Genomic DNA, 115,343 nt, shown 5'->3' with positions numbered 1-115,343 from the left:
CCCGGACGGTCCTTCCACGACATAGGTTTCGACTCGCTCACGGCGGTCGAGCTGCGCGATCGGCTCAGTGCCGACACCGGGCTCGCGCTGCCGACCACGCTGGTCTTCGACCACCCGACGCCCGCCTCGGTCGCCGAGTATCTGGTCACCGCACTCCACGGTGGCCGATCACCGGTGGCCGCCGAACCCGCGACAGCGCCGGTGGACGAAGACCCGATCGCGATCGTCGGAATGAGCTGCCGCTTCCCGGGCGGCATCGCCTCTCCGGAAGACCTGTGGCAGGTCGTCATCGACGGCGTGGATGTCGTCTCGGAGTTCCCCGCCGATCGCGGCTGGGAGCCGCAGACCCTGCCCGACCGGCCGCGCACCGGCGGATTCGTCCACGACGCCACCGATTTCGACGCCGACTTCTTCGGCATCTCGCCACGCGAGGCCCTGACCATGGACCCCCAGCAGCGACTGCTGCTCGAGGCCACCTGGGAGTTGTTCGAGCGGGCCGGCATCGACCCGGACACCGTGCGCGGCAGCCGCACCGGCGTGTTCATCGGTGCGTCGAACTCGCAATACGGGCCCGGGCTCAGCGGCGCGGCCGACAGCGCCGAGGGTTACGCCTTGACCGGCAGCGTCACCGCTGTCGCCTCCGGGCGCCTCGCCTACACCTTCGGGCTCGAAGGACCCGCCATCACGCTCGACACGGCATGCTCCTCGGCGCTGGTGGCTCTGCATCTGGCCGCTGGTTCGCTGCGGCAGGGTGAGTGTTCGATGGCGCTGGTGGGCGGCGTCGCGGTGATGTCGCAGCCGGGCGCGTTCATCGATTTCGCCCGGCAGGGCGGGCTCGCCGCCGATGGCCGCTGCAAATCCTTCGCCGCCGCGGCCGACGGCACCGGCTGGGCCGAAGGCGTCGGAATGGTGCTGGTGGAACGGCTTTCGAACGCGCGCCGCAATGGGCATCGAGTGCTGGCAGTAGTGCGGGGCTCGGCGGTGAACCAGGACGGTGCGTCCAATGGGCTCACCGCGCCCAGCGGTCCCGCCCAGCAACGAGTCATCCGGGCCGCGCTCGCCGATGCCCGGCTGACCGCCGCCGAGGTCGACGCGGTCGAAGCACACGGCACCGGAACGAAACTCGGAGACCCGATCGAGGCGCAGGCCCTGCTCGCAACCTACGGGCAGGATCGCGCACGGCCGCTGTGGCTGGGCTCGGTGAAATCGAACATCGGGCACGCGCAGGCCGCCGCCGGCATGAGCGGGATCATCAAAACGGTGCTGGCACTGCGCCACGGCATCCTGCCGCGCACCCTGCACGCCGATGAGCCCACCCCGCACGTGGATTGGACCGCGGGCGCGATCTCCCTGCTGACCGAGGCGATGCCGTGGCCGGAGACCGGACGGCCCCGCCGCGCGGGGGTCTCGGCTTTCGGGATGAGCGGCACCAACGCGCACGTGATCGTGGAGTCCTACCCGCAGACGGCCACGACGGAGGAGCGGGTGCCCGAGCCTTGGCAGGTGTCGGCGCAAAACTCAGTGGCGCTGAGGGATCCGACGGACGAGTCCGTCGCTGCCGGAGGCAGCATGGCGTGGGAGGTCTCAGCGCAGAGCTCGGCGGCGCTGGGCGAGCGGATGGGCGAGCCCGCGGCCGCTGGGGGCAGCGTAGCGTGGGTGCTCTCGGCGAAAAGCCCTGCGGCGCTGGGGGAGCAGGCTGCCCGGCTGCGCACGTATGTCGAGCGGAATCCCGACGTGGATGTGGCCGATGTGGCATGGTCGCTGGCCACGACGCGGGTCGCGCACCCACATCGGATGGCCGTGATCGCACGTGATCGCGAGGAATTCCTGAGCGGGCTGGCCGCGCCGGTCATTCGGGGCTCGGTGGTCAGCGACAAGGTCGGGTTCCTGTTCGCGGGACAGGGCAGCCAGCGCGCCGGTATGGGCCGGGACCTCTACGGCCGCTACCCGGTGTTCGCGGCCGCGTTCGACGCGGTCTGCGCGCGGTTCGATCCCGAGGTGCGCGACGTGCTGTACGGCGAAGGCGCGCTCATCGATCAGACGGTGTTCACGCAGACCGGGCTGTTCGCGCTCGAGGTCGCGCTGTACCGGCTGGTCGAGCACTGGGGGATCGTCCCGGATCAGCTGATGGGCCACTCGATCGGTGAACTCGCCGCCGCGCACGTGGCCGGGGTGCTGTCCCTGGACGACGCGTGCACGCTCGTGGCCGCGCGCGGCAGGCTGATGCAGGCGCTGCCCACCGGCGGGGCCATGATCGCCATCGCGGCGACCGAGGACGAGATCGCGCCGCTGCTGTCCGAGCGGGTGGGGTTCGCCGCCGTCAATGGACCGGACGCGGTGGTGATCTCGGGGGACGAGGACGCTGTCGAGGACATCGCAATCCTCTTCCCGGGTCGGAAGACCAAGCAACTGCGGGTGAGTCACGCATTCCACTCCCATCGCATGGACCCGATGCTGGCCGAATTCCGGCGCATCGCCGAGACACTGACCTACGCGGCTCCACGAATCCCGGTGGTGTCCAACCTGACCGGAGCGCCGATCGACGCCTATGACGCGGAGTACTGGGTCCAGCATGTGCGCCGCCCTGTCCTGTTCGCAGACGGTATGCGAGCGCTCGCGGATCTGGGCGTGAGCACCTTCGTGGAACTGGGCCCGGACGCCACCGTGACCGCCATGGGCCAGGACTGCGTACCCGAGGCCGGATTCGTGCCGCTGCTCCGGAAACATCAGCCGGAATCCGAATCGCTGCTGACCGCGGTGACGCGCTTGCACGTGCGTGGCACGAGCCCGGACTGGAAGGCGGTCTTCACGCCCGCCCGCACGGTAGAGCTGCCGACGTATGCCTTTCAGCGGCAGCGGTTCTGGCTCGAACCCCGCCGCGTTGCCGATCCGGTCGACACTCGCTTCTGGGAGGCCGTGGAGCAGGACGACATCGCCTTCCTCGAATCGGCATTGCGAGTGGCGGCCGATCGCCCGCTGATCGAGGCGCTACCCGCTCTGTCGGCGTGGCGGCGCGGGCTGCGGGAACGGTCCGTGGTGGACGCGTGGCGCTACCGGGTGACGTGGAAATCCCTGCCGCACAATGAATTCACGCCGCTGAACGGCACCTGGCTGGTGGTATCGCCTGCCGGGACCGACCGGCGCGCGGCGGTAGAGGCGCTCACCGCGCACGGCGCGAGCGTGCTCGAGCTGGAGGTGGCACACGCCGATCGCGGGGCACTCGTGCGGAAGTTGCCCGTGACGCCCGTGCACGGCGTGGTGTCGCTGCTGGCGGCCGACGAGCAGCCGCTGCCGGAATTCCCTTCAGTCCCAGCGGGATATGCGATGACGCTCGCCCTGCTGCAGGCGCTCGGGACCGCTGGCATCGCGGCTCCGTTGTGGTGCGTGACGCGCGGTGCGACATCGGTGTCGGGCGAGGACGTGCGACCCGGACAGGCCCTGGTCTGGGGCCTGGGTCAGGTAGCCGCACTAGAGCATCCCGACCGTTGGGGCGGACTGGTGGACCTGCCGGGTGACAACACGCTCGGAGCGCAAGCCGCGGAGGCGATCGGAGATCTGGTCGGCGGCTGGTTGGCCGCAATCTTGGCAGGCACCGAAGACCAAGTCGCAGTGCGTGTCTCGGGTGCCTACGGCAGACGGCTCGCCCACGCTCCCGCCGGAAGCGGCAGCGACGGCTGGAAGCCATCCGGCACCGTTCTCGTGACGGGTGGCACCGGCGCGCTGGGCGCGCACACCGCCCGCTGGCTGGCCGCCGCGGGCGCCGAGCACCTCGTGCTGGTGAGCCGCCGGGGTCCGGAAGCCGCGGGCGCGGTGGAACTGGAAGCGGAGCTGCGGGCGCTCGGCGCCGAAATCACCCTGGCAGCTTGCGATGTGGCCGACCGGTCCGCACTGGCCGCCTTGCTCGCGGGACTGCCGTCACTGGATGCGGTCGTGCACACCGCCGCGGTACTCGACGACGCTGTACTCGACACACTGACCGCCGAGCAGGTCGATCGGGTCCTGCGCGTCAAGGCGCAGACCGCGTGGAATCTGCACGAGCTGACCGCCGACCGGAAACTGTCCGCGTTCGTGCTGTTCTCGTCACTGGCCGGCGTGGCAGGCACACCCGGACAGGGCAATTACGCCCCGGGCAACGCCTACCTGGACGCACTCGCCCAGCACCGGCGAGCGAACGGCCTGCCCGCCACCGCCATTGCCTGGGGTCCGTGGGCAGGCCACGGCATGGCCGAACACGAGGGTGGTACGACCGCACGCCGCCACGGTGTGCCCGGCATGGCGCCCGAACTCGCGCTCGCGGCGCTTCGTCAGGCGCTCGACAGCGGTGACACCACACTGACGGTCGCCGCCATCGAATGGGACCGGTTCCTGACAGCCTTCACCGCGACCAGGCCGAGCCCCCTGCTGGCAGACCTGCCCGAGACCCGCCGATTGCCCGCGCAAGCGAGCCCCGACGCGGAACCGGACGCGACGGCCCTGGTCGCCCACTTGGCCGGAGCCGGTGCCGCAGAACAGAACCGGGTGCTGGTGAACCTGATCCGCGCCCAGGTGGCGACCGTGCTCGGGCATGCCGACGCGAACGCCATCGAATCCGGCAGGGCCTTCAGCGATTTCGGCTTCGACTCGGTGACCGCCATGGAATTCCGCAACCGGCTCGGCGCCGCGACCGGCATCCGGCTGCCCACCACGCTCGTATTCGACCACCCCACACCGCAAGCGCTGGCCACCAGCCTGCGCACGCATCTGATTCCCGAGACGGCCGAACCGGCCGCCCCGGGCATCACACACCTCGACACGCTGGAGAATGCCCTCGCGACGCTCGAGCCCACCGCGGCGGAGCACGCGATGATCACGACCCGGCTCGAGGATCTGCTGGCCGCATGGAAGCAGCACGACCGCTCGCCCTCGGGTGACCCGGTCGATGAAATCGATTCCGCCACAGCGGAAGAACTGTTCGACATTCTGCACAAGGAATTCGGGAAATCGGTGGGTGACGTGCAATGACCGATGAGAGCAAGCTACTCGAGCACCTCAAGTGGGCGACCACCGAGCTGCGCCAAGCCCACCGCCGGTTGCGCGAGCACGAGGACCGCCGGCACGAGCCCATTGCCGTCGTCGCCATGAGCTGCCGCTTCCCCGGCGGCGTCGAATCACCCGAGGAACTCTGGGATCTCGTGGCTGCTGGCCGCGATACCGTCGCTGATTTCCCCACTGACCGCGGCTGGGATCTGGATGCCCTCGCGAGCACCGATCCGGAGCGCCGCGGCCGCTCGAACACCCAGCAGGGCGCGTTCGTCGATGAGGCGTCGGCCTTCGATCCGGGCCTGTTCAAGATCTCGCCGCGCGAAGCCGTGCTGATGGACCCGCAGCAGCGCCTGCTCCTGGAGGTCTGCTGGGAGGCGTTCGAACGCGCCGGCATCGCCCCGGAGTCGCAGCGCGGCAACCAGATCGGGGTCTTCGCCGGCACCAATGGGCAGGACTACGCCAATCTGCTGACGGCCGCGCCGGAGCTCACCGAGGGCTACCTGGCCACCGCGGCCACCGCCGCGGTGCTGTCGGGCCGCATCTCCTACACCTTCGGATTCAACGGTCCCGCACTGACAGTCGACACGGCCTGCTCGTCCTCCCTGGTCGCCCTGCACCTCGCGGCCGAGTCGCTGCGGCGCGGCGAATGCACGATGGCCCTGGCCGGCGGCGTGACGGTGATGACCACCCCGACCATCTTCGTGGAGTTCTCCCGGCAGGGCGGTATGGCCGCCGACGGCCGCAGCAAGGCGTTCTCGAGCACCGCGGACGGCGTCGGCTGGGGTGAGGGCGCCGGAGTGCTGCTGCTGGAACGCCTTTCCGATGCCCGCCGCAACGGGCATCCGGTGCTGGCGGTGGTACGCGGATCGGCGGTCAATCAGGACGGCGCGTCCAATGGCCTGACCGCTCCGAACGGGCCGTCGCAGCAGCGGGTGATCCAGGCCGCGCTGGCCGATGCCCGGCTCTCGGCCGTCGAGGTGGACGCCGTCGAGGCGCACGGCACCGGGACCACGCTAGGTGATCCCATCGAGGCGCAGGCGCTGCTGGCCGCCTACGGGCAGGAGCGCGAACGCCCGCTGTGGCTGGGCTCGGTGAAATCCAATATCGGGCACACGCAGGCCGCCGCGGGCGCGGCGGGCCTGATCAAGATGGTCATGGCCATTCGCCACGGTGAGCTGCCGCGCACCCTGCACGTGGACGAGCCGTCCCCGCATGTGGACTGGTCGGCGGGCGCGGTGGAGCTGCTGACCGAACACCGGCCGTGGCCGCAGACCGGCGCGCCGCGCCGCGCGGGGGTGTCCTCCTTCGGCGTCAGCGGCACCAATGCGCACGTCATCCTCGAACAAGAAACCCCGGATGCGGGAGAACAAGTCGCGGACACCGGTCCGGAAACCGTGGTGCCGGAGGTGCTTCCGGTTGTCATTTCCGGACGCTCTGCTGCCGCGTTGCGCGCACAGGCGGACCGGCTGCGCACCCACGTGGCGGCCCATCCGGACCTGACACTGCCGGATATCGCGGCGTCGCTGGCCACCACCCGTTCGGCGCTCGAGCATCGCGCGGTCGCGGTGGTGCGGGATCGCGGCGAATTACTGGGCGGTTTGACCGCATTGGCCGAGGACGCGGCCGCTCCCGGACTGACCACGGGCGTACTGAACGAGGGCGGCATCGCCTTCGTGTTCCCCGGCCAGGGCGGGCAATGGCCCGGCATGGCTGCGCGCCTGCTGGAGTCCTCGCCGGTGTTCGCCGCGCGGATGGCCGAATGCGCCGCGGCACTGGACCCGTACGTCGACTGGCGACTGCTGGACGCGATCCACGACAGTGTGCTGCTCGAGCGCGTCGATGTCGTGCAACCGGTGTTGTTCGCGGTGATGGTGTCGCTGGCCGAGGTCTGGCGCGCGCACGGGGTGGAACCTGCTGCGGTGGTGGGTCATTCGCAGGGAGAGATCGCGGGGGCGTGCGTGGCCGGGGCCTTGAGCCTGGCCGATGCGGCGAAGATCGCCGCCCTGCGCAGCCGGGCCCTGTCGGTGCTGGCGGGCAGCGGCGCCATGGTGTCCTTCGCGCTGACCGCCGAGGCCGCCACAGCCCTGCTGACGCGATGGGAGGGCCGGCTCGCGCTGGCCGCGGTGAACGGGCCGACCTCGGTGGTGATCTCCGGCGCACCGGACGCCATGGCCGAATTGATCGAGCACTGTGCCGAACACGAGATCCGGACCCGTCGCATTCCGGTCGATTACGCCTCCCATTCGGCGCAGGTCGAGCAGATCCGCGACGAACTGCTGACGCTGCTGTCTGGGATCTCGCCGCGCCGATCGGCGGTGCCATTCTTCTCGACGGTCACCGGGCAGTGGGCGGACACCACGACCCTCGATGCCGGGTACTGGTACGAGAATCTGCGGCAGCAGGTCCGATTCGATACCGCGATCGGCGGACTGTTCGACGAGGGATACCGGCTCTTCGTCGAATGCAGCCCGCATCCGGTGCTCGTGCCCGCGGTGCAGGAAACCCTCGACGGATATCCGGATCCGGCCGCCGCGACCGGCACCCTGCGCCGTGATCAGGGCGGCTACGAGCAGTTCCTGAACTCGCTTGCGCAGGCCTACACCCATGGTGCACAGGTTGATTGGGACAGTGTCTTCGCCACCACCGGTGCGCGTCGGGTCGCGTTGCCCACCTATGCCTTCCAGCGGCAGCACTATTGGATCGAGGCGCCCGCCGGGCGCGGGGATGTGGGCGCGGCTGGGCTGGGGGCGGCCGCGCATCCGCTGCTCGGGGCCGTCATCGCGGTGGCGGACGCGGATTCGGTGCTGCTGACCGGCAGGCTGTCCACCCGCACGCATCCGTGGCTGGCCGATCACGTCGTGCTGGGCCGGGTGTTGCTGCCCGGCACCGCCTTCGTCGAACTCGCGCTGCAGGCGGGCGATCACGTCGGCTGTGACCTGGTCGACGAACTCACCCTGGAAGCGCCGCTGATCCTGCGCGATCACGCCGGGATGGCGGTGCAGCTGCTGGTCGGCGCGCCCGACGCCACCGGAAGACGCCCGGTCACCGTGCATTCGCGCCCCGAGGATGCCGCGCCGGAGGATCCCTGGACCCGTAATGCCAGCGGCGTGCTGGCCACCGGGACTCTCGAACCGGCCTCACTGGTCGACTGGCCGCCCGCCGGCGCCGAACCGCTCGAGGTGGACGACTACTACGAATGGGCCAGCGCGGCAGTCGGATTCGACTACGGTCCGGCGTTCCAGGGGCTGCGTGCGGCCTGGCGGCGCGACCATGAACTGTTCGCCGAAGTCAGCCTGCCCGACACCGAGCAGGCGGAACGCTACGGATTGCATCCGGCACTGCTGGACGCCGCTCTGCACACCCTCGGCCTCGGCCGTGACGAGCAGCAGGGGCGGGTTCCCTTCTCCTGGCGCAATATCTCCCTGCGCGCGGTAGGCGCGTCCACACTGCGGGTCCGGGTGACACCGGCCGGGGCGGACGCGGTCGCGCTGGACCTGGCCGATGGCACCGGCGCACCCGTGGCCGCCATCGGAGCACTGGCCCTGCGACCGGTCTCGGCTGAGGGGCTCGACCGACCGCGTGCGGTCCGGCGGCAGTCGCTGTTCCGAATCGACTGGCCGACCGTGACGGTGCCGCCCGCCGTGGGGACCATCGAGGTCCGGCAGGATCTGAGCGAGATCGCGACGGACACCGCCGAGTACGTGGCCCTGGCCTTCGAACCCGAGGGTGCCACGACCGCCGCGGACATCGCTGCGGCCGCGCACGTCGCGACACATCGTGCGGTGGCGGCGATCCAGACCTGGCTCACCGATGAGCGATTCGCGAAATCCACCCTGGTCTTCTCGACCCACGGCGCGGCGGGACCGGCGATCACCGATCTGGTCAATGCCGCAGTATGGGGTCTGGTGCGATCGGCCCAGACCGAGAACCCCGGCCGCTTCGTGTTGCTCGACCACGACGGCGCTGCACCGGAATTGATCCGAGCCGCCCTCGCCACCGGTGAGCCGCAACTCGTGCTGCGCGGCGGACAGGTCCATGTACCCCGATTCGCCCCGATGCGTCTGTCCGCCACCGAGTTCCGGACGCTCGACGGCACTGTCCTGATCACCGGCGCGGCCGGATCGCTGGGCAGGCTGGTGGCCCGGCACCTGGTCACCGAGCACGGTGTCCGGGATCTGCTGCTGGTCGGCAGGCGTCGTCCCGATACCGAGCAGGTCGCCGAACTCACCGCACTCGGCGCCACGGTCACGGCCGCCGCCTGCGATCTGGCCGACCGCGCCGCCGTCGAAAGCCTGCTCGCCGACATCGATCTGGCCGCGGTCGTGCACACCGCCGGCGTGCTCGATGACGGCGTGGTCTCCGCGCTCACTCCCGAGCGCCTCGACGCCGTGCTGCGCCCCAAGCTCGACGCGGCCCTGCACCTGCACGAACTCACCGCGCGGCGGGGCCTTTCCGCGTTCGTGCTGTTCTCCTCGGCTGCGGGCGTGCTCGGCGCGTCCGGGCAGGGCAACTACGCGGCCGCCAATACCTTCCTCGACGCCCTCGCCGAGCACCGCTGCACGCTCGGCCTGCCCGCGGTCTCCCTCGCCTGGGGCACCTGGGAGCAGACCGATGGCATGGCCGCCGATCTGGACGGCGCCACCGCGGCCCGGATCGCCCGAATCGGTTCCGGCACCATGTCTGCCACCGAGGGCCTGGCCTTGCTCGATGCCGCGTGGACAGCCGGTGAAGCCGTGCTCGCGCCGGTACATCTCGACTTCTCGGTCCTGCGTGCCCAGGCTGTCGCCGGATCGCTGCCGTCGATGTTGCGCGGGCTGGTGCGTGTACCGGCCAAGCGGGCGACGGCCGAATCGTCACTGGCCGCACGGCTGTCCGGCCTCTCCGAAGCCGACCAGGAGCGGGCGGTATTCGACCTGGTCCGCGCCGAGGTCGCGATCGTGCTCGGGCACACCGAATCCGGTGAAATCGAACCCAATCGGGCATTCCGGGACTTCGGATTCGACTCGCTGACCGCGGTCGAGCTGCGCAACCGGCTCGCCGAACGCACCGGCCTGCGCCTGCCCGCCACCCTGGTCTTCGACCACCCGACACCGATCGTGCTGGCGCGCACGCTGCGTGCGGAACTCCTCGGCGAGGACCGCACACCGGTCCCGGTCGCCACCACTGCCGCGGTCGCCGACGAGCCGATCGCCATCGTCGGGATGAGCTGCCGCTATCCCGGCGGCGTGGCCGGCCCCGACGAGCTGTGGCGGCTCGTCGAGAACGGAACCGACGCCATCGGCGCGTTCCCCGCCGACCGTGGCTGGCGCGTCGAGTACAGCGAGGATCCGGGCCGCACGGGCACCAGCTATGTCCGTGAGGGCGGATTCCTCTACGGCGCGGCCGAATTCGATGCGGGCTTCTTCGGTATCAGTCCGCGTGAAGCCACCGCCATGGACCCGCAGCAGCGGTTGCTGCTCGAAGCGACGTGGGAGGCATTCGAACACGCCGGAATCGACCCGGAATCGGTGCGCGGCAGCCGGACCGGCGTCTTCGCGGGCGTGATGTATCACGACTACCTCTCGCGCCTGCATGCCGTGCCCGAGGCGCTGGCCGGGTACGTCGGCACCGGCGGGGCGGCCAGTATCGCCTCCGGGCGGGTGTCCTATGTATTCGGGCTGGAAGGCCCCGCGGTCACCGTGGACACGGCCTGCTCCTCATCACTGGTGGCACTGCATCTGGCGTGCCAGGCACTGCGCAGCGGCGAATGCTCGATGGCCCTGGCGGGCGGTGTGACCGTAATGCCCACGCCGGCGGTGTTCGTCGAATTCAGCAAGCAGCAGGCGCTGGCGCCGGACGGCCGCAGCAAATCCTTCTCGGCTGAGGCCGACGGGACCGGCTGGGCCGAGGGTGTGGGCATGCTGCTGGTCGAACGGCTTTCGGATGCTCGCCGCAATGGGCATCGAGTGCTGGCGGTGGTGCGCGGCAGCGCGGTGAACCAGGATGGCGCGTCCAATGGTTTGACCGCGCCGAACGGTCCCTCGCAGCAACGGGTTATCCGGCAGGCGCTGGCCAATGCAGGACTGTCGGCGTCGGACGTGGATGCGGTGGAGGCGCACGGCACCGGCACAGTGCTGGGCGACCCCATCGAGGCTCAGGCACTGCTGGCCACCTACGGACAAGAGCGGCCCGCCGGTCACCCGCTGTGGCTCGGCTCGCTGAAATCCAATATCGGCCACGCACAGGCCGCCGCCGGGGTGGGCGGCATCATCAAGATGGTCATGGCCATGCGGCACGCCACGTTGCCGAAGACCTTGCACGTCGGCGAGCCCACGCCGCAGGTCGATTGGTCCGCGGGCGCGGTCGAACTGCTCACCGAGGCCATGGGCTGGCCTGAACTCGGGCGCCCGCGGCGGGCGGCGGTCTCCTCGTTCGGCATCAGCGGCACCAATGCGCACGTGATCATCGAACACGAACCCGCCGATGAGACTGCCGCACAGCCGAATCGGCCGGACGGACGAGGGCCGGAACCGATCCCGTGGGTGTTGTCGGGCAAGAGCGCCGACGCGCTGCACGGTCAGGCCGCGCGCCTGCTGTCCCTGCCGGAATCGGCGGACCCGCTGGATATCGGGTTCTCGCTGGCGACTTCGCGTGCCGCGTTCGAGCACCGCGCCGTGATCCTCGGCAGCAATCGGGATCAGCTGCGCCGCAGCCTCGAAGTCCTCTCGCGCGGTGAGCAATCCACGGAGGTGGTCCGCGGCCTCGCTGTCGGCGGGCGGGTCGCCTTCGTGTTTCCCGGCCAGGGCGGGCAGTGGACCGGCATGGCCACGGAGCTGCTGGCGTCCTCGCCGGTGTTCGCCGCGCGGATGGCCGAATGCGCTGCGGCACTGGAGCCCTACGTCGGCTGGCGTCTGACGGATGCGCTGCGCGACGAGGCCCTGCTGCAACGGGTCGACGTGGTACAGCCGGTGTTGTTCGCGGTGATGGTGTCGCTGGCCGAGGTCTGGCGTGCGCACGGGGTGGAACCGGCTGCGGTGGTGGGTCATTCGCAGGGGGAGATCGCGGCGGCCTGTGTCGCGGGAGCGTTGAGCCTGGCCGACGCCGCCAGGATCGTCGCGTTGCGCAGCCGGGCGCTGACCGCGCTGGCGGGCGGCGGGGCGATGGCCTCGGTCGCGCTGGACGCCGATGCGGCCGCGGAGCTGCTCACCCGATGGGACGGCAGGCTCGAACTCGCCGCGGTGAACGGGCCGACCTCGGTGGTGGTTTCGGGCCAACCGGCCGCCGTGGCCGAGCTGATCGCGCACTGTGCCGAGCACGAGATCCGCATCCGTGAGATCCCGGTCGATTACGCCTCCCACTCGGTGCAGGTCGAGCAGATCCGCGCCGAACTGCTGGCCTCCCTCGCCGACATCAGTCCGCGCGTCGCGGCCGTGCCGTTCTTCGCCGCTACCACCGGCGACTGGCTCGACACCACCACGCTGGACGCCGAGTACTGGTACGAAAACCTGCGCCGCCCGGTCCGATTCGAGACCGCGATCCGCGGCCTGTTCGCGGACGGGCATCGCCTGTTCATCGAATGCAGCCCGCATCCGGTACTCGTGCCCGCAGTACAGGAAACCCTCGACGGCTATGCGGAATCGGCCGCCGTCACCGGCACCCTGCGCCGCGACCAAGGCGGCTACGACCGATTCCTGACCGCCGTCGCGCAGTCCTACACCCATGGCGCGCACGTCGATTGGGCGAGCCTGTTCACCGGAACCGGGGCCCGGCGAATCGACCTGCCCGCCTACGCCTTCCAGCGTCGCCGCTACTGGCTGGACGCACCGGCGTCCGGCGGGGCGCCGATCGCGACCGCGCCGATACTGCCGGCCGAGGAGGCCGGGTGGGCGCACGGCCTCGCCACGCTGCCGGCCGCCGATCGCGACCGCGCCGTGCTCGATCTGGTCCGCTCCACCGTCGCCGCCGTACTCGGTCATGCCTCGGCCGATGCGGTTCCCGCCCGACTGCCGTTCCGCGACATCGGATTCGACTCGGTCACCGCCGTGGAACTGCGTAATCGGCTCGGCACCGCGACCGGACTCGGCCTACCGGCCACCCTGATCTTCGACCACCCGACACCGGCGGCCGTGGCCGATCACCTGACGACCGAACTGCTGGGCGTCGGAACCGAAGTGTTACCCGCGACTGCGTCGGCGGTCTCCGATGAACCGATCGCGATCATCGGTATGACCTGCCGATTCCCCGGCGGCGTAAGCACTCCCGAACAGCTCTGGCAGCTGTTGTCGGACGGGGTGGACGCTGTCGGCGCGTTCCCGGCCGATCGCGGCTGGGATCTCGAACACCTCTACGACACCGCCGCCGACGGCAGCTCCACCACCCTCGAAGGCGGATTCGTCCACGATATGGCCGATTTCGACGCGGCCTTCTTCGGGATCTCCCCGCGCGAGGCGCTGGCAATGGATCCCCAGCAGCGACTGCTGCTCGAATCCGCGTGGGAGGTCTTCGAACGCGCGGGCATCGACCCCGGAACACTGCGCGGCAGCCCGGCCGGCGTGTTCATCGGGGCCGTGGCCTCCGGATACGCTGCCCGCCAGCCGATGTCCGGCGCCGAGGGATACGCGCTGACCGGCGGCGCCGCGAGCGTGCTGTCCGGGCGGATCGCCTACACCTTCGGCCTCGAAGGACCGGCGCTGACCGTCGACACCGCCTGCTCGTCCTCACTGGTGGCCCTGCACTTGGCCTGTGAGTCGTTGCGTCGCGGCGAAAGTTCGCTGGCCTTGGCCGGTGGCGCGACCGTGATCTCGGCGCCGGAGATCTTCGCCGAATTCGCCCGCCAGCGCGGGCTGGCGGCCGACGGCCGCTGCAAGGCGTTCTCCGCCGAGGCAGACGGCACCGGCTGGGCCGAGGGCGCGGGCATGCTGCTGGTCGAGCGGCTTTCGGATGCACGCCGCAATGGGCATCGGGTGCTGGCGGTGGTGCGGGGTTCGGCCGTGAACCAGGACGGTGCGTCCAATGGGCTCACCGCCCCGAACGGTCCTTCGCAGCAACGGGTCATTCGGCAGGCGCTGGCGAATGCGGGATTGTCCGCCTCGGAGGTCGATGCCGTCGAGGCGCACGGTACCGGCACGGTGCTGGGTGATCCCATCGAAGCCCAGGCACTGCTGGCCACCTACGGCCGCGACCGGGAAACGCCGTTGCTGCTCGGGTCGATCAAGTCGAACATCGGTCACACGCAGGCCGCGGCCGGCGTTGCTGGGATCATCAAGATGGTCCTGGCCATGCGAAACGGCGTGCTGCCCAAGACCTTGCACGCCGAACGACCGTCTCCGTTCATCGACTGGTCCGCGGGCGCGGTCGAGTTGCTCGCCGAACCCCAGCTCTGGCCCGGCCACGACCGCCCGCGTCGTGCGGGTGTGTCCGCGTTCGGAGTGAGCGGCACCAACGCGCACGTGATCCTGGAGCAATTCCCGGAGGAACCAGCGACGGCTGCCGTGGTACCCGCCAGCGGAACGGGCCTGCCGTTCCTTGTTTCGGCCCGCAGCTGGATTGCGTTGCGCGAGCTGGCCGAACGGCTGTGCACCTACACCGACAGCACACCGGACGTCGGTGCGGCCGCCCTCGCATACTCGCTCGCCACAACCAGGGCGGCACTGGAACACCGCGCTGTCGTGGTCGGCGCGGACCTGGACGAACTGCGTCGCGGCCTGGGGGCGCTGGCCGCCGGAGTCCCGGCGACCAACCTTGTCGAAGGGATCGCATCCGGGGAAGCCCGTGTCGCCTTCCTGTTCTCCGGCCAGGGTTCCCAGCGAGCGGGCATGGGACGGGAGCTGTACCGACGGTTCCCGGTGTTCGCCGCCGCCCTCGACGAGGTCTGCGCCAAACTCGACGGCCGCCTGGGCGGCTCGCTGCGCGACATCATGTTCGACGAGGGCGAGCTCCTCGACCGGACGATGTACACCCAGGCCGCTTTGTTCGCCCTCGAAGTGGCGTTGTTCCGCCTGACCGAATCCTGGGGAATCACACCGGAATACCTGCTCGGGCACTCGATCGGCGAACTGGCCGCCGCGCATGTCGCCGATGTGCTCTCCCTCGAGGACGCCTGCGTGCTGGTCGCGGCCCGGGGCCGGCTGATGCAGCAGCTGCCCGGCGGCGGCGCGATGGTCGCGGTCGAGGCCACCGAGGTGGAAGTACTGCCGCTACTGAGCGAACGGGCCGGCCTCGCCGCGGTCAACGGGCCGCGCGCGGTGGTGGTGTCCGGTGCGGAGGACGCCGTGGCCGCGATCGTGGCGCATTTCGCCGGCCGGAAGACCAAGCGGCTCACCGTGAGTCATGCCTTCCACTCACCACTGATGGAACCGATGCTCGCGGAATTCCGCGACGTCGCGGCAGAGCTGTCCTATCAGCCGCCCCGAATCCCGATCGTCTCGAACCTGACCGGCGAACCGGTGCGCGCCTACGACGCCGACTACTGGGTCCGCCATGTCCGCGAAGCTGTGCGTTTCGCCGACGGAATTCGCCGCGTCGCCGAACTCGGTGCGAGCGCCTTCCTCGAGCTCGGGCCCGACGGCGTGCTCACCGCCATGGCACAGGACTGCCTGCCCGACGCCACCTGCACCCAGCTGCTGCGCAAGGACCGCCCGGAGGAATCCGCCGCGCTCACCGCCCTGGCGCAGCTGCACGTGCACGGCGTCGAAATCGACTGGGCCGCACTCTTCGACGGCCCGCCGGCCACGGTCGAACTACCGACCTACCCCTTCGAACGCCGCCGGTTCTGGCCGGCCGCGGCCACCGCCGACGTGACGGCGGCCGGTCTGAACGCGACCGGCCATCCGCTGCTGAGCGCGGCCGTGGCGCTGCCGGAGTCCGGTGCGCTGGTACTGAGCGGGCGACTGTCCGTGCAGACACAGCCGTGGCTGGCCGATCACGTGGTCATGGGCACGGTCCTGCTGCCCGGCACCGCCTTCGTCGAGCTGGCGGTGGCGGCCGGAGATCAGGTCGGCTGCGATCTGATCGAGGAGCTGATCCTCGAAACGCCCATGGTGCTGCCCGAACAGGGCGGACTCGCGTTGCGGGTGACGGTCGGCCCGGCCGACGACGGCGGCCGCCGCAACCTCAGCGTGCATGCCCGGCCCGAAGCGGCGGCGGAGGATGAACCGTGGACCCGCCACGCGGTCGGCATGCTGGCTCCCGATGCCCCGCGCGGTACGGCCGAATCGGCCGAATGGCCACCGGTGGATGCGAAACCGCTTGCAGTGGACGGCTATTACGACCGCGTCGCCGCGGACGGATTCGCCTACGGTCCCGTCTTCCGCGGGGTGCGGGCCGCCTGGCGGCGCGATGACGAGTTCTTTGCCGAGGTCGCGCTGCCCGACGGGACCGACACCGAGCGATTCGGAATCCACCCCGCGCTACTGGACGCAGCACAGCACGTGCTCGGCTTTGCCGCCCCCACCGAGAAGGGCAGGCTGCCGTTCTCGTGGCGCTCGATCGCCTTGCACGCCACCGGCGCCGCGGCGGTGCGGGTGCGCCTCGCCCCGATCGGCAGCGACGGCTACACCCTGTCGGTATCCGACATGGCCGGACAGCCGGTCGCTGACATCGAGTCACTGGTGCTGCGGGCGGTGTCGGCAACACCGGTGTCCCGCACCGACATCGCGCGGAACTCGCTGTTCGCGATCGACTGGGTGCCGGTATCCGCGAGCGCGGCGCCCCGGGAGGACAGCTGGACGGTCCTCGCCGACGGCGCCGCGGAGGTCGCGGACGCCATGACCGCCAACGGGTTCCGCCTCGTTGCGCAGCAGGAGCTGTCCTCGCTGCACGGGACGCTCGACGCCTTGCAATCATGGCTGGCCGAAGGCACTTCCGCACTGCTGGTCGTCACCCGCCGCGCGGTCGCCGCAGCGCCCGGCGACGACGTGCCAGATCCGGCGGACGCCGCGATCTGGGGTCTGGTGCGATCGGCCCAGTCGGAGAATCCCGATCGGATCGTCCTGGTGGACATCGATTCCGGCGACGACCTGACCGCCGCGCTCGCCACGGCGTTTGCCGCGGGCGAACCACAGCTGGCCCTGCGCGCCGGAACCGTACTCGCGCCCCGCCTTACCAGGGCCGAACCCGGCCTGACCCCGCCCGACAGCGCCTGGCGCCTGGACACCACGGATGCGGGCACTCTCGAAAACCTTTCCCTCGTAGCGCATCCCGAGGCCGTTGCGCCTCTCGCGCCTGGCCAGGTGCGCATCGCGGTACGGGCTGCGGGCGTGAACTTCCGTGATGTCCTCAATGCGCTCGGCATGTATCCGGGCGCGGCCACCCCGCTCGGCCTGGAGGGCGCGGGCGTAGTGCTCGAAACCGGGCCCGGCGTCACCGGCCTCGCGCCGGGCGACCGGGTAATGGGCTTGCTGGACCGTGCTTTCGGACCGGTGGTGGTCACCGACCACCGCCTGGTCGTGCCGATCCCGGCGGAGCTCACCTTCGCACAAGCCGCCACCGTCCCGGCGGTGTTCCTCACCGCGTACTACGCCCTGGTCGATCTCGCCGATCTCCGGCCGGGGGAGCGAGTGCTGGTACACGCGGCCGCCGGCGGAGTCGGCATGGCCGCGGTCCAACTTGCGCAACATCTCGGGGCCGAGGTGTTCGGCACCGCGGGACCCGGCAAATGGAATGCGCTGCGCGCGAACGGGATCACCGACGACCGGCTCGCCTCCTCCCGGACCACCGAGTTCGAGCGGCGCTTCCTCGACGCCACCGACGGACAGGGCGTCGACGTCGTCCTGGACTCGCTGGCAGGCGAATTCGTCGACGCCTCGCTGCGGCTGCTGCCGCGCGGTGGCCGGTTCCTGGAGATGGGCAAGACCGATGTCCGTGACGCGGACCGGGTGGCCGCCGCCCATCCGGGCGTGACGTATCGGGCGTTCGAACTGTTCCAGGCCGGTCCGGACCGCCTGCGGCAGTTGCTGATCGAGGTGGCGGCCCTGTTCGAGCAGGGTGTGCTGCGCCCACTGCCGTTCACCGCCTGGGATATCCGCCGGGCGAAGGACGCCTTTCGGTTCATCAGCCAGGCCCGCCACATCGGCAAGGTCGTGCTCACCGTCCCCGCCTCAGTGGACCCGGAGGGCACGGTACTGGTGACCGGCGCCACCGGCGTGCTGGGCGGCCTGATCGCCCGGCATCTGGTGTCCGAGCACGGGATTCGGCATCTACTCCTGGCCGGCCGCCGCGGCCCTGACCCGGAGTTGGCAGCCGAACTCGAGGCGCTGGGCGCCGAGGTGACCATAGTCGCCTGCGATGTCGCGGACCGCGGTCAGGTCGAGCAGTTGCTCGCCCGAGTCCCGGCCGCGCATCCCCTGACCGCGGTGGTGCACGCCGCCGGGACCGTCGCCGACGGCATCATCGGTTCGCTCACCCCGCAGCGACTCGACGAGGTCATGGACCCCAAAGCGGAAGCGGCACTGCATCTGCACGCGCTGACCGAACACCTGGACCTCGCCGAATTCGTGCTGTTCTCCTCCATAGCCGCCACCTTCGGCGGTGCGGGCCAAGGCAATTACGCGGCCGCCAACTCGGTCCTCGACGCCCTCGCCCAGCACCGCCGCGCACGCGGACTGCCGGGCACCGCGCTGGCCTGGGGATTATGGGATCAGCGCAGCGCGATCTCGGCGCACCTCGACGCCACCGACCTGGCCCGCATGGCCCGCGGCGGCTCGAAACCGTTGTCCACCAACGAGGGTCTGGCCCTGTTCGACGCCGCACTGCGCGCCGACCGGGGGCTGCTGCTGCCGTTCCATCTCGACACCGCACGCATTACCGCACCGGTGCCGCCGCTGCTCACCGGTCTGGTGCGGGCGCGTGGGCGGCGCAATGCGGCCGACGTCGTGGCCGCGGACGCCTCGCTGCTGAACCGCCTGGCCGCGATGACGCCACTCGAACGCGACGAGTTCCTGGTCCTGCTGGTGCGTACCCATGCGGCCGTCGTACTCGGTCACGGCGGGCCGGAGGCGATCGATTCGATCCGCGTCTTCAGCGAAATCGGTTTCGACTCGCTCACCGCGGTGGAGTTGCGTAACCGGTTGAGCGCGGTCACCGGTCTGCGCCTGCCCGCCACGGTGGTCTTCGACTATCCGACCGCGGCGTCGCTGGCCGGCTTCATCCGCTCGGAACTGACCGGCACCAAACCGGCCGCAGAGCTCGCCGAAGTGGCGCCCGCGGCGGCCGACGAGCCGATCGCCATCGTCGCGATGGGCTGCCGGTTCCCCGGCGGGATCGGCTCGCCCGAGGAGCTGTGGCGGCTGCTGAGCGACGGCGCGGACGTGATGTCGGAGTTCCCGCGCGATCGCGGCTGGGATCCGGCCGGGCGATCGGTGACCTCCGAAGGCGGATTCCTCTACGATGCGGGCGATTTCGATGCCGGATTCTTCGGAATCTCACCCCGCGAGGCGATCTCGATGGATCCCCAGCAGCGCCTGCTGCTGGAGGTGTCCCAAGAGACGTTCGAGCGCGCCGGCATCGACGCCGCGACCCTGCGCGGCAGCCGGGTCGGCGTGTTCGCGGGCACCTGGGCACAGGGATACGGCGGCACCGCCGACGGCTACGCACTGACCGGCGGCGCGACGAGTGTCGTATCCGGGCGCGTGGCCTACCATTTCGGGCTGGAAGGCCCCGCGGTCACCGTCGACACCGCGTGTTCGTCCTCGCTGGTGGCCCTGCATCTGGCGGCGCAGTCGCTGCGTGCGGGGGAATGCTCGCTGGCATTGGCCGGCGGGGTGACCGTGCTGGCCACTCCGCTGATCTTCGAGGACTTCACACAGCAGGACGGGCTGGCCCCCGACGGCCGGTGCAAGGCGTTCGCTGCCGCGGCCGACGGCACCGGATTCTCCGAAGGTGCGGGTCTGGTTCTGGTGGAACGGTTGTCCGACGCGCAGCGCAACGGGCATCCGGTGCTGGCGGTGGTGCGTGGCAGCGCGGTGAATCAGGACGGCGCGTCCAATGGGCTCACCGCGCCCAATGGTCCCGCGCAGCAACGGGTCATCCGTCAGGCGCTGGCCAATGCCGGTCTGGCCGCGACCGATATCGATGTGGTCGAGGCGCACGGCACCGGAACCCGGCTGGGCGACCCCATCGAGGCGCAGGCCGTGCTCGCCACCTACGGACAGGACCGGGAACGGCCGCTGTGGCTGGGATCGGTCAAGTCGAATCTCGGGCACACGCAGGCCGCGGCGGGTGTGGCCGGGGTGATCAAGATGGTGCTCGCGTTGCGGCACGAAGCGCTGCCGCGAACGCTGCACATCGACCGGCCGACAAAGGAAGTGGACTGGTCGGCCGGAACAGTCGAGTTGCTGACCGAACAGGTGGCGTGGCCGGATGCGGGCACGCCCCGGCGGGCGGGGATCTCCTCGTTCGGATTGAGCGGCACCAATGCGCACCTCATCCTCGAACAAACGCCGCCACAGGCGGTTTCGCCCGCACAACCCGGTCCGGCCGCGGTGGCGTGGCTGCTGTCGGCCAAGAGCGGCGCGGCGCTGCGTGCGCAGGCTGACCGGCTGCGTGCGCGGGTGCTGAGCGATCCCGGGTTGCGACCGGCCGATATCGCGCTGTCGCTGGCCACCACTCGCTCGGCCTACGCGCATCGTGCCGTAGTGGTCGGTGCGGACCGGACGGAATTGCTGGCCGGGACGGCCGCCTTGGCCGCGGGTGCGACCGAGCCGAGCGTGATCACGGGCAGTGCCGGCGAGCCGGGCAAGGTCGTGTTCGTATTCCCCGGGCAGGGCTCCCAATGGCCGGGAATGGCACTGGCCCTGGCGGATTCGTCGCCGGTGTTCGCCGCCCGGCTGGCCGACTGCGAGCGGGCGCTGGCGCCCTACGTCGACTGGTCGCTGCGTGACGCGATCACCGACGAGGACGCCCTGCAGCGCCTGGACGTGCTGCAGCCGGTGCTGTGGGCGATTCTGGTCTCGCTGGCCGAATGGTGGCGCTCGATGGGCGTGGAACCGGCCGCGGTCGTGGGTCATTCGCAGGGCGAGGTCGCCGCGGCCTGTGTGGCCGGGGCGCTGTCTCTCGCGGACGGTGCCCGGGTGGTGGCGCTGCGCAGCCGGGTGTTGGTGACTCTCACCGGTCATACCGGGCTGCTGTCGGTGCCGCTGCCGGTGGACGAGGTCCGGGAGTTGATCGCACCGTGGGGCGAGGCGCTGGCCATCGGCGCGGTGAACGGGCCGCGGCGCGTCATCGTCTCCGGGGCGGCGACGGCACTGGACGAACTGCGGGCCGCTCTACCCGACGTCGATACACGCCTGGTCCCCGCCGGTGTCGCCTCGCACTCCGCGCACGTGGAACACCTGCGCGAGCAACTGCTTTCGGACCTCGCGCCGATCGCACCGCAAGCCTCGCGGGTGCCGTTCTACTCGACGGTGACCGGCGAGATCGTCGACGGTGCGAGCCTCGATGCGGAGTACTGGTACCGAAACGTCCGCGGGACAGTGCGATTCGCCGACACCGTCGGCGCGCTGCTCGCTGACGGGCATCGTGTCTTCATCGAAGCGAGCCCGCATCCGGTGCTGACCGTTCCCGTGCAGGAGGCGGCCGAGGATCCCGCCTCCGGCATTGCCGACGACGCCGTGATCGTCACCGGTTCGCTGCGCCGCGACGAGGGCGGCTTGGACCGCATGCTGAATTCGCTGGCCCAGGTTCATGTCCGGGGCGTCGCCGCGGACTGGGCGGGCCTGTTCGCGGGTGCGCGCCGGGTGGAGCTGCCCACCTATGCCTTCCAGCGCGCACGGTACTGGCTGACACCGCACGCTGGCGGCGGAGACAGCGTCGATGCCGCATTCTGGGAAGCCGTCGAGCGCGGGGATGTGGACGCGCTCGCGGCGACCGTCGGCGACGGCGGCGAACAGCGATCCACGCTGGATGCGGTGCTGCCGATGCTGTCCTCGTGGCGCAGCCGGCGCCGCGCCCGGTCCGCGGTGGACGCCCTGCGCTATCGGATCGGCTGGCAACCGGTCCAGGATCCGGCGCCCGCGATCTCGGGTACCTGGCTGGTGCTGACGCCCGAGGGCTGTGACGCCGCTGAATTCACCGAGGCGATCGAGCGCCACGGCGGTAAAGCGGTCACCGTCGCACCCGAGCGCCTGGGCGACGTCCTCGTCGACGGGGCCGAGACGGCCGGCGTGCTGTCCCTGCTGGCGCTCGACCCGCGACCGCACGCGGTGCATCCGCTGCTGCCACGTGGCCTCACCGCCACCGTGGAAGCGCTCCGGGCCCTGCAGGATTCGCAGCCTGAGGTGCCGCTGTGGTGCGTCACCCGGGGCGCGGTGTCGACCGGCCGCTCCGATCGGGCGGTCGATGCCGGGCAGGCACAGGTGTGGGCGCTGGGCCGCGTTGCGGCGCTGGAGTTTCCGCGCGGCTGGGGCGGGCTCGTCGACATGCCCGCCACACTGACCGAAAGCGCGGCCGCCCGCCTCGCCGGGGTGCTGGCCGGGGCCACCGGCGAAGATCAGCTCGCCGTGCGGTCCTCCGGGATATCGGCACGCCGCCTGGTCCGCGCGGCGGCGCGACCGCTCACGCGGGACGAGTGGCGGCCATCGGGCACGGTCCTGATCACCGGTGGCACCGGCGCGGTGGGTTCGCGGATCGCGCGCCGGCTCGCCGAGGCCGGGGCCGGGCATCTGGTGCTGGTCTCGCGCCGCGGGCTGGACGCGCCCGGGGCAAGGGAACTCGCCGCGCAGCTCGGTGTCCGGGTGACGATCGCCGCCTGCGATGTGGCCGACTCGTCCGCACTGGCGGAACTGGTCCGCGAGGTCGAATCCGACGGCAGCGTGATCACCGCCGTCGTGCACGCGGCCGGAGTGGGCGTATCGGCAGCTCTGACCGAGCTCGACCCGGCCGCGTTCGCGGAGGTGTTCGCGGCCAAGGTGTCCGGCGCCGCCAATCTCGACTCCCTGTTCGGCGATCGGAAACTGGACGCTTTCGTGCTGTTCTCCTCGATCGCCGCGGTCTGGGGCGGTGCGGGACAGGCCGCCGGCGCGGCGGCGAACGCGTTCCTGGACACGGTGGCCGAGCGGCGCCGCGCACGCGGACTCGCCGCCACCTCGATCGCCTGGGGACCGTGGGCCGAGGGCACCATGGCCCCGGGCGTCTCGGCCGAGCAACTGCGGCGGCGCGGAGTGGACTGTCTGGCAACCGATCTCGGGCTCACCGCGCTGCGGCAGGCCGTCGGCCAGGACGATGCGGTGATCACCATCGCCGAGATCGACTGGGAGCGGTTCGCGACCACGTTCACCGTCGCCCGGCCGAGCCCCTTGCTCGCGGAACTCTACGACGCGCAGCCCGCGGCCGAGGAACCGGAGACCGGCGAATCCGCCGCACTGCGCACCCGATTGGCCGAACTGCCCGAACCGGATCGGCGGGACGCGCTGCTCGAGTTCGTGCGCGCCGAAGCCGCCGCCGTGCTCGGTCATGCGAGCGCGGAGGACATTCCGGAGGATCGGCCGTTCCGCGAGTTCGGTTTCGACTCGCTCACCGCGGTGGACCTGCGCGGCAGGCTCAGCCGGGCCACCGGCCTGCGACTGCCCGCCACGCTGGTGTTCGATTTCCCGACGCCCGTCGCGCTGACCGGACGCCTGCTGGCCGACCTGTTCACCGACGCCGCCGCGAGCGACCCCGGCGAGGACCGGGTCCGCGAACTGCTGGCCGAGATCCCGCTCTCGCGGCTGCGCGATGCGGGCCTGATGGACGTGCTACTGCGACTCGCCGGTGCCGGACCGGCGGACACGCCGTCCGCGGCACCGGCCGACCATATCGACGAGCTGGACGACGAGAGCCTCATCCGGATGGCGCTCGAGTCGGATTCCTGAGGTGGAGAAGACGATGACCACGAACACCGACCAGCTCAGGAACGCGCTGCGCGCCTCACTGAAGGAGACCGAACGGCTGCGGCAGCTGAATCGCGAACTGGAGGAGACGAATCGGGAGCCCCTCGCCATCGTGGGCATGAGCTGCCGGTATCCGGGCGGCATCGCCTCACCGGAGGACCTCTGGCGGCTGGTGACCTCCGGAATCGACGCGGTCGCGGAGTTTCCGCGCGATCGCGGCTGGAATCTCGAAGCACTCGAATCCACCTCCCACGCGCGAGAGGGCGGATTCCTCTACGACGCAGCGGAATTCGACGCCGCGTTCTTCGGGATCAGCCCGCGCGAAGCGCTCGCCATGGATCCCCAACAGCGGCTGGTGCTCGAGACCGCATGGGAGGCCTTCGAGCGGGCGGGCATCGACCCGGATACCTTGCGCGGCTCTCGCTGCGGAGTCTTCCTGGGAGCCAATGGATCCGGATACGGCATCGGGGTCTCCGAACCGGAGGCGGAGGGCTATCTGCTGACCGGCACCGCCGCCAGCGTCATCTCCGGGCGCGTCGCCTACACCTTCGGGCTGGAGGGCCCGGCGGTCACCGTCGACACCGCATGCTCGTCCTCGCTGGTGGCACTGCACCTGGCGGGTCAGGCGCTACTGCGCGGCGAGTGCACGCTGGCCTTGGCGGGCGGGGTGACCGTGATGCCGAATCCCGGCCTGTTCGTGGAGTTCTCACGGCAGGGCGGGCTGGCGGCGGACGGGCGGTGCAAGGCGTTCGCGGAGGCCGCGGACGGCACCGGCTGGTCCGAGGGCATCGGGATGCTGCTCGTCGAACGCCTGTCGGACGCACTGCGGCTCGGGCATCCGGTGCTGGCGGTGGTGCGCGGCAGCGCGGTGAATCAGGACGGCGCCTCGAACGGGCTCACCGCGCCGAACGGTCCATCGCAGGAGCGGGTCATCCGCCAGGCCCTGGCCTCGGCGCGACTGGCCGCCGGGGAGATCGACGTCGTGGAAGCCCACGGCACCGGCACCGTGCTCGGTGACCCGATCGAGGCGCAGGCGCTGCTCGCGACCTACGGACAGGACCGCCTCGGCGATCAGCGGCTGTTGCTGGGCTCGCTGAAATCCAATATCGGGCACACGCAGGCCGCGGCCGGTGTCGGCGGAATCATCAAGATGGTCATGGCGATCCGCCACGGCCAGGTGCCCGCCACCCTGCACGTGGACGAGCCGACCACCCAGGTCGACTGGACGGCCGGCGCGATCGATCTGGTCACTGCGCAGACACCCTGGCCGGACACCGGCCGGCCGCGCCGGGCCGCGGTGTCCTCCTTCGGCGTCAGCGGCACCAACGCGCACACGATCCTCGAACAGGCGCCATCGGCCCAGGCCGAGCCGATGGCTGCGGCGGCGACGCTGCCTGTGCTGCCGATCATGTTGTCCGCCAAGACCGATGAAGCACTGCGTGCCCAAGCACAGCGGCTGCGTGCCCACCTGGACACTCAGGATGGTCTGCTCGACATCGCCTTCTCGGCGGCCACCTCCCGGGCGGCGCTGACCCGGCGCGCGGTGGTGCTCGCGGCCGACCGCGAGGAGCTGTCGCGAGGCCTGGCCGCGCTGGCCACGGGCGAGGCCGCGATCGGCGGTCCGGTGAAAGGCAAACTGGCGTTCCTGTTCTCGGGACAGGGTGCACAGCGGCTGGGGATGGGCCGTGCACTCCACGAGACATTCCCGGTGTTCGCCGCCGCCTTCGACGAGGTGTGCACGGCACTGGATCTGCCGGTGCGAGAAGTGATCTGGGGTGGCGATCGGGAACGGTTGAACCGCACCGAGTTCACCCAGACCGGGCTGTTCGCGTTCGAGGTCGCGTCGTTCCGGTTGCTCGAGCATTGGGGCCTGCGACCGGACTTCCTGCTCGGACACTCCATCGGTGAACTCGCCGCCGCGCATGTCGCCGGAGTGCTGACGCTGACCGATGCCGCCAGATTGGTCGCAGCGCGAGGAGAGTTGATGCAAGCGCTGCCACCAGGCGGCGTGATGGTGGCTGTACAGGCATCCGCGGACGAGGTGCGGCCGCTGCTGGTCGAGGGCGTGAGCATCGCGGCGATCAACGGCCCGGAATCGGTCGTGCTCTCCGGTACCGAGGACGCGGTCATGGCAGTCGTCGGCGACCGGAAGTACAAGCGGCTGAGCGTCTCCCATGCCTTCCATTCGGCTCTCATGGAGCCGATGCTCGACGAGTTCCGGGCAGTCGCGGCGGAGCTGTCCTATCAGCAGCCGCGAATTCCACTGGTATCCAACCTGACCGGACGGCCGCTCACCGACATCGACGCCGAATACTGGGTGCGCCATGTGCGTGAAGCGGTGCGCTTCGCCGACGGCATGCGGTATCTGGCGGACTCCGGTGTGCGGACGTTCCTGGAAGTGGGCCCGGACGGCACCTTGAGCGCCACGGGCCAGAACTGCGTCCCCGCCGGTGAATTCACGCCGATCGCCCGCACGGACCGGCCCGAGACACGCACGATCGTCGATGCCCTCGCGGCGCTCCACATCACCGGTTCCGGACCGGACTGGACGACGGTCTTCGACGGTACGGGCGCACGGCGGGTGGACCTGCCGACCTACGCCTTCCAGCGCGAACGCTACTGGCTCGAACCGGCCGTGCTCACGAATGTCACCGCGGCCGGACTGGGTGCGGCCGACCATCCGCTGCTGGGCGCGGCGGTATCGCTGCCCGAATCCGAAGGTGTGCTGCTCACCGGGCGGTTGTCGCTGGACACCCACCCCTGGCTGGCCGACCACACCTCGTCGGGCACGCCGCTGCTGGCGGGTACGGCGTTCGTGGAACTCGCACTGCGCGCCGCCGATCAGGTCGGCGGCGGCGCGGTGGAGGAACTGGTGCTCGCCGCCCCGCTGCTGCTGCCCGAGCGCGGTGGCGTCGACCTGCAGGTCATCCTCGGCGCCGAGGACGAGACGGGTCGCCGGGCGCTCTCGGTGTATTCGGGCCGGGATGACGAATGGACCCGCCACGCCACCGGAATCATTGCGGCCGGAGCGGAGTCGGCGTCGTTCGACCTCGGCCACTGGCCGCCCGCGGGTGCGACCGAACTGGATGTCGAGTACCTCTACAGCGCGCTGGCCAGCGTGGGCATGGGCTATGGTCCCGCCTTCCGCGGCCTGCGCGCGGCCTGGCGGCTCGGTGACGAGGTGTTCGGTGAAGCCGTCCTCCCGGAGGGCGACGGAGCCGGATTCGGTTTGCACCCGGCACTTTTCGATGCCGGGCTGCACCTGCTGGGTCTCGATGCCTTCGCCGCGGAGGAAGGGCGTGCGCATCTGCCCTTCTCGTGGTCGGGTGTGAGGCTGCATGCCTCGGGCGCCACGGCTGTGCGCGTGCGGGTCACTCCGCGTGCGGGCGGCGGTGTCTCGGTGCTGATGGCCGATGCCACAGGGGCACCGGTGATCTCGGTGGATGCTCTGGAAATGCGGGCCGTGACCACCGATCGGCCCCAGCAACGGCCGGACCCGCTCTACCACGTCGAATGGGTGCCCGCGCCGGAAACCTCTGCACCGGAGCTTGATTCGGAGATCGAGGTACTCACCTGCGAGCCCGAGCCCGGCGACACCGTGCACTCCACACACGCCACGGTGTGCCGCGTTCTCGACGCCCTGCAATCCTGGCTGGCCGGCAATCGCCCCGATACCGCGCGCCTGCTGGTGGTGACCACCGGCGCTGTCGCCGCGGTACCCGGTGCGGACATCACCGATCTCGCGGCTGCCGCGGTCTGGGGTCTGGTGCGCTCGGCCCAGTCCGAGCACCCCGGCCGCTTCCTGCTGGCCGATGTGGACGCACCCGATGCCGTGGCTACCGCGCTGGCCTCGGGCGAAGCGCAGGTCGTGGTCCGCGCGGGCCGGGTGTTCGTGCCGCGGCTCGCGAAGGTAACCGCGGCGGCCGCACCCATCAGCTGGCGCCCGGACGGTACTGTGCTGATCACCGGTGGCGCAGGAACTCTCGCCGGTTTGGTCGCACGACACCTCGTGGTCGAGCACGGCGTGCGGCACCTGCTACTGGCGAGCCGCAGCGGCCGCGTACCCGAGCTCGCCGACCTGGACGTGACCGTCACGAGCGTGGCTTGTGACGTCGTGGACCGGGCCGCGGTGGCGGATCTGCTGGCGGGCATCCCGGCCGAGCATCCGCTGACCGCGGTGGTGCACACCGCGGGCGTCGTCGATGACGGCGTCCTGGAATCCCTCACCCACGCCCGCGTGGAGGAGGTACTGCGGCCGAAGGTGGATGCCGCATGGCATCTGCACGAGCTCACCTCGGAGCTGGAGCTCTCGGCCTTCGTGCTGTTCTCCTCCGGCGCCGGTGTTTTCGGCACCGGCGGGCAAGCCAACTACGCGGCGGCCAATGCCTTCCTGGACGGTCTGGCCCAGCATCGGCGAGCACGCGGACTGCCCGCGACCTCGCTGGCATGGGGGCTGTGGGCGGTGCGCAGCGGGGTCACCGGACATCTCGCGGAAGCCGACCTGGCCCGCGTGGCACGTGGCGGCGTACTGGCATTGTCGGCGCGAGAAGGGCTGGCGCTGTTCGACACCGGGTCGGCTGCCGAGCACGCGCTCGTGGTGGCGATGCGGCTGGACCTGCCCGGACTGCGGGCGCGCGCCGGAGACGGCGAGATCGCGCCACTGCTGCGCGGGCTGGCCGGCTCGCCCGCACGCCGTAAGATCGCCGGACGGGCCGGCTCGCAACTGACGGGCCTGACCGGGCAGGAGCGCGAGCGTGCCCTGCTCGAGCTGGTCACCACGAATGTCGCCGCGGTGCTGGGACATTCCGGCGCGGACGCGGTCGACACCGGGCGGGCCTTCGGAGAGATCGGCTTCGACTCGCTGACCGCGGTCGATCTGCGCAACCGGCTGGGTGCGGCCACCGGCCTGCGGCTTCCGGTGACCTTGGTGTTCGACTTCCCGACCCCGGCGGCGCTGGCCGCGCACCTCGGCTCGGAATTGTCCGGTGCCACCGGCGAAGTCGACGCCCCGGCAGCGACCGTCGCCGTGGACGAACCCATCGCGATCATCGGGATGGCCTGCCGCTATCCCGGCGGTGTCGCTACCCCCGACCAGCTCTGGGAGCTGGTCGCGTCCGGCACCGACGCCATCTCCGAATTCCCCCGCGATCGCGGCTGGGACGTCGAGGCGCTCTACGATCCGGACCCCGACCGGCTCGGCACCACCTACACCCGCGCGGGCGGGTTCCTGCACGAGGCCGCCGAATTCGATCCCGAGTTCTTCGGCATGTCGCCACGCGAGGCGCTGGCCACCGACTCCCAGCACCGGTTGCTGCTGGAGGTGTCGCACGAGGCCTTCGAGTGCGCCGGCATCGACCCGGAAACGCTGCGGGGCAGCCGGACCGGTGTGTTCGCGGGCGTGATGTATCAGGACTATGCCAGCGTGGTGGAGCACGCCGCCGACAACTTCGAAGGCACGATGGGATTCGGCGGCAGCATCGCCTCCGGGCGCGTCGCCTACACCTTCGGGTTGGAGGGGCCGGCGATCACTGTTGACACCGCCTGTTCGTCGTCGCTGGTCGCATTGCATTGGGCGGCACAGTCGCTGCGCTCGGGGGAGTGCTCGCTGGCCCTGGCCGGCGGCGTGACCGTGATGTCCACGCCGGGGGTGTTCATCGGATTCTCCCGCCAGCGCGGCCTGTCCGCGGACGGGCGCTGTAAGGCGTTCTCGGCCGCGGCCGACGGGACCGGCTGGGGTGAGGGCGCCGGAATGCTGGTGGTCGAGCGGCTCTCGGACGCTCGCCGCAACGGGCATCCGATCCTGGCCGTGGTGCGGGGGTCGGCGATCAATCAGGACGGTGCCTCCAACGGGCTCACCGCGCCGAACGGGCCTGCGCAGCAACGGGTCATCCGCCAGGCCTTGGCCGCGGCCGGGCTGTCGGCCGGGGAGGTGGACGCGGTCGAAGGACACGGCACCGGCACGACGCTCGGTGATCCGATCGAGGCGCAGGCGTTGCTGGCGACCTACGGGCGGGATCGGGAGCAGCCGTTGTGGCTGGGATCGATCAAATCCAATATCGGGCACACCCAGGCGGCCGCGGGTGTGGCCGGGGTGATCAAGATGGTGCAGGCCATGCGGCACGGCGTGCTGCCGCCGACGCTGCACGTGGATGCGCCGTCCCCGCATGTGGATTGGACTGCGGGCGCGGTGTCACTGCTGACCGAGGCGCGGGAATGGCGGGCGGGCGGGGATCGTCCGCGGCGGGCGGGGATTTCCTCGTTCGGGGTGAGTGGCACCAATGCGCATCTCGTGCTGGAGGAGTACTCCGCCGGCCAGGAGTCCGGGCCGGCGGCGAAAACACCTGTCCCGTGGCTTGTTTCGGCGAAGTCCGAGCCGGCGCTGGGGGAGCAGCTGGCGCGGCTGGGTGAGTATGTGCGGTCGCGGCCCGAGCTGGAAGCGGGCGATATCGGATGGTCGCTGGCGACGACGCGCACCGGACATCGCTATCGCGCGGTCGTGATCGGGCGCACCCGTGACGAGTTGTTGGCCGGGCTGGACGCGCCCGCGATCACCGGGTCGGTGGTCAAAGGTCAACTGGCGTTCCTGTTCTCGGGGCAGGGTGCGCAGCGCTTGGGGATGGGCCGCGACCTGTCCGGGGAGTTCCCGGTCTTCGCCGCCGCCTTCGATGAGGTGTGCGCTGCGCTGGAAATGCCGGTTCGCGAAGTGATCTGGGGTGCGGATCCGGATCAGGTGAATCGCACCGAGTACACCCAGACCGGGCTGTTCGCGGTCGAGGTGGCGTTGTTCCGGCTGGCCGAGAGCTGGGGGTTGCGACCCGATCTGCTGCTCGGGCATTCCATCGGTGAGCTCGCCGCCGCGCATGTCGCGGGAGCAATGTCGCTGGCGGATGCGTGCGTGCTGGTGCGCGCTCGTGGCCGGTTGATGCAGGCTCTGCCCGCCGGCGGCGTGATGGTGGCTGTACAGGCGTCGGAGGCCGATATCCGTCCGGCGCTCGCCGACGGTGTGAGTATTGCGGCGATCAACGGGCCGAACGCCATTGTGCTGTCCGGCGACGAGTCAGCGGTCCTTGCGGTCGTGGGTGATCGGAAGGCCAAGCGGCTGCCGGTCTCCCACGCCTTCCATTCGGTGCGGATGGAGCCGATGCTCGACGAGTTCCGGAAGATCGCGGCGGGACTGACCTATGCGACGCCGCGAATCCCGGTGGTGTCCAATGTGACCGGTCAGCCGGTCACCGCCTACGACGCCGAATACTGGGTGCGCCACGTCCGGGAGACGGTGCGATACGCCGACGGCGTGCGATATCTGGCCGGCCAGGGTGTACGGACCTTCCTGGAGTTGGGGCCGGACGGCACGCTGTCGGCGCTGGGACCGGACAGTATCGACGACGCGGTATCGGGCACCGCATTCGTGCCGATGCTGCGCAAGGACCGCCCCGAGAGCGAAGCCGCGATGTCGGCGCTGGGTCGATTGGCGGCCCGGGGGATTCGCACCGACTGGTCATCAGTCTTTCCCGATGCCCGGCGGGTGGAACTGCCCACGTACGCCTTCCAACACAGGCACTATTGGCCGAAGCAGGCCGCGCCCAGCGGTGACGTCACCGCCGCGGGCCTGGATGCGGCCGATCATCCGCTGCTCGGCGCGGCGGTGGCCCTGCCCGAATCCGATGGCGTGCTGTTGACGGGCAGACTCTCGCTGGAGACGCATCCGTGGCTGGCCGATCATGCGGTGCTCGGCTCGGTGCTGGTGCCCGGGACGGCCTTGGTGGAGTTGGCGATCCGCGCCGGGGATCAGGTCGGCTGCCCGGTCGTCGAGGATCTCACCCTGGCTGCCCCGCTGCTCCTGCCCGAACGCGGGGGACTGCAACTGCAGGTCGCGGTCGCCGCCGCGGATGAGCAAGGCCGGCGCGCCGTGTCGATCCACTCCACCGCGGATGGATCGACCGAGTGGACTCGCCATGCCACCGGTATGCTCGGCATCGAAAGCCGCACAGCCGATTTCGACCTGAGTGTTTGGCCGCCCGAGGGTGCGCACGCGCTGGCGGTAGCAGGCTGCTACGACCTCTTCGCCGAGCGTGGTTTCGTTTACGGCCCGTCTTTCCAGGGCTTGCATAAGGCTTGGCAACTCGGCGCCGAGATCCTTGCCGAAGTCGAACTCTCACAGGAGTTCCACGACGATGCCTTCGGTATTCACCCGGCCCTGCTGGACTCCGCGCTGCACGCACTGGGCCTGGTCCCGGACGCCGGAGACACCGGCGCGCTGCCGTTCTCGTGGACCGGTGTCTCGCTCTATGCCGGCGGGGCGCGCACCCTGCGGGTCCGTCTGACCCGATCCGGTCCGGACACCCTGGGTCTGCAGGTGGCCGATGGCACCGGGAAGCCGGTAGCCTCGGTCGACTCGCTTGTACTGCGGGCAGCGGCGGCGGAGCAATTCGGCGCACCCCGCCACGATGACTCGCTGTGGCAGCTCGACTGGGTGAATGCGAGTGAACCCGGGGCGTGGACCGGGAATTGGGTTGCGCTGGGTGACGCGTCCCTCGAATCACTGGATCCCGTACCGGACATGGTGGTGGTCGCCACCGCACCGGGGGATACTCCCGACGCTGTACGCGCCGCCACCCATCGGATGCTCGGCCTGCTTCAATCCTGGCTCGCCGAGGACAGATTCGCCTCCGTGCGCCTTGCGGTGATGACTCGCCACGCGGTAGCCGCCGCGCCTGGCGAGCATCCGGCCGATCTCGCCGGAGCAGCGGTCTGGGGGCTGGTGCGCTCGGCGCAATCCGAGCACCCGGGCAGGTTCGTGCTGGCCGATGTGGAGTCACCCGCCGACCTGGATGCCGCACTCGCGAGCGGTGAACCGCAGGTCGCCGTGCGCGCGGGTACGGTACTCACCCCGCGATTGGCCAGGGCGGCAGGCACACTCACCGCGCCCGGCGATGCACCTGCCTGGCGGCTCGACACCACCGGCAAGGGCACCCTGGAAAATCTGGCGCTGCTGCCGCACCCGGAAGCGACCCGAACACTCGAAGCGGGTGAGGTGCGCATCGCGGTCCACGCGGCCGGCTTGAACTTCCGCGATGTACTCAATGCCCTGGGCATGTATCCCGGTGACGCCGGGCCCCTCGGGGTCGAAGGCGCCGGAATCGTCACCGAAACAGGCGCGGGCGTCACCGATTTCGCCGTCGGCGACCGTGTACTGGGCCTGCTCCCGTGGGCGTTCGGCCCGACCGTGGTCGCCGATGCCCGAGTGATCGTGAAGCTGCCCAGCGGATGGTCGTTCACCCAGGGCGCCTCCGTGCCGGTGGTCTTCCTCACCGCCTACTACGCACTGCACGATCTCGCGAACCTGAAGGCGGGCGAGTCGCTGCTGGTGCACGCCGCCGCGGGCGGTGTCGGCATGGCCGCCGTGCAACTGGCCCGGCATTGGGGCGTGGAGGTGTTCGCCACCGCGAGCCCGCCGAAGCAGGATGCGCTGCGCGCCCAGGGACTGGCCGAGGAACGCATCGCCTCTTCTCGCAGCCTGGACTTCGCCGATGAATTCCTCGCGCGCACAGACGGTCACGGCGTCGATGTGGTGCTCGATGCACTCGCCGGTGACTTCGTCGACGCGTCGCTGCGCCTGCTGCCGCGCGGTGGCCGGTTCATCGAGATGGGCAAGACCGATGTCCGCGATCCGGAGCAGATCGCGGCGAATCATCCCGGGGTGGTGTATCGGTCCTTCGAACTGTTCGACGCGGGCCCCGACCGCATCCGGCAGCTACTGGACGAGCTGATGAAGCTGTTCGAAACCGGTGTGCTGCAGCCGCTGCCGATCGCCACATGGGATGTCCGGCAAGCACCCGAGGCATTCCGGTTCGTGAGCCGCGCACGCCATATCGGGAAGGTCGTCCTCACCGTCCCCGCCGCCCTGAACACGGACGGAACGGTGCTGATCACCGGCGCGACCGGCGCCCTCGGCGGGCTGGTGGCCCGGCATCTGGTCAGCGAGTACGGGATTCGTCATCTGCTGCTCACGAGCCGCCGGGGCACGGCCCCCGAGCTCGCGGACGAGCTGACCGCACTCGGCGCGCAAGTGACGATGGCGGCCTGCGATATCGCCGACCGCGAAGCCCTGCATGCGCTGCTCGCCGCGATTCCCGCCGATCACCCGCTGACCGGTGTGGTGCACGCGGCCGGCGTCATCGACGACGGAGTGTTCGAAGCCCTGACCCCCGACCGGATCGACACCGTGCTGCGGCCGAAAGTCGACGCCGCGTGGAACCTGCACGCGGAAACCGCGCATCTGGACCTGGCCGAATTCGTGCTCTACTCCTCGGCTTCCGGTCTCTTCGGCGGTCCCGGGCAGGCCAACTACGCGGCGGCCAACGCCTACCTCGATGCACTTGCGCAGCACCGTGCGGCCTCGGGGCTGGCGGCCGTCTCGCTGGCGTGGGGGCTGTGGGATGCGCGCAGCACCATCACCGGTGATCTCGGCGAGGCTGACCGCAAACGTATGTCACGCGGCGGAGTTCGCGCCCTGTCCGCCACCGACGGGCTGGTCCTGTTCGATGCGGCGCGGCAAGCCGGGCGCGCCGCCGTGGCGCCGATGCACCTGGATACGGCCGCGCTGCGCACCCAGGCGCAGCCACATCCGTTGCTGCGCGGCCTGGTTCGCGCTCCCGCACGCCGAATCGCCGAAACAGGCACCGGTGCGGCGGAATCGCTGCGCGACAAGCTGATCGGACTGCCACCGGCCGACGCCGAGCGGATCCTCACCGATCTGGTCGCCACCCACATGGCCGCGGTCCTCGGTTATCCGAGCCCGGACGCGGTGGATCGGGATCGCTCGTTCCGCGACCTCGGCTTCGATTCCTTGACCGCCGTGGAACTTCGCAACCGCCTGGGTGCGGCCACCGGACTGCGGCTGCCCGCGACCCTGGTGTTCGACCATCCGACCGCCCCGGCGGTGGCGGCCCTGCTGCGTGCGGAGCTCGCCCCCGACGGCGGCGCGTCCGCGACCGTGGCGCTGCGGGAAATGGATCGGCTCGGCGAGCTGCTGTCCGCCCTGGACACCTCCGAATCCGAGCGCGCCCAGATCACCGTCCGGCTGCAATCCCTGCTCGTGAAATGGGGTGGCGCGCAGGCGCCCGCCGAATCCGGCGCCGGCATCGACGCCGACACCGACGACGAGCTTTTCGACTTCATCGACAACGACCTACAGGTGTCTTGATGAGCAATGCGCAGACCAGCAACGAGGCCAAACTCCGCGACTACCTCAAAAGGGTCGCCGCGGACCTGCAGCAGACCCGCCAGCGGCTCATCGAAGCCGAATCGCGGGAGCAGGAGCCGATCGCCATCATCGGCATGAGCTGCCGCTTCCCCGGCGGCGTGCGCTCGCCCGAGGACCTGTGGCGACTGGCCGCGAACGGCATCGACGCGATCGGCGACTTCCCGGCCGACCGGGGCTGGCCGGTTGACCCGAGCTATCCGCGCCGGGGCGGATTCCTCTACGACGCACCGGAATTCGATGCGGCGTTCTTCGGGATCTCCCCGCGCGAGGCGCTGGCCATGGACCCGCAGCAGCGGGTGCTGCTCGAGCTCGCGTGGGAGGCGCTCGAGCGGGCCGGGATCGACGCGGCGACACTGCGCGGCAGTCAGGTCGGGGTGTTCGCGGGCGCGGCGGCCTCCGGATACGGTGCGTACGCCGAGGCAGAGCAGACGGCGGGATTCGCGCTCACGGGCGGGGCGACCAGCGTGCTGTCGGGGCGGATCTCCTACTTCTTCGGGTTCGAAGGGCCTGCGGTCACCATCGACACGGCCTGCTCCTCGTCTCTGGTGGCACTGCATCTGGCGGGTCACTCACTGCGGCAAGGGGAATCGTCGCTGGCGTTGGTGGGCGGCGTGACGGTGATGCCGAGCCCGGCGATGTTCGCCGAGTTCGCACGGCAGGGCGGGCTCGCCGCGGATGGGCGCTGTAAGGCGTTCGGTGCGACCGCGGACGGGACCGGGTGGGCCGAGGGCGCGGGGGTGCTGCTGGTAGAGCGGCTGTCCGACGCACGGCGCAACGGGCATCCGGTGCTGGCGGTCGTGCGCGGCACCGCGGTCAATCAGGACGGCGCGTCGAATGGCCTGACCGCACCGAACGGGCCCGCCCAGCAACGAGTCATCCGCACCGCGCTGGCCAATGCCCGGCTCTCGGCCGCGGACGTGGACGCGGTGGAGGCGCACGGCACCGGGACCACCTTGGGCGATCCGATCGAGGCGCAGGCCCTGCTCGCCACCTACGGGCGCGACCGCGACCGGCCGCTGTGGCTGGGGTCGCTGAAGTCGAATATCGGGCACACGCAGGCGGCGGCGGGCGTCGCGGGCGTGATCAAGATGGTGCAGGCCATCCGCCACGGTGTGCTGCCGAAGACCTTGCACGTGGATGAGCCCTCGCCGCAGGTGGATTGGTCGGCGGGCGCGGTCGAACTGCTGACCGGGAACCGGGACTGGCCGGAGCGCGACGAGCCGCGCCGGGCAGGTGTCTCGGCTTTCGGGGTCAGCGGGACCAATGCGCACGTGATTCTCGAACAGGCCGGTGAGACGGAACCGGCTGCGCCGGAGGCGCCGAGTCGCCGATCGGGGGTCGTGCCGTGGGTGTTGTCGGCGAAGACCGCGACCGCGCTGCGGGTACAGGCTGAGAACCTGCGCGCATTCGTCACGGGTGCACCCGATCTGGATCCGGCCGATATCGGGCGTTCGCTGACCGCGCGATCGATGCTGGACGCTCGCGCGGTGGTGGTGGGCGCGAATCGTGACGAGTTGCTCACCGCGCTGACCGCGGTCGCCGACGGCACCACGGTCCCGAGTGTGCACGGCGATGGCGGCAAGGTCGTCTTCGTCTTCCCCGGCCAGGGCTCGCAGTGGACCGGCATGGCGCTCGAATTGGCCGATGCCGCACCGGTGTTCGCGGAGCGGCTGGCCGAATGCGGGCGGGCGCTCGAGCCGTTCGTCGAGTGGCGGCTGTCGGATGTGCTCGGCGACGCCGAGATGCTCGAACGCGTCGATGTGGTGCAGCCGGCGTTGTGGGCGGTGGCGGTCTCGCTCGCGGCATTGTGGCGTTCCTGCGGTGTGGAACCGGCTGCGGTGGTGGGACATTCGCAGGGTGAGATCGCCGCCGCGGTCGTGGCGGGCGCGCTGACCCTCGAGGACGGCGCGCGCGTGGTGGCCCTGCGCGGACAGGCGCTCGCGGCGCTGTCGGGCAAGGGCGGGATGGTCTCGGTGGCCCGCTCCGCGGACGAGCTGGGACCGCTGGGCGCAGGGCTGTCGCCGGCGGCGGTGAACGGTCCCGGCACGGTCGTGATCTCCGGGACTCCGGAAGCCCTCGACGCCCTGCTGATGCGATGCGAGGCCGAAGGCGTTCGGGCCCGGCGCATCCCGGTCGACTACGCGGCGCACTCGGCACAGATCGAGGCCATCCGCGACGAGCTGATCGCCCGGCTGGCGCCGGTCCAACCGCGCACGAGCACGATCCCGCTCTACTCCACGGTGACCGGCGGACTGCTCGACACCGCTGGGATGGACGGCGAGTACTGGTACCGCAACACCCGTCAGACAGTCCGATTCGACCAGGCCACAAGCGCATTGTGCGCCGACGGATATCGGGTGTTCATCGAGTCCAGCGCGCACCCGGTGCTGACCGTGCCACTGCAGGAGACAGCCGAGGACGCTCTCGTCGTGGGCTCGCTGCGCCGCGACGAGGGGGATCTGCGGCGGTTCCTGACCGCACTGGGCGAGGTCTTCGCCGGTGGCGTGCCGGTCGAGTGGGCCGCGCTGTTCCCCGGCACCGGGCGGGTCGAGCTGCCGACGTATCCGTTCGAGCGGCAACGGTATTGGCTGGCGCAGCCGGCCACGGATCGCGGTGTCGATGCGCAGCGGTATCGGATCGACTGGCAGACACTGCCCGACGTCACGCCGGCGTCGGCGGGCACGCTGCTGGTGATCGCGCCGCTGTCCGAGTCCGAAGGCGGCGCGGCGACAGCCGAACTCACCGATGCGCTGTCCGAACGCGGAGTCGTACTCGTGCGCCTCGCGCCCGGCGACGACGTGACTGTCGTGAGCGAGAAGCTCGCCGGCATCGGCCGTGTCGATACGGTGCTCTCGCTGCTGGCCCTCGACTCGAGCCCGCATCCGCAGCACCCGGCGGTGCCGCGCGGCTACGCGATGACCCTGACGCTGGTGCAAGCGCTGGGCACGGCCGGAATCGATGCACCGCTGTGGTGCGCGACGCGCGGCGCGGTGGCCGTCGCCGGGGAGGCCGTGCGGCCGGAACAAGCCCTGGTGTGGGGACTGGGCCGGGTTGCGGCGCTGGAACTACCGGATCGCTGGGGTGGTCTGGTGGATCTGCCCGAACAGCTCGACTCGGTCGCGATGGACCGGCTGATCGGCGTGCTGGGTGGGTCCGAGGATCAGGTCGCGGTGCGACCGAACGGGGTGCTGGGACGCCGACTGGCTCGCGCGGCCCTGAACGCCAACAGCTCTCACGGCTGGACGCCGTCGGGCACCGTTCTGGTGACCGGTGGCACCGGCGCGCTCGGCGCCCACACCGCCCGATGGCTGGCGGCCGACGGCGCCGAACAGATCGTGCTCGTGAGCCGGCGCGGGCCCGCGGCTCCCGGGGCCGCGACACTCGAAGCCGAACTGCGCGAGCTGGGCGCCGAAGTGCGCGTGGTCGCGTGTGACGTGACCGACCGCGCCGCACTGGCCGAGCTGATCTCCACACTGCCCACGCTGGACGCTGTCGTGCACACCGCGGCGGTACTGGACGATGGCGTGGTCGACGCGCTGACCGTCGAACAGGCTGACCGGGTGCTGCGGGTGAAGGCGCAGGCCGCGTGGGATCTGCACGAGCTCACCGCCGAGCTGAATCTGTCTGCCTTCGTACTGTTCTCGTCACTGGCCGGGGTGGTCGGGACGCCCGGGCAGGGCAATTACGCACCGGGCAATGCCTATCTGGATGCCCTGGCCGAGTACCGGCGAGCGCAGGGCCTGGCCGCGACCGCGATCGCCTGGGGACCATGGGCCGGTGACGGCATGGCCGAGCGCGGAATCGGCGAGACCGCCCGCCGCCACGGAGTGCCCGAGATCTCGCCGGAGCTTGCCGTCACGGCATTGCGGCAGGCGCTCGGGACCGGCGAGACCGCGGTGACTATCGCCGAGATCGATTGGGCCCGTTTCGGTGTCGCCTTCACCGCCACCAGGCCCAGCCCACTGCTGGCCGACCTGATCCCGGTGGCCACACCCGCGCCGGCCGCCGCGCCCGAGCTCGGGGCGCAATCACTGCTGCAACTGGTCCGCCGTCAGGTCGCGGCGGTCCTGGGTTATCCCGATGCCGAGTCCGTCTCAGCTACCAAGGCTTTCAAGGATCTCGGATTCGACTCCGTGACCTCGGTCGACCTGCGCAATCGACTGGTCGCCGCGACCGGGCGACGGCTGGCGGCCACAGCGGTCTTCGACTACCCGACCCCGCGCGCCCTGGCCGAATTCCTCGGCGGCACCGGCGAAACGGCGGATCGGCCCGCATCGGCCGCCACCGGGGAACCGATCGCGATCATCGCCATGGCCTGCCGATTCCCCGGCGGGGTGAGCTCTCCCGAAGATCTCTGGGAGCTGCTGCTGTCCGGGCGCGACACCGTCTCCGAATTCCCCGCCGACCGCGGCTGGGATATCGCCGGACTGGCTGCAGCCGGCCGCCTCGCTACCCGGGCGGGCGCATTCCTGGACGGGGCAACGGAATTCGACGCCGACTTCTTCGGCATCTCCCCGCGCGAGGCGCTCGCGATGGATCCCCAGCAGCGATTGCTGCTGGAAACCACGTGGGAGACCTTCGAACGCGCCGGCATCGACCCGGACTCGCTGCGCCGCGGCCGCGTCGGGGTCTACGCGGGCACCAACGGTCAGGACTACGTCGGCGTGGTGTCGAATGCGCGCGAAGACTTGGAAGGCTATGTCGCCACCGGTCTCACGGCCAGTGTGCTGTCCGGCCGCATCTCCTACGCCTTCGGGCTCGAGGGACCGGCCGTCACCGTCGATACCGCGTGCTCCTCGTCGCTGGTGGCACTGCACCTGGCCGGGCAGGCGCTGCGTTCGGGCGAATGCGAGCTCGCCCTGGCCGGTGGCGTGACGGTGATGTCGACCCCGACCGGGTTCGTCGAGTTCTCCCGGCAGGGCGGTCTGGCCCCGGACGGCCGCTGCAAGGCCTTCGCCGACGCCGCGGACGGCACCGGCTGGTCCGAGGGCGTCGGCATGTTGTTGCTCGAAAGGCTGTCCGACGCAGAACGTCACGGGCACCGGATCCTCGCGGTCGTGCGCGGCTCGGCGGTCAATCAGGACGGTGCGTCCAACGGGCTGACCGCCCCCAACGGTCCGTCCCAGCAGCGGGTGATCCGCCAGGCGCTTTCGGCGGCCGGGCTGACCGCCGCGGACGTCGATGCGGTGGAGGCGCACGGCACGGGCACGGTGCTGGGCGACCCCATCGAGGCGCAGGCCGTGCTGGCCACCTACGGCCAGGACCGTGAGCGTCCCGTGCGGCTGGGCTCGATCAAGTCGAACCTCGGCCACACTCAGGCCGCCGCGGGTGTCGCCGGTGTGATCAAGATGGTGATGGCCCTGCGTCACGGGTTGCTGCCGAAAACCCTGCACGTGGACCGGCCTTCGACACATGTGGATTGGTCGGCGGGCGCGGTGGAACTGCTCACCGAGCAGAGCGCCTGGCCCGACACCGACCGGCCGCGCCGGGCCGGGGTCTCGTCCTTCGGCATCAGCGGGACCAATGCCCACGTCATTCTCGAGCAGTTCGCCGAGCCCTACACGTCGCCGCGTGAAATCCCCACAGCTGCGGTGCCGTGGGTGGTGTCGGCCAAGAGCCCGAAGGCACTGGACGAACAGCTCGTTCGGCTGCGGAAGTTCGCGGCGGAGCGGGCCGGGCTGTCGCCCTTCGACATTGGGCATGCGTTATCGCAGCGCACGCGATTCCCGCATCGGGCGGTGTTGCTGGCGACGAGCGACGCGGTGCCGGAGATCGCGCGGGGTAGCGCCGTCGAAGGACGCTCGGCGTTCTTGTTCTCCGGCCAGGGATCACAGCGCGCCGGCATGGGGCGCGAACTCCACGAGCGGTTCCCCGTCTTCGCTGCGGCTTTCGACGAGATCTGCGCCCTGTTCGATACCGGGCTGGATCGTCCGTTGCGCGAGGTGATCTGGAACGAACCCGCATTGCTCGAACAGACCGGGTACACGCAGCCCGCGCTGTTCGCCGTCGAGGTCGCACTCTTCCGGCTGCTGGAATCCTGGGGCACCACACCGGACTTCGTGGCGGGGCATTCGATCGGTGAGCTCGCCGCCGCGCATGTCGCGGGCGTGCTGACCCTCGCCGATGCCTGCACGCTGGTCGCCGCGCGGGGCAGACTGATGCAGAACCTGCCCGGCGGGGGCGCGATGGTCGCGATCCGGGCGAGCGAGGCGGAAGTTCTGCCGCTCTTGTCGGATCGGGCCGCTCTCGCCTCCGTCAACGGAGCGAATTCGGTTGTCGTATCCGGTGATGAGGACGCGGTCGAGGCCGTCGTGGCGCGGTTCGAGGACCGCAAGCACACCCGCCTGCGCGTGAGCCATGCCTTCCACTCGCCGCGCATGGATCCCATGCTCGACGAGTTCCGTGCGGTCGCTGCAGGATTGTCGTACGGTCTGCCGCGAATCCCGGTGGTGTCCAACCTGACCGGTGCCGTGGTCGAGTCCTTCGATGCCGACTACTGGGTTCGCCACGTCCGTGAGGCGGTCCGCTTCGCCGACGGCGTACAGACGCTGGGCGAGGCAGGCGTGCGCGTCATGCTCGAACTGGGCCCCGATGGTGTGCTGTGCGCGATGGCGCAGGAAACCACACAGGTGCCCGCGTTCCCCGCACTGCGTAAGGATCGTGACGAGCAGTCCGCTCTCCTCACCGGCCTCGCCCAGCTGTACGTCACCGGCGTTCCGGTGGACTGGACCGCGCTGCACACGGTTTCCGCTTCCCGTCGAATCGACCTGCCCACCTATGCGTTCCAGCGCGAACGCTACTGGCCCACCTTCGCGCCCGGTGACGTCGCCGCCGCCGGACTGACCTCACCCGAGCACCCCTTGCTGGGTGCGGTCGTCGAACCGGCGGACGCGGACGGCGCGGTATTCACCGCCCGCCTGTCCACGGCAACCCACCCGTGGCTGGCCGATCACGTCGTCGGCGGAGCGGTGGTCTTCCCGGGCACCGGGTTCCTCGAATTGGCCCTGCATGCCGGGGACCGGCTCGGCTGTCCGCACGTCGTGGAACTCACCCTCGCGACCCCGCTCGTCCTGCCGGAGGGCGAGCAGATCCTGCTGCAGGTCCTGCTCGGCGCTGCGGGCGAATCCGGGCACCGCGGGCTGTCGGTGTACTCCCGCCAGGGTGATGGCGCGTGGACTCGGCATGCGGCCGGAACCGTTGCCCCCGAGACCGAATCGGCACCGTCGGCAGGAATGGAACGGACCTGGCCACCGGAGGCCGACGGCGCGGATATCGATGAGCTCTACGCGGGCTTCGCTGACGCGGGCCTGAGCTACGGCCCGGTGTTCCGCGGTCTGCGCGGCGCCTGGCGTGTCGGCGCGGAGGTGTTCGCGGAGGTGGCTCTGCCCGCCGGCGAGGTGACCGGCTTCGGGATGCACCCGGCGCTGCTGGACGCCGCGTTGCATGCCAGCGCGCTCGGCGGATTCGTCGAGCGCACGGATGTCGCGCACCTGCCGTTCGTCTGGTCCGGAGTGTCCTTGTACGCCACCGAGGCCACCGTGCTGCGGGTGGTCATCGCGCCTGCCGGACGGGATGCGGTGTCGCTGCGGGTGTTCGACGCGGCCGGCCACCCGGTGGCGTTCGTCGAGTCGCTGAGGGTGCGCCCGGTCGACACCGGACAGCTGGGCCGGAGCTCGCACGGCGATGCGCTGTTCCGAGTCGAGTGGACGGCCGTGCCCGTCCCGCAAGAGAACTCGGACCATGACATCACCGTGTTCGAATGCCCTCCGGCGGTGGACGGGGTCGTGGAGTCCGTGCACGCCGCGACGCTACGGACGCTGAATGCCCTGCAGCTGTGGCTGGGCGAGGACCGGGCAGACAACGCCCGGCTCGTCGTCCTGACGAGTGGCGCGATGGCAACCCGAGCGGGCGAACACGTCACCGCTCTCGCCCACGCGGCGGTGTGGGGTCTGGTGCGGGCGGCACAGGCGGAGAATCCCGGCCGGATCGTGCTCGCCGACTTGGACGAATCCCTTGCACGCGATGCCGAATTACGGAATGCACGCGACGCCATCGTGCAGACACTGCCAAATATGGGTGAGCCGCAAGTGGCCATCCGGTCCGGAGTTGTACTGGCACCGCGTCTTACACGCGTGGTGGGCCGGGATGTGCTGGTGCCGCCCGCGGGGGAGCCGTCGTGGCGGCTCGATATCGCTGGGCAGGGCACTCTCGAAAACCTTGTTCTGGTGGCCGATCCCGCCGCGCGGGCGCCCTTGGCCGCCGGGGAGGTGCGTATTGCGGTGCGGGCCGCGGGATTGAACTTCCGCGATGTGCTCAATGCGCTCGGCATGTATCCGGGAGAGGCCGGACTGCTCGGGCTCGAGGGCGCGGGTGTCGTGATCGAAATCGGAACCGGTGTCACCGATCTCACCGTGGGTGATCGCGTGATGGGGCTGCTGTCGGGGGCCTTCGGGCCGGTGACGGTGGCGGATCGGCGGCTGATCACGAAACTGCCTGCGGGGTGGACGTTCGCGCAGGGAGCATCGACCACGCTGGTGTTCCTCACCGCCTACTACGGGCTCGTCGACCTGGCCGAGATACGGACGGGCACCAAGGTGCTCGTGCACGCGGCCGCCGGCGGAGTGGGAATGGCGGCCGTGCAGCTGGCGCGGCATCTGGGCGCGGAGGTGTTCGGCACGGCCGGGTCGGGTAAATGGGATGCGCTGCGCGAGCTGGGAATCGCGGACTCGCACATCGCCTCCTCACGGACACTCGATTTCGAGGCACAGTTCCTCGCGGTGACCGAAGGCCGTGGTGTCGATGTCGTCGTCGATTCGCTGGCCCGCGAATTCGTCGACGCGACCCTGCGCCTGCTGCCCGGCGGCGGACGTTTCCTCGAGATCGGCAAGACCGACATCCGTGACGCGGACGAGGTCGCCGCGGCACACAGCGGCGTCTCCTACCAGGCGTTCGATCTGATCGAAGCAGGCCCGCAGCGGATTCAGCAGATGCTCACCGAACTGGTCGAGCTGTTCGAAACCGGTGCGCTGACGCCACTTCCGGTCACCGTCTGGGATATCGGGCAGGCGCGTGATGCCTTCCGATACGTCAGCCAGGCGCGGCATATCGGCAAGGTCGTGCTGACCGTGCCCGCCTCGCTCGCGACCGGCACGGTGCTGATCACCGGTGGCACCGGCGTGCTCGGGGGGTTGATCGCCCGGCACCTGGTGACCGCGCACGGTGTGCGTCGGCTCGTTCTGACGGGCCGTCGCGGTATCGCACCTGCGGAATTGATCGCCGAACTGGGCGAGGCGGGTGCGGAAGTCACTACCGTGGCTTGCGATCTCGCGGATCGCGAGGCGGTGGCCGAGTTGCTGGCTACGATTCCGGACCTGTCCGGTGTCGTGCACGCCGCGGGCGTCGTAGACGACACGCTCGTCGGATCGCTGACCCCGCAGCAAGTGGAGGCCGTGCTGCGGCCGAAGGTGGACGCGGCGTGGCATCTGCACGAGCTGACACGCGACCTGGACTTGGCCGAGTTCGTGTTGTTCTCCTCTGCCGCAGGGGTGTTCGGCAATGCTGGGCAGGCGAATTACGCTGCCGCCAACTCCTTCCTGGACGCCCTGGCCCAGCAGCGGCGGGCCGTCGGCCTGCCCGGCCTGGCCCTGGCTTGGGGAATGTGGGAGCAGCGCAGCGGAATTACCGCGCACCTGGGCGCCGCCGACCTGGCCCGCATGGCGCGCGCGGGCAGTCAGGCGCTGTCCACCGCCGAGGCCCTCGTATTGTTCGACACCGCACGCGAACTCGGCGAGCCTGCGCTGGTGCCGGTGCGGCTGGACACTGCGCGGCTGGGTGATGCGGTGCCGGCGCTGCTGCGGGGGCTGGCTCGCCCGGCCATGCGACGCAGTGCGGGAGCGGTCACCGGGGACGGAGCCTCCCTGGCTCACCGCCTGAATGCCATGACCGCCGTCCAACGGCAGCAGGCGCTGCTGGATCTGGTGACCGGGCACACCGCGACCGTGCTCGGTCATAGCGGCGCTGGCGCCGTCGAACCCACCAAGGCTTTCGGCGATATGGGGTTCGACTCGCTCACCGCGGTCGAACTACGCAATCGTCTCAGCGCCGAGACCGGGCTGCGGTTGCCCGCGACCCTCGTGTTCGACCACCCGACTCCGCAGGCGCTGACCGAGTTCCTGCGCGCCGAATTGTTCGGGGCGGCCGCGGAAATCGTCGCTCCCGTGCCGCGCGCGGCCGATGCTGCCGAGCCGATCGCCATTGTCGCGATGAGCTGCCGGTTCCCGGGCGGCGCCGACTCGCCGGAAGAACTGTGGCGATTGCTCGCCGAGGGCGGCGACGCCATCGGAGGGTTCCCGCCGGACCGTGGCTGGACCGTCGATGCGACCGCCGCGGGTGCGGTGGAGGGTGGATTCGTCGGCAGCGCCACCGAATTCGATGCGAGCTTCTTCGGTATCTCCCCGCGCGAGGCGTTGGCGATGGACCCGCAGCAGCGGCTGCTGCTCGAGACGTCCTGGGAAGTCCTGGAACGCGCGGGTATCTCCCCGTCCGAGCTGCGGGGCAGCCGGACCGGAGTGTTCATCGGCGCCGCCGCCTCCGGATACGGGGTGGGTGTCGACGCTGCCCCCGAGGGCGTCGAAGGCTATCTGCTGACGGGCAATACGGGCAGTGTGATTTCCGGGCGCGTTGCCTATGTGCTGGGCCTGGAGGGGCCTGCCATGACGGTCGACACTGCGTGCTCGTCGTCGCTGGTCGCCCTGCATCTGGCGTGTGAATCGCTGCGCCGCGACGAGTGCTCGATGGCACTGGCCGGTGGCGTCACGGTCATGGCGACTCCGGGGATCTTCGTGGAATTCTCGCGGCAGCGCGGAGTGGCGGCAGACGGGCGTTGCAAGGCGTTCTCGGCGGCTGCGGACGGGACCGGCTGGGGCGAGGGCGCCGGAGTCCTGGTGCTGGAACGACTTTCCGATGCGCGCCGCAATGGCCATAAGGTGCTGGCGGTCGTGCGGGGGAGTGCCGTCAACCAGGATGGCGCCTCCAATGGCTTGACCGCGCCGAACGGGCCCTCCCAGCAACGGGTGATCCGGCAGGCACTGGCCAATGCCGGACTGACCACCTCGGATGTCGATGCGGTGGAGGCGCACGGGACCGGTACCGCGCTGGGTGATCCGATCGAGGCGCAGGCCCTGCTCGCCACCTACGGGCAGGACCGTGAACGCCCGCTGCTGCTGGGGTCGATCAAATCGAATATCGGTCACACCCAGTCCGCGGCCGGCGTGGCCGGGGTGATGAAGATGGTGCTGGCATTGCAGCACGGCGTGCTGCCGAAGACGCTGCATGTGGATACGCCTTCGTCGCAGGTGGATTGGTCCATGGGCGCGGTGGATCTGCTCACCGAAGCGGCGGTGTGGCCGGACACCGGGCGACCGCGCCGTGCCGGGGTGTCCTCGTTCGGCATCAGTGGCACGAACGTCCACACCATCCTCGAACAGGCCCCGTTAGAGCAAGTGTCGGCGCGGCCGATATCGGAGCAACAGGGTGCGGTGCTGCCCTGGGTGCTGTCGGGTGGCAGTGAGCGGGCCGTGCGGGCACAGGCTGCGAAACTGCACTCGTACCTTGCCGATCGGTCCGAGTTGACGGCGGTCGAAGTGGCGCTGTCGCTGGTGAAGACGCGCGCCGCCCACCCTTACCGAGCCGTGGTGCTCGGCGGGGACAAGGACGCGTTGCTGAGTGGATTGCGGACGCTCGGCGAGGGCGGGGCTGCCGTACAGATCGTGGAGGGCGTCGCGAGTCCCGTTGGCCGGGTCGCGTTCGTCTTCCCCGGGCAGGGCTCACAATGGCCGGGCATGGCCTTGGAATTGGCGCAGTCCTCTCCCGTTTTCGCGGAGCGATTGCATGAATGCGCCATTGCGCTCTCGGAATTCGTCGACTGGCGGCTGGGGGAGGTGCTCGCCGACGAGACGGCGCTCGAGCGGGTCGATGTGGTGCAGCCCGCGCTGTGGGCGGTCATGGTGTCGCTGGCGGCGCTGTGGCGATCTTCTGGCGTCGAACCCGCTGCGGTGCTGGGGCATTCGCAGGGGGAAATCGCGGCCGCAGTTGTCGCGGGCGGACTGTCTCTGGAGGACGGCGCCCGGGTTGTTGCGCTGCGCAGCAAGGCGATCGGCGCGCTGGCCGGGCTCGGCGGCATGGTGGCGGTCGCCCGCTCTGCCGATGAGCTCGGGGCGTTGGGGGAGGGGCTGTCGCTGGCCGCGGTGAACGGGCCGAATTCCCTCGTCATATCCGGTGAGCCGCAGGCCCTGGATGCCCTGCTCGACCGCTGTGCCGCGGAAGGGGTTCGCGCGCGCCGGATTCCGGTCGACTACGCCTCGCATTCGGCGCATGTGGAAGCGATCCGCGCGGAGCTGGCGGAGCTGCTGGCGCCGGTGCGGCCGCGCACCTCACAGATCCCGTTCTACTCGGCCGTCACCGGTGCACCGATGGATACCGCCGAACTCGGCAGCGAGTACTGGTACCGGAACCTGCGCGAGACAGTGCGTTTCGAGCAGGCCACCCGCGCCCTGATCGCCGACGGGCACCGCGCCTTCATCGAGACGAGCGCACATCCCGTGCTGACCGCCGCGATCCAGGAGACTCTCGACGCCGCCGACAGTGAGGCGATCGCGGTCGGTTCCCTGCGCCGTGAGGCCGGCGATATGGAACGGATGCTGCTCTCACTGGCCGAGGCGTATGTGCGCGGCGTGCCCGTGCGCTGGGAGCCGGTGCTTCCCGACGCCGCGCCGGTCGAGCTGCCCACCTATGCCTTCCAGCGCGAACGATTCTGGCTCGAGCCCACATCCACCGGTGCGGTCCGCCAGATCCGGCAGGCCGAGGAGATCTCGGTCCCGGAGGGTCCGGCTCTGGCGGCACGGCTGGCGGGTAAATCGAAGGACGATCAGCTGCGCGAGGTCCTGGACCTGGTCCGTACCCATGCCGCTGCCGTGCTCGGGCATGCCGGACCGCAGGCGGTGGAACCGGCGCGGGCCTTCAGCGAGATCGGCTTCGATTCGGTGATGGCAGTGGACTTCCGCAACCGGCTCGCCGACCGGACCGGGCTCAAACTCCCGGCGACCATGGTGTTCGACTACCCGACACCGGCCGCTCTCGCCCGCTACCTGCGCGCGGAGACCGTCGGCGGAACCATTGCCGCACAGTCCTCCCGCGCGACGGTGACGGACGATGATCCGATCGCCATCATCGCCATGAGCTGCCGCTTCCCGGGCGGAGTCGCCTCACCCGAGGACCTGTGGAACCTGGTCGTCGAAGGCCGCGACGCCGTATCGGCCTTCCCCGCCGATCGCGGGTGGGACATCGACAACCTCTACGAGCCCGCAGCCGGTCGCGCCATGACCTACGAGGGCGGATTCCTCTACGACGCAGCCGATTTCGATCCCGGCTTCTTCGGTATCTCTCCGCGTGAAGCGCTGTCGATGGACCCGCAGCAACGGCTGCTGCTCGAAGTCTCCTGGGAGGCCTTCGAACGCGGCGGCATCGACCCGGAATCCCTGCGCGGCACCGAGACCGGTGTATTCATCGGGTCGGCGTTCTCCGGGTACGGGCTCGGGGCCGCGGAGAACGCCGACGGATACGCCCTCACCGGCACCATGTCCGCGGTCATGTCGGGCCGGCTGTCCTATGCCTATGGGCTGGAAGGCCCGGCCGTCACCATCGATACGGCGTGCTCGTCGTCGCTGGTGGCGCTGCACCTGGCGGGGCAGGCGCTGCGCAATGGGGAATGCTCGCTGGCGCTGGTCGGCGGGTCGCAGGTGATGGCCAATCCCGCCATGTTCATGGAGTTCAGCCGCCAGGGCGGGCTCGCGGGCGACGGCCGCTGCAAGGCGTTCGCCGCGGCCGCGGACGGCGCGGGGTGGGCCGAGGGCGTGGGAGTGCTCCTGGTGGAGCGGCTGTCGGATGCGCGCCGGCACGGGCATCGGGTGCTGGCCGTGATGCGCGGCTCGGCGGTGAACCAGGACGGCGCGTCCAATGGACTGACCGCGCCGAACGGTCCATCCCAGCAACGGGTTATCCGTCACGCGCTCGCCGCTGCCGGATTGAATCCCGCTGATGTGGATGCCGTCGAGGCGCACGGCACCGGCACCACGCTGGGTGACCCCATCGAGGCGCAGGCGCTGCTGGCGACCTATGGGCAGGATCGTGAACAGCCGCTGCTGGTCGGGTCGCTGAAATCGAATATCGGGCATGCGCAGACGGCCGCCGGTGTGGCGGGCGTGATCAAGACCGTGCTCGCGCTGCAGCACGGGGTACTGCCGAAGACGCTGCACGTGGATGCGCCGACGCCGCATGTGGACTGGTCGGCAGGCAAGGTCGAAGTGCTGACCGAGAACCGGGACTGGCCGCAGGTCGTACGAGCGCGCCGGGCCGGGGTGTCGGCATTCGGCGTGAGTGGAACCAATGCGCACGTGATCCTCGAACAGGCTGCCCAAGTGGTCGATTCGGACGATGCGTCCGAGCCGGTCGGGATGATTCCGTGGGTGGTCACGGCTCGGAGCGGGCAGGCTCTGCGCGCACAGGCCGAGCGGATGCTCGCCACGGCGCGGGAAGCGGATCTGGTCGATGTCGGATATTCGCTGGCCACCACCAGGACTCGGCATGGCCATCGCGCTGTCGTCCTCGGTAGTGATCGCAATGAACTGCTGGCCGGGCTGGCCGCGCTCGCTGCGGATCAACCGATGACGGGGGTGGTCGAAGGAGTGGCCGCCGAGCGCGGGAAGATCGCGTTCGTTTTCCCGGGTCAAGGGTCGCAATGGCCGGGCATGGCGCTGGAATTGGTGGATTCCTCGCCGGTGTTCGCCGAGCGGCTGCACGAATGTGCCGCGGCGCTGGCGGAATTCGCAGACTGGTCCCTCCTTGAGGCGCTGGCCGATGAGGCGATGCTGGAACGCGTCGATATCGTCCAGCCCGCGCTGTGGGCCGTGATGGTGTCGCTGGCGGAGTTGTGGCGCTCCTACGGTGTCGAACCGGCCGCGGTGGTCGGACATTCGCAGGGGGAGATCGCGGCCGCGGTCGTGTCGGGTGGGCTGTCGCTCGTGGATGGTGCGCGCGTGGTGGCGTTGCGCAGTAAGGCGCTGCTGGCACTTTCCGGGCGTGGGGGCATGGTGTCGGTATCGCTGCCCGCGGCGGATATTCGTGCCCGGCTGAGCGACACGTTGTCCCTCGCGGCGGTGAACGGGCCGAGTTCGGTCGTGGTTTCCGGTGATCCGGAGGCACTGGATGGGCTGCTTGCGCGCTGTGCGGCGGAAGGGGTTCGGGCGCGGCGGATTCCGGTCGACTACGCGTCGCATTCTGCGCATGTGGAGGCGATCCGGGCCGAGTTGGCCCAGCTGCTCGAGCCGGTGCGACCACGGGCCTCGGAGGTCCCGTTCTATTCGGCGGTCACCGGGCAGCGCATGGATACCGCGGAGCTCGACGGCGAGTATTGGTTCCGGAATCTGCGGGAGACGGTCCAGTTCGAACAGGCCACCCGGGCGTTGATCGCTGATGGGCACGATGTGTTCGTCGAAGCGACCGCGCATCCGGTATTGACTGTGCCGGTGCAGGAGACGGCCGAGGATGCGCTGGTCATCGGGTCGTTGCGTCGCGATGAAGGCGGTCTGCGACGGTTCCTGACCTCGGTCGGTGAGGCCTTCGCCGGTGGTGTCGCGGTGCGGTGGGAGAGTGCGTTGCCGGGCGGGCGGCGGGTGGAGTTGCCGACGTATCCATTCCAGCGGCAACGGTTCTGGCTGACCCCGAGCCCGGTCGAGGCCGTCGCCGATGACGCGGAGTTCTGGGAGGCGATCGAGCGCGGTGATCTCGGCGAGCTGGCCGCGACACTGCGGGTGGACGCCGATCGGTCCTTCGGGGAGGTGCTGCCCGCGCTGTCGGCGTGGCGGCGCGGACGCCGTGATCGGTCCACGATCGACTCCTGGCGGTATCGGATCACGTGGAAGCCGCTGTCCAGCAGGCCCGCTCCCGCGCTCTCGGGAACCTGGCTGGTTGTCAGCCCGACCGGGGACATCGGCCGCGAGCACACCGATGCGGTGATCGCCGTGCTGAAGGAACACGGTGCCGAGGTGATCGAGCTGGTGAGCGCTGCTACCGATCGTGGAGCTCTCGCCGATCGGCTGCGGCAGCTGCCCGAATTGGCTGGCGTGCTGTCGACTTCGGCGTTCGACGAGCGGGCGTGTGCCGAATATCCTGCGGTGCCGCAGGGTTTGGCTACGACGTTCACTCTCGTGCAGGCGCTGCTGGACCTCGGGGTGAGCGTCCCGGTGTGGCTGCTGACCAGCGGAGCGGTGTCGATCACCGAATCCGAATCGTTGACCAGTCCGACTCAGGCCCAGACCTGGGGGTTCGGCCGGATCGTCGCCCTGGAGCATCCCGAGCTGTGGGGTGGCCTGATCGATCTGCCTGCCGATATCGATACGTCGGCTGCATCGAATGTCGTTGCGTTGCTGTCAGGTTGGGCCGATGAGGACCAGGCTGCGGTCCGCGCTACCGGCAGCTTCGGTCGTCGCATGGTCCGCGCTCCGCTCGGTGATACACCGCCCGCGCGGGAGTGGAAGCCGCGCGGCACCGTGCTGATCACCGGGGGTACAGGCGCACTCGGCGCACAGGTCGCACGTCGGCTGGCCGGCGGTGGAGCCGAGCATCTGGTGCTGGCCGGCAGGCGCGGCGCGGACGCCCCGGGCGCCGGTGAGCTGGCCGATGAATTGCGGCTGCTCGGTGCCGAAGTCACCCTTGCCGCCTGTGATGTCGCTGATCGTGACGCGCTGGCCGCGCTCCTCGCGGAATTCCCCGTGACGGCCGTGGTGCACGCGGCGGGCATCGGAACCCAGGCGCCGATCGCGGAATCGGATCTGGGCGAGTTCGCGTCGATCGCCGCGGCGAAATCGCTGGGGGCGGCCAATCTCGACGCCCTGATCGAACCCGGATCGCTCGATGCGCTGGTGTTCTACTCCTCGAATGCGGGTGTGTGGGGCGCGTGGGGGCAGGCGGCCTACGCGGCGGCCAATGCCTATCTCGACGCGGTCGCGATCGATCGGCGGGCCCGTGGTGAGGTGGCGACCTCGGTCGCCTGGGGCTCCTGGGAGGGCGATGGCATGGCCGACGGGGAGATGGGTGAGCGGCTGGTGCGGCGCGGAATTCTGCGCATGGCAACGGATCTCGCGCTCACGGCGCTGGAGCAGGCGGTCGACCACGACGAGGCGTTGCTGACCGTCGCCGATATCGATTGGGAGCGTTTCGTTCCCGCGTTCACCCTGGCCCGGCGCCGACCATTGCTGGACGAACTGCCCGAGGTCCGGCGGATCCTGGACACCCCGGACCCGGTCGCCGAACCCGATGCGGACGCGGTGGGTGGTCTGCGGCAGCGGCTTTCCGGGCTGCCGGCGGCTGCCCGTGACCATGAGCTGACCGAGCTGGTCCGGACTCAGGTCGCGGCCGTGCTCGGCCACCAGGGAACCGAGGAGATCGACGCCGCGCGCGCCTTCCGCGATCTCGGGTTCGACTCGCTGACTGCGGTGGAACTGCGCAACCGCTTGACCCGCGCGACCGGGCTGCGGCTGCCCGCGACGCTGGTGTTCGAGTATCCGACTCCTGCCGCGCTGTCGGGCTACCTCCACGGCGAACTGCTGCCTGAGACGCCGGACGATTCCGAGCAGGCCCGGCTGCGCCGGGTGCTGAGTTCGGTTCCGGTGGAACGATTCCGGCAGGCCGGACTGATGGAGGCGCTGCTGCGGCTCGCCGAGCCGGACACCCCCGCACCGGTCGAGGCGGACCGGCGCGAAGCGATCAAGACCATGGACGTGCGGGAGCTCATCCGCATGGCTCGCGACAAGGATTGACAACGGTGAACACGGAATTCGACGAGGTCGTCGACGCACTGCGCACGTCTCTGCTGGACAACGAGACACTGCGGCAGGAGAACAAGCGGCTCACCGACGCGGCGGGCGAACCCATCGCCATTGTCGGTATGAGTTGCCGGCTGCCGGGAGCGGTGGCGTCCCCGGAGGATCTGTGGCAGCTGCTGCAGGACGGCCGTGATGCCATCACGCCCTTTCCTACTGAGCGGGGATGGGAGATCGAGGGGCAGTACTCCGGCACCTTGGAGGGCGGATTCCTCAGTGGCGTCGCTGATTTCGACGCGGATCTGTTCGGGATCTCACCGCGTGAGGCGCTTGCCATGGATCCGCAGCAGCGGTTGCTGCTCGAAGGGGCGTGGGAAGCACTGGAACGTGCCGGTATCGCACCCGACAGTCTGCGGGGCGATCAGGTCGGGGTGTATGTCGGTGGCGCTTATTGCGGGTACCTGGACACCCTCGGTGCTGCGGAGCCTGCCGGGGTGGGTGGGTTCCTGCTCACCGGCAACACCACCAGCGTGATGTCCGGGCGGATCGCCTATGCGCTCGGTTTGGAGGGGCCTGCGCTCACCGTCGACACGGCGTGCTCGTCCTCGTTGATCGCAATCCACCTGGCCTGCACCGCGCTGCGGCGTTCCGAGTGCACATTGGCGCTGGCCGGGGGAGTGTCGGTGATGCCGGGGCCGGGACTGTTCGTCGAATTCGCGCAGCAGGGTGGGCTGGCTGCGGATGGGCGCTGTAAACCGTTCTCCTCGGAGGCCGATGGCACGGGCTGGTCGGAGGGGGTGGGGATGGTTGTCCTGGAACGGCTTTCCGACGCCCGACGCCTCGGGCATCCGGTGCTGGCGGTGGTGCGGGGCAGTGCGGCGAATCAGGACGGTGCGTCCAACGGGCTGTCCGCGCCCAACGGGTTGTCGCAGCAGCGCGTGATCCGCCAGGCCTTGGCGTCGGCTCGGCTGACGGCCGCCGATATCGACGTGGTCGAATCGCATGGGACCGGAACCAGTCTGGGCGACCCGATCGAGGCGCAGGCGCTGCTGGCGGCGTATGGGCAGAATCGGGAGCGGCCTGTTCTGCTGGGGGCGCTGAAGTCCTACATCGGTCATACCCAGACTGCTGCCGGGGTGGCCGGAGTGATCGCGACTGTACTGGCTCTGCAGCACGGTCGCCTTGCTCGGATCCTGCACTTGAACGAGCCCTCACCGCATGTCGATTGGTCGGCGGGTGCGGTCGAACTGCTGACCGAGGCGCGCCTGTGGCCCGATACGGGTAATCCCCGTCGAGCCGGCGTGTCGTCCATGGGAATCAGCGGGACCAACGCGCACCTCATCCTCGAAGAGGCGCCGCCCACTGCAGCATCCGACCCGGATGTGGACGACGACTCCGCGGTCGGTCCGGGATATGCGGTGCCGGTGGTGATTTCGGGACGCAGCCGAGATGCCCTGCGGGCACAGGCGGCGCAGCTGCGGCCGCTTGCCTCGACTACACGCATTGTCGATCTGGCCTACTCGCTGGCGACTTCGCGAGCGGCGCTGGAGTACCGGGGCGCGATCGTGGCCGACAGCGCGGAAGGGCTGGCGGCGGGACTCGACGCATTGGCCGCTGGTGAATCCGCGATCGATGTTGTCGAAGGCGTGGTCCGGCCCGGACGCGTCGCGTTCCTGTTCTCCGGTCAGGGTGCGCAGCGCGCGGGCATGGGCCGCGAGCTCTATCGACTGTTCCCGGTGTTCGCGGCTGCTCTGGACGAGGTGTGCCGGGAATTCGACCGGGCGCCCGGGGTCGGTGGCTTGTTGCGGGACGTGCTCTTCAGTGACGACGGTCGGATCGACGAGACCGCGTTCACCCAGGCTGGTCTGTTCGCGATCGAAGTGGCTTTGTTCCGGCTCGCCGAGGATTGGGGTGTGACGCCGGACTTCCTTGTGGGCCATTCCATCGGCGAGATTTCGGCTGCCCACGTCGCCGGCGTGTTGTCGCTGGCCGATGCCTGCACGCTGGTGAGCGCCCGCGGCCGGTTGATGGGTGCGCTGCCCGCCGGCGGAGTCATGGCGGCCGTGCGCGCCTCGGAGGCGGAGATACGGCCGCTGCTGATCGACGGGGTGAGTATCGCGGCGATCAACGGACCGGAATCGATCGTGCTGTCCGGCGATGAGGAAGCCGTGGCGAAGGTCGCCGGTGAGCGGAAGGCCAAGCGGCTGAACGTCTCTCACGCGTTCCACTCGGCGCGCATGGAACCGATGCTCGCGGAGTTCCGGCGCGTGGCCGCGGGACTGACCTACCAGAAACCGCGAATCCCGATCGTGTCCAATCTGACCGGCGAACTTGTCGACTCCTACGATGCCGAGTACTGGGTGCGGCATGTGCGCGAACCGGTGCGATTCTTCGACGGCATCCGGCGGCTGCACGGTCTCGGCGTGTCCACGTTCGTCGAAGTCGGACCGGATGCTGTGCTGACCGCGATGGGCCGCGACTGCATCGCTTCCACCGCGGAGACGGCATTCGTTCCGCTGCTGCGCCGCGATCGGGGCGAGAGCGCAGCCCTGATGACCGCACTGGCGAGGCTGCACGTCCGCGGCGTCGGCATCGACTGGCGGCAGTTGCTTTCCGGTGGTCGACGCCTCGACCTGCCGACCTACGCGTTCCAGCACCGCCGCTTCTGGCCGGATAGCGCTGGGGCGGGCCATATTTCGGTACAGGTGAGCGCAGCGGCCACACCCCTCGAATCGCCCGACGCGCTGCGGGAGCGACTGGCCGAGACGACCGAACCCGAGCAGGTGATGCTCGAATTGGTGCGCATCCACGCGGCTTTCGTCCTCGGCCACGACGGCTCGGAAGCCGTCGATCAGGACCGCGAGTTCCTGGAACTGGGCCTGAGTTCACTCTCGGCCGTCGAGTTGCGTGACCGCCTGTCACAAGTCACCGGCCTCGAACTGGCCACCAGCATGGCCTTCGACCATCCCACCCCCGGCGAACTCGCCCGGCACCTGCTGGCCGCATTCACCGGAACCGCCACCGCGACACCACAATCCGGCGGCATGCTCGGCCGCCTCTGGCAGGACGCGAACCGGGTCGGCCAAGCCACCGAATTCGCGATGAGCCTGGTCGAAATCTCCAAATTCCGGCCCAAATTCGAGGACTCCACGGAATTCGGCGGAACCCTTCGCATGACCCGGCTCGCACAGGGCGATACCCGGCCCGGCTTGATCTGCTGCTGCACGTTCTCGCCACTGTCCGGCGCCCACGAGTACGCCCGCTTCGCCTCGATCTTCCGCGGCCGTCGCGACGTACACGCACTGGTCAACCCCGGATACGCCGCCGGTGAACTGCTGCCCGTCAACCTGGACGCCAGCGTGCGCCTGCAAGCCGAAACCATCCTGCGCCACACCGACGGCGCACCTTTCGTCCTCGTCGGACATTCCGCGGGCGGCCTGATGGCCAACCAGATCTGCCGCCGGCTCGAAGACCTGGGCGCAGGCCCGCAGCGCATGGTGCTGATCGACACCTACTCACCAGACAGCCCGGTAATGGCCGCGTGGAGCGACGCCCTCATGCTCGGCACCCTCGAACGCGAAGGCGCCTACACCCCGATGGACGATTCCCGCGTCACCGCCGGCGCCTGGTTCACCCCACTGCTCGCGAGCTGGAAACTGGCCGAAATGAACGCCCCGGTCCTACTGGTCCGCGCCGGCGAACCGACCGGTCCCTGGCCCGCCGGAGAGGACTGGCACACCACCTGGGACTTCCCGCACACCGTCGTGGATGCCCAAGGCAACCACTTCACCATGATGGAAGAACACGCCGAAATCGTCGCCCGCGCAGTCGACAACTGGCTCGGCGACTCGTAAGCGCTACACCCCGCCCTGCGCCGCACGTAGCACGCGGCGCAGATTGGCAATCACCTCAGCCGCTGCGGTATTCAGATAGAAATGCCCACCCGGATAGGTATTCAACTCGAACCCACCCGTGGTGTGCCGAGCCCAACCCTGCGCCTCCTCCACAGTCACCCGAGGATCATCCACGCCGATATGCGCAGAAATCGGCGCCCGCAACGGTTCCCGCTCGACATAGCGATAGGTCTCCACCGCCGTGTAATCCGCCCGCAAAGCCGTCAACACCATCTGCCGCATCTCAGGATCGGCCAGCGCCAGCGGATCGGTCCCCCCGAGCGCATCCACCTCCGCAAGAATCCCCTCATCGGTCCGATTCCGAACATCCTCCACCCGCACCCGATCCGGCGCCCGCCGCCCCGAAACAACAAGCGCCACCGGCTCACACCCCTTCTCAGCCAACCGCCCCGCAACCTCGAACCCCACCACCGCCCCGAGACTGTGCCCAAAAATGGCCAACGGCCGATCAGTCCAAGGCAACAACTGCTCCGCAACAGCGTCCGCAAGCTCCCCCACACTCTCGAACGGCTTCTCCAACCGCCGATCCTGCCGCCCCGGATACTGCACCGCCAACACCTCACACCCCGGCGCCAACGCCCGCGCTACCGGCAAAAAATAACTAGCCGACCCACCCGCATGCGGCAAACAAGCCAACCGAATCCCCGCCCCCGAAACAGGACTGAACCGCCGCACCCACCGCTGATTCACGTCACCAACCCCAACCATCCGACCCAACCTCCCGCCGCCCAACGCGTATCCCCGCCACCGTATCAGCCCCACCCACCACCCAAAATCCCTTGCAGTAGTGACCTATTCGTTTCTCTGAGCTGGACACCATTGCTGCTCTCGAACATTTGGTCGCGCTAGGGTCGGCACCTGCAAAACAGGAGGCCCAGTACCTGATCGAGGCGGCCGGTGCGAGCGCGGTTTTCGGGGCGGGAGAACATCGGTGGATTCTCGAGCCGCCGCTGAGTGCTACCGAGTTGAGTGAGATCGAGGAACAGGTGGGGGTGCTACTGCCGCAGGAGTATCGAGAATTTCTCCTGACAGTCGGACGAGGTGGGACCGGGCCGGCATATGGGCTGTTCACGGTTCGTCGGATGGAAGGGCGATGGCAGTGGGAGGGCGACGGCGCAGATCTGACCGCGTTGGACACACTCGCACAACCTTTTCCGTACATCGTGCCCTTCAACCCGGCAGACACGCTCCCCGATCCTCCTGATGAGGAGGACTTCGACTCGGTCGAGGCTTTCAACGCTGCGGAGGACGCGTATTGGGAGGTCCATGACGAAATCGTCTACCGGCCAGAACATTCGGTCGGGCTGCTCTATCTCTGCCATCTGGGTTGCGCGCAGCGCGAGGTGCTCGTCGTGAGCGAGGAGACGAGAGGGCAGATGTGGGCCGACAACACGGCCGACGATCGCGGCTTCGAGCCCTTGCTTGATGGCGCAGGAGCCCGGCTGGGCTTTGCCCAGTGGTATCGGCGGTGGCTGGACCAGATCGAAGCCGATCTCACGATTCAACCATAGTATGCGTCGTGATCCGGAGTTCGATGATGTCTGATTGTCGTTGTATAAAACCTCCCTACGGTGCGGCAGGTTATGGCTGCGTTATCAGTGGGAAGACGAGCACCTCGGCGAGTCGGGCCGGTGGTATCAGGGGAGTGGGTAGGGTCGGCTGAAGCCTGCGAAACCGCGCCGCCCGCCGGCCGGTCTCGAGTGCTCTCGTTACTTGGCTGACCTGCGGTGCCGTCGACGACGGTACATATAGGCCCCGGCCGTCACGATCACAATCAGGACAGCCCATTCAGGTGCGATGAGCGCGACCGTCGTGAGCACATCGAGGCCGACGGTGATCTCGGCGATCGGGATCGATACCAGCAATAAGGCTCCAGCCCACAGGACAGCCGAGGAAATCGCCTGCGCGGCAGAAAAATAGGCGAGTGAGAAGTATCCAATGACGCGCGAAATTGCAGCGCGCAGCCACAATGCAGAGCGCGCAAAGATAGACATGATCGACAGAACCATCGAAACACCCCAAGAACGTGCACCACGGCAGGCATGCCGATGCTCGCGAGAGCGGGTGCGGGACAACAGGTACGGAAACGAATCCGGCAGCTGCCGCTCCTCCTCCGAGATCCTGGGGGCGATGGTCTAGGCTGCCGCGATGCCCGTCCCTGGGGCGCGCGCTCGAACGTGGCCCGCGGCATCGGGGTTACTGTGCCGGCACGAGAAGGCTGTCAGGCCGTTGTCACAGACGTTGATCAGCGAGTGGCTCGTCGACCGAGCGGAACCACCGATCAGCGTCGCCGCGATCACCACCACAAGCACCACAACGGCCGCCGCCATCGCCTGCGCCGCGCTCCCGACCGTGACCGGGAGCATGAACAGCAGAATCGAAGCGGTGACGAACTTCAGCACCAGAGCCTGGTCGCTGAAATCTACTGGCACACATCAGATGCTACAGAACCACTGGCCTCCGTCGATGTCCGAATCAGCGCGCTGGGCCCTGCGTCTCGGACCCGCCGCTGTCAGGGCGGTGACCGAACTGCGGGAGTGGGGCGGCGAGGGTCAGGCCGATTCAGCTCGGGCGGAGGCATATTCGGGGAAGAGTTCGCGTAGGGCGATGTCGAAGGCTTTAGCCCGCTCGAAGGAATCGAAGTCGTCGAATCTCTCGTTGCCGAGATACCAGCCGATCAGATCGGCTGCATCAGCGGACCGCTCGTTGAGCACGCAGAGAATCGCGATCATCCGCCGTGGCCGTGGCCGCAGTCCCCGAAGTTGTCGGTCAGCAAGGCCGATTCCGGAAGTGTACGGATCACCTTGCCCACCTCGGCCGATACCAGGCGGGCATACGGTGACATGCCCACCCAGGATTTGATGGGCGAGAACAAGCATTCAACCGCGATGGACAGTCCGGGAACTGCAGGTACCGGTTGGAATGGCAGGTCTCGGAGTATTCGCGTTGGCCGGAGCAGCTGTGGTGTACGGGATGTCATCGAGGCCAAAAAGGACGACCTGGTGGATGTGGTCGACGCGCCGAGTCCATCTCAGACGGGGTGAACGGACTGATCTGCCGCTGACCGAGTGGCACATGACGGCCGCAAACGCCGAGAGAGCTCGGCCCGGATGTGCCACTCGACGGCGTCCACCTGGACTACGAGAAGCACACTGCCGTGGTCGATTCAGGCAAATCCCCTCGGTAGTGTGCTGCTGATCTTTCCCTGCCTCCGATGTGACCGGTGAACACACTCGCTGCCGCGGGCCGCGCGGACGGCGACCCGCTATCGGGCGATGTCCCAAGCGCGGCGGTAGGCGTCAGGGGTGGTGTGCAGGAGGGTGTGGAACTGGCGGCGGAGGGCGTGGGCGGTGCCGAATCCGGTCTCCTGGGCGACTCGGTCGATGGTGTGGTCGGTTTGTTCCAGTAGTTCCTGGGCTCTGGCGACGCGTTGGCGTAGGAGCCAGGTGCGGGGGTTGGTGCCGAGTTGTGAGCGGAATTGGCGATGCAGGGTTCTTACGCTCACGCCGACGTGTTGGGCGAGGTCTTCGATGGTGATGGGCTCATCGAGGTGCTGTTGTGCCCATTGGGTCGCCTGGTCGAGGTAGCCGGGGCGGTGCGGAATCGAGGGGAGTGGGATGTATTGCGCCTGGCCGCCGTCGCGGTGCGGGGGCGTGACCAAGCGGCGCGCAACGGCATTGGCGACGGTGGCGCCGTAGTCTTTGGCGACCAGATGCAGGCAGAGGTCGATCGCGGCGGACTTGCCTGCTGAGGTGAGCACCTGTTGTTCGTCGACGTAGAGAACGTTCGGATCGACGTCGATGCGTGGGTAGCGGCGCGCCAGTGTTTCGGCGTGCAGCCAGTGCGTGGTGGCGCGTTTGCCGTCGAGTAACCCCGCTTCGGCGAGGGCGAAGGCGCCAGTGCACAGTGAGACGATGCGGGCGCCGTGGCGGTGCGCTTCCTGGAGTGCGGCAACCAGATTCGCGGGCGGGATCAGTTCTGGATCGTGGCAGGTGGGTACTACGACGGTGTCGGCGGTGACCAGGTCGTCGTAGGTGTAGGGGGTGTGGGCGACGAACCATCCGTCCACCGCGGTGGATCCCGGGGCGCAGACTCGGAAATCGTACCAGTCGCGGCCGCCTGCCAGCTCGGCGCGATCGGTGCCGAAGATCGCGCACGGCGCGGCCAGCTCGTAGATACCCACTCGATCGCTCACCGCGAGTGCCACCACATCGGCCATGTCCGAAAGTGTACCTATGACGTCCGATCGGTCACTTGTGGCACGTGTTCGGAAAAGCTGAACTGGTGGCATGGCTTCCACGCATGTGCCCGCGGCGCCGGGACGGATCGACGAAAAAGCCTGGCTCGGGCCGGGATTGGCGTTGGCGGTGATGGGCTGGGGAGCGAACCAGTTCGCACCGCTGATCGTGTTGTACGAACATCGACTGGGGCTGACCGCGGCAGCGCTGAACGGCATCTTCGGGCTGTATGCGCTGGGGCTGATACCGGCGCTGCTCGTGGGCGGACGGCTCTCCGATCGCATCGGGCGCCGGCCCGTCGTTCTTGCGGCGCTGGTGGTTTCGGCTGCCGGTACCTGTCTGCTGATTGTGGGCGGGCACTCGGTGGCTGCTCTGGTCGCCGGCCGGACCTTGTCCGGGGTGGCCAACGGCCTGGCCTTCGGCACCGGCGCGGCCTGGGTCAAGGAATTGTCCAGCGGTGCCGGAGATTCCGGCGCGGGGCCACGTCGCGCCACCATCGCCATGACTATCGGATTCTCCGCGGGTCCCTTCGTCTCCGGGATTCTGGCCCAGTGGGTTGGCGCGCCGACCGTGGTGCCTTATCTGCCACATCTGGCGCTACTGGCGATGGCAGTCTTCGCGGTGCGCGGCGCCACCGACCCGGCCCGGTCCGCAGTCTCGACACCGATTCGCCAGGCCGGCGACGACTCTCGGACTGTGACCAGGCATCACGGAGTCCTCGCGCACTTCCTTCTCGTGCTGGTTCCATTCTCCCCGTGGGTATTCGGCACCGCGGCGATAGCTCTGGCCTACCTCCCCACGCTGATCGCGCCGGATGTCGCAGGACACGCCATGGCTTTCAGTGCCGTCGTCACCGGTATCACCGCGCTGGCCGGTGTGCTGGCTCAGCCGCTGGTTCGCCGTGTCCACCGTCCGGACACCGCGCGATTGTTCCTGATCTCGATGGGCACGGTCATAATCTCGATCGCCATCGCGGCCTGGGCGGCCCAGATCCGATCTCCGTGGATGGTCCTCGTGGCCAGTGCGCTGCTGGGCATCGCCTACGGCGCCACTCAGTTCTGCGGTCTGTCCGAGGTCCAGCAACTGGTCGAACCCCGATCCCTGGGTACCGCCACGGCCGTCTACCAGATCCTGAGCTACGTCGGCTTCTCGTTCCCGTTCCTGTTGTCGCTCACCGCATCCCACACCGCCCTGTCACCCGCGACCTTGCTGCTGATCGTGGCGGGTATCGCGGCAGCGGCCACACTGTGGCTGGCGATCATTACCCAGACCTACACCCACCGAGGTCAGAGGTGAGTCGGCCATCGGTGGACCGGAAACGGGTTGACCTCAACAGCTGTTGAGCTTCTAGCGTCACTCGTATGCCCTTCACCGCGATAGAACGCGCTTACCTCACCAGCCAATCGCTCGGCCGTCTCGCGACGGTCACCGCAAAAGGCGTCCCGCTCATCGCCCCGGTCGGCTTCCAGCTCAACGCCGACGGCACCATCGATATCGGCGGCCCCAACCCGCAGGCGCAGCGCTACCGCAACGTCCGCGCCAACTCCAATGTCAGCTTCGCCGTCGACGACATGACCCCTGACGACCCGAGCGAGGTCAAACCGGGCTGGGGGCGCGGCGTCATCATCCGCGGTGTCGCGGAAATCCTGACGGTCGAGGTGCCACCTGTCGCCCCGGAATGGTTCTCCAACGAGATCATCCGCATCCACCCGCGCCGCATCCACAGCTGGCACCTCGATCCCGCCAACCCGAACGGCGAAACACGCACCGTCACCGACTGATCCACCGGACGTGGCTGGCAGGTGGCGCTACCACTCCCGCAGACTGGAGGCATGCAGGGGTGGTTTGCTCTGGTAGGTGTGGTGACCGGGGCCTTGATTGCGATCGCAGGTCAGTACGCGATATGGGTTGTCGGCCGAAGGAGCGCGTTCGGTGACCTGGTGCTGGAGCAATGCGCGCAGGTTATTGCTCTCGAGGAGGATATGCGGAACCGGGTTTGGGAAGAGCGGCGGTTAGGACGCAGGGACGCTGTATCCCAGTGGCCGCTTGCCGAATACCGGCTGGCGGAAGCGCGTTTGAAGGTTGCGTGCCGAGACCCGGAACTTCACGATGCGTTGCGTGACATGCATACCGCCGGTCAGGCATTGGGAAGGTCATGGCGACAGGCCCATCGAGATGAGGACGAAATCGAAGCCGCGTGGCAGCGACACCGCGAGTCACTCGATAACCTTGTCCGGGTCAGCGGCGCCGCTCTGGAGAGGACCAGGACAGGTCACAGACGTCTGCTGCGACATTGATTAGCCACCGAAGGAATTCGCCCGGATCAGAGGACCACGTCGGCGAGGCGTTCGATGTCATCGATGTCGTCGGTGCCGGTATTGAAGATGATGTCGGTGGCTCCGATATCGGCGAACGATGACAGTGCCTGCTCGAGCTTCTCCGTTGAGTCGCATAGCGTCCCGGTGACCAGTGCGGCTGTTTGTTCGCCCTTGGCAATGTAGTAGTCGTGGACGTTCCGCTTGCCTGCGTCACTGTCTCCGAGGGCGAAGTACACGAGCGCAACCAGTCGCGGCTCGCCCTCGCGGCCGGCCCGCTGCCAGGCGTCGCGGGCCGCGTCGAAGCTCGGTCTCACCGAGGACACCGGTAGTGAACCGCCGATGTATCCCTCGCCCCAGCGGGCCATGCGGTTCAGCGCGGCGGGTGCGGCGCCGCCGAACAATAGGGGCACTTGGCGAGTGCCCTCCGGCACTGCCGGGTTCGGGCCCCCGCCAACCGGTTCGCCGTGCCAGACCGAGCGGAACGTCTCGAGGTCTCGATCGAATCGTGCACCGCGACCTCGGGGTCCGTACCCGTCGGCAATGAAATCGTCCTCGCGCACACTGCCGACGCCCAATCCGGCGGTGAGCCGGCCACCGGACACTCCATCGATGCCGGCCAGTTCCTTGGCCAGCAGTATCGATGGCCAAGCGGGAGCGAGCAATATGCCACTGATCAGCTCGACCCGGCTGGTCACGGCGGCGGCCGCGCTGAGAGCGACGGTGTCGGCGACTCCCGGATAGGCGTTGCGGCCCACCGTGGCCAGGCTGAGAAAGCCCACCTTCTCCGCACGTTCCGCCCAGGCCGGAACAACACGTGGGCGAACGTTGCGAACCTGATTCGGCAGGCCGATACCGATTCTCATGGTGTCACTCACCTCGGATCGAGTTGTGCGATCGAGCCGATCATCCCACGACATACGGGCCGGTGAAGTCGCCGTCCGAGCTGCCTGCCGCCGTGAGCGCGGCGATCTGCGCGTCGGTCAGGCGGAGCGCGGCCGCTTCGACGTTCTCGTCTAGGTGAGCGAGCGAGGTGGTGCCGGGGATCGTGCAGAGCATGTCGGAGCGGGCCAGCAACCAGGCCAGGGCGACCTGCGCGGGCGATGCTCCGGCTTGTGCCGCGATCTCGGCGACGACACCGCCGGGCTGCGCGAGGGCACCGCTCATAACCGGCCACCACGCCACGAACGGGATGCGTTCGCGATCGCAGTAATCGACGACGGCGTCCCAGCCGCGGACGGTCAGGTTGTAAATGCTCTGCACGGCGGCGACTTCGATGATCGACCGCGCGGCTTCGATCTGCTCGACCGTGACCTCGGAGAGCCCGAAGTGCCCGATCTTGCCCTCCTGCTGCAACTCTCGCATCGTGCCCAACTGGTCGGCGAAGGGTACGTTCGGGTCGGCGCGGTGCAGGTAGAGCAGGTCGATCCGGTCTACGCCGAGCCGGCGCAGGCTCATCTCGCACTGGTGACGCAGGAGAGCCGGATGGCCGATCGGCACCCATTCGAGGGGCCGCGGCTGCACCTGTCCGATCTTCGTGGCGATGAGCAGGTGATCGGGGTACGGGTGCAGGGCCTCACGCAGGATGTCCTCGACCGTCCCGAGGCCATAGCTGTCGGCGGTGTCGATGTGGTTGACGCCGAGTTCGACTGCGCGCCGGGCCAATCGGATCGAGTGATCCCGGTCCGCCGGTGGACCCCAGATCATGGGATCGCCCAGATGCATTGCGCCGAAAGCCATCCGGAATACTTTCTTGCCGCCGAGTTCGACCTCGCCTGCGGTACCGATCGTGGTCAGTGCGTCAGTCATGATCGAATTCTCGAGCACCGCGCCACGAATGCGCTGCCCCGTTATCGGCCACAGATGTTCAACATCAGGCCACACCGTGCTCCGTCGCGGGCCGCTTGCCCCGCGCTGCGCCGAATCGGCTGCGGTACTCGCCCGGGGTCGGCTCGCCGAGTCTGGTGAAGTGGTAACGCAATGCCGATTCGGAGCCGAAACCGCTGGCCTCGGCGACGCGTTGCACAGTCCAGGTGGTGCGCTGCAACAACTCCTGGGCGCGTCGTACCCGGGCTCGTTGCAGCCATTCGATCGGCGGGATACCCAGCGCGTCGCGGCACTGCCGTGCGAAAGTGCGCACGCTCATCCCGGCGTGCCGGGCCAGCATGGCGACGGTCAGGGTCTCGGCGAGATGGTCTTCGGCCCAGTACAAAGTGTCGGTCAGGGAGCGAGGCGGCTCCGGAACGTCCCAGCCCGCCCGCTGGGCCTGGTCGCCGTCGCGACGGATCGGCGCGACCAGAAACCGGGCGACCTCGGTCGCGAGCGCCGAGCCGTGATCGCATTCGACCAGATGCAGGAGCAGATCCATTGCCGCGGTGCCGCCACCGGAGGTGAAGAATTCACCGTCCGCGACGAATAGGCGCTCGGGGTGGACGTGGATCTTGGGGTGGGCGGTGGCGAGTTGTTCGGCCCAATGCCAATGGGTGGTCGCCTGGCGGCCGTCGAGCAGACCGGTCGCGGCCACAAGGAACGTGCCCAGGCACAGCGCGACGATGCGGGCGCCATTGGCTCGCGCGCGCAGCAGGGCCGCGGCGACTTCCGGCGGTGGGTCGTAAATCCTCGGGGCGGCGGGCACAACAACGGTGTGTGCCGACTCCGCCCACGCCAGCGTCCGATCCGGAAGCAGCGCATAACTGCTGGCGCCCCCGGTCCGAGTGACCGTCGGCCCGGCCGGTCCGGCCACGGCGACCTCGTAGAGTTCGGCGCCTGCGAGATCGTTCGCCGAGGCGAAGACCTGCACCGCTAACGCTAGCTCGAACGTTCCGATGCCATCGAAGCTCAGGACCGCGACGGTGTGCGGAGCCTCCGGAGGCGGCACGGCCGCCGACGTTGTGTCCACACCACCAGTCTGTCACCGAAGCGATCTCGGCGAAATCTTGCCTATATGGTGGTTCTCGGCGCCGATACCTCGAACAGGAGATACTCCGACGATGATCAAGCTCGCATCGAGGTTCGCATTGCTCGCGGCAATTGCCTCGACTGTCGCCGTTCCGGCCGCCGCGGCGGGAACACCGATGCGCGACAACAACTTCGAGTACACGATCACCGAGGTGAAGAACGCCGGCTCACGCATCGACACCGGCCGGGCATGGCGCAACGCCTATGGAACCTTCGAGGTGGTGACCGCCACGATCACCAACATCGGTAGTGAAGGGCACGGGTACTACGGCCCGAGCCGTTTGATCGATAACCAAGGCCGCGGGTCCGATGAAGATACACTCTCGTCCGACGACCTGAATTCGGCCCAGACGGGGCTCGACCTGTTTCTCCTGAAACCCGCCGAGTCCGTTACGTTCCAGATGGTATTCGACGTCCCCACCGACACCGAGCCTGCCTACGTCATGATGCGTGAGCTGAGCTCCGCGCCCGGAGTGAAAGTAGCCGTATGAGAACCCTTTGACCGGGTGGTCCAAGCGCTGAAACTCGGTTGGGTGGGCGGTGCCGGGCCTGGCATGGTCTCTGGAATGGGTATCTGGACAGACCAATTCCTCGCACCGTACGAGGCTTACCTGCCGGAGGTGACGGACTTCGCCGAGATGGCGGCGAGCATGATCCACTATCAGGTGGCGTGCGCACCCTGGACACTGGTCGCCGGAAAGCTGTCCGCCAATGCCGAATTGCCGTATGTCGGGATTCTCGGCGATATCCGATGGAGCATCCGCGACGGTTCGCTGACCGTGGGTGGTGAGCGGTCCACCGACATCACCGAACATACCGAATGGGAGGCGGAACAGGCGCCTCCGTGGGGACGGGCACTGGAAGCGGGACGGGTCCTGGCTACCGGGACCGACCCGGCGGACATCGCGCCCGCGCTCTCCGCCGCCCCGTACGGGCTGGAAGACATCGCCATCGTCTTCGACCAGCTCGATTTCGGCAACCCCGAAGTGCTGAACCACTTCTGGAGCGAGGACACCCGAATCCAGTTGACCTGCTTCGCCCTCGCTCGCCCGCAATACCGGCCGTTATACGCCAATACCCTCGCTGCACCAGACAACGGCCCGGTACATCCGGTGCAGACGTTCGTGTCGGTTGGCTACAAGCTCGGCGACCGCCTCTATCCGTGCCCGGCCATCGCGGACGCGGTAGTGCGGGTTCTGCGCCCGGGCCTGGCGGTCGGTGAAACGTTCGGTTGAACGAGCCATCGACAGCCGTTTGGATATGCCGCCGCGTGGGCAGCCTCTACAGTGAGATCTATTGCCACGCAAGGATTATTTCTGCGGGCCGAACGCAGTGGTCTGCCAACGGGGTGGGGGAGTGGCCGTTGCGGCTCAGGGAAGCGGAAACCGACTGCGGTGCAGCTGGACCCGCCTCTCGTGCAGCGCGTAATCGAGTCGGCGCGGGACTCTTATCTGTTGTCGCCTAACCAGCCCGCGGGCAAGTGCTCGTACAGTTGCAGTGGAGTTTCCGTGAGGGGCTCGCGGCCGAAAGTTGTGTACACGTCGCCGTACCGAGTAGGGATGATCAGGCCCGTGAACTGGTCGAGTTCGGTCTCGCACCGCCGCTGAAGCAACGCGAGGAACTGCCTGATCTCGGTGTCGCTCATCCGTGCGCCGGAAGTGTCTGCCATGTCCAGAGACTAGATGCATCGCTCAGTGCGCTACTCGAGGTCGAGACCCATTGCTTCCCGTATTGGCGATTACCGAGTGGGGGCCAATACGATGAAGCCATCGAGTGCATAATCCAAATACGGCACGGGCGGCACCCACTGACAAAACGGCGGAAGACCAACTGCCCGTGTCTATCCGAAGCTGATGGAAGTCCGCATCTGGGTGTTCAGGTTGGCCCGGTTGTAGCGCTCCTAGACCCCGTTGTTGAGCGAGGGCCTGGCGGCGTCTGCCGCGGCGGATGTCGACACGGTGAGATAGACTCGCGTCGCCGGACGTCGCCAGGCATGCTCGCCGTATGACTGACGTTTCTCCGACCTGTTACGACCGCTCTGTTCTTCTGGATGCGTATCTGGATGCAGTAGGAGAGTTCTCCACGCTCAACGGGAAAACCGGCGCGGACGCAACCCTGAGAAGTGGCTGGCAGCTTTGCCGGGTGCGGTCATCCTTTTCCGGGGCGATCCGGCAGTGATGACTATGACCTCGGATGAGGACATTGCACTGATCCAATCAGGTGGAGGAACGATCCGCGGTTTCGACGGCGTCGGACACGGCCTTCACCACTTCGCGCCCACTACTATCGCGGCCGCAATCGCCGACTACATCTGAACCGGCGAAGGCGCATCTGGTCCACGTTCGGTAGGCGTGCCGGGCTTCACTCGTCGACGGTTTTGCGTTGGCGTTGGCGGCGGGTTTTGCGGAGGTCGGGGTCGAGGCGGGTTTTCATGAAGGGGTCGGCTTGGGGGCCTGGGAGGAATGCGGAGTTCATGTCGGAGAGGCGGCGGCCGGTGTTGTTGTCTATGAAGACTGGGTCGATCTGGTTGCCGGTGTCTTGGTCGACGATTAACACCTGGGTGTCGCGGACGGGGGAATGTTTTGCGCCCCAGCCGTATAGGGCTATTAGGACTGGGAGGAGGTCTCGGCCGGGGGTGGTGGGGATGTACTCGTAGCGGGGTGGGGTGGTGCTGTATTGGGTGCGTTCGAGGAGGCCTGCTTCGACCAGGGTGCGCAGCCTGCTGGTGAGCATGGGTGGGGTGATGCCGAGGTTGCGTTCGAGTTCGTCGAAGCGGGTGAAGCCGTCGAGGGTGTCTCGCATGATCAGGAGTGTCCACCAATCGCCGACGTGTTCGAGGGCGCCTGCTATCGGGCAACCCATACCATCGAAGCTTTTGCGGCGCAAAGGGATTCCTTTCGGAGCGGACCTACCGGCTAGTTACTTGCATTATAGTAGCCACTGGCTTAGCGTCTGTCCGCACTACCCCGGAAAGGACTTCGCCCATGACTTCTTCCAACGACTTCCGACCTACGACCCTCGTTCTCGGCGCTACCGGTCGGCATGGCCGTACCGGTGCGCGGATCGTCGAGCAGCTGCTGGCCGGTGGTCACAATGTTCGGGCGCTGGCCCGCTCCACCGGCGAGCACACCGACGCGCTGATCGCTCAGGGGGCGGAGGTGGTTGTCGGGGATCTGCTGGATCGCCGGACGCTCGGCGAGGGCGTCGATGGTGTGGACAGCGTGTACTTCACGTATCCGATCGCCGAGGGCGTACTGGCCGCTGCGGCGAATCTGGCGTCAGTGCTGCGCGCTGGGAAACTCTCGCCGCGGTTTGTGGTGATGTCGATGGGTGTGTCGGTGCCCGAGAGTCCGAGCGCGCTCGGGCGTGCGCAGTGGGCGGCAGAGGAAGTGCTGTCCTGGGCGGGTCTGGAGCCGGTGGTGTTGCGGCTGCGGGCGTTGTTCTACGAGAACATTCAACTGCTGCACGGTGGGTCGATCCGCGCGACGGGGCGGTTCGCGAACAGTTTCGGATCGGGGCGGGCGCCGTGGATCAGCGGGCAGGATGCGGCTGATCTGGCGGTTGCGGCGTTGCTCGCGCCGGTCCGGTATCCGGCCGGCACGATCAGCTATCCGACGGGTGTGGAAGTGCTCTCGCACAAGGAGATCGCCGAGGTGATCGCGGCGGAGATCGGCAGCCCGGTCGAGTATACACCCGTCTCCCGTGCGGCATGGCAAGCGGAATTGGAAGCCGGGAGTAACGGAGGCGTCATCAACCCGGCTATGGCTCAACATATTTCAGCTATCGGCGAAGCCTTCTCCGTGCCGCGAGAAGGAGTACCGGTTCCTGAGTCCGGCTCGGCAGACGTGAAGGCCCTCCTCGGGCGAGCTCCGTTGTCGTTCGCCGAGTTCGTCCGCGTGAACCGGACCGCGTTCGCGCGGAACTGACACCACGGTTGATGTCAAGGCTGTGGCGTGTGTGGCTGTGAATTGACCCACCCGCGGGGCGTGTTGTGAGGGGGGTTACGGCGGAACTTTAAGGTTGGGTAAACACGGGTGGTCCGGTCGGCTTAATTGCACAAGTATCAGAATGTGCGAATTGTGAATATGCTGATGGCGGGTTTTCGGGGTGCGGAAAATGCGTTGCAGGCATTGTTGATCCGATTGCGCAACTCGGGATGTCGGTGGCGGTGATCACAGGGCGGGGCAGGGGAATAGCTTCTAATGTTCCTGCCTACGATCGGATTACCGCTTCGGTCGATATTTTACTGGTAATCCCCGCATTGGTGTAGGGGATTATGTCGGTCAACCCGAGAGGGCATGCGCATGGAATTCGGAGGAAGCTTTTTCGGGTGTGATGCCGCGGCCGGAATACGAACCTGGCCGGACCCGGAGTGGACGATTGCCGATCTCGTCGCGGCGAAGAACGGGCGCACCATCTCGGTGGTCCTGCCGGCGTTGAACGAGGAGGAGACCGTCGGGTCGGTGGTGGCCAGTATCCGGCCACTACTCGGCACGCTCGTCGATGAGCTGGTCGTGATGGACTCCGGTTCGACCGACCGGACCATCGAGGTCGCCGCCGCGGCCGGCGCCACCGTCGTGACCAGAGAGTCGGTGCTGCCGGATATTTCGCCGGTGCCGGGCAAGGGCGAAGTGCTGTGGCGATCGCTGGCGTGGGTGACCGGCGATATCGTCGCCTACGTCGACTCGGATCTCATTGATCCCGATCCCGCCTTCGTCCCCGGACTGGTCGGCCCGATCCTGCTGGGTGAGGGCGTCGAACTGTGCAAGGCCTACTACCGGCGGCCATTTCGCTCCGGCGCGATGGTGGACGAGAACGGCGGCGGGCGGGTCACCGAACTCGTCGCCAGGCCACTGCTCGCCGCGCTGCGCCCGGAACTGCGTTCGGTGATCCAGCCACTCGGCGGGGAGTGCGCCGCGACCAGGGAGGCATTGAGCGCGGTCGAATTCGCGCCCGCCTACGGGGTCGAGATCGGACTGCTGATCGATATCTTCGATCGGTACGGGGCCAATGCCATCGCGCAGGTGAATCTCGGTCTGCGCCAACACCGGAACCGCCCGCTGGCGGAATTGGGTGTGATGAGCCGCCAGATCATGGCCACCGCATTCCGCCGATGCGGCCTGCCCGATTCCGGCGCCGCACTGCTCCAATTCGCCGCGGACGCAGACGGATTCGTGGCACGTGAATCGGCTGTCCAGACGGCCGATCGGCCGCGCATGCAGTCATTGCTGAAAGCCGCAATCTAACCCATCGCCCGTACTTTCAGGAAAGTTGCTCACCATGGTGAATACCGGCCTTATCGGAGATTGGGCTCCGCCGACCGGCGTACTGACCGTGATCCGGCCGACGGACGCCACCCGGGCAGCAGCACTCGAGGCCCCGGTCGGCGCCACGCCGCCGTCCTACCAGCAAGAGGCATATCTGAAGGTGGCGCGCACCGGCGCCGACCTCGGCAGACGGATCGACCGGCTGATGCTGTTCACGTTCCGGCTGCCGGGCCGCGTGGATATCGAGATCGCTACCGCGGCGTTCGCCGCGTTCGTCCGGCGGCACGATTCCATGCACAGCTGGTTCGAATTCGGCACGGACAAGAAATTGATCCGAAGAGTCCTCGACGCCGGGAATATCGCGTTCGAAGCGCATACCTACGAGGATCGGGACACGCCTGTACTGGATATCATTCAGCAGGTCACTCCGGATCCCTTCCACTGGGATTGCTTCACCTTCGGAATCCTGGACCACGGCGAATCCTTCACGGTGATCTCCGCAATGGATCACCTGTACTGCGATGCGATTTCCAGCGCAATCATGGCCGCCGAATTCATGCACCGCTATTTCGAGTTGGCGGGCGGGCGATTGCCGATCGAGGCGCCGGTCGCCAGCTATCGGTCCTTCTGCGACCGGGAACGCGCCACCACCGCCGCGCTCGGCGCGCATTCGCCGGAGATCGTCGGGTGGTCGGACCGTATCAAGGCCAACGGCGGGCAGCTGCCGTCGTTCCCGCTGCCGCTCGGCACGGATTCCGGGCCGGCGTATGCGGCCATGCACACCGAACAACTCCTGGACGCCGCCGCTGCCGCAGACTTCGAGGCGGTGTGCCGTGCGGGTGGGTTCCGGCTGGTAGCGGGCGTTTTCGCGGCCGCGGCGCATGTCGATCGCGAACTGGCCGGGCGCACGACCTATTTCGGGCTGACGCCCAAGAGCGCGCGGACGACCGAGCTCGAGCGGATATCGGTGGGCTGGTACGCGAGCCTCATCCCGCTGATGTTCAGCATCGACGAGGCGCACGAGTTCCGCGATGTCGCGCTCGCGGCCGCAACGGCATTCGAAGACGGGAAGAAACTCTCAGGCGTGTCCTTGCACCGGGTCGTCGAGCTCCTGCAGGGAACACCCGGATTCCATGTCCGGGAAGGCTGGTTCGCCCCGATGCTCTCGTTCCTGGATGTGCGGAAACTGCCCGGCGCGGCGATCCTTTCGGAGATGGACGCCGGAGTGTTCGGCAGTCGCGGCTCGTCGGAGGAGGTGTATCTCTGGCTGAACTGGCTCGACGACGGGGTTTCACTCGCCGCCTTGTTCCCCGATACCCCGACCGCGCATGCCTCGGTGCGGACCTATCTCGAGACGTTCCGCAGAGTCCTGACATCCGTCGCCGCCACGGGTGACTACCGGGTCGAAGAGGCGCTAGTTGTCCACGGCTGACGCAGGTTCGGCCACGGTCCGCGGCAGTTGGTGGGGCCTGGCGGCGATCTTCATCGCGGTGTTCATGCAGATGATCGACGCGACGATCGTCACCATCGCCCTGCCCGACATCACCCGCGACATCGGCGCCAGTTTCTCCGAACAGTCGCTGGTGCTGACGATCTACACGCTGGCACTGGCCTGTTCGCTGCTGCCGGCCTCGCGGCTGGGCGGCCGCTACGGCAGGGGCGGGTTCTTCACCGCAGCGCTCGCGGTGTTCATCGCCGCGTCCGTATTGTGCGGAATCGCAGGCACTCCCACGGTGCTGATCCTCGCCAGAGCCATACAAGGCGCCGCGGCCGGGGCGATGTCGGCCCAGTCGATCGCCATCATCTCCACGAGATTCGAGGGAAACCACCGCACGGTCGCCTTCTCGATCTACGGCGCGGTCGCCGGAGTGGCGGCGATGCTGGGCCCGCTGCTCGGCGGCTTGCTGCTGGGCGCGGATCCGATGAATCTGTCGTGGCGATCGATCTTCCTGGTCAACCTGTTCCCGGGCGCCATCGCCTTGGTCATCTCGGTGTCCAAACTGCGTGGCGCCGTGGCGCGTAAAGCCTTGCCGCTGGACCTGATCGGCACGCTGCTGTCGGCGGCGGCGCTCTTCGCGCTGGTCTACTCGCTGTCATTCGGCCGGGAGAAGAACTGGTCGACAGGCATTCTCGCGTTGCTGGCCGCGGCGGTCGTGCTCTTCGCGCTCTTCGTCATCCACGAGCGGCGCTACCAGCAACTCGGCCGTGAGCCGCTGGTCGACATCACCTTGTTCGGCTCGCCGCGGTTCGTGCTGTGGATCCTCACCTGCCTGGTGATGTACGGGGTATTCGCGGCCTACTTCTTCGTGATGTCATTGTCCGTCCAAGTGGGGCTTGGGCGTTCACCCCTGCAGACCGGGCTGTTGACCCTGCCCTTCTCGGTCGGCGCGGTGGCCGGCGCACTGTGGATTTCGCGTGCGCCGCGCTTGACCGGCAGTGCGGCGATCGGCCTCGGGAGCCTGCTGTTCGGGGTGTCGCTCGCCGGGTGGCTCGTCGCGGTGCAGCCGGATGCCCGGGCTTTGACGGTGCCCGTACTCGTCCTGCCGCTCATCGCCGGCGGATTCGGCGCCGGAATGGCCGGAGCCAAGCTCCAATCCGTCGTCGTCGCCGCGGTCCCGGCCCGGCTCATGGACTCGGCCACCGGCCTGATCCCGACCGCACAACAGGTCGGAAACTCGTTCGGCGTCGCCCTGATCGGCGTGCTGTTCTTCCATCAGGTGGCCGCCGTCGGCCCGTCGATCGTCGCCGACGAACAACCAGGAATCCAAGCCGAATTGGCCACGGTCGCAGCACCGTTCAGCGCACCGATCGCCGACCGTTTCGCCCGCTGCGCCACCATGCAGTTCACCTCGCCGACCCCGGAACGCACCCCACCCGGCTGCGCCCGAGACGCCGCCGCGAACGACAGCGCGCAACCACTGCGTGCCCGCGTGGAACCGATCATCAAACGCGCCGCCACCACGGTGATCGGCCGCGTATTCCTGACCTCGTACCGAACCACGCTGTGGGTGCTGCTGGCGCTCACGACAACGGTCGGCGTGGCGGTCCTGGGCTTACCGGCCGTGCTCGAGCGGCGCCGCCGCCGGGGCGCGACAGTGGTTGCGGAGCGGGCCGTCTCACGCTGAGGACACACCCACGTCGACCGTGCTCGGTAGCTCCAAGAGCGGTCCGGGCATTCGGTGGGGCGTTCGGTGGGGCAGTCGGTGGGGCGTTCGGTGGGGCGCCTGAACGCCCCAGGCCGGAGGCATCGAATGCCCACTTGGATGGCCGTTTCCAGCTGCCATCAGGTACCCAGGGAGTTACTCGAAAACAATCCTGTTACACGTCGAGGCCGTGCGGCCGGTAGTTCGCGGAGCTCACTGGGCGTGACACCGAACCGCTTCCCGAAGGTCGTACTGAATGTGCTCAACGACCCGAACCCCAGGCCCAGTGCGATATCGGTGATGCTCACCACGTGATTCACCATGGGTCTCCCGAATTCACGCCTATCGACCGTCGATCACGATATCGGGCGCGCGCCGGGCTGACAACGTGCCGGTCGATGCGGGGACCGTGCGCCGGAACGAAAGGGGCGTGCGCCCAGGCGAAAGCGGGACGGGCCGCACATGCCTACGGTCGCAGACAGACCGCCCGCCAACACATCTCGAGGCGGCACCCCTCGGAGGAATCATGATCGATCTACAGCACGCCCTCGACCTGTACACCGCGACGTGGACAGATAAGGACCCGGCCCGGCGAAGTGATCTGGTCGCGGAACTGTATTCGCCCACAGCGGATTACGCGACCGCGGGCAACTTCTACACCGGTGACGGCGGGATCGACACCGCGGTCACCCGCAACTGGGATGCCTTCATCGCCAAGGGCTTCACTTTCGAAATCACCGACACTGCTGCGGCACATCACGGTGCGGTGCGGCTGCCGTGGCGGATGCTAGCTCCCGACGGGGTCACCGTGGCCGCGGCCGGAATGCAGTTCCTGATCTTCGACGGTAACGCCCGAGTGCGAACCGATCATCAGTTCATCACTCAGGCTCCGCCCGCTTGACCGCACGCCACGAATCAGCTCAGGGCGACAGCCGAGGCGCTGGCCCGGCGGCGCGACACACTCGCCGACCCTGTGAACATCGCGCGCCGCCGCGTCGAGGGCCTGCGGGGTTCCGAAGCAGGACGGTCTCCCGGCAACGGTAGATGAAGTGCCGCTGTGTCAGTGATCGTCGACGACATCGTGTCATGCCGTGCTCGATCGGCCGGGCATTCAGTGGGGCAGTCGATGGGGCGTTCGGTGGAGCGTCTGAACGCCCCATACAAATGGGGCCAAATGCCGTGGTAGCGAGTCATTTCCTGCGTCCACCCGGTACCCAGGGAGTTACTGGAAAACAATCCTTTACACGTCGGGCTGTGCGAACACCCCACGGTGTCCAAGAAATTGAGTCGGGCAGGAAGTCCGGCCAACCCGACCCCGCATGTCGTTATTGCCCATCGGTGACGCACCTCCACAGAATTCGGTTGGGAGCGGCCGATGTCCGCCCGTGCAAGAACTCCGGATTTCGGGTCGAAATTCAACACCCGCAAACAAACTTGTTATCGAATACGTGCCGCGGATCGTGCGCCAGTGTGTCCACGCTGCGGATTCTGCGCGCCGGCGGACCTGTTGCAGTCGGTTGTGGACGATTGCCGACGTCGGGCAGTTCTCAAGATGTCGAAACGATCGTCAGCCAGTTCCCCGCCACCCGAGAGTTGATGGATGACCGACGGGTATGGCAGCGGTGGCGCCCCGCGTGAGGGTCCTCTTCGGCGATGCGGGCTTGGATGTTCTTCGCGTAGTAGTACTCCGGATCGCCTACACGCGGGATGCGAGTCGGCTCATCGGCGTCCGTGTGCAACATCAGGAGCAGCCACCTTGCCAGGCAACCGACACCGAATCCAGTTTGTCCGGTTCGGTAACGATTCGGGCATGTGTCCCCATGGTTGGCCTGCATCCGAGCGGGTTTTCCGGTGCCAGGACCCAGCGTCTCTTCGGGAGATTCGCGTCCAAGTGCAACTGAAACTATGACCTCGGACTCTATTCGCTGCATTCGTGACGAGTACCACTTTCGTCTTCTGTAGCCGGCGGCGGGAATGTAAGTCTCTGTCTGAGTTTGCTAGGAATTTGCTCGGCAGTGATTTGCGGGAGGGACTGCCGATGGGCATTCGAAAAATCAGTACCGCCGGCGCGTGCGCCGCGTTCTCTACCACCGTCCTGGCGGTTGTCTGGAGTGCCGGATCGGCCGTGGCGGATCCGGTGGCCGACAAGTATCGGCAGACCGTGACCGACGACGGGTGGACTTTGGCGGTCACCAAGACCGCCGAGAACCTCGACCGTTGGCCCAACTTGGCCAGTTCGCCGGTTAGCCGCGAAGGCTTCGTCTCTCTGAAAGCGATCGCCGAGGTCAACGGCAAAGGCTCGCAACCGATCACCGGCGGCACGATCACCCTCGGCTACCAGATCGGTTGCGCAGTAGACGTTTCCAGCGGACTCACGCTGGGGTTGGGTTTCTCGATCGGGCCGAACGCCTCGGTGACCATCTCCCAATTTCCCGGTGTGAACCGGGACATGACTTCTGCGAAGGTTTCGCGTGTCTGCGCAGGAATCGCCGTTAGGTGGTAGCGGCCTGCACTTGCGACGCTGACCTCGACGTAGCCCGAAATCTGTGTGTCCCTGATCATCAGGAAAAACATGCCGATAAAGCACAAGGGGAACAACAGGATTGCGAGTACGATCGCATAGGGCGGAATCCTGGTCTCGCTCCGAGAATTGTCGACGGCATTCCACTGCGCGCCTTTCAACGGCAGTGGTCCTGCGGGTGTGATGATCACTCCCGGCAAAACGGTGATATCGCCGATACTTACCAGCGGGATCGGTGCAACCGGCATCGGGCCGGGAATACCTGGCGCGGTTGAGATGTGCGGCGCGGGCAGCCACTGACTGGGGTTGGTCATCGGCTCTCGATTTCGGGGGAGGAGTGTGAAAGCCTTCGATCTTGGGCCTAGTGTGGACGATGCCGCTCTCGGTCAGCGAAGGCAATGCCGTTTCGTGCTGATGGCACACGATGTCACGCGTGAGGCACAAAGTCGGGACAAAGCCGATGGAGCACAGCTGCGCCCGTCTCGTTGCTGCCGGTCCGAAGTCCGGCAACCGCGGGGATACGGTCGCTGCGGACATCGCGAGCAAGACGGGTGATCCTCGCCCTGCCAGTGCTGAACTGGGACACTCGGATATAGAACGGCATAAGCTGTTCGACGCTCCCTTGGCCCCGACGGTGGCGTGCCCGTGGCGGTAGACAACCCGGAGATGCTGGAGAGTCTCGAACCGTTGAAGTCGGAGCAAACTGGGTGCTGAGCCGATCTTGGTCGGGGATGGTGGCCCTGACCTTGGGGTCCATGTCGGGTGAGATAAAATCGGTGGTTCTTGTGTGTCGAGGGGACGCACAATCGACCAGTTAATGACCGGCTTACGCCTGCACCGAGGAGACACTTGTGATCACCGCGACCGACCTGGAGGTCCGGGCCGGAGTCCGCACCCTGTTGACGGCTCCTGGCTCGGCGATGCGGGTGCAGGCCGGTGACCGGATCGGGCTGGTGGGGCGCAACGGCGCTGGGAAGACCACCACGCTGCGCATTCTCGCCGGTGAGGGTGAACCTTACGCCGGGACCGTGATCCGTTCGGGCGAAATCGGATATCTGCCGCAGGATCCGCGTGAGGGCGATCTGGACGTGCTGGCCAAGGATCGGGTGCTGTCGGCGCGTGGACTGGACAAGCTGCTCCGGGACATGGAGAAGCAGCAGGTGATCATGGCCGAGGTCGCCGACGACAATGAGCGGGACAAGGCCGTGCGCAAGTACGGGCGGCTGGAGGAGCGGTTCTCGGCGCTGGGCGGGTACGTCGCGGAGAGTGAGGCCGCGCGGATCTGCAACAGCCTCGGGCTGCCCGAGCGGGTGCTGGCGCAGTCGCTGCGCACACTGTCCGGTGGTCAGCGGCGCCGAATCGAGTTGGCGCGCATCCTGTTTGCCGCCTCCGATGGTAGCGGCGGCAAGTCCGACACCACGCTGCTGCTCGACGAGCCCACGAACCACCTCGACGCCGACTCCATCACCTGGCTGCGCGGGTTCCTGCAGAACCACGATGGTGGGCTCATCGTGATCTCCCACGATGTCGAACTGCTCGCGGACGTGGTGAACAAGGTGTGGTTCCTCGACGCGGTGCGCGGCGAGGCCGACATGTACAACATGGGCTGGAAGAAGTACCTCGACGCCCGCGCCACCGACGAACAGCGGCGCGTGCGCGAACGCGCCAATGCCGAGAAGAAGGCGGCCGCGCTCAAGCAGCAGGCCGCCAAGCTCGGCGCCAAGGCCACCAAAGCCGCTGCGGCACACCAGATGGTCCGGCGCGCCGAGCGTATGCTGGCCGAGGCCGACGATGTGCGCGTGGCCGACCGGGTGGCGCGCATCAAATTCCCCGAGCCCGCCCCTTGCGGCCGGACGCCGCTGATGGCCACCAACCTGACCAAGCTCTACGGGTCGCTGGAGATCTTCACCGGCGTGAACCTGGCCATCGACAAGGGCAGCCGGGTGGTGATCCTGGGCCTCAACGGCGCGGGCAAGACCACCATGCTGCGGCTGCTGGCCGGCGTGGAGACCCTCACCGCCGGGCAGATCGATCCGGGCCGTGGCCTGAAGATCGGTTACTTCGCCCAGGAACACGACACTCTCGACGATCAGGCCACGGTGTGGGAGAACATCCGGCACGCGGCTCCCGATGCGGGAGAACAGGATCTGCGCGGTTTGCTGGGCGCGTTCATGTTCTCCGGTCCGCAGCTGGAACAGCCCGCCGGCACCCTGTCCGGTGGTGAGAAGACGCGTCTGGCCCTGGCCGGTCTGGTCTCCTCGGCCGCGAACGTGCTGCTGCTCGACGAGCCCACCAACAACCTCGACCCCGTCTCGCGTGAGCAGGTGCTCGACGCGCTGCGTAGCTACGCGGGTGCGGTGGTGCTGGTGACCCACGATCCGGGCGCGGCCGAGGCGCTGAATCCCGAGCGCGTCATCATGCTGCCCGACGGCACCGAGGACCACTGGTCGCAGGATTACCTGGAACTCATCCAGCTCGCCTGACCGGCGAGAGTCGTTTCACCCCAGCGGCGCCGCGCGTTCGACGCGCGGTGCCCGCCTGTGGGCTTCTCGAGAGTTTGCGGGTGCTCGAGTGTGCTTGCCGCGGTGCGGCGAAAGCCGAACCTGCCGCTCTCGTTGCTTTCGCACGACGATCACCGTCGACGATATCGACTGTCTCACAGCGGATTTGGATATTCCCGTAGCGGATAGGACCGCGCGGTCCAGGTCGGGCCGCTATCGTGGGATGGGTGGGGGATTTCCGTTGTCCGCGGGGCTGGGCGTCACAACCTCGGTACGCTGGTGATTCTCATCACAATGATTCGTTGATCACAGCCGTCCGAGTCTCTAACCTTGAATGAGGCGCCCACGGCGACTCGGAGGAAGCCATGAGTGACAGGCCCGCACAGGGTAAAGCCGTATTGGGTAAAGGCACGCGCGTCACCGGAAAGTCGCGGGATCGCTTGCAGACCCAACTGAAGAAGCAATACGAGGCAGGAGCCAGCATCCGCTCCCTGGCCCGGGAGACGGGGCGATCGTACGGCTTCATCCACAACGTGCTCGTGGAGTCGCATGTGCAGCTCCGCAGCAGAGGCGGTGCGAATCGCCGGAAAGCCGCGAAGAGCAAGTAGCCGCGTGTGAGGCATGGTCGCGACCGGCGAAAGCCGGTCGACGACTTGCCGGTTCGCATGTGACCTAGCGGATGACGGTCCCGTCGCCGAAGACGAGCAGATTAGCGAGACTCTCGAAAATCGGTAGACCGGTCTTGATTTCGAGATAGGCGAACTGCCCCTGGGGGTTCACCTCCAGGAAGTAGAACTCGCCATCGAGGCCCACACGCAGGTCGAGCACGCCGAAAGCCAGTCCCAGCGCCCCCATCAGGGTCGTGAGGGACTTGCTCACCGAGGCGGGCAGCCGATCCGCGGTGAAGGCGACGGATGTGTCCAGGCGCGAATCCACCCGTCCCACACCGGATTGCGAATCGATCCGCACCACCCACTCGATGCCGTCCACCCAGACGATGCGCAGATCGCATTCGGCGTGGACATAGCTCTGGAAGATGGTGGGGGAGTTGCGGATCGTGCCCAGGCGGCCCAGATCCCCCGGCGTCACCACGCGTGTCTCGGTGAAGGCGCCGCGGCCGGTGCCGGTGCGTTTGTAAACCACTGGGCCGGGCCGGGATTCGATGAACCCGCGGGCCTCGTCGACATCGTTGGTGACGAGGGTCTCGGGCACCGCGAAGCCGGCCCGGTATGCCGTCTCCAGCTGCACGATCTTGCGGTTGGCGGTGCGGTCCGCGCCCGGATCGTTCACCCACAGCGCGGGAATCGACCACAGCAGGCCCTGCAGGAAGCCATCGCATTCGGCGCGGCGGTAATCGTTGTCCTCGGTGCTGGCGCCGGCGGGTACATCGGTCGGGTGCGGGCGCCGCCACCAGACCGAGGTGACGTCGTCGAGTCCCATGACGTGGGACAGGCTGCGGTAGCTGCCGTCACCGCCGAGGCGGAAAGTGCCGTTCTCGCGCGGGAAGTCGCGCATGTCCAGGCGGATGGCGTTGTGTCCGTGATATTTCCGCAGGGTGGCGGTGAGCGCGTCACCGTGGAGGTCGTCGGCCTCGGTGACGATGAGCACCGATCCTGTGGTGCGGGCGGCCATCGGCGTACCCGTCAGTCCAGGCTGTCGCAGGCGGTGCCGTCGTCGCTACCGTGATGCGACCGGGTCTGGCAGCAGGTCATGGTGGCGCCGCCGACTCCGGGGTCGGGGGTGAGTTCCAGTCCGCGGGCCCAGGTTTCGGTGAGCCGGCGCAGTTCGTCGTCGCCACGGACGGGGCTGTGGTCCTGCGGGAGGGTCAGGGGGCGGTCGGTGAGTTCGATGCGCCGGCGCTGCGTGAAATCCGCGGTGGCGCCATTGCGTATCCGCACCAGGACCGGGCGGCCGTCGCAGATTCCTTGTGCGGCCGCAACTTCCCAGTCGGTGAGGTCGAGGATATCGGCGCGACGGAATGTCCAGGTCCCGTCGCTCACCCGCACGCTGATACTTCGCTCGGTGGCTGCGACGAGGTAGCCGGGTAGCGGTGGCGCGGTGGTGGCGATGGCGGTTGATCCGGGTCGGTGCAGGGCGCCGGTCATGCTGAACTCCGATCTGCTCGGGATTTGCTGCGGGGCCGAGCGTGATCTGAATCATATCCCGCGACACCGTCGATCCGGTCCGCAACGAAAGAATTCTGCCGCCCCGGCAAACGATGCGGGGGCGGCAGAAAGCGTTAGGGCCGAATAAAATTCGATGAATAACCGGGCGCCGCGGCGGGGTACCGACCGGGCGGTCAGAGACCGAGCGCGTCCGGTGAATCGGACAGTGCGCGCAGAGCGCCAGCCGGATCGGCAACCAGCTTGCGCGCCTTGAGATCCAAGATCCCCGTGACCACGTCGACCTGCGCGGATACCGTGCCGTCCAGTTTTAGGATCTGCTGCCGAATCGTGAAAACCTTGCCGCCGGACCACTCGAATTCGCAGCTCACCGTGACCTCGTCACCCAGATGCAGTTCACGGAAATACTTGATGTTCTGCTCCAGCACCACCGGCCCGATCCCGGCGGCCACCAGCTTGTCACCCGGCAGGCCCGCCGCGCGCAGCAACTCCCATCGCGCGTGCTCGGCGTACTGCACATATACGGCCTGATTCAGGTGACCGTTGATATCGAGCTCGTACCCGCGAACGGTGATCGGAACAGAGAAAACCATGAACCACACAACGATGCCCCCGGTGGCGCTCATCCCGGAATCGCAGTGGCATGACGCACAATCGCGGCGATTGCCGGGCTACCGGCAGAGAAACCGTTCGGAAGGGTATTGCCGCAGGTTGGCGCGACCGGCATCGGCGCAGGTCGACCGGCCTGTTCAGGCGCGATTGGCATTGCGCTCGGCCCACCACTGGGGAGCGTCGAGAAAGTAGTTGTCGTAATCCTTCTGGGCCTGATCGATATCGGCGGGCGTGGCCTGGCCTTGGGCGAGGCGCTCGAGGAAGTGGAAGTAGTCGTGGCGCTCGACGCCGGGGGTGAGGGCGATCAGGAGGCGGGCGGAGCTGTCGGGTGCGGCGCCGAACGCGTGCGGCATGAACTTGGGCACCACGAGGGCCCCGCCCGCGCCCACGGTGACGATCTTGTCCCCGGCCATCACCTGCAGTTCGCCGTCGGCCACATAGAACAGCTCGTCGGACAGCGTGTGGTAGTGCGGCGTCGCACCGTCGGCGCCGCGGGCCATGGTGACCTCGACCGTGCTGCTCGAGCCGCCGGCCTCGTTGGAATCGATGAGCAGGCGCACCGAAACCGGCTTGCCGGCGCCGATGGTCTCGGCGTCCTGGGGCTGGCGGATGACGGCGGAACGGGAAGTGGCGTTCATGACTGATCCCAAACTGTTCGTTGATTGATAATTCGCTACCGAACTATATGGCATCGAATAGAGTGTTGTCCATGGGTGAGAAGCAAGCCGACGCGGTGGACGCGATCGAAGCGCAGTGGCGGCGCGAACGGCCCGACCTGAATCTGGAGGCCATGGCGATCATTGGCCGCCTGGGCCGGCTCTACCTGATCGCCGGGCAGCAGATCGAATCCGTTCACGGCGTACACGGATTGCAGCGCGGCGAGTTCGATGTGCTTGCGGCACTGCGCCGTTCGGGCGAGCCCTATGAGCTCAACCCGTCGGTGCTCGCCGATACACTCATGGCCTCACGCGCCGGGATGACCGGCCGGCTGGACCGGCTGGAGAAGGCGGGATTGGTGCGGCGCGTCGCCGACGCGGGGGACCGGCGCGCGGTCAAGGTCGTGCTCACCGATCGCGGACTGCAGGTGATCGACGTGGCGGTCACCGAGCATGTGGAGAACGAAACCCGCATCCTTGCACCGCTTTCCGCGGGCGAGCGTCAGGAGCTCGACCGCATGGTGCGGGTGCTCCTGGCCGGTCTCGGCACTCTCGACTGAACCGGCGATCTATCGGGCGTCGGCCGCGCGCTGTTCGAGGTCGGCGATCTCCGCGCGCAGCCACTCCTTGTCGGCGGTGCTGGTGGCCGCGGCCATGGTGAGCATCCCGCGCCGGAAACGATCCGGCATCTCGGCGGCCTTCAGTGGCCGTCCCTGCTCGTAGAAGTAGCTCGCGGGCTCCTCGTAGAACGCCAGCCGGCGCCGCAGCACGGTGAGTTGGTCGGCCGGATCGGGTAGGAAACGCAGGAACGCCAGCAGGATGAAGAAGTTGTTGCGGTCGGTGATCTCGACTGGGGCCGGATCCCGCAGCCGGCGCAGCAGATCCGCGCGCCCGGCCGCGGTGAGCGTGTAGACCTGACGGCCGCCGTCATCGTCCTTGGTGAGCAGTCCGGCGGTCTGCAGCCGTTTCAATGCCGGATACAGTGCGCCGTCGCTGACCGGCTTGATGTGGCCGGATAGTCCCGAGATGCGTTGGCGTAACTCGTACGCGTGCATGGGCTGCTCGAACAGGAATCCCAGGATGCTCACCTCCAGCATGGGGTAACCATAGCCTCTATTCGACTTATCTCGAAAAGAGATAGCTCGATTAGAGACACTCTATTAGAGTTACCGGCATGACCGACTTCATGACAACCCCCGACGGCACCCGGCTCGCCTACGTGGATTCCGGCGGACCGGGCCGTCCGATCCTGGCCCTGCACGGCGCATTCGGCTGCGGCCGCGGCTGGATGCCCTTGGCCGAACGCCTCGACCGCCGCATCATCGCGCCGGACCAGCGCGGACACGGCGAATCCGATAAGCCCGGCGACTACTCCCGCGCGGCGTTCCTCGCCGACACCGCCGCCTTCATCGAGAAACTCGGACTCGGACCGGTCGCGATCATCGGCCACTCACTCGGCGCGATCAATGCCTACCAGCTGGCCGCGCAACGCCCGGACCTCGTGGAATCCTTTGTCGCGATCGACTTTCCGGCCGAGGCGGGGGACTTCACCAACTCGTGGCTGGACGAACTGCCACGACGGTTCGCCAGCCTGGGCCAGATGCACGCCACGATCCGCCGGCTCGCCTCGATCGGAGAACCGTTCCACTTCCTCGAGAGCGCAGTGCAGGACGCGGACGGCTGGTACTTCCGATGGAATGCCGAGGACATCCACGCCAGCAAGCGCGGCGTCATCGGCAACTGGTGGGACGACTGGACCGGCAGCACCTGCCCCGCATTGCTGCTGCGCGGCGGGGACAGCCCCGTGATTCCACCGGAACACGCGCGAGAGATGGTGCGGCGCAGGCCGAATACGGAACTCGTGACCATCGCCGGGGCCGGCCACGACATGTACATCAGTCACCTCGACGAGACGGCGGCCCATATCGGCCGCTTCCTCTCCTGACCGGCTGCTGCGCGCCGGTTCCAGTCCTGGCGGCTGCCAGGACGTTTCGGTCGCGGCAGGCTGCCAGATTCGGAGTTCCGCACTCACCCGCGTCTATTTGCGGCGCACCCCGCCTACCCAGGTCTGCTGGACTTGGATGGCGCCGAGGTCGGCGGTGCGCGGATCCGCGTCGAGGACCGTGAAATCGGCGAGCAGGCCGGGGGCGAGGCGGCCGCGGTCGGCCAGGCCGTGCTGGCGGGCGGCTTCGCTGGTGTAGGCGGCGAGCGCTTCCATCGGGGTGATGCGCTGGTCGGCGCCGAGTACTCGGCCCGAGGCGGTGCGGCGTTCGACGGCGTCGCGCATGGTCAGCAGTGGGTGCAGCGGGGTCACGGGGGCGTCGTTGTGCAGGGTTACCGAGACGCCGTGGTCGATCAGGCTGCGCGCTGGATCCATTCGGGCGGCGCGCTCGGGGCCGAGGAAGAGTTCCACGTGCCGGTCGCCCCATACGTAGATGTGGCGGGCGAATACCGAGGCGGCGATGCCCAGCGGGGCCAGGGCGGTGATCTGGTCGTCGCGCAGGACCTGGCAGTGCTGCATGAGTACCGGGACTGTGCTGCCGGTCTTTTCGCGTGCGGCGCGGGTGGCGGCGATGACGGCGTCGGCGGCCGCGTCGCCGTTGGCGTGGATGGCGGCGGGCAGGTCGCGGGCGAACGCTTCGACGATGAGGTCGGTGAGTTCGGCTACTGAGGAACGCAATTGACCCGCCGGGCCTTGGGGCGGGCCGCCTTCGGGGAAGGTGTGATACGGCTCGGTGAGGGCGGCGGTCCAGCCCTGGATGGAACCGTCGGCGAAGCCCTTGACGCCCAAGGTCTGTACCCACGGCGCGCGATTGGGGGCCTTGTCGGCGGCCGTGCGCAGGGCTTGGAGGGTGTCGCCGTTCACCCAGAGTCCGACGCGCACTTGCAGATACGGGACCTGTGCGAGGGCGTTGTAGGCGGTGACCAGGGCTGGGGTGGCCGCGGCATCCAGTGCGGTGGTGACGCCGACCGACAGCGCCGCGTTGGTGGCGGCGTCGAGTACGCCCAGCAGGGCGGTCGGATCCAGTGTCGGCAGTGCGGAATTCAGGGTCGCCGAGGCCGCGGTCTCGTAGAGGATGCCGTTCGGCGTGCCGTCGGGATTGCGGCCGTATTTGCCGCCGGCCGGATCCGGTGTGGTGGCGGTGATGCCGAGTTTGGCCAGGCCACGCGAGTTCACCATGGCCAGGTGGCCGGAATCGTGCACCAGCAGCAAAGGCCGGTCGGGGATTGTCGCGTCGAGTTCGGCGAGGGTGGGGAAGCGGCGTTCGCGGATGCCGGTGTCGTCGAACTGCTGGCCGAGCACCCAGACCAGATCGCCGATACCGGGATGGGTCGCGGCCTGCGTGCGCAGCCGGTCGAGCACCTCGGCGATGGAGTCCACCGAACCCAGCGGCGGCGCAGCCAGATTCGCGGTCAGCGTGCCCACGCCGATACCCAGGAAATGCCCGTGCGGATCGATGAATCCCGGCGTGACGACCTGCCCGCCGAGATCGGTGACCTCGGTGCCGCCGCGCTGGCGCAGGGCGTCCTGCACCTCGGAATCGGTGCCCAGCAAGGCGATTCGATCGCCTTCGAGCAGCATGGCGGTGGTTTCGGGTTGCGCGGGATCCATGGTGACGATGGTCGCGTTCACCACGGCGCGGACCGCGGCGGGCGCGGGATCGAGCGCGCGAGGTTCGGCCGCCGCCGCGGCGGGGCGCAGGGCCGCGGTCAGGCCCGCGGTCGCGGTGAGCGCGCCGGCGAAGCGGAGTGCGTCGCGTCGGGTGAAGCGGTCGGCCCGGAACCAGGGGAGCGGTTCGCACCCGTCACACATGAATCCCTACCTCCCAGCTGCAGTCTCGCTGCAACTTAGCAAGCAAAGGTAAGGACCATGGCGGCGGGGGATCCCCGGACGATCAGTTCCGGCGGCGGATGGAAGCTTCCACGAGATCGAGGACCGCTTCCAGATTGTCATTGGCGTGACCGGAGGCGATGCGGGCGATGAGACCGTCGAGCACCAGGTCCAGGAAGCCGAGCAGCACTTCGGTGGGCACATCGTCGCGCAGCGCGCCCGCGGCCTTGCGGCGTTCCAGCCGGGCCACGGTGGCGGCGGTGAGCTCCTCGGAGCGTTCTTCCCAGTTGGCCCGGAATTCGGGATCGTTGCGCAGCCGGCGGGCGATCTCCAGGCGGGTGCCGAGCCAGTCGAAATCCTCTGGGCGCGCGAGCATGTCACGCATGACCTGGATCAGGCCCTGATTGGCGGCGACCTCGGCCATGCGGCCGGCGTCCTCCTGCGCGAGGGCCAGGAACAGGGCGTCCTTGTCGCGGAAGTGGTGGAAGATCGCGCCCCGCGACAGACCTGTCGCTTCTTCGAGGCGGCGCACGGTGGCGCCCTCGTAGCCGAATTCGGCGAAGCAGCGGCGCGCGCCATCGAGGATCTGGCTGCGCCGGGCGGCGAGATGGTCGTCACTGACCTTGGGCACTGGGCTCCTCCGAAACGTGTTGTGCGGGTTCTCCATAACGATCATGGGACCGAAACGGAGAACCCGCACTGGCGACGAGCGAAGCGACCCGCGAACGGATCGCGTGGCAGGGACGGCCGTACAACCGTCTTCGGCCACCACGTCCCGGCTTCGAAACAGCCCTTCGAAAGCCGGGACGCTGCGGTTTTCTACTAGCCGCGGATCATGTTGCGCAGCACGAACTGCAGGATGCCGCCGTTGCGGTAGTAGTCCGCCTCACCGGGGGTGTCGATGCGGACGACCGCGTCGAACACGACCTTCTCACCGTTCACCTTGGTGGCGGTGACCTTCATGGTCTTCGGAGTCACACCCTCGTTCAGCTTGGTGATGCCCTCGATATCGAAGGTCTCGGTGCCGTCCAGCTTCAGCGACGCGGCCGACTCGCCGGCCGGGAACTGCAGCGGGACAACGCCCATGCCGATCAGGTTCGAGCGGTGGATGCGCTCGAAGGACTCGGTGATGACGGCCTTGACGCCCAGCAGACGGGTGCCCTTGGCGGCCCAGTCACGCGAGGAACCCGAGCCGTACTCCTTGCCGCCCAGCACGACCAGCGGGATGCCCGCGGCCTGGTAGTTCTGCGAGGCGTCGTAGATGAAGGCCTGCGGGCCACCCTCCTGGGTGAAGTCGCGGGTGTAACCACCCGAGACGTCGTCCAGCAGCTGGTTGCGCAGACGGATGTTGGCGAAGGTGCCGCGGATCATGACCTCGTGGTTGCCACGACGCGAACCCAGCGAGTTGTAGTCCTTGCGGGCCACACCGTGCGAGTCCAGGTACTGCGCGGCCGGGGTGCCCGGCTTGATCGGACCGGCCGGGGAGATGTGGTCGGTGGTGACCGAATCACCCAGCAGCGCAAGCACACGCGCGCCCTTGATGTCCTCGACCGGAGCCGGATCCATCGACATGCCGTCGAAGTACGGCGCCTTGCGGACGTAGGTCGAGTTCTGGTCCCACGCGAAGGTGTCGCCCTCGGGGGTGTTCAGGCCCTGCCAGCGCTGGTCACCGTCGAAGACGGTGGCGTAGGAGCTGGTGAACATGTCCCGGCTGATCGCGGACTTGATGGTGTCGTCGATCTCCTGCGGGGACGGCCAGATGTCCTTGAGGAAGACGTCGTTGCCGTCCTTGTCCTTGCCCAGCGCGTCGACCTCGAAGTCGAAGTCCATGGTGCCCGCGAGCGCGTACGCGATGACCAGCGGCGGGGAGGCCAGGTAGTTCATCTTGACGTCGGGGGAGATACGACCTTCGAAGTTGCGGTTACCCGACAGCACGGCGGTGACCGAGAGGTCGTTGTCGTTGATCGCGGCCGAGATCTGCTCGGGCAGCGGGCCGGTGTTGCCGATGCAGGTGGTGCAGCCGAAGCCACCCACGTAGAAGCCCAGCTTCTCCAGGTACGGCCACAGGCCGGCCTTCTCGTAGTAGTCGGCGACGACCTGCGAGCCCGGGGCCATGTTGGTCTTGACCCACGGCTTGGACGCGAGGCCCTTCTCGACCGCGTTGCGGGCCAGCAGCGCCGCGCCGATCATGACCGACGGGTTGGAGGTGTTGGTGCAGGAGGTGATGCCCGCGACCACGACCGCGCCGTGATCGATCACGAAGTCGCCGCGCTCGGGATCGGAGACCTTGATCGGCTTGGACGGGCGACCGGTGTTGCCGTTGGCGGCATTCGGGATGATCGCGTCGTCGTCGGCGAAGGACAGCTCGGCCGGATCGCTGGCCGGGAAGGACTCTTCCAGGGCCTCGTCCAGCTTCGAGTGCGGGGCCGCCTCGGGATCGTTGGTGTAGTTGTGGATGTCCTTGCGGAACGCGATCTTGGACTCCGACAACAGGATCCGGTCCTGCGGGCGCTTCGGGCCGGCGATGGACGGCACCACGGTGCCCAGGTCCAGCTCCAGGTACTCCGAGTAGGCGGGCTCGTTGTCGGCGTCGTGCCACAGGCCCTGTTCCTTGGCGTAGGCCTCCACGAGCGCGAGCTGATCATCGCTGCGGCCGGTGAGGCGCAGGTAGTTGATGGTCTCCTCGTCGATCGGGAAGATCGCTGCGGTGGAACCGAATTCGGGGCTCATGTTGCCCAGGGTGGCGCGGTTGGCCAGCGGCACCTCGGCGACGCCCTTGCCGTAGAACTCGACGAACTTGCCGACCACGCCGTGCTTGCGCAGCATGTCGGTGACGGTGAGCACCACGTCGGTGGCGGTGACGCCGGGCTTGATCTCACCGGTCAGCTTGAAGCCGACGACGCGCGGGATCAGCATGGAGACCGGCTGGCCCAGCATGGCGGCCTCGGCCTCGATGCCGCCGACGCCCCAGCCCAGCACGCCCAGGCCGTTGACCATGGTGGTGTGCGAGTCGGTGCCGACGCAGGTGTCGGGGTAGGCCTGGCCGTTGCGGACCATGACGGTGGGGGCCAGGTATTCGATGTTGACCTGGTGGACGATGCCGACGCCCGGCGGGACGACCTTGAAGTCGTCGAAGGCGCCCTGACCCCAGCGCAGGAACTGGTAGCGCTCGCCGTTGCGCTGGTATTCCAGGTCGACGTTGCGCTCGAGGGCGTCGGCGGTGCCGAACACGTCGAGGATGACCGAGTGGTCGATGACCATGTCGGCGGGGGAGAGCGGGTTGACCTTGGACGGGTCGCCACCGAGGGTGGTGACGGCCTCACGCATGGTGGCCAGGTCGACGATGCAGGGGACACCGGTGAAGTCCTGCATGATCACGCGGGCCGGCGTGAACTGGATTTCGGTGTCGGGCTGGGCATTCGGGTCCCAGTTGGCGATCGCGCGGACGTGATCGGCCGTGATGTTCGCGCCGTCCTCGGTGCGAAGCAGGTTCTCGGCGAGGACCTTGAGGGCGTAGGGCAGCTTCTCGGTGCCGGGGACAGCCGCGAGGCGGAAGATCTCGTAAGAGTTGCTTCCGACCTCGAGGGTGCCCTTGGCGCCGAAGGTATCGATACTCGTCACGTTCAGCTCCACTCGTCTGTGAATGGGGGCCACCGGCGGGGCTGTGCCGATGGCTCTCGTCGGGGCGCGAGGCCCCGTCCGGGTTCCGACCCTAACAGTACGCTTGTCCTGTGAGCACATCGGGAGGGGGTGTGACCGGGGTGACGGGCAACTTCTGCGTGGCGCGGTGAAGTGATACGACAACTTGTGCCGTACTGTGCCTTCGTGACCGTCTCGCACACCTCGGTTTTCACGCCCATGAAGGCGGAACTACCGCCGAACACCGATCTCAAGGCCATCATCGCTGATCTGGCCGAGGATCACGTGTCCGCCCCCCAGGGGAAGGACAAGGATGGGCTCATCGCGATTGCCGAAAGCGCGCGCGAGCACGGTATCCCCCTCGACATCATTGTCGTACAGGGCAATCCGGGCATCGAAGCGAATCTGCGGGATCTCGCGACCGAGGTCGGCCAGACCGAGCACGGCACCGTGGTCGTCTTCAGTGACGACTGGGTCGGCACCTACAGCGACCAGTTCACCCGGGCGCGGCTGGAGTGGGCCGAGGACAAGGCCAAGTATCGCGGGCCCGATCACACCACGGATGCGGCGCGGACCTTCGTGGACCGGCTCGAACAGCCCGAGGGCGTGTCGTGGACGGTGATCATCCTGGTGATCCTCGGTGTGCTCGTTGCCGTGATCGGCGGTCTGTACGTGGTGAAGTCGCGGCGCGCCGCCGCTTCCGGCCCGCATTCTCCGGTCGCCTGACCAAGTTTCGTTCGCTGCACCCTTGCTGACACCCGGAAGGTTTTCCGGGTGCTCGGCCGTCGTGTCGTGCGGAAAATCGCTGCGCGAGCAGGCAACTTGATGGCTATCCACGAATTACACGAATGTGATTGTGGCGTGGCGATCTCTCTCTATCCTTGACGTGCCGTACGGTTTCGCGTTGGCACGGTTGGGGATGAAGTGCCGGATGGGACTCCAGGGAGGTGCGATGCGACAACCGATGATGCGGCGACGCCGCTCGTTACGGGTCGCTACGGAGTTGCTCGTAGCCGTAGCGGTGCTGGCAATCGGGATTGCCAGCGGTAATGCCGTGCCACCCCCGCCACCCAACCCCAGCGACAGCGACCTCAACAATGCCGGCGCCCAGGTCGACGCCGGAGTCGGCGAGGTCGGCGCCCTCATCAACCAGGTCGCCGCCGCCGAACAGCAACTGCAGCAACTCGACGACGCCGTCGCCGCCCGCCGCGAAGCCGTCAACAAGGCACTCGTGGACCTGCAGGTGGCCCGCGACGCCGCCGACGCCGCCGCCCGCACCGTCACCCAGTGTCAAGCCGACCTCACCGACGCCGGCACGAAAGTCGATGCGGCACACCGCGATTTCGACAAATACGTGGCCCAGGTCTACATGCGCCCCGGCTCCACCTCACTGATCAATTACATGGCCGCCCCGAGCCCGGAGATCGCACTCAACCGCGCACAGGTGCTCGTCATCGCCTCCAAGAGCCGCCAGCAGGTGGTGGACGGGCTGCGCCACGCCCAGGTCGACCAGGCCAACAAGACTTCTACCGCCAAACAGGCCCAGCAGGCCGCCGATGCCGCCGCGGCCGATGCCGAAGCCAAGAAGACCGACGCACAGAACGCGGTGGCTGCCGCCCAGACCGCCTTCGACCAGCAGGCCTCCCAACGCAACACCCTTGTTTCCCAGCGTGATTCGGCCCAGCAGCGCCTGGACGCGGCCCGCGCCACCGTCGTCGGCCTGCAGAGCCAGCGCGACGCGTTCACCGCCTGGGATCAGCAGCGCCGCGCCGAACAGGCCGCCGCCCGTGCCGCGGCCGCCGCCGCCGCGACCCGCGTGAAGGCCGACCGCGACTCGGCCGAACGTGCCTCCGGCCTCGCTCAGGGACAGCGTCCCCATACCCAGATCGACAACGCGCCACCGCCCACGACCCGCCGCGGCGGTACACCGAACCGCCCGAGCGGAAGTCGCGCCGATCTCATCGAGATCGTGGTCGACCGCGCCATGTCCGAACTGGGTGTGGACTACGCCTGGGGCGGCGGTGACGAGGACGGCCCCACCCTCGGCATCCGCGACGGCGGCGTGGCCGACCGCCACGGCGACTACGCCAAGACCGGCTTCGACTGCTCAGGCCTGATGATTTACGCATTCGCCGGCGTCGGCGTCTCACTGCCGCACTACAGTGGCTACCAATACAACATGGGCACAAGGGTTCCCGTCGGCGACCGCGAACGCGGCGACATGCTCTTCTGGGGTCCCGGCGGAAGCGAACACGTAGCCCTCTACGTCGGCAACGGCAAGATGGTCGAAGCTCCCCAATCCGGTGACGTGGTCCGCGTGTCGTCGGTCCGCGAGGACGGCATCATGCCCTACGCAATCCGCATCATCTCCTGACCGCGTCCTCCTTCGCTGTCGGAGCGGCTGTGCTGGTTCAGTTTTGTGCTGCGAGTGCAACGTTGTCGGAAGGGGACTTCGCGCCGATTGCTTTGCCGGCGAACGCATGCAGCAGGATGCTGGTCAGGAACGCGTGGTACTGATCTGCCCATGCGCGTGCGGCGTCGTAGAACTCGCGTGCGGTGGCCTCGCTGACCTGTCCTGGATTTCTCGTGCCGTCGCGGAAGATGGCGTCGAGTTGTCTGAAGGTGGCTTCGAGTTCCCAGGGGGTGCCGGGCCAGACTCTCGCGATCGGGACGGCGGGGTCCGGGTCGAGGCGGTTGACCAGTTCGATGAGTTTCTGTCCGTTGAACTCGAGCGATGTGCCGGGTTGCGAGGCGGCCAGCTGCCGGATCCGGGTGCTGGGTGCGGTGAACTGATCGAGTAGTGCGAGGTTGGCTTGCACGCGGCGCACTTCGTCGGCGGACAATGCGCAGGCGATGACGACGGCGGGGTCGGTTGCGAGGAGCTTGCGCAACAGGTCCTCGGTCAAGGGAGGCTGTGCCCTCGATGCATAGCTCTGCTCGAATGGTGGTGTGGCGGCGTCGTTTGTCGGTGTCGGCGCTGGTGCAGGTGGGGAGTTGCGCTGAACCGAGTGCCGAGCGGCATCGATGGCGTTCGCGGCGTCGGCTGTTCGTGCTTCCAGCTCGGCCGACACGCCTGCGGTCTGGAATTTGGCCGATTGGAGGCGCCCTATCAGCCCGGTCAAGCTACTGCGCAGCCAGAACGCGACGCTCAATCCGACGATGGGCCATTTGATGGTGTTGATGTATTCGAGAACCCTCTCGGGTGCACTCACGGCGCGATCCTAGGGCCCGGGAGCTCGAAATGCAGACCGATGCAACGGGATACGGTCGAGAGGCATGGTTCGGCACGAGCCTGTCGGTACCCGTGTGCGTCGGGCAGGGCGGGCACCGGCAGACTGAGGGGATGGGTACTGGTTCGTCGGCTCGGCCGTCGCCTGCGGATCTGGCTGCGGCGCAGGACAAGACCATTCCCGATCTGATCGGGCCCGACTTGCAGGTGCTGTTCTGTGGAATCAATCCGGGCCTGTGGTCCGGGGCTACCGGAATCCATTTTGCTCGTCCGGGAAATCGGTTCTGGCCGGCGTTGCATCGGTCCGGCTTCACGCCGCGCCTCTTCCGGCCCGATGAACAGCGAGAACTGCTCGGGCTCAGTTTGGGGATCACGAATGTGGCCGCACGAACGACCGCCAAGGCCGACGAGCTGACCGCCGATGAGCTGCGTGCCGGGGGACGCGCCTTGGTCGATCGGATCGAGCGGTATCGCCCCCGGGTACTGGCTGTGCTCGGTATCGGCGCCTACCGCACGGCCTTCGGTCGTCCGCGCACCACGATCGGCCCCCAGCCCGAGCGGATCGGCGATACGGCGGTGTGGGTGCTGCCCAACCCCAGCGGGCTCAACGCGCACTACACACTCGACGCCCTGGCCTCGGAATTTCGCGCGCTGCGCGAGGCGGTCGAAATCGGCTGACCGTTTCCGCTACGCGAATTCGCCTGGGTGCAGCAGCATTTCGTCACGTCACGCGATTCGAGACCGATCAGGTCAGTGCAGTGGCGACGGTTTGTCCTTCGGTGCGTTGGCCGGCGGCTGTGATCACGTCGTCGAGGCGGTGCAGGGCGTCGGTCATGGTGGCGATGTGGGCGGCGAGGCGGGCGCGCTCGGTGAGTAGTTCGTCGCGTTGGGTGGGGGTGGTGTGGCCGGTGTCGATGCAGGGCAACAGTTTTGCGATGGTGCGGCTGCTGAGTCCGGCGGCGAAGAACTGCTGGAAGATGCGTACTCGTTCGATCGCTTCGTCGGTGTAGATGCGCTGGCCGGAGGCGGTGCGCCCGGGGATGAGCAGTTGCTGTTCTTCGTAATAGCGCAGGGCGCGGACACTCACGCCGGTGCGGTCTGCGAGTTCTCCGATGCGCATGGATTTTCGTCTTTCTCGCTCGGGGGCTTGCCTCTCACGTCAACGTGAGGTTTTAGCGTAGCGGTCATGGAAATCAAGGATTCGATTGCCCTGGTGACCGGCGCCAATCGCGGCATCGGCCGAGACTTCGTCACCGAGTTGCAGCGCCGGGGAGCTACCAAGATCTATGCGGCCGCCCGCCGTCCGGAGGACATCGACGCGGCCGGCGTCGTGCCGATCCGATTGGACGTCACCGACGACGTGTCGGTCGCCGCGGCGGCCGCGGCTGCCGGTGACGTGACATTGCTGATCAACAATGCTGGAGTGTCGACCTTCGCGAAGCTGGTGGACGGTGCGATGCCGGATATCCGAAAAGAGATGGAGACCAACTACTTCGGCACCTTGCGGATGGTCCGTGCCTTTGCGCCGGCGCTCGCGGCCGGTGGCGGCGGCGCAGTGCTCAACGTGTTGTCGGTGATGGCATGGATGGCCTATGAGCACTCGAACAGCTATTCCGCGTCCAAGGCCGCGGCCTGGGCTCTGACCAATGGCATCCGCGTCGAGCTCGCCGAGCAGGGCACCCAGGTCACCGGGCTGGCCATGGCCAGCGTGGATACCGACATGATGGCCGACATCGACATCGACAAGACCGATCCCGCGCTGATCGCCCGCCGTGCACTCGACGGGCTGCAGTCCGGTGCGCTCGAAGTACTGGCCGACGAGCTGACGGTGGCGTGGAAAGCGCGCCTCGGCGATGACCCGGCACTCCTCTATCCGCAGCTGGCGACTCGTCGATAGCCGGGTTGCTACCAGAGCGGGTGGGTGGCCAAGCGGGACAGGCACTCGTCGACGACGTCGGCGGCCGGGCCGGGGGTGTCGGAGGCGGCCCAGCGTTCGATGGCCAGGCGGACCGCCGTGTTGGCCAGCGCGGCGGTCAGGGCGACGTCGAGGTCGTCGAGGGGGCGTTGGGTGCGCGCGGCGATGATGGGGACGAGCTGGGATTCGCTGTCCTGGTGGACCTTGAGCCAGGTGGCGCGCAGGGCCGGGAGTTGGGTGGCGGCGCTGACGAGGGGGCGCAGCCGGGTTTCGGGGATGGATTCGGCGGCGAGGGCGCGCGTGGTCGCGGTGCGGTAGGAGCGGGCCAGTGCCTCGCGCAGGGGGAGATCGGGTGGGCAGGTGGCGAGTTCGTCGGCCCAGGCCTGGGTGCGATGAGTTCTTCGCCGGCTCCGAGGTCCGCGCGATCAACCTCATCGGCGGCGTCAACACCGCCCGCGTGCTCGCCGAGCGAGCCGGACGCACCCTCAAACGCACCGTGCTGGAGCTGGGCGGCCACAACCCGATGCTCATCCTCGACGACGTCGATGTCGACTACGCGGTCCGCACAGCGACATTCGGCTCGTTCTTCCACCAGGGCCAGATCTGCCTGAACACCCGCAAGATCATCATCCAGCGCGGCATCTACGAGGAGTTCCTGGACAAGTTCATCGCCCCGCACCGTAACACTCCCATCCGGCGACCCGCTGGATCCGCGCACGATCATCGGCCCGCTCATCCACCAGGGCGCAGTCGACTCGATGGACAAGCGAATCGCCGAAGCAGTGTCACTGGGCGCGACAATCCGGACGGGCGGGACACACGACGGTCTGGTGTACAGACCGACCATCCTGACAGACGTGCCCTACGAGGCCGCGGTCTCCAATGAGGAAACCTTCGGACCGCTGGTGATCGTGGAACCGGTCGATACGCCCGAAGACGCAGTAGCGGTGGCCAATCGAGTCCACTACGGCCTCACCTCGAGCATCCTCGCGCGCGACACCTACAAGGCGTTCGAGCTGGCCCCGAAGATCCTGCACGGCATCGTGAACGTGAATTCCCCCACCGTCAACGACGAGATCCACGCCCCATGGGCGGCGTCCGCGACAGCGGCTGGGGCGGCACCGGTCCCGACAGCATCGCCGACTTCACCGATGTGATCTGGATCAACGCCACCACCGCCGAACGTCGATTCCCCTTCTAGCGCCGGTCCGCACACGGCAAACTGGGACCGGTCACCCTCTCGAGCCTCGACCCGAACGGAGACCGGTCCCATGTCCGATGTCAACAAGCACAACCTGGTGTACTTCGAAAACCCGTCCATGCGAGGCCTTTACGACACCATCGAGCAGTGGCAGCAGTCCAACAACCGCCGCTTCCTGTCCCTGAGCGTGCAGCAGGATCACGGAAACTACTGCTGCATAGCCCTGACCAATCCCGCTGAGGTCGTGATCACCAGCGTCGACGGCCACAACCACGCCAGCGTCAGCCGTTTCGGCCTGCTCGCGGTGGATACGCAGCAGTAGCCCCGGGCCTGTGCTGTCCGGCTAGGACCAGCCGGCGGCGCGGCGAACCTGTCGTGCCACGTCGAGTGGCGAGAGGTCTGCCGTGTCCACCACGACATCGTCGAGGGCCGCGGTTTCCAGCACCGCCGACAACTCGCCGTATCGCGCCAGATGCCATGCCAGTCCGTCCGGATCGTCCGCGTGCCTGCGGCGCAACCGTTCCTCGGCTGCTGCCGCAGACAAGGTCAGCCGGACCACCATCAGGCCGTCGGTCGCGGTCGCCTCGACGTATCGAGCGACGTCCTCGGGTCGCTCGAGCACGCCGGCGAGAATCAGATGCTTCGTACCCGCCGCACGGTAATTCGCGGCGATCGCCGAGAGATTCGCCAGCTCCAGCCCGAGGTTGAACGGGTCACCGGCCGGGGCGGGCCAGCACTGGCGAATGAAATCCAGGTCGATGACCGCGTGTGGGGTGTACGCGGCTTCTTCCAGTCCCGCAATGGCTTCGGCGACCGTGCTCTTACCGACGCCGACGCTGCCGTTCAAGAACACTGTGTCGATAGCGGTCATGGCCGCGATTCTCTCATCGTGCGTGCTGGCGGCCCGGAGCGGTTGAGACTAGCGTGGCGGCGTGAATTTCATCAGTGGGGGATCAGTGATCGATGAGCGTTCGTTGGCCGGGTGGGGTCGGACCGCATCGTCTGTGGCGCAGGTGCTTTCGACGCCCGATGTCGAGACGGTCGCGAAGGCGGTGAGTGCGGCGGGTCCTCGTGGCGTGATCGCGCGTGGTTTGGGGCGCAGTTACGGCGATCCGGCGCAGAACGGCGGCGGCCTGGTCATCGACATGACCGCGTTCGACCGGATTCACAGCATCGATCCGGACAGTGGCATCGTCGACGTCGATGCGGGTGTCAGCCTGGATACGCTGATGCGCGCCGTACTGCCGCAGGGACTGTGGGTACCCGTGTTGCCGGGCACGCGCCAGGTCACCGTCGGCGGGGCGATCGCCTCCGATATCCATGGCAAGAACCATCATTCACACGGCAGTTTCGGCAATCACGTGGTGTCGATGGAACTACTGACCGCCGACGGCGCCGTGCGCACGCTCACCCCCGAAGGTGCCGATGCTGAGTTGTTCTGGGCCACGGTCGGCGGCATGGGCTTGACCGGAATCGTGGTGCGCGCGCGAGTCCGCATGAAGCACACCGAAACCGCGTATTTCATCGTCGACAACGACCGCACCAACAATCTCGACGAGACGATGGAACTGCTCACCGGCGGCTCCGATGACGGCTACGAGTATTCGATGTCGGTACCCGACACCATCAGCATCGACGGCAAGCTCGGCCGCGCCGCCTTCAGCCGCGGCTCCCTGGCGAAACTGGATCAGCTGCCCCCGAAACTGCGCCGCGACCCACTCAGATTCGATGCGCCGCAACTCTTCACGGTGCCGGATATCTTCCCCAGCGGCCTGGTCAACAATCTCACCATCCGCCTGGCCGGCGAGGCCGCTTACCGCTTCTACCCGAAGCACGCCCGCGGCAGCATCCAGAACCTCACGCAGTTCTACCACCCGCTGGACCTGCTCGGAGAATGGAACCGCGCCTACGGCCGCCGCGGCTTCCTGCAATACCAGTTCTCCATGCCCTACGGCGCCGAACCCCAACTCGCCGCCGCAGTCAAAGCCATCGCCCACTCCGGCCACCGCTCCTTCCTCAACGTCTTCAAACGCATGGGCCCCGCCAACCCCGCCCCCTTGTCCTGGCCCCACCCCGGCTACATGCTCAGCCTCGACTTCCCCCTCACCCCGGGCCTGGGCGAGTTCTGCGCCCGCCTCGATCAACGCGTCCTCGACGCCGGCGGCCGCCTCTACTTCGCCAAGGACTCCCGCACCACCCCGGAAATGATCCGAGCCATGTACCCCCGCCTCGGCGAATGGCGCCGCATCCGCGACGCCGTCGACCCCGAACGGATTTTCGTCTCCGATCTCGCCCGCCGCCTGCAACTCATCGACAACGCCAGGTGAGTCCTCGAAGCCGGGTCGGGGGGTCGGCTATTGTCGGTTCGATGGAGCGCATCCGCGGGCTGGGATCGATCGGACTGGTTGCCGGGGTCGCCCTGGTGGCGATCGGGTGTACGTCGGAGCCGCATACCACTCCTGCGAAGGCGACGCCGGATCCGGTCACGTTCGAGACAACCGATGTGCCGCAGCCGGTGTCGCCGGTGCAGACCGTGGCACCGGCGCCCTCGTCCACGGCTGCGCCTGCGGTGAACGATGGGGATCCGGTGTATACGGTGCGGCGTTATCTGTCGCGGTGGACGGGGCATCCGTTGCAGGCCGATGACACCGAAGGGCGGTATCCGCTCGTGTGTCCTGCGTCGACGTTGGCGAACAATCCTGGAAGGCTCACCGGCACGACCGGTTTCGCGGCGGACAATATGACGTCGAGTCAGGGTGGGTCCGGGGAGGTGGAAGTGGCGGTGCCGGTGACGAATTCGTCATCGGTCACCACGACACTCACCTTTGATGTGCGGAAGGGGCCGCAGGGTTATTGCATTGCCGATATCACTGGGTGATCAGTACATCATCCGGGGATCCAGGTAGTGCTTGAACTCGAGCAGGTTGTTGGAGGGGTCGCGCAGGACCATGGTGAGGTGCTCTTCGACGAGGCCGGCGAAGCGGGTTGCCGGTTCGGCGAAGAACGGGAGTTTGCGGGTTTCGGCGAGGCGGACGAGGCGGTCGAAATCGTCGCGTTCGCGGAAGGTCACGCCGAAATGGCGGGGGTACATTTCCGGGTCGGTGTCGATGCGGTCGGACAGGTGGCACACGACTTGATCGCCGAAGAAGTCGAGGGTGATGCGGTCGGGGTAGCGGCGGGCGAGTTTGGCGCCGAGGCCGCGGACGTAGAATTCCTCGGCGGCGTCGAGGTCCTGGGCGGGGATGGCCAGGTGGAAGGCGTCGCGGCTGTCACGCATGGGCGGATTCCTCCGTACCGGGGAAGTCGGTGAGGGTGTCGGCGCGCAAGCCGAGACGCAGTGTCTCGAGGCCGATCACGTCACCGGTGTGGATATTGCCGAGGTTCACTTGCGGGCCGAGGCGGCGCAGGAGATAGATCTGCAGGTCCTTGGTGGGCGCCTCGAACATCAGGCGGTTGGGGTCGATGGGGGATTCGGCGATCTCTTCGATGAGGCCGTAGCGCAGTTCGCCATTGGGGCGGCAGATGCCGCTGCGCCCGCTTTCGCGGGCTTCGGCGATCACCAGGTGGGCGCCGGCTTCGAGGTCCTGCTGGATGTATTCGATCCAGCGGGCGGGGGAGAGGGTTTCGGAGCGGACGGGATCCTTGAATCCGACCTCGGACAGTACGGTGAACTCGTCGGCGAAGCGGCGGATGTAGCCGGCCTTCTCGGTATTCGACAGCGGGATGGCGCCATTGGAGATCTCCACCACGGTCGCGCCCGCGTCGCTACAGAGCTTGTACCATTCGTCGACGCGATTGTTGAGCACGAACTTCTCGAAAAGCGTGCCGCCGAAATAGAATTCGATCCCGTGGCGGCGGGCGGCCTGTGTCTTGCGGAGAATGTCGGGGCTCGCCAGGCAGGTGCCCCAACCGAATTTCACGAAGTCGATGAGGTCGCCGAAGCTGCTCACGATGTCGTCGAACTGTCCGCTGGGCAGTCCGGGATCGATCACCATGGTGAGACCGCGCGTGCGTGGTTTGGCGTCGCGGCCGGGCAGGTTCAGGGTGTGGGTGAACATACGACCTCCTTGGAAGCGCCGTCACTGGGCGCCGGACTGCGGAATCGCCGGGGGATGAGGACGGACGGGTCGGTGCGCAGCATGGGGCGCCCGGTGAACCAGAGGCTGCCCGGAATGCGGCGCAGCACTTCGGTTGTGGCCAATGCCAGCGCCACCACGGCGAGGTAGAGCAGAATTGTTTTCCACGGCTGCGGCCACGATGCCGGCAGTTGTGGCACGAGGATCTCGATGAACAGCGGATGCACCAGGAAGATCCCGAACGAGCGATCCGATCCATAGCGGATCACCCGCGCCAATGCATGGTTCTCCTGCCGATGTACCGCCCAGCGGGTGCCGAGCAGATACGGCCCCGCGCTGACCGCGAGGAACCACACCGTCAAGGCCGGCAGGAATACATCGCTGGCCGTCCACGGCGGTATCCCGGTGTGCACGAGCTGCAGGTAATACAATTCTGCCGCAACACCTGTCACGACCACCGCCGCCACGACCAGCGCGCCGTACTTGCGCAGGAATGCGTGCACGGCATCGATATGCCAGGCCGTGATCGCACCGACCAGGGTGAAGAACTGATACGGCAGGAAACTGGCCGGCAGATGCGTCCAGATCTCCGCCGGAATCCCGGTCGCGAACGGTGGATTGTGCAGATACCACAGCACGACCACATGAATCACGGCACTGACCGCGAGCACCCAGCGATGCCGTCCCTCGGTCGCCTGCAACAGTTTCCGCAGCAGCGGGAACAGCAGATACACCTGCATGGTCACCAGCAGGAAGTACAGGTGGTAGTAGGCGGTGCCCCACACCAGATCCAGCCCGAGCCGGCTCAGCAGCCAGCCGAGGGTCCCGTAGTTCTCGTGCAGATAGATCGAATAACCCCAATACACCACCGACCACACGACATACGGGATGCCCACGAGCATGAACCGCCGCCGCCAGAAACTGCCCGCCCGGAACCGATCCCCGGCGAATTGATAGACGAGCACGAATCCGGTCAAGGCGAAGAACGCATTCCGCGTGAAATGCAGCAGCGTCAGCACGCCGTGCGCGGAAACGCTGCCCGGATTGTTGGCCTGGTCGATGACATGCACCGCGATCACGCACGCGAAGGTGAGCACCCGGAAAAGGTCGACCTGATACAGATGCGGTCGCGCGGTCCGGCGGGGCGTCTCGGTTTCGCGAAGCGTATCGCCGGTCATGACGCGGCTGCGTCGTCGCGCAGCAGATGTCGTCGGACCTTACCGGTGGGCGCACGCGGGAAATCGTCGACGAACCGAATCTCGACGGGACGCTTATAGGGCGCCAGCTGGCGTGCGCACCGCTCGTGCAGGCGCTTGGACAACGCTGTCGTATCGTCCAGTGGCGTTGTGGGAATTGCGAAAGCCATTGGTACACACCCGAGAACCGGATCGCTGCGCCCGACCACCACCACTTCACGCACGCCGGGATCCGGAAGTAGGACCTCCTCGATCTCTCGAGGATAGAGCAATTCGCCGCCGCGGTTGATGACATCGTCACCGCGTCCGGTCAGATACACGAATCCGGAGGTGTCCACGCGCCCGAGATCGCCGGTGTCGAGCCAGCCCTGGGCGTCGAAACGCTCGCGATCGCGCCCGCCCAGATAGCCGGAGATGACACCGGCGCCTCGAATGTGCACGCGCCCTATGTTTCCCGGCGGCAGTACCGAGCCGCGGCGATCACGCACCTCCAGTTGCACGCCGACCGGGCGCCCGCAGGATCCGGCGGGGGCGAACCCGTTCAAGGGCGTGGCGGTGATCTGGCTGGCTGCCTCGGTCATGCCGTAGCTCTCCACGATCGGGACGCCGGTGAGATCGCTGATCTGCCCGCGCACCGCATTCGGCAGCGGGGCCGAAGCCGATCGGATGAACCGCAATTCCGCGCCGCCGGGCGTGCCTTCGGCTGTGCCCAGCACCGAGAGCTCCGCGGTACCCAGCACCGACAACATGGCCGGTACGGCATTGAGCCAGGTGATCCGCTTGTCGCTGAGCACCTGCCAGAAGCCGGAGGCATGGAATCGCCGATCCAGCACCAGGCAGCCACCCGCGATCGAAGTCGCCAGCAGCGCAACGACTTGCGCATTGATATGGAACAGCGGCAGGCAGTTGTAGCCGCGGTCCTGTTCGGTGAGCCGATTGTGCCGGGCCACCGCACCGGCCACGTGCAGCAGCTGGGTTTCGGTCAGCCGCACCGACTTCGGCTCCCCGGTCGACCCGGAGGTCGACAGCAGCACCGCGCCGTGCCCGGCATACGGGATCGCCTCGGAGTGCGTGGCGACCGCACCGGATTCCGGTGACAGCAGCGGAACATCGAGGGCGGCCGCGAGTTCGGGCCGGGTGCCGACGATCGCGGCGGGCGCGATGGTGCGCAGCGTCCGGCGCAATTCGTCGAGGGGTGCGCGCGGGTCGACCGGCAGCACGCAGCGTCCCGCCGCGATGAGCGAGAGGAACACGGTCGCGAACCGGAGCGGGTCAGTGAGATCCACGATCACGACAGCGCCCGGACCTGCACCGGCGGTGTCGAGCCGGCGTGCCCAGCCGGTCATGGCGGTCCATAACTGCCGGTAGGTGATGACTCGCCCGTTGCGCGCGTCCTCGACATAGGGCCGCCCGCCGGACGTATGGGATCGTTGGGCGACCATCACCGCGAGCGTGCCTGCGGGTGAGGGTTTTTCGCCTGGCTCGGGGAACTGGGCGATCGCTTCCATCTCACCAGCGTGAGCGTCGAAGCTGTGACATTTGCCCCTCATTTCTGTGAGGTTCCTGCGCGCGCCGCCGAACGGGTGATCTACCGCCGCGCGTCGCCGGGCGCTAGCTGTGCGCGGTGCGTACTGCCGGGACCGCTGCGGGATCGTGCAGCAACCCGTCGGCCCGCAGTCCTGACGCGAGCTGACCCGCTATCCAGCGATGCCCCGCGTCGGTGGGATGCAAACCATCGGCGAGCCGGGGGAAATGCCATTTCGACACCAGCGGGTCGAAAACGAAGGTGTGCGGGTCCGCGGCGCGCGCGGCCGACACGATCACAGAATCGGTATCCCACACCGCCTGGGCGGGGTGATCACCGGTGGGGAACACGGTCAGCACCGCGACCATCGAATCGGGTGATTCGGTACGGATCTGGCGGATCAGGGTTTCCACGCCCGCGCGCAGCCGCGTCTCGGGCTGGCCCACGTCATTGTGACCGGACTGAATGATCACCAAGGCCGGATGCAGGTGCGGCAGATCGAGTTTCGGCAGCAGCCGGGCGAGCGGACCCAGGGAATGCGCACCGCCGGCGACGAATCCGGCACCGGGATCGGCGCTGACGACCGCCCGCCAGCCGAGCGCGGAGGCCAGCACCGCGGGCCAGGCCTGCGCGGGGGAGCCGGCGCCCGTGCCGTAGGAGATCGAGGCGCCCAGCACGGCGAGCACGGGGCGATGCACATCGTTGATCGCGCTGTCCAGAATCGGCCCGCGGACTTTGCCGGCAGCGGCTGCCGGATGCGAGGTGGATCGGTTCACGGCCATATCGCAGGTCACGGCGGACAGCGTCAGCGCGGCGAATCCGGCGGCGAGCCAACGCGACAGGGTGCGATGCACGCGCTATTTCTATCGGTCCGTGGTGACCATGGTCAAGGATAGTGGCCTCGACAACCTGATCCGTCCGAAACCCGCGAGCGTAACGGGCCGGTCGCCGGAATCGATCTTGTCCGAAGTGCCCATGGAATTGCCCGATTGTTGTGTCTGTAGCAGCTGACGTAGCGTGTCGGGCAGTCGGGGCAATACGGACACTGCACCAGCTCCGAGCAAGTTGCGCGATACGGATTTCGAGGACCGAGGACTATTGGATGAAGGTTTCTGCACTACGTAGGTTTGCCGGTCTGCGGGCCGGGGCGGTGGCGCTCACCGCCATGCTGGGGGTCGCGTTGGCGGGTGGGACTGCCGCGGCCGATGATTCGGCCAAGCCGGCGTCCATCACCTCCATCACCAAGGACGGGCGCACCTGGCATCTGCAGGTGTACTCCGCGGCCATGGGCCAGAACATCCAGGTCGATGTGCAGCGTCCCGTCGACGAATCCCAGCCCGCGCCGAACCTGTGGATGCTCAACGGCCTCGACGGCGGTTTGGGCACCGCGAGCTGGAACGCGCAGACCGATGCGCTGAGCTTCCTGTCGGACAAGCAGGTCAACGTGATCCAGCCGATCGGCGGACGCGGCAGCTATTACACCGACTGGCAGCGCCCGGATCCGGTGCTCGGCGTGAACATGTGGAAGACCTTCTTCACCGAGGAACTGCCGCCGCTGCTGGATGACGCGCTGCATTCCACCGGGCTCAACGCGCTGGCCGGGCTGTCCACCTCGGGCACCTCGGTGCTGCAGCTGGCCGAGGCCAAGCCGGGTCTGTGGAAGACCGTCGCCGCCTACAGTGGCTGCGCGCAGATCGCCGATCCCGCGGGCCAGGAGTTCGTGAAGCTCGCCACCAATACCTGGGCCGGCGGCAACACCGACAATATGTACGGTCCGTCCGACAGCCCGCTGTGGGCCCAGAACGACCCGGTCATCAATGCCGAGAAGCTGCGCGGCACCACGCTCTATGTCTCCGCGGGTAGCGGTATCCCGGTGATGAACGACGTGAACTACTACCTCAACGCGGCCCCCGGCCCGGCCGGCGGCGTGAACCTGGCCCTCGGCATGATCATCGAGGGTGCGGTGAACCAGTGCACGCACAACCTGCAGAGCAAGCTGGATTCGCTGAACATTCCGGCCACCTACCGTTTCGACCCGGTCGGCACGCATTACTGGCCGTACTGGCAGCAGGCGCTGCACGATTCGTGGCCGCTGCTGGCGCAGGGCATGAACGTCCCGGCCTGATAGCTGTGGCGGCCTGAGGGCCGCGATACGCGCCCCGTAGCGGATTCCGCTACGGGGCGCGTTGCGTTTGCGGGCGGGCGTGTCGCGTGCGAGAGCCCCCAATTCTGGTGTCTCCGAGGTTTCTTCGTATCGGCCCGGACAATCGGGCACGGACGTACGCTCGGCAAGCGGACCGGACGTCCGTTCAGTCAATGTTGCCGAGGTGATCGCCGATGTCTGCCGTGGTGCTGGAAGCCGAGGGGCTGGTCAAACACTACGGTGGGGTGGAAGCCTTGCGCGGAGCCAATTTTCGGGTCTTCGCCGGGGAAGTGGTCGCGCTCATCGGAGACAACGGCGCAGGTAAATCGACGCTGGTGAAATGCCTTTCCGGCGCCGAACAACCCGACGGCGGGCGAATCCTGCTCGACGGGAACCCGGTCCGGATGAGCACACCGACCGCGGCACGCCGGCTCGGCGTGGAAACCGTCTACCAGGATCTGGCCGTGGCGCCGGACCTGGACCCGTCGGCGAATCTGTTCCTGGGCCGCGAACTGTTCCGGTACGGTGTGCTCGGGCGCATCGGAATGCTCGATCGCAAGAGCATGAGAACCCAAGCGGCCGAACACTTCCAGCGGCTCGGCGTGGTGCTGCCGCGAGCCGATGTGCCGATCGGGTCGCTGTCGGGCGGGCAGCGCCAGACCGTGGCCGTGGCGCGGGCGGTCATGTGGGCCAGCAAGGTGGTGTTCATGGACGAGCCCACCGCCGCGCTCGGCGTGGTGCAGCGCGAACGGGTGCTCGAGGTCATCGGGCGGGTGCGTGATCAAGGGATCGCGGTCGTGCTGATCAGCCACAACATGCCCGAAGTGCTGGCCGTGGCGGACCGCATCGAGGTGCTGCGCCTGGGACGGCGGGTCGCGCGGTTCACGGCGGCCGACGCCACCCTCGAACAGTTGGTCGGCGCCATGACCGGCGCATTGAACACCGAGGACGCCGCATGACCGCGACCGAGAACGGGTCCCTCGACACTCCCGCACTGCCGGCACCGACCTGGTGGCAGCGGCTGGCCGGGGCCGGGACGCTGTGGATCGGGCTCGTACTGGTCGTGCTGTACGTCGCCTTCAGCATCGCGCGCCCGGACGCGTTCCCGACCCGATTCACCTTGCAGACACTGCTGATCGAGACCTCGGTGCTGCTGGTGCTGTCGATCGGGATGACGTTCGTGATCATCACCGCGGGCATCGACCTCTCGGTGGGCATGGTGCTGATCTTCTCCGGAGTGATCGCCTCCAAGACCATGGAATGGCTCAGTCCCGGTGGTGACGCCACCCACGCGGGGTGGGGGCTGATCCTGCTCGGGTTGGTGATATCGCTTGCGGGCGGCGCACTCTGGGGGTTGATCAATGGATTCCTGGTGGCCAAGGCCAAGATTCCGCCGCTGATCGTCACGCTGGGTTCGTTCGGTGCGGCGCTGGGTGCGGCCCAGCTGATCACCGGCGGTGTGGACACCCGCACGGTGCCCGACAAGCTGCGCAACTCACTGGGTTTCGGCACCCTGGCGGGCGGTATCCCGGATCTGGTGCTGGTGGCCGCCGCGGTCACCTTGTTCGGCGCCTGGCTGCTGCACACCACCCGTTTCGGCCGCTACACCTACGCGATCGGATCCAGCGCCGAAGCGGCGCGCCGCGCGGGAATCAGTGTCGACCGGCATCTGATCCTGGTCTATCTGATGGCCGGATCCTTCTCGGGCCTGGCCGGTTTCATGAATTTGGCGTACTTCGGCACCACCACCATCGCCGGGCACGGCACCGACAATCTCGATGCCATCGCCGGTGTCGTGATCGGCGGCACCAGCCTGTTCGGCGGGGTCGGGTCGGTGCTGGGCACTGTGATCGGCGTGTTCATTCCGTCGGTCCTGCGCAAAGGCTTCGTCATCGCGGGAGTGCCGGTGTTCTGGCAGCCGATCGCGGTGAGTGGCGTGCTCGTGGCCGCCGTGTGGTTCGACCAGATCCGCCGGCGGTCGCGGGACCGGAAATGATCCGATGCATGTCGAAGGTGAGGGCCTGACGATGAGGACACGACGAGCGGCCGTATTGGCCGCGGTGACCGTGACAGCGACGGCGCTGGTGGCGGGTTGCGGTGGCTCGGTGAGCAATTCGGGCAGCACCCACACCAAGAATCTGGTGCTCATCCCCGGCGTCGCCAACGAACCGTTCTACATCTCCATGCAGTGCGGGGCGCAGGACGAAGCCAAGAAACTCGGGTACTCCCTGGACACCCAGGCGCCCACCCAATTCGACGCCTCCCTGCAGACGCCGATCGTCACCGGCGTGATCGCGAGCAAGCCCGGCGCGATCCTCATCGCGCCCACCCATGCCCAGGCGATGGCCGCGCCCATCAAACAGGCGAAGGACGCCGGCATCAAGGTGATCGAGGTCGACACCGCCCTGGAGGACACCTCCATCGCGTTGTCCTCCATCTCCTCCGACAACATCAAGGGCGGCCAGCTCGCGGCCCAGACGCTGTCGAAACTGGTGGGCGGCAAGGGATCCGTGCTGGTGATCAACACCAAGGCCGGCACCTCCACCACCGACCAGCGCGCCCAGGGCTTCGAAAACGAGCTCAAGCAGAACGATCCCGGCATGACCTCGCTCGGCGTCCAGTACAACAACAACGAAGCCGCCCAAGCCGCCTCGATCGTGACGGCCACCCTGGCCGCCCACCCCGACCTGGCCGGCATCTTCGCCACCAATCTCAGCTCCGCCGAAGGCGCGGCCACCGGCCTGCGCAACGCGGGCAAGCTCGGGCAGGTCAAGGTGGTCGGCTTCGACGCCAGCCCCACCCAGATCCAGGACCTCGAGCAAGGCACCGTCCAAGCCTTGATCGCCCAGAACCCCGGCCAGATCGGCAAGGACGGCGTCGACCAGGCCGCCGCCGCCCTCGAAGGCAAACCCGTCACCCGCAATATCAGCACCGACATGATCGCCATCACCCAGGACAACATGGCGGACAACGAGCAGTACTTCTACAAGGCCAAGTGCTGAATTGCTCCTGTGGGACCCTCGTGCAGCCCGGTGGAGTTACGGCTCCAGCTGAAGCAGTGTCGTCAGGGTGGTGACGGCGAGTTCTTCGGGTGGCGCGTCGAATCCGAAGCGTTTGCCGGGCCGTCGCAGTACGAGTTCGGCGAGGCCGTGCAGGGCCGCCCAGACCGAGCGGGCCATCAGTTCGGGAGAGGCGTTGCCGGGCAACACCTTTGCCTGCTGGGCGGCCGCTACGGCGGCGATCAGGAGATCGAAGGATTCGCCGCCCAGCGGCGTGCTGCCGTGCCGGTCGTGGAACATCGTCATGAACAGTTCCCGGTGGTCATGGGCGAAGCGGACGTAGGCGCCGCCCATGCGCAACAGTCGCTCCCGGGGGTCGCCGGTGCCGCCCGCGGCCGGTTGCAGTGCGCGATACAGCAGGTCATAGCCTTCGGTGGCGACGGCGGTGAGCAGTTCCTCGCGATTGGTGAAATGGCGGTAGGGCGCCGCGGAGCTGACCCCTAGGCGGCGGGCGACCTCGTTGAGGCTGAACTGGTCGTGGCCGCGTTCGGCGAGGATTGCCTTGGTCTCGTCGATGAGGGCCTGCCGGAGTGCGCCGTGGTGGTAGGTCTTGCTCGCCATGTAAGTGACTCTAACATTCTGCTATGTTAGAACTACTTACATTCGTCTAGCCGAGGAAAACCCATGGCTGTCATGACAATTGCCGCACCCAGCCCGCATCGCGCGCGAGCCCGTTGGAGCTGGGCCTGGATCACCTTCTCCGCCGTCGCGGTCGCCGCCTATTTCGTCGGCCACTACGCCGAGGGCTCACTACAGTCATTGGCGCGTTCGCATGCCGGGCTGGCGGCGACATACGCTGTCCGGCCCTGGCCGATCCAGGTGGCCTTCTACTTTCACATCGTTTTCGCCGGAATCGCGCTGGCGCTGGGGCCCTGGCAGTTCGCCCAGCGAATTCGGGACCGTCACATCGGGATTCACCGCGCCATCGGACGCGCCTACCTGCTCGCGGTACTGATCGGCGGGATCGCGGCGCTGATCATGTCGCCGTTCGACTCCATCGGAATGGGTGGCTTCTTCGGGTTCGCCGCTCTCGCCGTGCTCTGGGTGTGGACCGGATGGCGGGCCTACCGCGCGGTCCGCGGCGGTGACATCGCCTCCCATCAGGCCTGGATGATCCGCTGCTTCGCACTCACCTACGCCGGTGTCACCCTGCGCCTGGAATTCGGCGTGCTGACCCTGGTGCAACTGCCGTTCGTGCATGCGCACACCGACATCTCCGCGCTGACGGCCAATGCGTATGCGCCATTACCGTTCCTGTGCTGGCTGCCCAACCTGGTGATCGCCGAGTTCATCATCCGCCACCGCGGCCTGCCGGCCCTGCACCTGAGCGCCACACAGCCCGCGGCCGCATAAATTCGCTGGCACGGTCCGCGCCCACTCGCATACAGTCTGGTCAGTAGAGCGAACAATGTTTCGTGCGGCTCGGCAGCGAGCTCGGAAGTACCACGCCAACGCAGGAGATCTGACGAAGGAAAGCTCCGCCGTCGTAATGGATTTCGCGCAGCATCGCACTGCAGAACTGGTCGCCGAGATCGATGTGGACGACCGCCGCACTAGGGTGGACGCTCTGCAGCGGAACTTGTGCGTCGATGAGGTCGGTGTATTCGGCGCCGACGAAGAGACCGAAATGCTCACATCCCGCGGATGGCTTCGCTATGACGAGGTGACCACTGAAGATGAGGCATACGCCCTGAATCATGACACTGGCTCGGCACAGTGGGAGCGGATCCTGGCGGTAAATGTATTCGTCGCACCACCAGCGATGCTTCGGATGGAGGGTCGTGGGCATTCGTCGCTGACCACCATGAATCACCGCTGGCCGGTCTTGTCTCGGGGGTCCAACCCTGCTCGGCGGGTGCGGTTCTTGCATCGTAAGTGGAAGACGTCGGGGACACTGAACACGGCTGACAGCATTCTCCGCGCGGCTCCGCGGGGAGATAGTCCGGCGGTCGCGAAGTACACCGATTGTTTTGTGGCTCTCATGGCGTGGTTCTGGACGGAGGGATGTATCAACGGGTCTGGCGCGATCAGTATCTGTCAGTCGCTCGAGGTGAACCCCCAGAACTGTGCAGACATTCGGACGGCACTGACCCGGCACCTGGGTCCCGCGTTCGACGGTGATATGCGCGGCATCAAAGGACCTGAGACGCTGACTGATAGACATGTTGCCGCATGGAAGGAAAGCCTGCACAAGGGTTCTGAAGTCATCTATTTCTTCCTGAACAAAGCGGCGTCGCGTCCTCTCCTCGATCATGTCGATTCTGAGAAAAAAGTATCCCTCGGGTTCCTTCGTGACTTGACTGATGCGCAGCTGCTTCTCTACGTCGACGTATCCATGCGCGCTGACGGGAATCCCGCCAAGTTGCGGCTCGCGCAGACAAGTAAGGCGCGTGCGGAGGCGTTTCAATACGCGGCGATCTTAGCCGGATACGCGACCACTATCCACCACGTAGACAACGATCATCATTCGTCGGCTCCAGAATCTCGGCACCGTGATCAATGGGAGGTCGGGCTGATTCGTAGTGGTCGTGTGTCGCCGGTGGCTCACGCGACGAATAAGGATGGGCGCCCCTTCGCGGTCGAGCAGACGACGTACGACGGGCAGGTATGGTGCCCGACTGTGCCTTCGGGAACGTGGCTCGCTCGCCGGAACGGGACCGTCTACTGGACGGGCGACACCGATGGCACGGCGTGGTCGCGACGCGATTCTCCATCGTGAGCCCGGCCGACGGTGGAATGTTCGATATCGCAGGCTTCGATTCGGCGGTACCGCAGCTGATTTCGGAGTTCGCCGCCGACCGAGTCTGATCCGGTGCGTGCCCGGAAGCCGGTATGGTCAACGCCCACGACCCCGCCCTCCTCACCCACGCCCAATCCACCGCTCACTGAAAGGACCTATGGGACTCGATTACAGCTATGAGGTTTACGTTCACCGGGATGCCGCACGCGGAGTGCTGGAAACGCTGAAAGCGAATTGTGCGGACAGGCTCGACAGAACGACAACGGTCGAATTTCCGGACGGCCCGCTTGTCATGCCGTGCACCTCCCATTTCGCGTCCGGTACCACCGTCCGCTTCGATCCGGCCGTGCCGCAGCGTGGCAGCCTGCTCGAGTTGGATCTGGCGATCTCGTTCGAAGCCGACGATGAGCTGCTGGCGTGGATGGACCAGTCTGGCGGACCATATCTGCTTCGATTTCATGGCGGCGACCACCTGCATGAGTCGCCTGTTCGCTCGCTCGGCGTCGATTCGTAAGTGGTTTGTGGGCTTGACCTTCGAGCACGGTGGCCCGCTGTGCCTGCTCGACCTCGAAGAGAAGGGCGAATCACGATCACACTCGGGTCCACCGAGTACCAATACAACGTCGATTGGGCCGGCCTGTAGCTCTGACAGGCCGGACCGATCGGCTCGCAAGCGGTTACGCGGATTGGCGGGCTTCGGGTTTTGCGGGTTCCTCGGCGCCGGGGATGGCTTCGAGGAGGTGGCGGGTGTAGGGGTCGGTGGGGGTGGTGAGGATTTGGGGGGCTGGGCCTTGTTCTACTACTCGGCCGTCTTTCATGACGACTACGTCGTGGGCCAGTGCTTGGACTACGGCTAGGTCGTGGGAGATGAAGAGGTAGCTGATGCCTAGGCGTTCTTGGAGGGAGGAGAGGAGGGTGAGGATTTGGTTTTGGACCAGGACGTCGAGGGCTGAGACGGGTTCGTCGCAGATTACGAGGCGGGGTTCTATGGCCAGGGCTCGGGCTATGGCTACGCGTTGGCGTTGGCCGCCGGAGAGTTCGTTGGGGTAGCGGTGAGCGAGGGTGGTGGGGAGGGCTACCTGGTCGAGGAGTTCGGTTACTCGGGTGCGGCGGGTGGTGCGGTCGCCGGTGGCGAAGGCGCGCAAGGGTTCCGAGATGAGTTGGGTGACGGTCCACATGGGGTCGAGGGAGGAGTAGGGGTCCTGGAAGACCGGTTGCATGGCTCGGCGGGCGGCGCGCAGGCGGTCGCCCTCGAGGCCGATGAGGTCTACGTCGTCCAGGCGGATGGTGCCGGTGGTCGGGGGGACCAGGCCCAGGACCATGCGGGCTGTGGTGGTTTTGCCGGAGCCGGACTCGCCGACGATGGCGGTGGTGCGGCCGCGGCCGATGGTGAAGGAGACGTCGTCTACGGCGCGCAGTGTGTCGGCGCGGCCGCGGATTCGGTACTCCTTGCCGAGGTGTGAAACCTCGAGGACCACGGGGTTATCGGCAGCCTCGGCGCCGGATGCCGCTGTCACCGAACTGGTTTCGGACTCTGCGGCGACGGCTTCGGGTTCCACCGCGACCGGTTCGGTCACCGCGCGCAGGGGTGCGATGCGCGCGGGGGCGGCCGCGACCAACCGCTGGGTGTAGTCCTCCTTCGGATCGGTCAGCACCTCACGTGCCGGACCGGTCTCGACGATCTTGCCGTCGGACATCACCAGTACGCGGTCCGCGCGCTCGGCGGCCAGGCCCAGATCGTGGGTCACCAGCAGGAGGGCGGTGCCCAATTCCTTGGTGAGCTCGTCCAAGTGGTCGAGGATCTGCCGCTGCACCGTCACGTCCAGTGCGGAGGTGGGCTCATCGGCGATGAGCAGGTCGGGGCGGCAGGACAGGCCGATGGCGATCAGGACGCGCTGGCGCATGCCGCCGGAGAGCTCGTGCGGGTACTGGCGTGCGCAGCGGGCCGGGTCGGGGAGGCCGGCTTCGGCCAGCAGTTCGATGGCGCGCTCGCGGGCCGCACGCCGGGCCGAGATGCCGTTCTTGAGGTTGGCCGCGAAGCCGGCCTGGCGGCCTGCCCCGCTTTCGTCCGGCGTCACAATGCCGTGCGCGAGCAGCGTTTCCGAGACCTGGACGCCGACCCGCAAGACCGGATTGAGGTTGGACATCGGGTCCTGAGGGACCGAGCCGATCTCCTTGCCGCGCAGGTCGCGCAGCCGCTTCTCGTCGGCACGTGTGATGTCCTCGCCACGCCAGCGGATGACGCCCCCGGTCACCTGCCCGGCGCCGGGCAGCAATCCGGTAATGGCATGTGCGAGTGTGGATTTGCCGGATCCGGAGGCGCCCACCACGGCGACCCGTTCCCCGGGCGCGATGACCAGGCTGGCGCCGTCCACCGCGCTGACGTCGCCGTAGGACACCCGCAGATCGCTGATCTCCAGCAGTGATTCGGTCATGACAGCCCTTTCAGCGGCTGGTCTTCGGGTCGAGCGCGTCGCGCAGCGCATCGCCGAAAAGGTTGAATCCCAGGCAGATCAGCAGCAGCGCCACACCAGGGAACACGCCCGGCCACGGGGTGCGCAGCAGGTACTGCTGGGCGTCGGACAGCATGATGCCCAGGCTGGGCGCGGGCGGTTTGATGCCGAGGCCCAGGAAGGACAGGATCGCCTCGCCGAGGATGGCGGTGGGCATGATCACGGTGGCCTGCACGATGATCGGTGCGAGGGAGTTGGGCAGGATGTGCTCGGCCAGGATGCGCCCGGACCCGACATGCATGGCGCGGGCCGCGAGCACGAAATCGGTTTCCTTGAGTCGCAGCGTTTCCGCGCGCACCACTCGCATCATGACCGGCACCTGCGCGATGCCGAGCGCGATGGCCGCCTGGGTGAGCCCGCCGCCGTAGATCGCGGTGAGCCCGACGGCGATCATCACGAAGGGGAAGGCCAGCAGCACATCCGCCAGTCGCGACAGCACCGCGTCCAGCCACCGCCAGTACCCGGCCAGCAGGCCCAGCGGCACGCCGATGACCACCGCGCACAGCACCGACAGCACACCGACCTCGAGCGAGGCGCGGGTGCCGTACAGCACGCGGGAGAGAATGTCGCGACCCAGATCGTCTGTGCCCAAGGCGAATCCGACGGTGCCGGGATGCTGGAACGGCGTCGCGAAGTGTACCGCGGAGGGTGAATACGGCGCCAGCAGCGGAGCGAAGACGCCGATCACGATCACGATCAACAGCAGCACCGCGCCGACCATGCCCAGCCGGTTGTTTCGTAGTCGGCTCAGTACGCGACTGCCGACCGCGGTCAAAGGTACGGGCGCCGCCGCGGCACCGGCAGTCGAACCGGCCGCTGTTGCCGAAATGCCCTCGGCGACAGTCGAATCGGCACCGGTCGACGAAACGCCTTCGGTTGCGGCCGAACCGGCGGCAGCGTTGTCCCGCACGGACTCTGTGTTCTCCTGGACACTCATTGCGCCCTCCCGGACACTCGCACGCGCGGGTCGATCACCGAATACAGCACGTCGACCAGCAGATTGATGACGATGTAGGACAGT

Annotated in this window: 68 protein-coding genes and 2 pseudogenes (2 of these 70 cut by a window edge); 36 read left to right on the top strand and 34 right to left on the bottom strand. The window is 67.9% G+C overall.

The window, feature by feature from the left end:
* From ACH438_RS11675 to ACH438_RS11655, 5 genes and pseudogenes are all read left to right on the top strand, one after another.
* A protein-coding gene (locus ACH438_RS11675) for a type I polyketide synthase (protein ID WP_397004013.1) crosses the window boundary here: on the top strand, window positions 1-5,001 show its 3' end. The gene continues 11,325 nt to the left of window position 1, outside the view; the window shows 5,001 of its 16,326 coding nt (coding positions 11,326-16,326); its start codon lies off the left edge, out of view; the stop codon is at window positions 4,999-5,001.
* Window positions 4,998-23,846, top strand: a complete 18,849-nt coding sequence (locus ACH438_RS11670; protein ID WP_397004011.1) for a type I polyketide synthase — start codon at window positions 4,998-5,000, stop codon at window positions 23,844-23,846. The genes ACH438_RS11675 and ACH438_RS11670 overlap by 4 nt, the downstream gene beginning before the upstream one ends.
* A 16-nt stretch (window positions 23,847-23,862) precedes the next feature.
* Window positions 23,863-35,070: pseudogene (locus ACH438_RS11665) on the top strand (SDR family NAD(P)-dependent oxidoreductase); the annotation flags it as partial.
* Between the two features lie 29 nt (window positions 35,071-35,099).
* Window positions 35,100-52,766: pseudogene (locus ACH438_RS11660) on the top strand (type I polyketide synthase); the annotation flags it as partial.
* 242 nt (window positions 52,767-53,008) lie between these two features.
* Window positions 53,009-56,860 (top strand): type I polyketide synthase, encoded by a 3,852-nt coding sequence (locus ACH438_RS11655; RefSeq protein WP_397004009.1) that lies wholly within the window; start codon window positions 53,009-53,011, stop codon window positions 56,858-56,860.
* Between the two features lie 3 nt (window positions 56,861-56,863).
* Here the strand turns inward: ACH438_RS11655 and ACH438_RS11650 are convergent, their stop codons facing one another.
* Window positions 56,864-57,628: a thioesterase II family protein gene (locus ACH438_RS11650; RefSeq protein ID WP_397004007.1), complete on the bottom strand. Its 765-nt coding sequence runs from the start codon at window positions 57,626-57,628 to the stop codon at window positions 56,864-56,866.
* A 128-nt stretch (window positions 57,629-57,756) separates the two neighbouring features.
* Between ACH438_RS11650 and ACH438_RS11645 the strand changes: the two genes are divergently transcribed.
* Window positions 57,757-58,431 (top strand): SMI1/KNR4 family protein, encoded by a 675-nt coding sequence (locus ACH438_RS11645; RefSeq protein WP_397004005.1) that lies wholly within the window; start codon window positions 57,757-57,759, stop codon window positions 58,429-58,431.
* A 198-nt stretch (window positions 58,432-58,629) separates the two neighbouring features.
* On the opposite strand, the gene ACH438_RS11640 is transcribed toward ACH438_RS11645, so the two are convergent.
* The 5 genes from ACH438_RS11640 to ACH438_RS11620 form a co-directional block, all read right to left on the bottom strand.
* Window positions 58,630-58,929: a hypothetical protein gene (locus tag ACH438_RS11640; RefSeq protein WP_397004003.1), complete on the bottom strand. Its 300-nt coding sequence runs from the start codon at window positions 58,927-58,929 to the stop codon at window positions 58,630-58,632.
* Window positions 58,930-59,055: 126 nt separating this feature from the next.
* Window positions 59,056-59,352 (bottom strand): DUF6412 domain-containing protein, encoded by a 297-nt coding sequence (locus tag ACH438_RS11635; RefSeq protein ID WP_397004001.1) that lies wholly within the window; start codon window positions 59,350-59,352, stop codon window positions 59,056-59,058.
* Window positions 59,353-59,472: 120 nt separating this feature from the next.
* Window positions 59,473-59,652, bottom strand: a complete 180-nt coding sequence (locus tag ACH438_RS11630; RefSeq protein WP_397003999.1) for a hypothetical protein — start codon at window positions 59,650-59,652, stop codon at window positions 59,473-59,475.
* Window positions 59,649-59,795 carry a hypothetical protein gene (locus tag ACH438_RS11625; RefSeq protein ID WP_397003997.1) on the bottom strand — a complete coding sequence of 49 codons (147 nt, stop codon included), beginning with the start codon at window positions 59,793-59,795 and terminating at the stop codon, window positions 59,649-59,651. The genes ACH438_RS11630 and ACH438_RS11625 overlap by 4 nt, the downstream gene beginning before the upstream one ends.
* Window positions 59,796-60,185: 390 nt before the next feature.
* Window positions 60,186-61,139, bottom strand: coding sequence for a GlxA family transcriptional regulator (locus ACH438_RS11620; RefSeq protein WP_397003995.1), 954 nt, complete (start codon window positions 61,137-61,139; stop codon window positions 60,186-60,188).
* 70 nt (window positions 61,140-61,209) lie between these two features.
* Here ACH438_RS11620 and ACH438_RS11615 point away from each other — a divergent pair, with 70 nt between their 5' ends.
* On the top strand, window positions 61,210-62,454 hold the full coding sequence (locus tag ACH438_RS11615) for an MFS transporter (RefSeq protein WP_397003993.1): 1,245 nt from the start codon (window positions 61,210-61,212) through the stop codon (window positions 62,452-62,454).
* A 65-nt stretch (window positions 62,455-62,519) separates the two neighbouring features.
* Window positions 62,520-62,939 carry a PPOX class F420-dependent oxidoreductase gene (locus ACH438_RS11610; RefSeq protein WP_397003991.1) on the top strand — a complete coding sequence of 140 codons (420 nt, stop codon included), beginning with the start codon at window positions 62,520-62,522 and terminating at the stop codon, window positions 62,937-62,939.
* Window positions 62,940-63,481: 542 nt separating this feature from the next.
* Here ACH438_RS11610 and ACH438_RS11605 read toward each other — a convergent pair.
* From ACH438_RS11605 to ACH438_RS11595, 3 genes are all read right to left on the bottom strand, one after another.
* Window positions 63,482-64,339 carry an LLM class flavin-dependent oxidoreductase gene (locus ACH438_RS11605; RefSeq protein ID WP_397003989.1) on the bottom strand — a complete coding sequence of 286 codons (858 nt, stop codon included), beginning with the start codon at window positions 64,337-64,339 and terminating at the stop codon, window positions 63,482-63,484.
* A gap of 40 nt (window positions 64,340-64,379) precedes the next feature.
* Window positions 64,380-65,282 (bottom strand): aldo/keto reductase, encoded by a 903-nt coding sequence (locus tag ACH438_RS11600; RefSeq protein ID WP_397003987.1) that lies wholly within the window; start codon window positions 65,280-65,282, stop codon window positions 64,380-64,382.
* Window positions 65,283-65,346: 64 nt separating this feature from the next.
* Window positions 65,347-66,372, bottom strand: coding sequence for a GlxA family transcriptional regulator (locus tag ACH438_RS11595; RefSeq protein ID WP_397003985.1), 1,026 nt, complete (start codon window positions 66,370-66,372; stop codon window positions 65,347-65,349).
* A 91-nt stretch (window positions 66,373-66,463) separates the two neighbouring features.
* On the opposite strand from ACH438_RS11595, the gene ACH438_RS11590 reads away from it, so the two are divergent.
* Window positions 66,464-66,922: a DUF4352 domain-containing protein gene (locus ACH438_RS11590; protein WP_397003983.1), complete on the top strand. Its 459-nt coding sequence runs from the start codon at window positions 66,464-66,466 to the stop codon at window positions 66,920-66,922.
* 75 nt (window positions 66,923-66,997) lie between these two features.
* Window positions 66,998-67,666, top strand: a complete 669-nt coding sequence (locus ACH438_RS11585) for a hypothetical protein (protein WP_397003981.1) — start codon at window positions 66,998-67,000, stop codon at window positions 67,664-67,666.
* A gap of 212 nt (window positions 67,667-67,878) precedes the next feature.
* On the opposite strand, the gene ACH438_RS11580 is transcribed toward ACH438_RS11585, so the two are convergent.
* Window positions 67,879-68,100 (bottom strand): hypothetical protein, encoded by a 222-nt coding sequence (locus ACH438_RS11580; protein WP_397003979.1) that lies wholly within the window; start codon window positions 68,098-68,100, stop codon window positions 67,879-67,881.
* A gap of 692 nt (window positions 68,101-68,792) precedes the next feature.
* On the bottom strand, window positions 68,793-69,293 hold the full coding sequence (locus ACH438_RS11575; RefSeq protein WP_397003977.1) for a winged helix-turn-helix transcriptional regulator: 501 nt from the start codon (window positions 69,291-69,293) through the stop codon (window positions 68,793-68,795).
* 122 nt (window positions 69,294-69,415) lie between these two features.
* Between ACH438_RS11575 and ACH438_RS11570 the strand changes: the two genes are divergently transcribed.
* The 4 genes from ACH438_RS11570 to ACH438_RS11555 all read left to right on the top strand — a co-directional run bounded on the left by ACH438_RS11570 (window position 69,416) and on the right by ACH438_RS11555 (window position 74,823).
* Window positions 69,416-70,357 (top strand): NmrA family NAD(P)-binding protein, encoded by a 942-nt coding sequence (locus ACH438_RS11570; RefSeq protein WP_397003975.1) that lies wholly within the window; start codon window positions 69,416-69,418, stop codon window positions 70,355-70,357.
* A 378-nt stretch (window positions 70,358-70,735) separates the two neighbouring features.
* Entirely contained in the window at window positions 70,736-71,677 is a 942-nt protein-coding gene (locus tag ACH438_RS11565; RefSeq protein ID WP_397003973.1) for a glucosyl-3-phosphoglycerate synthase, read from the top strand.
* Window positions 71,678-71,711: 34 nt separating this feature from the next.
* Entirely contained in the window at window positions 71,712-73,130 is a 1,419-nt protein-coding gene (locus tag ACH438_RS11560; RefSeq protein WP_397003971.1) for a condensation domain-containing protein, read from the top strand.
* The gene (locus ACH438_RS11555; RefSeq protein ID WP_397003969.1) at window positions 73,117-74,823 is read left to right on the top strand and encodes an MFS transporter; all 1,707 of its coding nucleotides are present in this window, start codon (window positions 73,117-73,119) and stop codon (window positions 74,821-74,823) included. Before ACH438_RS11560 ends, ACH438_RS11555 begins: the two co-directional genes overlap by 14 nt.
* Window positions 74,824-74,981: 158 nt before the next feature.
* Here ACH438_RS11555 and ACH438_RS11550 read toward each other — a convergent pair whose 3' ends face one another.
* Entirely contained in the window at window positions 74,982-75,164 is a 183-nt protein-coding gene (locus tag ACH438_RS11550) for an AraC family transcriptional regulator (RefSeq protein ID WP_397003967.1), read from the bottom strand.
* Between the two features lie 203 nt (window positions 75,165-75,367).
* Here ACH438_RS11550 and ACH438_RS11545 point away from each other — a divergent pair, with 203 nt between their 5' ends.
* The 4 genes from ACH438_RS11545 to ACH438_RS11530 all read left to right on the top strand — a co-directional run bounded on the left by ACH438_RS11545 (window position 75,368) and on the right by ACH438_RS11530 (window position 80,471).
* A complete protein-coding gene (locus tag ACH438_RS11545) occupies window positions 75,368-75,742 on the top strand; it encodes a hypothetical protein (protein ID WP_397003965.1) in 375 nt (124 codons plus the stop codon).
* 1,137 nt (window positions 75,743-76,879) lie between these two features.
* Complete coding sequence (locus ACH438_RS11540) at window positions 76,880-77,344, top strand: MspA family porin (RefSeq protein ID WP_397003963.1); 465 nt, start codon at window positions 76,880-76,882, stop codon at window positions 77,342-77,344.
* A gap of 869 nt (window positions 77,345-78,213) precedes the next feature.
* Complete coding sequence (locus ACH438_RS11535; protein ID WP_397003961.1) at window positions 78,214-79,845, top strand: ABC-F family ATP-binding cassette domain-containing protein; 1,632 nt, start codon at window positions 78,214-78,216, stop codon at window positions 79,843-79,845.
* Window positions 79,846-80,228: 383 nt separating this feature from the next.
* Complete coding sequence (locus tag ACH438_RS11530) at window positions 80,229-80,471, top strand: helix-turn-helix domain-containing protein (protein WP_397003959.1); 243 nt, start codon at window positions 80,229-80,231, stop codon at window positions 80,469-80,471.
* Between the two features lie 64 nt (window positions 80,472-80,535).
* Here the strand turns inward: ACH438_RS11530 and ACH438_RS11525 are convergent, their stop codons facing one another.
* The 4 genes from ACH438_RS11525 to ACH438_RS11510 all read right to left on the bottom strand — a co-directional run bounded on the left by ACH438_RS11525 (window position 80,536) and on the right by ACH438_RS11510 (window position 83,236).
* Window positions 80,536-81,495 carry a hypothetical protein gene (locus ACH438_RS11525; RefSeq protein ID WP_397003957.1) on the bottom strand — a complete coding sequence of 320 codons (960 nt, stop codon included), beginning with the start codon at window positions 81,493-81,495 and terminating at the stop codon, window positions 80,536-80,538.
* An 11-nt stretch (window positions 81,496-81,506) separates the two neighbouring features.
* Window positions 81,507-81,968 carry a hypothetical protein gene (locus ACH438_RS11520; protein ID WP_397003955.1) on the bottom strand — a complete coding sequence of 154 codons (462 nt, stop codon included), beginning with the start codon at window positions 81,966-81,968 and terminating at the stop codon, window positions 81,507-81,509.
* Window positions 81,969-82,162: 194 nt separating this feature from the next.
* A complete protein-coding gene (locus ACH438_RS11515; RefSeq protein WP_397003953.1) occupies window positions 82,163-82,612 on the bottom strand; it encodes an acyl-CoA thioesterase in 450 nt (149 codons plus the stop codon).
* Window positions 82,613-82,735: 123 nt separating this feature from the next.
* Entirely contained in the window at window positions 82,736-83,236 is a 501-nt protein-coding gene (locus ACH438_RS11510) for a cupin domain-containing protein (protein ID WP_397003951.1), read from the bottom strand.
* Window positions 83,237-83,307: 71 nt separating this feature from the next.
* On the opposite strand from ACH438_RS11510, the gene ACH438_RS11505 reads away from it, so the two are divergent.
* Complete coding sequence (locus ACH438_RS11505; protein WP_397003949.1) at window positions 83,308-83,814, top strand: MarR family winged helix-turn-helix transcriptional regulator; 507 nt, start codon at window positions 83,308-83,310, stop codon at window positions 83,812-83,814.
* 9 nt (window positions 83,815-83,823) lie between these two features.
* Here ACH438_RS11505 and ACH438_RS11500 read toward each other — a convergent pair whose 3' ends face one another.
* Window positions 83,824-84,351: a PadR family transcriptional regulator gene (locus ACH438_RS11500; RefSeq protein ID WP_397003947.1), complete on the bottom strand. Its 528-nt coding sequence runs from the start codon at window positions 84,349-84,351 to the stop codon at window positions 83,824-83,826.
* A gap of 77 nt (window positions 84,352-84,428) precedes the next feature.
* On the opposite strand from ACH438_RS11500, the gene ACH438_RS11495 reads away from it, so the two are divergent.
* Window positions 84,429-85,199, top strand: a complete 771-nt coding sequence (locus tag ACH438_RS11495; RefSeq protein ID WP_397003945.1) for an alpha/beta fold hydrolase — start codon at window positions 84,429-84,431, stop codon at window positions 85,197-85,199.
* A 93-nt stretch (window positions 85,200-85,292) separates the two neighbouring features.
* Here ACH438_RS11495 and ACH438_RS11490 read toward each other — a convergent pair whose 3' ends face one another.
* From ACH438_RS11490 to ACH438_RS11480, 3 genes are all read right to left on the bottom strand, one after another.
* Entirely contained in the window at window positions 85,293-87,068 is a 1,776-nt protein-coding gene (locus ACH438_RS11490; RefSeq protein WP_397003943.1) for an amidohydrolase, read from the bottom strand.
* A gap of 82 nt (window positions 87,069-87,150) precedes the next feature.
* Window positions 87,151-87,717 carry a TetR/AcrR family transcriptional regulator gene (locus ACH438_RS11485; RefSeq protein WP_397003941.1) on the bottom strand — a complete coding sequence of 189 codons (567 nt, stop codon included), beginning with the start codon at window positions 87,715-87,717 and terminating at the stop codon, window positions 87,151-87,153.
* Window positions 87,718-87,908: 191 nt separating this feature from the next.
* A complete protein-coding gene (locus tag ACH438_RS11480; protein WP_397003939.1) occupies window positions 87,909-90,707 on the bottom strand; it encodes an aconitate hydratase in 2,799 nt (932 codons plus the stop codon).
* A 204-nt stretch (window positions 90,708-90,911) separates the two neighbouring features.
* Here ACH438_RS11480 and ACH438_RS11475 point away from each other — a divergent pair, with 204 nt between their 5' ends.
* On the top strand, window positions 90,912-91,451 hold the full coding sequence (locus ACH438_RS11475; protein ID WP_397003937.1) for a DUF6676 family protein: 540 nt from the start codon (window positions 90,912-90,914) through the stop codon (window positions 91,449-91,451).
* A 226-nt stretch (window positions 91,452-91,677) separates the two neighbouring features.
* Window positions 91,678-93,099, top strand: a complete 1,422-nt coding sequence (locus ACH438_RS11470; RefSeq protein ID WP_397003935.1) for an NlpC/P60 family protein — start codon at window positions 91,678-91,680, stop codon at window positions 93,097-93,099.
* Window positions 93,100-93,136: 37 nt separating this feature from the next.
* Here ACH438_RS11470 and ACH438_RS11465 read toward each other — a convergent pair whose 3' ends face one another.
* Window positions 93,137-93,937 (bottom strand): hypothetical protein, encoded by an 801-nt coding sequence (locus ACH438_RS11465; RefSeq protein ID WP_397003933.1) that lies wholly within the window; start codon window positions 93,935-93,937, stop codon window positions 93,137-93,139.
* Between the two features lie 131 nt (window positions 93,938-94,068).
* On the opposite strand from ACH438_RS11465, the gene mug reads away from it, so the two are divergent.
* A complete protein-coding gene (mug, locus tag ACH438_RS11460; RefSeq protein ID WP_397003931.1) occupies window positions 94,069-94,632 on the top strand; it encodes a G/U mismatch-specific DNA glycosylase in 564 nt (187 codons plus the stop codon).
* A gap of 67 nt (window positions 94,633-94,699) precedes the next feature.
* Here mug and ACH438_RS11455 read toward each other — a convergent pair whose 3' ends face one another.
* Window positions 94,700-95,074 carry a MerR family transcriptional regulator gene (locus tag ACH438_RS11455; protein ID WP_397003929.1) on the bottom strand — a complete coding sequence of 125 codons (375 nt, stop codon included), beginning with the start codon at window positions 95,072-95,074 and terminating at the stop codon, window positions 94,700-94,702.
* Between the two features lie 66 nt (window positions 95,075-95,140).
* Between ACH438_RS11455 and ACH438_RS11450 the strand changes: the two genes are divergently transcribed.
* Window positions 95,141-95,851 (top strand): SDR family oxidoreductase, encoded by a 711-nt coding sequence (locus tag ACH438_RS11450; RefSeq protein ID WP_397003927.1) that lies wholly within the window; start codon window positions 95,141-95,143, stop codon window positions 95,849-95,851.
* Between the two features lie 8 nt (window positions 95,852-95,859).
* On the opposite strand, the gene ACH438_RS11445 is transcribed toward ACH438_RS11450, so the two are convergent.
* The gene (locus ACH438_RS11445; RefSeq protein ID WP_397004850.1) at window positions 95,860-96,210 is read right to left on the bottom strand and encodes a hypothetical protein; all 351 of its coding nucleotides are present in this window, start codon (window positions 96,208-96,210) and stop codon (window positions 95,860-95,862) included.
* Between the two features lie 11 nt (window positions 96,211-96,221).
* On the opposite strand from ACH438_RS11445, the gene ACH438_RS11440 reads away from it, so the two are divergent.
* The 3 genes from ACH438_RS11440 (at window position 96,222) to ACH438_RS11430 (ending at window position 97,392) form a co-directional block, all read left to right on the top strand.
* Window positions 96,222-96,755 (top strand): aldehyde dehydrogenase family protein, encoded by a 534-nt coding sequence (locus ACH438_RS11440; protein ID WP_397003925.1) that lies wholly within the window; start codon window positions 96,222-96,224, stop codon window positions 96,753-96,755.
* Window positions 96,640-97,026, top strand: coding sequence for an aldehyde dehydrogenase family protein (locus ACH438_RS11435; RefSeq protein ID WP_397004848.1), 387 nt, complete (start codon window positions 96,640-96,642; stop codon window positions 97,024-97,026). The genes ACH438_RS11440 and ACH438_RS11435 overlap by 116 nt, the downstream gene beginning before the upstream one ends.
* A 114-nt stretch (window positions 97,027-97,140) precedes the next feature.
* Complete coding sequence (locus ACH438_RS11430; RefSeq protein WP_397003923.1) at window positions 97,141-97,392, top strand: hypothetical protein; 252 nt, start codon at window positions 97,141-97,143, stop codon at window positions 97,390-97,392.
* A gap of 21 nt (window positions 97,393-97,413) precedes the next feature.
* On the opposite strand, the gene ACH438_RS11425 is transcribed toward ACH438_RS11430, so the two are convergent.
* Window positions 97,414-97,941: a hypothetical protein gene (locus tag ACH438_RS11425; protein WP_397003921.1), complete on the bottom strand. Its 528-nt coding sequence runs from the start codon at window positions 97,939-97,941 to the stop codon at window positions 97,414-97,416.
* A 70-nt stretch (window positions 97,942-98,011) separates the two neighbouring features.
* Here ACH438_RS11425 and ACH438_RS11420 point away from each other — a divergent pair, with 70 nt between their 5' ends.
* Together ACH438_RS11420 and ACH438_RS11415 are read left to right on the top strand one after the other, a co-directional pair.
* Entirely contained in the window at window positions 98,012-99,397 is a 1,386-nt protein-coding gene (locus ACH438_RS11420) for an FAD-binding protein (protein WP_397004846.1), read from the top strand.
* A 41-nt stretch (window positions 99,398-99,438) separates the two neighbouring features.
* Window positions 99,439-99,948: a hypothetical protein gene (locus ACH438_RS11415; RefSeq protein ID WP_397003919.1), complete on the top strand. Its 510-nt coding sequence runs from the start codon at window positions 99,439-99,441 to the stop codon at window positions 99,946-99,948.
* Here the strand turns inward: ACH438_RS11415 and ACH438_RS11410 are convergent, their stop codons facing one another.
* The 5 genes from ACH438_RS11410 to ACH438_RS11390 form a co-directional block, all read right to left on the bottom strand.
* Complete coding sequence (locus ACH438_RS11410; protein ID WP_397003917.1) at window positions 99,949-100,347, bottom strand: VOC family protein; 399 nt, start codon at window positions 100,345-100,347, stop codon at window positions 99,949-99,951. It abuts the gene before it with no gap.
* On the bottom strand, window positions 100,340-101,128 hold the full coding sequence (locus ACH438_RS11405; protein WP_397003915.1) for a phosphosulfolactate synthase: 789 nt from the start codon (window positions 101,126-101,128) through the stop codon (window positions 100,340-100,342). The genes ACH438_RS11410 and ACH438_RS11405 overlap by 8 nt, the downstream gene beginning before the upstream one ends.
* Window positions 101,110-102,324 carry an acyltransferase gene (locus ACH438_RS11400; protein ID WP_397003913.1) on the bottom strand — a complete coding sequence of 405 codons (1,215 nt, stop codon included), beginning with the start codon at window positions 102,322-102,324 and terminating at the stop codon, window positions 101,110-101,112. Before ACH438_RS11400 ends, ACH438_RS11405 begins: the two co-directional genes overlap by 19 nt.
* Entirely contained in the window at window positions 102,321-103,850 is a 1,530-nt protein-coding gene (locus ACH438_RS11395; RefSeq protein ID WP_397003911.1) for a class I adenylate-forming enzyme family protein, read from the bottom strand. The genes ACH438_RS11400 and ACH438_RS11395 overlap by 4 nt, the downstream gene beginning before the upstream one ends.
* A 103-nt stretch (window positions 103,851-103,953) precedes the next feature.
* Window positions 103,954-104,721 (bottom strand): SGNH/GDSL hydrolase family protein, encoded by a 768-nt coding sequence (locus tag ACH438_RS11390; protein WP_397003909.1) that lies wholly within the window; start codon window positions 104,719-104,721, stop codon window positions 103,954-103,956.
* Window positions 104,722-104,969: 248 nt separating this feature from the next.
* Between ACH438_RS11390 and ACH438_RS11385 the strand changes: the two genes are divergently transcribed.
* The 4 genes from ACH438_RS11385 (at window position 104,970) to ACH438_RS11370 (ending at window position 109,012) form a co-directional block, all read left to right on the top strand.
* The gene (locus ACH438_RS11385; protein WP_397003907.1) at window positions 104,970-105,992 is read left to right on the top strand and encodes an alpha/beta hydrolase; all 1,023 of its coding nucleotides are present in this window, start codon (window positions 104,970-104,972) and stop codon (window positions 105,990-105,992) included.
* A 212-nt stretch (window positions 105,993-106,204) separates the two neighbouring features.
* Window positions 106,205-106,969: an ATP-binding cassette domain-containing protein gene (locus ACH438_RS11380; RefSeq protein ID WP_397003905.1), complete on the top strand. Its 765-nt coding sequence runs from the start codon at window positions 106,205-106,207 to the stop codon at window positions 106,967-106,969.
* The gene (locus ACH438_RS11375) at window positions 106,966-108,006 is read left to right on the top strand and encodes an ABC transporter permease (RefSeq protein WP_397003903.1); all 1,041 of its coding nucleotides are present in this window, start codon (window positions 106,966-106,968) and stop codon (window positions 108,004-108,006) included. The genes ACH438_RS11380 and ACH438_RS11375 overlap by 4 nt, the downstream gene beginning before the upstream one ends.
* 31 nt (window positions 108,007-108,037) lie before the next feature.
* Window positions 108,038-109,012 carry an ABC transporter substrate-binding protein gene (locus ACH438_RS11370; protein WP_397003902.1) on the top strand — a complete coding sequence of 325 codons (975 nt, stop codon included), beginning with the start codon at window positions 108,038-108,040 and terminating at the stop codon, window positions 109,010-109,012.
* A 36-nt stretch (window positions 109,013-109,048) separates the two neighbouring features.
* Here ACH438_RS11370 and ACH438_RS11365 read toward each other — a convergent pair whose 3' ends face one another.
* Window positions 109,049-109,630 (bottom strand): TetR/AcrR family transcriptional regulator, encoded by a 582-nt coding sequence (locus tag ACH438_RS11365; protein WP_397003901.1) that lies wholly within the window; start codon window positions 109,628-109,630, stop codon window positions 109,049-109,051.
* A gap of 63 nt (window positions 109,631-109,693) precedes the next feature.
* Here ACH438_RS11365 and ACH438_RS11360 point away from each other — a divergent pair, with 63 nt between their 5' ends.
* Window positions 109,694-110,422, top strand: coding sequence for a DUF2306 domain-containing protein (locus ACH438_RS11360; RefSeq protein WP_397003900.1), 729 nt, complete (start codon window positions 109,694-109,696; stop codon window positions 110,420-110,422).
* Between the two features lie 40 nt (window positions 110,423-110,462).
* Here ACH438_RS11360 and ACH438_RS11355 read toward each other — a convergent pair whose 3' ends face one another.
* Entirely contained in the window at window positions 110,463-110,858 is a 396-nt protein-coding gene (locus ACH438_RS11355; RefSeq protein WP_397003899.1) for a hypothetical protein, read from the bottom strand.
* Window positions 110,859-111,050: 192 nt separating this feature from the next.
* Between ACH438_RS11355 and ACH438_RS11350 the strand changes: the two genes are divergently transcribed.
* Window positions 111,051-111,788 carry a hypothetical protein gene (locus ACH438_RS11350; protein WP_397003898.1) on the top strand — a complete coding sequence of 246 codons (738 nt, stop codon included), beginning with the start codon at window positions 111,051-111,053 and terminating at the stop codon, window positions 111,786-111,788.
* A gap of 178 nt (window positions 111,789-111,966) precedes the next feature.
* Window positions 111,967-112,323 carry a hypothetical protein gene (locus tag ACH438_RS11345; protein ID WP_397003896.1) on the top strand — a complete coding sequence of 119 codons (357 nt, stop codon included), beginning with the start codon at window positions 111,967-111,969 and terminating at the stop codon, window positions 112,321-112,323.
* Window positions 112,324-112,486: 163 nt separating this feature from the next.
* On the opposite strand, the gene ACH438_RS11340 is transcribed toward ACH438_RS11345, so the two are convergent.
* The 3 genes in view from ACH438_RS11340 to ACH438_RS11330 are tightly spaced (at most 10 nt apart) and all read right to left on the bottom strand, a layout consistent with a single transcriptional unit that may run on beyond the window.
* On the bottom strand, window positions 112,487-114,244 hold the full coding sequence (locus tag ACH438_RS11340) for a dipeptide ABC transporter ATP-binding protein (RefSeq protein ID WP_397003894.1): 1,758 nt from the start codon (window positions 114,242-114,244) through the stop codon (window positions 112,487-112,489).
* A 10-nt stretch (window positions 114,245-114,254) separates the two neighbouring features.
* Window positions 114,255-115,259, bottom strand: a complete 1,005-nt coding sequence (locus ACH438_RS11335) for an ABC transporter permease (protein WP_397003892.1) — start codon at window positions 115,257-115,259, stop codon at window positions 114,255-114,257.
* On the bottom strand, window positions 115,256-115,343 hold the 3' end of the coding sequence (locus tag ACH438_RS11330; protein WP_397003890.1) for an ABC transporter permease. The gene runs 869 nt beyond the window's last position; the window shows 88 of its 957 coding nt (coding positions 870-957); the start codon falls outside the window, past its right edge; the stop codon is at window positions 115,256-115,258. Before ACH438_RS11330 ends, ACH438_RS11335 begins: the two co-directional genes overlap by 4 nt.

This window comes from Nocardia sp. NPDC020380, from assembly GCF_044386975.1.
GTDB lineage: Bacteria > Actinomycetota > Actinomycetes > Mycobacteriales > Mycobacteriaceae > Nocardia.
The sequence above is the reverse complement of the archived record's forward strand: the minus strand, read 5'-3'. Positions and strand labels throughout refer to the sequence as shown.

Coding starts and splice junctions, on each gene's coding strand:
- ACH438_RS11570 (WP_397003975.1), top strand. CDS start 69,416: ATGACTTCTTCCAACGACTTCCGACCTACGACCCTCGTTCTCGGCGCT.
- ACH438_RS11385 (WP_397003907.1), top strand. CDS start 104,970: ATGAAGGTTTCTGCACTACGTAGGTTTGCCGGTCTGCGGGCCGGGGCG.
- ACH438_RS11415 (WP_397003919.1), top strand. CDS start 99,439: ATGGAGCGCATCCGCGGGCTGGGATCGATCGGACTGGTTGCCGGGGTC.
- ACH438_RS11550 (WP_397003967.1), bottom strand. CDS start 75,164: ATGGTGAATCACGTGGTGAGCATCACCGATATCGCACTGGGCCTGGGG.
- ACH438_RS11400 (WP_397003913.1), bottom strand. CDS start 102,324: ATGACCGGCGATACGCTTCGCGAAACCGAGACGCCCCGCCGGACCGCG.
- ACH438_RS11410 (WP_397003917.1), bottom strand. CDS start 100,347: ATGCGTGACAGCCGCGACGCCTTCCACCTGGCCATCCCCGCCCAGGAC.
- ACH438_RS11470 (WP_397003935.1), top strand. CDS start 91,678: ATGCGACAACCGATGATGCGGCGACGCCGCTCGTTACGGGTCGCTACG.
- ACH438_RS11545 (WP_397003965.1), top strand. CDS start 75,368: ATGATCGATCTACAGCACGCCCTCGACCTGTACACCGCGACGTGGACA.
- ACH438_RS11520 (WP_397003955.1), bottom strand. CDS start 81,968: ATGACCGGCGCCCTGCACCGACCCGGATCAACCGCCATCGCCACCACC.
- ACH438_RS11575 (WP_397003977.1), bottom strand. CDS start 69,293: ATGGGTTGCCCGATAGCAGGCGCCCTCGAACACGTCGGCGATTGGTGG.
- ACH438_RS11620 (WP_397003995.1), bottom strand. CDS start 61,139: ATGGCCGATGTGGTGGCACTCGCGGTGAGCGATCGAGTGGGTATCTAC.
- ACH438_RS11345 (WP_397003896.1), top strand. CDS start 111,967: ATGGGACTCGATTACAGCTATGAGGTTTACGTTCACCGGGATGCCGCA.
- ACH438_RS11380 (WP_397003905.1), top strand. CDS start 106,205: ATGTCTGCCGTGGTGCTGGAAGCCGAGGGGCTGGTCAAACACTACGGT.
- ACH438_RS11610 (WP_397003991.1), top strand. CDS start 62,520: ATGCCCTTCACCGCGATAGAACGCGCTTACCTCACCAGCCAATCGCTC.
- ACH438_RS11490 (WP_397003943.1), bottom strand. CDS start 87,068: ATGTGTGACGGGTGCGAACCGCTCCCCTGGTTCCGGGCCGACCGCTTC.
- ACH438_RS11495 (WP_397003945.1), top strand. CDS start 84,429: ATGACCGACTTCATGACAACCCCCGACGGCACCCGGCTCGCCTACGTG.
- ACH438_RS11600 (WP_397003987.1), bottom strand. CDS start 65,282: ATGACTGACGCACTGACCACGATCGGTACCGCAGGCGAGGTCGAACTC.
- ACH438_RS11650 (WP_397004007.1), bottom strand. CDS start 57,628: ATGGTTGGGGTTGGTGACGTGAATCAGCGGTGGGTGCGGCGGTTCAGT.
- ACH438_RS11350 (WP_397003898.1), top strand. CDS start 111,051: ATGGCGTGGTTCTGGACGGAGGGATGTATCAACGGGTCTGGCGCGATC.
- ACH438_RS11605 (WP_397003989.1), bottom strand. CDS start 64,339: ATGAGAATCGGTATCGGCCTGCCGAATCAGGTTCGCAACGTTCGCCCA.
- ACH438_RS11375 (WP_397003903.1), top strand. CDS start 106,966: ATGACCGCGACCGAGAACGGGTCCCTCGACACTCCCGCACTGCCGGCA.
- ACH438_RS11505 (WP_397003949.1), top strand. CDS start 83,308: ATGGGTGAGAAGCAAGCCGACGCGGTGGACGCGATCGAAGCGCAGTGG.
- ACH438_RS11515 (WP_397003953.1), bottom strand. CDS start 82,612: ATGAGCGCCACCGGGGGCATCGTTGTGTGGTTCATGGTTTTCTCTGTT.
- ACH438_RS11585 (WP_397003981.1), top strand. CDS start 66,998: ATGGGTATCTGGACAGACCAATTCCTCGCACCGTACGAGGCTTACCTG.
- ACH438_RS11455 (WP_397003929.1), bottom strand. CDS start 95,074: ATGCGCATCGGAGAACTCGCAGACCGCACCGGCGTGAGTGTCCGCGCC.
- ACH438_RS11370 (WP_397003902.1), top strand. CDS start 108,038: ATGAGGACACGACGAGCGGCCGTATTGGCCGCGGTGACCGTGACAGCG.
- ACH438_RS11360 (WP_397003900.1), top strand. CDS start 109,694: ATGGCTGTCATGACAATTGCCGCACCCAGCCCGCATCGCGCGCGAGCC.
- ACH438_RS11630 (WP_397003999.1), bottom strand. CDS start 59,652: ATGATCGCGATTCTCTGCGTGCTCAACGAGCGGTCCGCTGATGCAGCC.
- ACH438_RS11355 (WP_397003899.1), bottom strand. CDS start 110,858: ATGCCCACGACCCTCCATCCGAAGCATCGCTGGTGGTGCGACGAATAC.
- ACH438_RS11500 (WP_397003947.1), bottom strand. CDS start 84,351: ATGCTGGAGGTGAGCATCCTGGGATTCCTGTTCGAGCAGCCCATGCAC.
- ACH438_RS11395 (WP_397003911.1), bottom strand. CDS start 103,850: ATGGAAGCGATCGCCCAGTTCCCCGAGCCAGGCGAAAAACCCTCACCC.
- ACH438_RS11670 (WP_397004011.1), top strand. CDS start 4,998: ATGACCGATGAGAGCAAGCTACTCGAGCACCTCAAGTGGGCGACCACC.
- ACH438_RS11560 (WP_397003971.1), top strand. CDS start 71,712: ATGGTGAATACCGGCCTTATCGGAGATTGGGCTCCGCCGACCGGCGTA.
- ACH438_RS11405 (WP_397003915.1), bottom strand. CDS start 101,128: ATGTTCACCCACACCCTGAACCTGCCCGGCCGCGACGCCAAACCACGC.
- ACH438_RS11365 (WP_397003901.1), bottom strand. CDS start 109,630: ATGGCGAGCAAGACCTACCACCACGGCGCACTCCGGCAGGCCCTCATC.
- ACH438_RS11425 (WP_397003921.1), bottom strand. CDS start 97,941: ATGACCGCTATCGACACAGTGTTCTTGAACGGCAGCGTCGGCGTCGGT.
- ACH438_RS11510 (WP_397003951.1), bottom strand. CDS start 83,236: ATGAACGCCACTTCCCGTTCCGCCGTCATCCGCCAGCCCCAGGACGCC.
- ACH438_RS11590 (WP_397003983.1), top strand. CDS start 66,464: ATGATCAAGCTCGCATCGAGGTTCGCATTGCTCGCGGCAATTGCCTCG.
- ACH438_RS11640 (WP_397004003.1), bottom strand. CDS start 58,929: ATGGTTCTGTCGATCATGTCTATCTTTGCGCGCTCTGCATTGTGGCTG.
- ACH438_RS11615 (WP_397003993.1), top strand. CDS start 61,210: ATGGCTTCCACGCATGTGCCCGCGGCGCCGGGACGGATCGACGAAAAA.
- ACH438_RS11525 (WP_397003957.1), bottom strand. CDS start 81,495: ATGGCCGCCCGCACCACAGGATCGGTGCTCATCGTCACCGAGGCCGAC.
- ACH438_RS11565 (WP_397003973.1), top strand. CDS start 70,736: ATGGAATTCGGAGGAAGCTTTTTCGGGTGTGATGCCGCGGCCGGAATA.
- ACH438_RS11530 (WP_397003959.1), top strand. CDS start 80,229: ATGAGTGACAGGCCCGCACAGGGTAAAGCCGTATTGGGTAAAGGCACG.
- ACH438_RS11540 (WP_397003963.1), top strand. CDS start 76,880: ATGGGCATTCGAAAAATCAGTACCGCCGGCGCGTGCGCCGCGTTCTCT.
- ACH438_RS11340 (WP_397003894.1), bottom strand. CDS start 114,244: ATGACCGAATCACTGCTGGAGATCAGCGATCTGCGGGTGTCCTACGGC.
- ACH438_RS11335 (WP_397003892.1), bottom strand. CDS start 115,259: ATGAGTGTCCAGGAGAACACAGAGTCCGTGCGGGACAACGCTGCCGCC.
- ACH438_RS11580 (WP_397003979.1), bottom strand. CDS start 68,100: ATGGCAGACACTTCCGGCGCACGGATGAGCGACACCGAGATCAGGCAG.
- mug (WP_397003931.1), top strand. CDS start 94,069: ATGGGTACTGGTTCGTCGGCTCGGCCGTCGCCTGCGGATCTGGCTGCG.
- ACH438_RS11430 (WP_397003923.1), top strand. CDS start 97,141: ATGTCCGATGTCAACAAGCACAACCTGGTGTACTTCGAAAACCCGTCC.
- ACH438_RS11450 (WP_397003927.1), top strand. CDS start 95,141: ATGGAAATCAAGGATTCGATTGCCCTGGTGACCGGCGCCAATCGCGGC.